This window comes from bacterium (assembly GCA_016716565.1).
Lineage (GTDB): Bacteria > Bacteroidota > Ignavibacteria > Ignavibacteriales > Ignavibacteriaceae > IGN2.
Genome location: JADJWC010000004.1, coordinates 230686 through 346028, shown reverse-complemented (window position 1 = coordinate 346028; position 115343 = coordinate 230686). Strand labels below are relative to the sequence as shown.

General features: G+C 36.3%; 97 protein-coding genes, 7 pseudogenes and 1 riboswitch (2 of these 105 only partly in view). Of the genes and pseudogenes, 13 read left to right on the top strand and 91 right to left on the bottom strand.

Annotated features, from left to right (window positions below; translation table 11 throughout):
- The 14 genes and pseudogenes from IPM14_16950 to IPM14_16885 all read right to left on the bottom strand — a co-directional run.
- On the bottom strand, window positions 1-1869 hold the 5' portion of the coding sequence (locus IPM14_16950; protein MBK9099756.1) for a hypothetical protein. The gene continues 237 nt to the left of window position 1, outside the view; the window shows 1869 of its 2106 coding nt (coding positions 1-1869); its start codon is at window positions 1867-1869; the stop codon falls past the left edge of the window.
- A 127-nt stretch (window positions 1870-1996) separates the two neighbouring features.
- Entirely contained in the window at window positions 1997-3472 is a 1476-nt protein-coding gene (locus IPM14_16945; GenBank protein MBK9099755.1) for a T9SS type A sorting domain-containing protein, read from the bottom strand.
- Window positions 3473-3560: 88 nt separating this feature from the next.
- The gene (locus tag IPM14_16940) at window positions 3561-4511 is read right to left on the bottom strand and encodes an NmrA family NAD(P)-binding protein (protein ID MBK9099754.1); all 951 of its coding nucleotides are present in this window, start codon (window positions 4509-4511) and stop codon (window positions 3561-3563) included.
- A gap of 41 nt (window positions 4512-4552) precedes the next feature.
- Complete coding sequence (locus IPM14_16935; protein ID MBK9099753.1) at window positions 4553-5278, bottom strand: lipoyl synthase; 726 nt, start codon at window positions 5276-5278, stop codon at window positions 4553-4555.
- A 107-nt stretch (window positions 5279-5385) separates the two neighbouring features.
- Window positions 5386-7044, bottom strand: a complete 1659-nt coding sequence (sucB, locus tag IPM14_16930; protein MBK9099752.1) for a 2-oxoglutarate dehydrogenase, E2 component, dihydrolipoamide succinyltransferase — start codon at window positions 7042-7044, stop codon at window positions 5386-5388.
- A 48-nt stretch (window positions 7045-7092) separates the two neighbouring features.
- Window positions 7093-7476, bottom strand: a complete 384-nt coding sequence (locus IPM14_16925; protein ID MBK9099751.1) for a four helix bundle protein — start codon at window positions 7474-7476, stop codon at window positions 7093-7095.
- Between the two features lie 27 nt (window positions 7477-7503).
- Entirely contained in the window at window positions 7504-9549 is a 2046-nt protein-coding gene (locus tag IPM14_16920) for a dehydrogenase E1 component subunit alpha/beta (GenBank protein MBK9099750.1), read from the bottom strand.
- 74 nt (window positions 9550-9623) lie between these two features.
- Window positions 9624-10340 carry a lipoyl(octanoyl) transferase LipB gene (lipB, locus tag IPM14_16915; protein MBK9099749.1) on the bottom strand — a complete coding sequence of 239 codons (717 nt, stop codon included), beginning with the start codon at window positions 10338-10340 and terminating at the stop codon, window positions 9624-9626.
- A 27-nt stretch (window positions 10341-10367) separates the two neighbouring features.
- A pseudogene (gene lpdA / locus IPM14_16910) lies at window positions 10368-11772 on the bottom strand (dihydrolipoyl dehydrogenase).
- 163 nt (window positions 11773-11935) lie between these two features.
- Window positions 11936-12233: pseudogene (locus IPM14_16905) on the bottom strand (T9SS type A sorting domain-containing protein).
- A gap of 309 nt (window positions 12234-12542) precedes the next feature.
- Window positions 12543-13232, bottom strand: a pseudogene (locus IPM14_16900) (DUF4397 domain-containing protein).
- 132 nt (window positions 13233-13364) lie between these two features.
- Window positions 13365-13649 (bottom strand): annotated as a pseudogene (locus IPM14_16895) (DUF4397 domain-containing protein).
- 181 nt (window positions 13650-13830) lie between these two features.
- Window positions 13831-14469, bottom strand: coding sequence for a DUF4397 domain-containing protein (locus IPM14_16890; protein MBK9099748.1), 639 nt, complete (start codon window positions 14467-14469; stop codon window positions 13831-13833).
- 204 nt (window positions 14470-14673) lie between these two features.
- Window positions 14674-15171 carry a nuclear transport factor 2 family protein gene (locus tag IPM14_16885; GenBank protein ID MBK9099747.1) on the bottom strand — a complete coding sequence of 166 codons (498 nt, stop codon included), beginning with the start codon at window positions 15169-15171 and terminating at the stop codon, window positions 14674-14676.
- Window positions 15172-15400: 229 nt separating this feature from the next.
- On the opposite strand from IPM14_16885, the gene IPM14_16880 reads away from it, so the two are divergent.
- Together IPM14_16880 and IPM14_16875 are read left to right on the top strand one after the other, a co-directional pair.
- Complete coding sequence (locus IPM14_16880) at window positions 15401-16456, top strand: hypothetical protein (protein MBK9099746.1); 1056 nt, start codon at window positions 15401-15403, stop codon at window positions 16454-16456.
- Between the two features lie 25 nt (window positions 16457-16481).
- On the top strand, window positions 16482-16745 hold the full coding sequence (locus IPM14_16875) for a carboxymuconolactone decarboxylase family protein (protein ID MBK9099745.1): 264 nt from the start codon (window positions 16482-16484) through the stop codon (window positions 16743-16745).
- Between the two features lie 25 nt (window positions 16746-16770).
- Here IPM14_16875 and IPM14_16870 read toward each other — a convergent pair whose 3' ends face one another.
- The 18 genes from IPM14_16870 to IPM14_16785 form a co-directional block, all read right to left on the bottom strand.
- Entirely contained in the window at window positions 16771-17748 is a 978-nt protein-coding gene (locus IPM14_16870) for an NAD(P)-dependent alcohol dehydrogenase (GenBank protein MBK9099744.1), read from the bottom strand.
- 59 nt (window positions 17749-17807) lie between these two features.
- Entirely contained in the window at window positions 17808-18365 is a 558-nt protein-coding gene (locus IPM14_16865; protein MBK9099743.1) for a protein tyrosine phosphatase family protein, read from the bottom strand.
- A 33-nt stretch (window positions 18366-18398) separates the two neighbouring features.
- A complete protein-coding gene (locus tag IPM14_16860) occupies window positions 18399-18929 on the bottom strand; it encodes a hypothetical protein (protein ID MBK9099742.1) in 531 nt (176 codons plus the stop codon).
- A 3-nt stretch (window positions 18930-18932) separates the two neighbouring features.
- The gene (locus IPM14_16855) at window positions 18933-19427 is read right to left on the bottom strand and encodes a DUF4085 family protein (GenBank protein MBK9099741.1); all 495 of its coding nucleotides are present in this window, start codon (window positions 19425-19427) and stop codon (window positions 18933-18935) included.
- A 69-nt stretch (window positions 19428-19496) separates the two neighbouring features.
- The gene (locus IPM14_16850; GenBank protein MBK9099740.1) at window positions 19497-20102 is read right to left on the bottom strand and encodes a GNAT family N-acetyltransferase; all 606 of its coding nucleotides are present in this window, start codon (window positions 20100-20102) and stop codon (window positions 19497-19499) included.
- A gap of 96 nt (window positions 20103-20198) precedes the next feature.
- Window positions 20199-20924: a hypothetical protein gene (locus IPM14_16845; protein MBK9099739.1), complete on the bottom strand. Its 726-nt coding sequence runs from the start codon at window positions 20922-20924 to the stop codon at window positions 20199-20201.
- Window positions 20925-20937: 13 nt separating this feature from the next.
- Window positions 20938-22728 (bottom strand): hypothetical protein, encoded by a 1791-nt coding sequence (locus tag IPM14_16840; GenBank protein ID MBK9099738.1) that lies wholly within the window; start codon window positions 22726-22728, stop codon window positions 20938-20940.
- Window positions 22729-23086: 358 nt separating this feature from the next.
- Window positions 23087-25285: a catalase/peroxidase HPI gene (gene katG, locus IPM14_16835; protein MBK9099737.1), complete on the bottom strand. Its 2199-nt coding sequence runs from the start codon at window positions 25283-25285 to the stop codon at window positions 23087-23089.
- A 36-nt stretch (window positions 25286-25321) separates the two neighbouring features.
- Window positions 25322-25750: a transcriptional repressor gene (locus IPM14_16830; GenBank protein ID MBK9099736.1), complete on the bottom strand. Its 429-nt coding sequence runs from the start codon at window positions 25748-25750 to the stop codon at window positions 25322-25324.
- A 175-nt stretch (window positions 25751-25925) separates the two neighbouring features.
- Window positions 25926-26915 (bottom strand): hypothetical protein, encoded by a 990-nt coding sequence (locus tag IPM14_16825; protein ID MBK9099735.1) that lies wholly within the window; start codon window positions 26913-26915, stop codon window positions 25926-25928.
- A gap of 223 nt (window positions 26916-27138) precedes the next feature.
- A complete protein-coding gene (locus IPM14_16820; protein ID MBK9099734.1) occupies window positions 27139-27786 on the bottom strand; it encodes a rhodanese-like domain-containing protein in 648 nt (215 codons plus the stop codon).
- The gene (locus IPM14_16815) at window positions 27783-28388 is read right to left on the bottom strand and encodes a YeeE/YedE family protein (GenBank protein MBK9099733.1); all 606 of its coding nucleotides are present in this window, start codon (window positions 28386-28388) and stop codon (window positions 27783-27785) included. Before IPM14_16815 ends, IPM14_16820 begins: the two co-directional genes overlap by 4 nt.
- Complete coding sequence (locus tag IPM14_16810; GenBank protein ID MBK9099732.1) at window positions 28385-28960, bottom strand: YeeE/YedE family protein; 576 nt, start codon at window positions 28958-28960, stop codon at window positions 28385-28387. The genes IPM14_16815 and IPM14_16810 overlap by 4 nt, the downstream gene beginning before the upstream one ends.
- 15 nt (window positions 28961-28975) lie before the next feature.
- On the bottom strand, window positions 28976-29923 hold the full coding sequence (gene nrfD / locus IPM14_16805) for a polysulfide reductase NrfD (GenBank protein MBK9099731.1): 948 nt from the start codon (window positions 29921-29923) through the stop codon (window positions 28976-28978).
- A 9-nt stretch (window positions 29924-29932) separates the two neighbouring features.
- Window positions 29933-30472 (bottom strand): 4Fe-4S dicluster domain-containing protein, encoded by a 540-nt coding sequence (locus IPM14_16800; protein MBK9099730.1) that lies wholly within the window; start codon window positions 30470-30472, stop codon window positions 29933-29935.
- A gap of 1 nt (window position 30473) precedes the next feature.
- Entirely contained in the window at window positions 30474-32678 is a 2205-nt protein-coding gene (locus IPM14_16795; protein MBK9099729.1) for a molybdopterin-dependent oxidoreductase, read from the bottom strand.
- A complete protein-coding gene (locus tag IPM14_16790; GenBank protein ID MBK9099728.1) occupies window positions 32675-33112 on the bottom strand; it encodes a MerR family transcriptional regulator in 438 nt (145 codons plus the stop codon). The genes IPM14_16795 and IPM14_16790 overlap by 4 nt, the downstream gene beginning before the upstream one ends.
- A 214-nt stretch (window positions 33113-33326) precedes the next feature.
- On the bottom strand, window positions 33327-33953 hold the full coding sequence (locus IPM14_16785) for a molybdenum cofactor guanylyltransferase (GenBank protein ID MBK9099727.1): 627 nt from the start codon (window positions 33951-33953) through the stop codon (window positions 33327-33329).
- A 134-nt stretch (window positions 33954-34087) separates the two neighbouring features.
- On the opposite strand from IPM14_16785, the gene trxA reads away from it, so the two are divergent.
- Window positions 34088-34894 (top strand): thioredoxin, encoded by an 807-nt coding sequence (trxA, locus tag IPM14_16780; GenBank protein MBK9099726.1) that lies wholly within the window; start codon window positions 34088-34090, stop codon window positions 34892-34894.
- On the opposite strand, the gene IPM14_16775 is transcribed toward trxA, so the two are convergent.
- The 6 genes from IPM14_16775 to IPM14_16750 all read right to left on the bottom strand — a co-directional run bounded on the left by IPM14_16775 (window position 34891) and on the right by IPM14_16750 (window position 42063).
- Window positions 34891-36867 carry an acetoacetate--CoA ligase gene (locus tag IPM14_16775; GenBank protein ID MBK9099725.1) on the bottom strand — a complete coding sequence of 659 codons (1977 nt, stop codon included), beginning with the start codon at window positions 36865-36867 and terminating at the stop codon, window positions 34891-34893. The genes trxA and IPM14_16775 overlap by 4 nt on opposite strands.
- A gap of 58 nt (window positions 36868-36925) precedes the next feature.
- Window positions 36926-37888: a flavin reductase family protein gene (locus IPM14_16770; GenBank protein ID MBK9099724.1), complete on the bottom strand. Its 963-nt coding sequence runs from the start codon at window positions 37886-37888 to the stop codon at window positions 36926-36928.
- The gene (locus IPM14_16765) at window positions 37888-38910 is read right to left on the bottom strand and encodes a fumarylacetoacetate hydrolase family protein (GenBank protein ID MBK9099723.1); all 1023 of its coding nucleotides are present in this window, start codon (window positions 38908-38910) and stop codon (window positions 37888-37890) included. The genes IPM14_16770 and IPM14_16765 overlap by 1 nt, the downstream gene beginning before the upstream one ends.
- A 16-nt stretch (window positions 38911-38926) precedes the next feature.
- Complete coding sequence (locus IPM14_16760) at window positions 38927-40093, bottom strand: homogentisate 1,2-dioxygenase (GenBank protein ID MBK9099722.1); 1167 nt, start codon at window positions 40091-40093, stop codon at window positions 38927-38929.
- 45 nt (window positions 40094-40138) lie between these two features.
- Window positions 40139-41260, bottom strand: coding sequence for a 4-hydroxyphenylpyruvate dioxygenase (gene hppD, locus IPM14_16755; protein ID MBK9099721.1), 1122 nt, complete (start codon window positions 41258-41260; stop codon window positions 40139-40141).
- Window positions 41261-41388: 128 nt separating this feature from the next.
- Complete coding sequence (locus IPM14_16750; protein ID MBK9099720.1) at window positions 41389-42063, bottom strand: endonuclease III; 675 nt, start codon at window positions 42061-42063, stop codon at window positions 41389-41391.
- A 142-nt stretch (window positions 42064-42205) separates the two neighbouring features.
- Here IPM14_16750 and glmM point away from each other — a divergent pair, with 142 nt between their 5' ends.
- Window positions 42206-43549 carry a phosphoglucosamine mutase gene (gene glmM, locus IPM14_16745; GenBank protein ID MBK9099719.1) on the top strand — a complete coding sequence of 448 codons (1344 nt, stop codon included), beginning with the start codon at window positions 42206-42208 and terminating at the stop codon, window positions 43547-43549.
- 4 nt (window positions 43550-43553) lie between these two features.
- On the opposite strand, the gene IPM14_16740 is transcribed toward glmM, so the two are convergent.
- From IPM14_16740 to pabB, 18 genes and pseudogenes are all read right to left on the bottom strand, one after another.
- Window positions 43554-44462, bottom strand: coding sequence for a DUF58 domain-containing protein (locus IPM14_16740; protein MBK9099718.1), 909 nt, complete (start codon window positions 44460-44462; stop codon window positions 43554-43556).
- A complete protein-coding gene (locus tag IPM14_16735; protein ID MBK9099717.1) occupies window positions 44462-44968 on the bottom strand; it encodes a tetratricopeptide repeat protein in 507 nt (168 codons plus the stop codon). The genes IPM14_16740 and IPM14_16735 overlap by 1 nt, the downstream gene beginning before the upstream one ends.
- A gap of 137 nt (window positions 44969-45105) precedes the next feature.
- A complete protein-coding gene (locus tag IPM14_16730; protein ID MBK9099716.1) occupies window positions 45106-46776 on the bottom strand; it encodes a T9SS type A sorting domain-containing protein in 1671 nt (556 codons plus the stop codon).
- A gap of 238 nt (window positions 46777-47014) precedes the next feature.
- Complete coding sequence (locus tag IPM14_16725; protein MBK9099715.1) at window positions 47015-49006, bottom strand: T9SS type A sorting domain-containing protein; 1992 nt, start codon at window positions 49004-49006, stop codon at window positions 47015-47017.
- A gap of 232 nt (window positions 49007-49238) precedes the next feature.
- Window positions 49239-49733 (bottom strand): 5-(carboxyamino)imidazole ribonucleotide mutase, encoded by a 495-nt coding sequence (gene purE / locus IPM14_16720; GenBank protein ID MBK9099714.1) that lies wholly within the window; start codon window positions 49731-49733, stop codon window positions 49239-49241.
- Between the two features lie 28 nt (window positions 49734-49761).
- A complete protein-coding gene (locus IPM14_16715) occupies window positions 49762-52152 on the bottom strand; it encodes a DNA internalization-related competence protein ComEC/Rec2 (protein ID MBK9099713.1) in 2391 nt (796 codons plus the stop codon).
- Window positions 52149-53039: a metalloenzyme gene (locus IPM14_16710; protein ID MBK9099712.1), complete on the bottom strand. Its 891-nt coding sequence runs from the start codon at window positions 53037-53039 to the stop codon at window positions 52149-52151. The genes IPM14_16715 and IPM14_16710 overlap by 4 nt, the downstream gene beginning before the upstream one ends.
- A gap of 15 nt (window positions 53040-53054) precedes the next feature.
- On the bottom strand, window positions 53055-53516 hold the full coding sequence (locus IPM14_16705; protein ID MBK9099711.1) for a D-tyrosyl-tRNA(Tyr) deacylase: 462 nt from the start codon (window positions 53514-53516) through the stop codon (window positions 53055-53057).
- A complete protein-coding gene (prmC, locus tag IPM14_16700; protein MBK9099710.1) occupies window positions 53513-54367 on the bottom strand; it encodes a peptide chain release factor N(5)-glutamine methyltransferase in 855 nt (284 codons plus the stop codon). The genes IPM14_16705 and prmC overlap by 4 nt, the downstream gene beginning before the upstream one ends.
- Window positions 54368-54412: 45 nt before the next feature.
- Complete coding sequence (locus tag IPM14_16695) at window positions 54413-55141, bottom strand: hypothetical protein (protein MBK9099709.1); 729 nt, start codon at window positions 55139-55141, stop codon at window positions 54413-54415.
- Window positions 55116-56156, bottom strand: a complete 1041-nt coding sequence (locus IPM14_16690) for a PQQ-like beta-propeller repeat protein (protein MBK9099708.1) — start codon at window positions 56154-56156, stop codon at window positions 55116-55118. Before IPM14_16690 ends, IPM14_16695 begins: the two co-directional genes overlap by 26 nt.
- A gap of 98 nt (window positions 56157-56254) precedes the next feature.
- The gene (locus IPM14_16685; GenBank protein ID MBK9099707.1) at window positions 56255-59062 is read right to left on the bottom strand and encodes a PD40 domain-containing protein; all 2808 of its coding nucleotides are present in this window, start codon (window positions 59060-59062) and stop codon (window positions 56255-56257) included.
- An 81-nt stretch (window positions 59063-59143) separates the two neighbouring features.
- Window positions 59144-60172 carry a bifunctional phosphoglucose/phosphomannose isomerase gene (locus IPM14_16680; protein MBK9099706.1) on the bottom strand — a complete coding sequence of 343 codons (1029 nt, stop codon included), beginning with the start codon at window positions 60170-60172 and terminating at the stop codon, window positions 59144-59146.
- Window positions 60173-60177: 5 nt separating this feature from the next.
- Window positions 60178-61943 (bottom strand): annotated as a pseudogene (ptsP, locus tag IPM14_16675) (phosphoenolpyruvate--protein phosphotransferase).
- Window positions 61940-62206: an HPr family phosphocarrier protein gene (locus IPM14_16670; protein MBK9099705.1), complete on the bottom strand. Its 267-nt coding sequence runs from the start codon at window positions 62204-62206 to the stop codon at window positions 61940-61942. The pseudogene ptsP and the gene IPM14_16670 overlap by 4 nt, the downstream one beginning before the upstream one ends.
- On the bottom strand, window positions 62206-63183 hold the full coding sequence (locus tag IPM14_16665; protein ID MBK9099704.1) for a polyprenyl synthetase family protein: 978 nt from the start codon (window positions 63181-63183) through the stop codon (window positions 62206-62208). Before IPM14_16665 ends, IPM14_16670 begins: the two co-directional genes overlap by 1 nt.
- A 4-nt stretch (window positions 63184-63187) precedes the next feature.
- On the bottom strand, window positions 63188-64225 hold the full coding sequence (locus tag IPM14_16660; GenBank protein ID MBK9099703.1) for a type 2 isopentenyl-diphosphate Delta-isomerase: 1038 nt from the start codon (window positions 64223-64225) through the stop codon (window positions 63188-63190).
- Window positions 64226-64303: 78 nt separating this feature from the next.
- The gene (pabB, locus tag IPM14_16655; GenBank protein ID MBK9099702.1) at window positions 64304-66142 is read right to left on the bottom strand and encodes an aminodeoxychorismate synthase component I; all 1839 of its coding nucleotides are present in this window, start codon (window positions 66140-66142) and stop codon (window positions 64304-64306) included.
- 58 nt (window positions 66143-66200) lie between these two features.
- Between pabB and IPM14_16650 the strand changes: the two genes are divergently transcribed.
- Entirely contained in the window at window positions 66201-67709 is a 1509-nt protein-coding gene (locus tag IPM14_16650) for an MFS transporter (protein ID MBK9099701.1), read from the top strand.
- A 7-nt stretch (window positions 67710-67716) separates the two neighbouring features.
- Here the strand turns inward: IPM14_16650 and IPM14_16645 are convergent, their stop codons facing one another.
- The 8 genes from IPM14_16645 to IPM14_16610 form a co-directional block, all read right to left on the bottom strand.
- Window positions 67717-68331, bottom strand: coding sequence for a hypothetical protein (locus tag IPM14_16645; protein MBK9099700.1), 615 nt, complete (start codon window positions 68329-68331; stop codon window positions 67717-67719).
- Entirely contained in the window at window positions 68321-68566 is a 246-nt protein-coding gene (locus IPM14_16640) for a hypothetical protein (protein MBK9099699.1), read from the bottom strand. The genes IPM14_16645 and IPM14_16640 overlap by 11 nt, the downstream gene beginning before the upstream one ends.
- Window positions 68567-68692: 126 nt before the next feature.
- Window positions 68693-69550 (bottom strand): T9SS type A sorting domain-containing protein, encoded by an 858-nt coding sequence (locus tag IPM14_16635; protein MBK9099698.1) that lies wholly within the window; start codon window positions 69548-69550, stop codon window positions 68693-68695.
- Between the two features lie 1192 nt (window positions 69551-70742).
- A complete protein-coding gene (locus IPM14_16630; protein MBK9099697.1) occupies window positions 70743-71393 on the bottom strand; it encodes a PEGA domain-containing protein in 651 nt (216 codons plus the stop codon).
- Window positions 71394-71533: 140 nt separating this feature from the next.
- Complete coding sequence (locus IPM14_16625; GenBank protein ID MBK9099696.1) at window positions 71534-72790, bottom strand: MFS transporter; 1257 nt, start codon at window positions 72788-72790, stop codon at window positions 71534-71536.
- A 1-nt stretch (window position 72791) separates the two neighbouring features.
- Window positions 72792-73310, bottom strand: a complete 519-nt coding sequence (locus IPM14_16620; GenBank protein ID MBK9099695.1) for a cyclomaltodextrinase C-terminal domain-containing protein — start codon at window positions 73308-73310, stop codon at window positions 72792-72794.
- Complete coding sequence (locus IPM14_16615) at window positions 73292-73534, bottom strand: hypothetical protein (protein ID MBK9099694.1); 243 nt, start codon at window positions 73532-73534, stop codon at window positions 73292-73294. The genes IPM14_16620 and IPM14_16615 overlap by 19 nt, the downstream gene beginning before the upstream one ends.
- A 73-nt stretch (window positions 73535-73607) precedes the next feature.
- A complete protein-coding gene (locus IPM14_16610) occupies window positions 73608-74522 on the bottom strand; it encodes a cyclomaltodextrinase N-terminal domain-containing protein (protein MBK9099693.1) in 915 nt (304 codons plus the stop codon).
- A gap of 308 nt (window positions 74523-74830) precedes the next feature.
- On the opposite strand from IPM14_16610, the gene IPM14_16605 reads away from it, so the two are divergent.
- The 6 genes from IPM14_16605 to IPM14_16580 all read left to right on the top strand — a co-directional run bounded on the left by IPM14_16605 (window position 74831) and on the right by IPM14_16580 (window position 79903).
- Window positions 74831-75658: a hypothetical protein gene (locus IPM14_16605; protein ID MBK9099692.1), complete on the top strand. Its 828-nt coding sequence runs from the start codon at window positions 74831-74833 to the stop codon at window positions 75656-75658.
- A gap of 122 nt (window positions 75659-75780) precedes the next feature.
- Window positions 75781-76470, top strand: a complete 690-nt coding sequence (locus IPM14_16600) for an outer membrane beta-barrel protein (protein MBK9099691.1) — start codon at window positions 75781-75783, stop codon at window positions 76468-76470.
- A 149-nt stretch (window positions 76471-76619) separates the two neighbouring features.
- Complete coding sequence (smpB, locus tag IPM14_16595; GenBank protein ID MBK9099690.1) at window positions 76620-77078, top strand: SsrA-binding protein SmpB; 459 nt, start codon at window positions 76620-76622, stop codon at window positions 77076-77078.
- 101 nt (window positions 77079-77179) lie between these two features.
- A complete protein-coding gene (locus tag IPM14_16590) occupies window positions 77180-78406 on the top strand; it encodes a tyrosine--tRNA ligase (GenBank protein MBK9099689.1) in 1227 nt (408 codons plus the stop codon).
- A gap of 18 nt (window positions 78407-78424) precedes the next feature.
- Entirely contained in the window at window positions 78425-78970 is a 546-nt protein-coding gene (locus IPM14_16585; protein ID MBK9099688.1) for an arginine decarboxylase, pyruvoyl-dependent, read from the top strand.
- A gap of 24 nt (window positions 78971-78994) precedes the next feature.
- Complete coding sequence (locus tag IPM14_16580) at window positions 78995-79903, top strand: TerC family protein (protein MBK9099687.1); 909 nt, start codon at window positions 78995-78997, stop codon at window positions 79901-79903.
- Window positions 79904-79978: 75 nt separating this feature from the next.
- Here IPM14_16580 and IPM14_16575 read toward each other — a convergent pair whose 3' ends face one another.
- The 18 genes from IPM14_16575 to IPM14_16490 form a co-directional block, all read right to left on the bottom strand.
- Entirely contained in the window at window positions 79979-80212 is a 234-nt protein-coding gene (locus IPM14_16575; protein ID MBK9099686.1) for a type II toxin-antitoxin system HicA family toxin, read from the bottom strand.
- On the bottom strand, window positions 80209-80433 hold the full coding sequence (locus IPM14_16570; GenBank protein ID MBK9099685.1) for a type II toxin-antitoxin system HicB family antitoxin: 225 nt from the start codon (window positions 80431-80433) through the stop codon (window positions 80209-80211). Before IPM14_16570 ends, IPM14_16575 begins: the two co-directional genes overlap by 4 nt.
- 164 nt (window positions 80434-80597) lie before the next feature.
- Complete coding sequence (locus IPM14_16565; GenBank protein MBK9099684.1) at window positions 80598-81869, bottom strand: T9SS type A sorting domain-containing protein; 1272 nt, start codon at window positions 81867-81869, stop codon at window positions 80598-80600.
- Window positions 81870-81926: 57 nt separating this feature from the next.
- The gene (locus tag IPM14_16560) at window positions 81927-83312 is read right to left on the bottom strand and encodes a sodium:solute symporter family protein (protein ID MBK9099683.1); all 1386 of its coding nucleotides are present in this window, start codon (window positions 83310-83312) and stop codon (window positions 81927-81929) included.
- Window positions 83299-83952: a thiamine diphosphokinase gene (locus IPM14_16555; protein ID MBK9099682.1), complete on the bottom strand. Its 654-nt coding sequence runs from the start codon at window positions 83950-83952 to the stop codon at window positions 83299-83301. The genes IPM14_16560 and IPM14_16555 overlap by 14 nt, the downstream gene beginning before the upstream one ends.
- 44 nt (window positions 83953-83996) lie before the next feature.
- Complete coding sequence (locus IPM14_16550) at window positions 83997-86504, bottom strand: TonB-dependent receptor (protein ID MBK9099681.1); 2508 nt, start codon at window positions 86502-86504, stop codon at window positions 83997-83999.
- A 93-nt stretch (window positions 86505-86597) separates the two neighbouring features.
- A riboswitch (TPP riboswitch) is annotated at window positions 86598-86721 on the bottom strand.
- Window positions 86722-86784: 63 nt separating this feature from the next.
- Window positions 86785-88815, bottom strand: a complete 2031-nt coding sequence (locus tag IPM14_16545) for a LysM peptidoglycan-binding domain-containing protein (GenBank protein MBK9099680.1) — start codon at window positions 88813-88815, stop codon at window positions 86785-86787.
- The gene (locus IPM14_16540; protein ID MBK9099679.1) at window positions 88778-89770 is read right to left on the bottom strand and encodes a transglycosylase SLT domain-containing protein; all 993 of its coding nucleotides are present in this window, start codon (window positions 89768-89770) and stop codon (window positions 88778-88780) included. The genes IPM14_16545 and IPM14_16540 overlap by 38 nt, the downstream gene beginning before the upstream one ends.
- A 112-nt stretch (window positions 89771-89882) precedes the next feature.
- Window positions 89883-91427 carry an acyl-CoA carboxylase subunit beta gene (locus tag IPM14_16535; protein ID MBK9099678.1) on the bottom strand — a complete coding sequence of 515 codons (1545 nt, stop codon included), beginning with the start codon at window positions 91425-91427 and terminating at the stop codon, window positions 89883-89885.
- Between the two features lie 34 nt (window positions 91428-91461).
- Entirely contained in the window at window positions 91462-92103 is a 642-nt protein-coding gene (locus IPM14_16530; GenBank protein ID MBK9099677.1) for an MBL fold metallo-hydrolase, read from the bottom strand.
- A gap of 1 nt (window position 92104) precedes the next feature.
- Window positions 92105-93313, bottom strand: coding sequence for a chorismate synthase (gene aroC, locus IPM14_16525; protein MBK9099676.1), 1209 nt, complete (start codon window positions 93311-93313; stop codon window positions 92105-92107).
- Between the two features lie 92 nt (window positions 93314-93405).
- A complete protein-coding gene (locus IPM14_16520; protein ID MBK9099675.1) occupies window positions 93406-94890 on the bottom strand; it encodes a Do family serine endopeptidase in 1485 nt (494 codons plus the stop codon).
- 70 nt (window positions 94891-94960) lie between these two features.
- Window positions 94961-95704 carry a DNA repair protein RecO gene (gene recO, locus IPM14_16515; protein ID MBK9099674.1) on the bottom strand — a complete coding sequence of 248 codons (744 nt, stop codon included), beginning with the start codon at window positions 95702-95704 and terminating at the stop codon, window positions 94961-94963.
- Complete coding sequence (gene mtnA, locus IPM14_16510; GenBank protein ID MBK9099673.1) at window positions 95701-96735, bottom strand: S-methyl-5-thioribose-1-phosphate isomerase; 1035 nt, start codon at window positions 96733-96735, stop codon at window positions 95701-95703. The genes recO and mtnA overlap by 4 nt, the downstream gene beginning before the upstream one ends.
- Window positions 96722-97639, bottom strand: a complete 918-nt coding sequence (locus tag IPM14_16505) for a bifunctional hydroxymethylpyrimidine kinase/phosphomethylpyrimidine kinase (protein MBK9099672.1) — start codon at window positions 97637-97639, stop codon at window positions 96722-96724. The genes mtnA and IPM14_16505 overlap by 14 nt, the downstream gene beginning before the upstream one ends.
- Window positions 97640-97728: 89 nt before the next feature.
- Window positions 97729-98190, bottom strand: coding sequence for an NUDIX pyrophosphatase (locus tag IPM14_16500; protein MBK9099671.1), 462 nt, complete (start codon window positions 98188-98190; stop codon window positions 97729-97731).
- Window positions 98191-98335: 145 nt separating this feature from the next.
- A complete protein-coding gene (locus IPM14_16495; protein MBK9099670.1) occupies window positions 98336-100138 on the bottom strand; it encodes a hypothetical protein in 1803 nt (600 codons plus the stop codon).
- Entirely contained in the window at window positions 100077-101816 is a 1740-nt protein-coding gene (locus IPM14_16490) for a hypothetical protein (GenBank protein MBK9099669.1), read from the bottom strand. Before IPM14_16490 ends, IPM14_16495 begins: the two co-directional genes overlap by 62 nt.
- Window positions 101817-102224: 408 nt before the next feature.
- Between IPM14_16490 and IPM14_16485 the strand changes: the two genes are divergently transcribed.
- Window positions 102225-102644: a hypothetical protein gene (locus IPM14_16485; GenBank protein MBK9099668.1), complete on the top strand. Its 420-nt coding sequence runs from the start codon at window positions 102225-102227 to the stop codon at window positions 102642-102644.
- 207 nt (window positions 102645-102851) lie between these two features.
- Here IPM14_16485 and IPM14_16480 read toward each other — a convergent pair whose 3' ends face one another.
- The 6 genes and pseudogenes from IPM14_16480 to IPM14_16455 form a co-directional block, all read right to left on the bottom strand.
- Window positions 102852-104084, bottom strand: coding sequence for an ABC transporter permease (locus IPM14_16480; GenBank protein MBK9099667.1), 1233 nt, complete (start codon window positions 104082-104084; stop codon window positions 102852-102854).
- 226 nt (window positions 104085-104310) lie between these two features.
- Window positions 104311-105537, bottom strand: a complete 1227-nt coding sequence (locus IPM14_16475) for an ABC transporter permease (GenBank protein ID MBK9099666.1) — start codon at window positions 105535-105537, stop codon at window positions 104311-104313.
- Window positions 105538-106771, bottom strand: a pseudogene (locus IPM14_16470) (ABC transporter permease).
- A gap of 94 nt (window positions 106772-106865) precedes the next feature.
- Window positions 106866-107582, bottom strand: a complete 717-nt coding sequence (locus tag IPM14_16465; GenBank protein ID MBK9099665.1) for an ABC transporter ATP-binding protein — start codon at window positions 107580-107582, stop codon at window positions 106866-106868.
- A gap of 23 nt (window positions 107583-107605) precedes the next feature.
- Window positions 107606-108912, bottom strand: a pseudogene (locus IPM14_16460) (efflux RND transporter periplasmic adaptor subunit).
- Window positions 108913-108934: 22 nt separating this feature from the next.
- Window positions 108935-110290, bottom strand: coding sequence for a TolC family protein (locus IPM14_16455; protein MBK9099664.1), 1356 nt, complete (start codon window positions 110288-110290; stop codon window positions 108935-108937).
- A 281-nt stretch (window positions 110291-110571) separates the two neighbouring features.
- Between IPM14_16455 and IPM14_16450 the strand changes: the two genes are divergently transcribed.
- Window positions 110572-111000: a hypothetical protein gene (locus IPM14_16450; protein ID MBK9099663.1), complete on the top strand. Its 429-nt coding sequence runs from the start codon at window positions 110572-110574 to the stop codon at window positions 110998-111000.
- 4 nt (window positions 111001-111004) lie between these two features.
- On the opposite strand, the gene IPM14_16445 is transcribed toward IPM14_16450, so the two are convergent.
- The 3 genes in view from IPM14_16445 to murA are tightly spaced (at most 4 nt apart) and all read right to left on the bottom strand, a layout consistent with a single transcriptional unit that may run on beyond the window.
- A complete protein-coding gene (locus IPM14_16445) occupies window positions 111005-112408 on the bottom strand; it encodes an HD domain-containing protein (GenBank protein ID MBK9099662.1) in 1404 nt (467 codons plus the stop codon).
- Between the two features lie 4 nt (window positions 112409-112412).
- Entirely contained in the window at window positions 112413-114641 is a 2229-nt protein-coding gene (locus tag IPM14_16440; protein ID MBK9099661.1) for a hypothetical protein, read from the bottom strand.
- 1 nt (window position 114642) lies between these two features.
- Window positions 114643-115343, bottom strand: partial view of a UDP-N-acetylglucosamine 1-carboxyvinyltransferase gene (murA, locus tag IPM14_16435; GenBank protein ID MBK9099660.1) — the 3' portion only. It continues 565 nt past the right edge of the window; only the last 701 of its 1266 coding nucleotides appear in the window; the start codon falls outside the window, past its right edge; the stop codon is at window positions 114643-114645.

Sequence of the window (115343 nt, the reverse complement as noted above, 5' to 3'; positions counted from 1 at the left end):
GTAGATAGTAATCTGGCAATCAGAAGGTAAATTGAAGAAATATAATTTCCTCAATCGCTCAGAACTTCCATCCCAGATAGCATTTCCATAATAAGGATTTGGATAAACACCGATCTGCACATTAGGATCTTCGGTAGAAGGAGTTCCCGGAAGAATTCTCTGAAAGTTAGCTAATGGTGATGATTCGAGGATATCAAGATTATTTTCCGGATCACCCTCATCAAATGCACTTACAGCAAATAAATACTGCCAACCGTTTAATAGATTTGACAATATGTATTTATAATAATATTGAACTGTATCACCGGGAAAAGTAGCTGGTTCAGGCAGTTCAACAAATTCAAATCCTGTATCAAACGAAACCCCATTAGCTGCACTGTCAAATTGAGCAAGTGTTACTAACGAATTGAAAATATCCTGACCGCCTTCTGTCAGATCAAAACCAGCCTGTGTTCTGTAAATTTTGTAACCTTCAAAATCTTGTTTGCCTGATATCGGATCGATGGATAACTCAGCTCGCTTATCCCAGTAGATTTCTACTTCCCTATCTTTTGGAATTACTTTTACGACAGGAACAACAGGAGGTGCCGGAAGAATATAACGAGTAATTTTTCCGTTAGAGTCAAGATCTTCACCCGGATCAAGTATTCCATTTCTATTTTTGTCTTCACCGTAATATGCCCGCAAAGCCCAATCAGCATTTACATATAAATTTTTCTTTTGTTCTTCAGTATCAAGGTTTGCCGGATCGGGACCAAATTTTTTAGCACACACAATTGCAAACACAACATTAATGGAATCTCCGGGTGCTATCGTAGGAAAGTGTCCATTAGTGATTAGTATTGATCTATTTGAAGGTGTTTTGATTTGCTCTGGTGTGATACCATCTTTCCATCGACTACCAGTTCCAAATTTACCCTGCATTTTATCATAACGTGCTACATCATTCTGAGGCGCGAAGAAATCGGGATCGTCAGTATTTCTAAATTGCCAAGTAACAAAATTCACTGACGGAATTGAATCATTCAATCCAATTGGGAACTTATCAGGTAATTTTGGTTCCGATCCGCAGTGCAAAACCCCAATGTAACTATCACTGAACCCAAGATCTCCTGCAGCATCAAACTCATAAGCAATTTTAATTGAATCGTTATATCCATCACCACCTTTATTAAAGAATGCACTCCCCGATGGTCTTCCAGTTATATTTGTATTACGAACAACAGCATCTGTCCACATTCCGACATAAACACTATCAATATTTCTTGTGCTGACATTTTTTATCCAATAATTAAATATCACGAAGAAATTAGCAAAAGGGAAATTCCAGGCATAAGTTTCCTGGTGAACGGAAATACCAAGAGGATTATGATCTATTATTGGTTCGCCATTAAGAAAAACTTTATTCGTATCTGTATAATCCATTAAGAAATCTTGATGAGAAATAGCTGCAGGACTAAAAAATCTTGAATCGAAAAGTGATGATCTCTCTTTAACACGGGTTCCTGCTGAATTAGTAAATTCAAAACCACCACCTCTGGCCGAAATTGACGCAGCATCTACTGCACCAGTTGTAACGAATGGACCTCCGACACCACGAATAAATCCACCTACATATAATCCTCCATCAAATAAATGTTCAATACCACTTCCAAGTGGATACTGACAGCTTGGTTGCTCAGGCCAGAGAACAAAACCATGTCCGTAAGTACCAAAATTAGTTATCGTAATTCCAATGTTGCCAATATTTGTGTACTTGCTGTTATCATCATCGAGGACTTTGGGGAATTTTCGGTCTTCATCACCGGGATTTGTAGTGAAGGCACAAAGAAGTATTGACAGATAGATTATCCGGTAACGAAGTTTCATTTATAAAAAGTAAAAAAGTCTTTTAATAATCCGAATGGTTAATAAACACACTGTGAAAATACGTAAAAAATATATTGGAGTAAATAAAGGAAATGTTAAGTTTTTGATGTCTAACGTTTGCTTAACATTACTTTAATAGTACCATTTTCTTTGTCTCAACATAGCTGCCGGATTGGAGTTGATAGAAATAGATGCCGGATACCAGCGCCCCGATACCGGATGATGCATTTAATTCAACTTCATATTCGCCAGCAGATTTTTCTTCATTAACTAAAGTTGCAACTTCATTTCCAAGAACATCATAGACTTTTAATGTTTGCCAACTGCCTATTGGTGTCTGCCAGCTGATCCTGGTGGTTGGATTAAATGGATTCGGATAGTTCTGGTAAAGGATAAAATTATCCGGAGATAAATCTTCAGCAATAACATCACTTGAATTTCCAGAAAAGAAATATTCTAACATACGATCAATATTAGCGCGCCAAAGTCCCCAGCTATGTCCTTCCGGTCGTTCGAGCCAGTCAAGTTCATAGCTATTAGACAAAAGAAAATCTCTGAAATCTCTCATATTCGTAAACAAGCTTTCATAAGTTCCCCAAATAGAACTCCATTTGATATCTTTAACCTGACCATTGATTACCAGATTATAAGCCTCGTAATTATTTGGCCAGAATGCCGCGGAATGAAGTCCACACAATCCAAATACTTCAGGATGATTGTAGCTGATGAGCGCAGAAATATTTCCACCAAAAGAATCGCCAAGTACTAATCTTTGCTTTGGATCAACTTTAGTTTTATAATTCGCATCAATGTAAGAAACGAGCTCATTTACAAAAAATAATCTGTATTGATTTCTTAGTGACCCAGCATACTCTTCGTTTCGATTATTTGGTTTTACAAACACAGCAATCACAGGTTCAATTTTTGAACTGTCGAGTAAGTTATCAATCACATTTACAGCCTTACCGAGGCTGATATACTCCGATCCATCCTGGAAATAAACTGTTGGATAAGTTGTAGAAGCCAATGAATCATAACCTGGAGGGAGATATATGTTTAAATGGTAAATTGTATCTACGTTAGTACTGTAAATAACTTTTGTTATTACTGTTCCATGTTGAATATTCGAACTATAATTTATTTCCCACGGTTGAATATACAAGGGCATTGATAATTCAGAATTAGGACCAAATCCTCCCTGACAGGTATTTGGATTTTCGGGATCAAGTATCCAAAAACTACCACTATTGTTTACAATAAAGAATTTGTAATCGAGACGAGCATCAAGTTCAAAATTTTCAGAACGATACCAGAAATTAGTTTCACTTAGTTTTGTCATTGGCCAGGCGGTAGCACTCCAGCCATTAAAATCACCGGGAACAGAAACTGAGTTAGGATTTCCCAAATAAATAAAATTTGCAGTTGAGTCTTCAATGAATGGGATTCCCTGAGTTCTAGCATAAGTCATAAAGCTGTCAACGGCAGATTGCTTTGCTGCAGGATCACCGAGCGAGTTAACGTGATTGATGAATTCCTGAAATTGGGATTGACTGAAAGTCAAAGATGAAAGAACAAAGTAAAAAGTTATAAGGAATATTTTCATAATCAGATTTTATTTTTTTCGAAAGAAAAATAAACAAAAAAGCCAGAATTTTCATTCTGGCTTTAATCATTAATTGATCTGATAAATTTTAACCTAGTGGAATTTTCTTTGCGTTATCTTTCAACCAATCACTGAAGCTTTTCAATTCAGGATTTAATGATTTTACAAAATCAATATTCCTCGCACCGCAGTAGTAATCATTAAAATCGTGCTTAAACTGGAACATATTTCCAACATCTTCAGCTCCGGGAAAATCTAAACCACGGTAAACATCAAAAGGAACTGCGTTGTATTTTACTTCTTCACCAAGTGCTTTTGTAAGTTCTTCGGCCATCTGTTTTCCTGTAAGATGCTCGCCCGCAATTCCAATTTTCTTTCCGATAAATTCATTACCTCGTTTGAAAACTGCATAAGCACATTTACCAATATCTTCAACTGCAATTGCCGGGAGTTTTTTATCACCCATTGGCATGTTTAAAGTTATTTTTCCATCTTGTCCTCGCGTCGGATTCCAGCCAAAGTAAATCATATTTTCCCAGTAAGCACTCGTTAATAATAATGTTACCGGAAGTTTTTCATTGACAAAAATATTATCAGCTTCTCCTTTTCCATCAAAGTGAGGAACTTTATACTTCCCCTGAAGCGTAGGCATTCGGTTATCATTCAATGGAACCCAGTTTCGTGTATCTTCAAGTGTTGACCATATGAGATGCTTAACATTTGTATCTTTAACAGCTTTTGCAATCAACTTTGCTTCTTCAATTTCTTTTTCGGCTGAAAAGTGATCCCAGAAAAATGTTACAGCAAATACTCCATAAGCACCATCGAAAGCTTTTTTCAGACTATCGTAATTATCGATATCCACAGCCATTACCTCTGCACCCAATTGTGCAAGCGCTTTTGCTTTATCTGAATTTATATCTCTTGTTAATGCTCGGACTTGAAACTCTCCTGATTTATCCGCAAGAATCGTCCGAACCAATCCACCTCCTTGTGCACCGGTTGAACCGAGTACGGCAATGATTTTCTTTTGTGACATAGATACTCCTTAGTTTTTATTTAAATGAATTAACTTTTTGCTTAACTGACTTTAGCGTGTTCGTGTGCGTGGTATGAGCTACGTACCAATGGCGAGGATTCAACAATTTTGAATCCCATTTTTAAACCCTCTTCTTTGTACATCCTAAATTCTTCCGGAGTGACAAATCTATCAACCGGTAGATGCACTTTGGTTGGCTGGAGATACTGACCGATAGTCATTATCTCGCATCCGTGATCATAAAGATCTTTCATCAAATCAAGAACTTCTTCTGTTTTCTCACCGATTCCAACCATAATTCCACTTTTAGTTTTTAGTCCTCTAGATTTTCCCGCAAATCGAGATCCCGCTTCGCCTTTAAAAATTGCTGATCCGCCATCCTCAAGTTCATCCCTGTTGACTGATGTAATTACTGCGTGTCTTAAATTCAATTGTTTAATTGCATCAACGACTCTTCGCGGTTCATCAAGATCAAGTTCAGTTGGCAAGCCAAGTTTAACGTTACAGAAACCACAGCTTCGTGTGCAGGTATCTCCAAGAATCATAAAAGTTGCAGTCCGGTGATTCCAGCATTCAGCTATATTCGGACATTTCGCTTCTTCGCAAACTGTGTTGAGTTTTTTCTCTCGCATCAAATTGCGAACATCGGAATAATTATCCCCGGTAGGAAGTTTTACTTTAAGCCAGTCCGGCCTTTTTCCTAATGGAATTTTTTCTTTTTCTATTTGTTCTTTAAATGCTTTTTGATGACGATTGATTACGCTCATAAATTTTCCCAATTGTCATCACGAATCCGGCAATTGTCGGATGAAGTGATCTCAATTAAAATCATAGATTGCTTCTCCCGACTAAAGTCGGAATCGCAATGACATTATTATAAAATATCAGATTCAAAATTTTCTAATGTTTCTTTCAAATGTTTCAGGAACATACCGCCCAACATACCATCAATTAGTCTGTGATCGTGTGATAACGTTAACGCCATTACTGGTCTGATTGCTATTGAATCAGAGCCTTCGATACTCACAACAATTGGTTTCTTGATTACAGCACCAACTCCAAGTATTGCAACTTCTGGTTGATTAATTATTGGTGTACCGAATACTGTTCCGAATACACCATAATTTGTGATCGTAAAAGTTCCGCCGGAAATATCATCAGGAGTTAATTTTTTATTTCGCGATCTGAATGCAAGATCATTAATTGCTTTTGCTAATCCAACAAGATTGAGCTGCTCAGCACCTTTAATGTTCGGGACTATCAGACCAGTTGGTTCAATTGCAACAGCAATCCCAAGATTAACAAAACTTTTCTGAAGTATAGTATTTCCATCAATACTTGAATTTATTAATGGATGAGCTTGAATAGCTTTAACACAAGCTTGTGCAATGAATGCCATATAAGTAAGCTTCACACCATACTTCTGCTGGAACTCATCTTTATTTTGCTGAATAAAATTATGGATTCGATTCATATCAACTTCGATCATTTCAGCTACGTGGACAGAAGTATCACGGCTCGCAACCATATGATCCATTATCTTTTGCCGAATATTGTCCATCGGAATTTTTTCAACTCCCGTTCCCGACAGTACAGTTCTGACTTCAGATGGAACAAATGATGGTGATGGAGCAGCAGTTCTTTCTTTCTTTTCTTCAAATGGTTTCGATGAAGGTTTTTGCTTTCCTCTTTTTTCAAGATAAGATAAAACATCATTCTTAGTTACTCTTCCCTGTAAACCCGTACCGGAAATTTTTCTTAATTCATCGAAACTTACATTTTCTTTCTGCGCAATACTGAGAACGAGAGGAGAATAAAATCCGTTGCCATCTCCTTTCAACTTTTCTCTTTCACTTATTTCTGCATTTCCAAAATTATCATGCATTGAAACCGGTTCACTCATTTCTGCTTTCTTTTCAGTCCTGGTTTCTTTTTTTACTGAAGTAACATTTCCTGCACCGGTTGATATTTTTGCAACTATCGTTCCTACTGAAACCGTTTCCTGCTCGCCTATCAGAACTTCAGCAAGAGTCCCTTCGACAGGTGAAGGAATTTCAGTATCTACTTTATCAGTACTTATTTCAAATATCGTTTCATCCTTTTTAATCTTATCGCCAACTTTCTTATACCATTTGATGATGGTTCCTTCCATCACTGATTCACCCATCTTTGGCATTTCGATTTCAATCAGATCACCTGATGGTTCTGACTTTTCACTTTGCAATGGAGCAGAATCTGTTTTTTCTTTAACCTTCTTTTCTTCAATCGCTGCTTCAGGTGTTTCTGCAATTTCCGAGGTGTTTCCACTGTCAATTACAGCTACTACTGTCCCGACTTCAACTGTGTCACCTTCTTTGTACTTAATTTCTTTCAGAACTCCTTCTGCCGGAGACGGAATTTCTGTATCAACTTTATCAGTGCTGATTTCAAAAATTATTTCATCCTGCTTAACGATGTCACCAACTTTTTTGTGCCATTTGATAATGGTTCCTTCGTTTACACTTTCACCCATTTTGGGCATGATTATGTCCATACGCTTTTTCCTCCGAGGCTAATGCACAGGCAGAGGCATAAAAATATTTTATTCATCTGATGTACCTGCCTTTTTCTCTAAAGAAATTATTAATGCTGTTAGTTCATTTACTATTTCAGTTGTGGATGATATTATTTCATCCAAGGTTGTTATATCGGAAATAAATCCTAATTTAAAAGAAGTAAAACTCTGACTCATCAATTCGTATCCACTTCCACGTGATATTTTGTAAAATCTTGTTTTGTCTCGTGGTTCAAACCTACCAATTCCTTCGGCATAATTATGGGAGACAGAATTTACTGCACGACGCATATCACTGATCAATCCGAATCTTTCATCGGATGGAAATGATTTTGTGATTTCATAGATTTTAAGAAGCAAATCAATTGACTTCCTCCAAACTGACATATTCATAAAACCCGGATATTCCATCGCCTTCGCCTCTGCCTTAGCCTACTTTCAAAATTCTATTAATTCTTTAATGCCAGAATAAATCTGTTGCCTGGACGGTAAAACTTCATTCTCTAAAACCGGTGCATACGGAATATGTGTATCCTTTGCTGCAATTCTTCTAACAGGACCATCAAGATATTGGAAGCAATTATCAGCAACTCGTGCAGCTATTTCCGCTCCGAATCCACCTGTAAATGTATCTTCGTGAATTACAATTACTTTATTTGTCTTCTTCACAGATCTGAAGATTGTTTCTTCATCAAGTGGAATGATCGTCCTGATATCAATAACTTCAACTGAATATCCAAATTCTTCTTCTAATTTCTTTGCAGCGAGTACAGAATCCCACATTGAAACTCCATAAGAAACAACTGTAATATCTTTCCCTTCTTTTACAACTTTTGCTTTTCCGAATGGAAGCAGATAATCATCTCCAGGCTCAAGTGATATTGCAGAACTTTGACGATAAAGCCCTTTGTGCTCACAGAAAAGAACCGGATCATTAATTCTGCATGCTGTTTTCAGTAATCCTTTCGCATCAGCCGCATTGCTTGGATACGCAATAAATATTCCAGGAACGTGAGCGTAAATTGATTCGATGTTTTGACTGTGACAAAGTCCGCCGTGAATGTAACCACCAACAGCAACACGAACTACAACCGGAGCTGACCATGCATTGTTTGAACGATAACGCATTGAAGCAGTTTCATTTTTCATTTGCATAAATGCAGGCCAGATATAATCACCGAATTGAATTTCAACAACTGGTTTTAGACCGGCTAGTGCCATTCCATTCGCAACTCCGAGAATGCTTGCTTCAGCAAGTGGTGAGTTAAATACTCTGTCATCACCAAAATTAGTTGAAAGTCCTTTTGTTGCCGTGAACACTCCGCCTTTCATATCTGCTATATCTTCACCAAAAATGTACATATCTTTGTTTCGTTTCATCTCTTCGTGAAGCCCGTGATTAATTGCGTCTACCATCACAATTTTTTCTCCGGAGGGTTCGCTCTTTTCGTAATCCATTGATTCTTTTAAACCACTTTCATCAAAAACATATCTTGCTGCATCTCTGGGATCAGGGTCAGCTGATTTAGAAGCTCTGTCAGCAGCTTCATCAATTTCACCATTAATTTCTTTCCATATTTTTTGATAATCATCTTCTGTCAGTATTCCTTCTTTCTTCAATTTAGCAACGAATTTTTCGATGGGATCCTTTTCTTTATCTTTTTCTAATTCATTTTTATCCCTGTATTTCTTCTGATCATCAGAAGATGAATGTGATTGAAGTCTAACTACATTTGCTTCAATGAGTGCAGGACCTTTTCCGCTTTTAATATATTCAATTGCCTTTTTTAATTCTTCATACGATTCAAAAAAATCAGTGCCGTCAATTCGTTTTCTGTAAAGAGTGTGGAATCCGCCCATCATCTCAGCCACTGAACCATCTTTACCAGCTGTTTGATGTTCGACCGGAACTGAAATAGCGTATCTGTTATTCTGAATTACAAAAAGTACTGGAAGTTTTTCTCTGCTTGCCCAATTAACTGCTTCGTGAAATTCTCCCTGACTGGTTGTTCCTTCACCACTACTCACATAAGAAACATTTTTTATTCCTTTTTTCCTCGAAGCTAACGCGGTACCGACTGCTTGCAAAAACTGAGTACCTGTTGGACTTGATTGTGATGGAATTTGTCCATTAATCATTCCCCAGTGAACTGGAAGTTGTCTTCCACCGCTAGCTGGATCCGTAGCTTTAGCAAAAGTTCCGAGAAAAACTTCTTCGGGAGTTAATCCAGCCATTAAAACTGTTCCGAGATCACGATAGTACGGGAATAACCAATCTTTTTTAGGATCGAGATGTAAACCAATCGCCATCTGCACTGCTTCGTGACCTTCTGCAGCAATGTGAAAAAATGTTTTACCCTGCTTGAGTAAACGCATCGCTTTGTTGTCAATAATCCGGGATCGGATCATCATTCTGAGTATATCAAGTAATTGCTTCTTTTCGAATCCCATCAATCCGTTGTTGGAAATATTTTTCTCTTTCATTGATATACCCGGCTTTTTGTTTTCAGGCTTGTTTTTCTTGTTTTGTTTAACGGTGTTGTTCACATCTTTTTTACTCATTGAACAACCTTCTCACTATGTGGTTGAATGATTTTTTGAAGTAATTCTTCTTTTTCAATAATCAATATTTTACTGTAATTGAACAAAGACACAAAATTATCCAACAATTTTTCTTTCACTTCATCTATATTAATTTCGTTTCCCAATTCTTGCTTAAGCGATGTAACTGATTTATCCTGAATACCGCAAGGAATGATTCCAGTAAATAAATGCAAATCAGTGTTCACATTAAAAGCAAAACCGTGCATCGTAACCCATCTGCTTACTTTAATTCCAATTGCTGCAATTTTACGGTCATCAATCCAGACGCCGGTATGTTTTTCATTCCTTCCGCATTTCAGTCCATATTCTTCACAAGTATTGATAATTACTTCTTCAAGCGCTCTTAAATATTTGTGCGTGTCTTTGCACCAGTTATTTAAATCAATGATTGGATAGCCGACAATTTGTCCGGGTCCGTGATAAGTAATATCACCACCACGATCAATATCATAAACGGAAATTTGATTTTGCCTTAAATAATCTTTTGAGCCAACTAAATTATCCTTGTGTGCAGTCTTACCCAGGGTATAAGTATTTGGATGCTCAAGAAGAAACAGGATATCATCAAGCTCACCTGAAACTCTTTTTGAATGAATCACATGCTGAAGATCCCAAGCCTCTTTATAATCGATGAATCCTAAATCGCAATATGTTAAAATCTTCTTTTCCATCTTCCATTTACCATCAAACATCTTTCACTAAATATGTATTGCTTCTCCATAAGCTTGAGCAGCAGCTTCCATAATAGATTCAGAAAGAGTTGGATGGGCGTGAATTGTTTTAATAATTGACTCACCTGTAGCTTCAAGAGAACGAGCAAGAGTTACTTCAGCAATCATTTCAGTTGCTTCACTTCCAATAATGTGTACACCAAGAATTTCTCCGTACTTTGCATCAAAAATCATTTTCACAAATCCTTCACGTTCACCAATTGCAAAAGCTTTTCCACTTGCCATAAATGGAAATTTGCCAACTTTAATTTCGTAGCCTTTTTCTTTTGCTTTTGATTCGGTTAATCCAACACTTGCAACTTGAGGCTGGCAATACGTACAACCAGGAATGTTATCATAATTGATTGGCGGATGGTGGATTCCTTTAATGTGCTCAACACAATGAATTCCTTCTGCAGAAGCAACGTGAGCTAACCACGGCGGACCAATCACATCACCAATTGCAAAAACTCCTGGAACATTTGTCTCATATGTTTCTTTGTTTACTTTAATATGATTTTTTTCAACTTGAATTCCTAGATCTTCAAGTCCAATTCCTTCAACATTTCCAACAACACCAATTGCATTAAGTACTTTTTCTGCATTTAATAGTTTCTTTTCACCATTCACATTTACTGTTACATTAACTTTATTTCCTTTTACTTCAGCTTTTTCAACCGTTGCGTTCGTAAGAATCTCAATTCCCCTTTTCTTAAAATTCTTTTCGAGTGCAACTGAAACCTCTTCATCCTCTATCGGCAGAATATGTTTAAGCATTTCAATTATGGTAACCTTTGTTCCAAGTGTAGAATAAAAATATGCAAACTCAATTCCAATAGCACCAGCTCCGATAACAATCAAATCTTTTGGCTGCTTATCGAGTATCATTGCTTCTGTACTTGTAATGATATTTTTTCTATCAACAGGAATCGCAGGAATATTTCTTGGTCGGGCACCAGTTGCAATTATAATTTTATCTGATTTTATTGTTTCAATTACTTTCCCTTTATCATCGAAAATTTCAATCGATTTATTTAGAAAAAGTTTTCCCAAACCTCTTACTCTGATCAACTTTATTTTTCTTTATGAGTATCTCAACGTTTTTGAAATGCGGTCTGATATATCTCGACTTCTTTTGATAATTTTGTTGAAGTCGAAATCAAGTCCTGATATTTTTAATTCCAAATTCATCACCATGGTTTTTAATTTGATCATAAATTTCAGCATTCTTTAGAAGAGACTTGGTAGGAATACAGCCCCAGTTGAGACAGATACCACCCAGGTTATCCTTGTCAATTACGACAGTCTTAAATCCTAGTTGACCCGCTCTGATAGCTGCAACGTAGCCTCCGGGTCCACCACCAAGCACAGCTATATCATATTGTTTTTGCATAAGTTATGGGATTCCTGATAATTTAGAATTGCGCAAATATAGCTAAGGCCGTGATGAAAAGAAAACTTGAAATAAAAATTATGACTTTTTGGTCATAGTATTACATTCGTAAAAAGAAAGCCCTCTTGCTCAGAGGGCTAATTGAACAGATTCACTTGAGATCTTATTTCATCAACATAAGTTTTCTTGTTTGGGTAAAGTTACCAGCTTGTAATTTGTAAATATATACTCCGCTTGATAAGATTACCGGCATCGAATCGAACTTCATAAGCACCGGGAGCTTTCTGCTCGTTTACCAGGGTGCTAACTTCATTTCCAAGAACATCATAAATTTTTAAGGATACAAATTCACTTGTTGGCACTGTAAACTTAATTGATGTAGAAGGATTGAATGGGTTCGGATAGTTTTGTTCCAGATTAAAATCACTAACTACCGATACACTCTCATTATTTTCATCCATAACTTTATTTAGTGCATTCTGTGCTTCATTTCCATAAAGTTGAGGTAATTCTACAACAGTACCATTTGCGAGGGCAGCAAATAATCCGAATGACTCACCATTCTGATTTGAAGATGGATCAAGGAAACCTGATGCAAATACAACCGCTGAATTTCCACCAAGTCCTCTCAAGTCAGCACTCCAAACTCCGACCACTGAAAAGTTAGGCCAGGGTGTTGTAATTACTATCCAGTTTCTCCAGGCGGGAACTGATACATAATTACTTAAATCACCATATGAAACATTCGTCAGGTAAATTCCAAGACCAAATATATTAACAGTTGGTGCATCAGTTGAACCGTGAACTGCAAACAAATCAACTTTATTATTACTGTTTGCTGTTTCTCTTGCATCATTTTTAGCAAATAGTGTGAAAGCGATATCTCTTCCGTTTGGATTCGGTGCAAAGCCAGTAGGATCAACAACTCCATTTGCAATCGCAACGTAAGTACCACCGTTTGCAAAATTGACCACAAAGTTTTTAATTGTATCATTTACTGAACCACTGTTTCCAGGTGCAATACCAATATTGATATCAACACCTGCCGGTACATCTATGTAAGGAGTAGCGGTCCTGAATGCAAAGTTGTCAAGTGCAAGTGTTCCGTTCAAATAAACATCAACACTTGATGCTATCGGATCTGCAGCGTTGTGAATTACTTGTAATCTTGCAAAAGGAGCAACTGCTGGTAGTTCTACAACAGTTCCGTTTGGAAGCGCTGCAAATAATCCAAATGGTGAACCGTTCTGGTTACCTGCCGGATTTAAGAACCCAGATGCGAAAACAACTGCTGCACCGCCACCTAAACCAGAAAGATCAGCTTCAAATGATGCGACGATTGTGTTATTATCATCACCAGGTGTAATATCAAGAATGTAGGAACCAGCAGGTACCTGAATGTAATCTGTAAAATCACTATAAGCTGCATTATCTACAAGTGTAGCAACATTTCTGGCAATAACATCAACGGTTGGTGCATCCGTAGATCCATGCAATACTACGAAATCAACTTTATTCTGCGACATTCCTTCTTCACGGATTCCATCCTTGGCAAATATTGTAAAAGCTATATTTCTTCCATCGGGATTAGCCGTAAATTGAGATGGATCAAGAACACCATTAGCAACACCAACATAAGTTTTTCCGTTTTCAAAAGTTACTGCAAAGTTCTTTATAGTATCGTTAACTGAACCACTGTTACCAGGCGCAATTCCTATATTGATTTCAACTCCTGCAGGCACATCAATGAAAGGTGTTGCAGTTCTGAAACCAAAATTATCTAATGCCAATGATCCATTAAGGTAAACATCAACTGAAGCTGCAATTGGATCAGCAGCATTATGAATTACCTGTAATCTTGCCATTGGTTGAACCATTGGAAATTCTACTACTGTTCCATTTGGTAAAGCGGCAAAAAGACCGAAAGCTGCACCGTTCTGGTTTACAGTTGGATCAAGAAAACCTGAAGCAAACACCACTGCAGCACCACCGCCAAGTCCTGTTAAATTAGCTTCAAATTCTGCGACGACAATTTTATTATTATTTCCAGGGTAATTTTTAAATGTACTCAGTCGGAAATAATCTCTTATAATTTGTGATATCTCCATAGGATGCGTTATTTACTAATCTTAATCCTGATTCTGTCACACCTTCTATACCATTTATACTACCGGTTTCTGCTTCAACGGATATATCTGAGTAACCTTCTGAATAAACGCGTTCAGCTAGTACATCAACTGTCGGTGCATCAGTTGAACCGTGTACTACTACAAAATCAACTTTATTCCAGCTTACACCCTGTTCACGTATATTATCTTTTGCGAACAATGTGAAACTTATATTTTTTCCGTCCGGGTTTGGACTGAATTGAGATGGGTCTAAAACGCCATTAGCTATCAGAACGTACTTTTTATTTTTATTTAAAGTCGCCTGAAAATTTTTAATAGTATCATTTACAGAACCGCTGTTCCCCGGTGCAATACCAATATTCAATAAAGTATTTGCCGGTATGTCAATGAAAGGTGTCGCCTTTCTGAATTCAAAATTATCAATTGCCAAATTCCCATTCACATAAACATCAACAACCGCAGCAACTGGATCTGCAGCATTGTGAATTACCTGAAGGCGAGTTGTTTGCTGAGCTAATAAAGATGAGAAAGTAAATAGAACGATTAAGGAGCCTAATATTTTTTTCATAATTCCTCCGTTGTTATTAATTAATTGATTAAAGAGCACAACCAAATAACATTCACGGGGAATCAATAGTTCCCAAGAACTGTTTTTTTTATAATACTTTTAAAATCATCAAATAAGCTTGTCCTGCATACAAACAATATTTCACAATGTCCAGTGTTTCTACCTTATTAAATAATTACTTGCTAGAAAATCAAATCGACAATTCTAGTACTCCACCACCTGCCCTTTAACCGGCATAGAAGTGTGCAACTGTACGATCTGCCACTTATCATTATCTTTTTCAAGTACGCCGGTGGTTCTTATTCCATCAAATGTAAATTGTTTACCGGCAGATTCTACATACCAGTTAACTCTCATATAGAACCAAGCTTGACCGCCAGTTTTACATAAGTGTAGGACTTTATCTCTTTCGGATAATTTTACATTAGCAAATGTTTCGTAAGCACGTTTTTGAGCCTGTCCAAACGAAACTTTATCTACCCACAGCTCATTTTCATCAGTGCCGAGTATGATAATATCTGGCTTATCAGAAAAGCAAGAAAGCAGCAAATCAAGATTTCTTTCCTCATGTGCTTTGTTAAAATTTTCCAAAATCTGAAGAGCATTGTCTCTCTCTGCTACTAAATCTATCTCTGGTTCGCTTGAGCAGGATAATAATCCGAATAATGTTATTGGCAGGATCAGGATGAACAACTTTTTCATTGCAACCTCCAGAAAAATTAATAAATATAAGCGGAGAAATTCTTTAAAGATTTGCCAGAAAGTGATGAGTGAGAATTTCCCCCAACAATATTTTTATTCTCTGTTGTAATCTATCAAATTCTGGTTAAGAATCAAGTATTTGATTTTAATTGCAGACTTAAATTGAGTTGAGATAATTTTTTTTCAAATCAAACATTTTCCAATATTTCACCCAATAATTTCTATATAAATGAATAATCTAAAAGAAATAGAGCCGGCAAACGCAGATATAATTAGTGATAGAATAAGCTACCTGAAGCTTGTTGCTCTTTGGGCTTTTAGTGAATCTGCTTTCGGTGGAATACTTCACGCACTAACTATCCCATTCAGAGGATTATTTATTGCTTCCGCAGCTGTGCTTTTCATTTCACTGATCGCTCTGTTTTCAAAGAGTAATAAAGATATATTGAAGGCTACGTTGATTGTAATCTTGATCAAGGCGGTTGTCAGTCCCCATTCTCCACTCACTGCTTATTTAGCGGTTTCTCTTCAAGGTGTTTTGGGATTTTTATTATTCTTAACAAAAAGATTTTTCAAGCTATCGGCACTTATGCTTGGACTTTTGGTACTATTCTTTTCAGGTATTCAAAAAATTGTAGTGCTCACTATTCTGTTTGGAAATACTCTGTGGGCATCATTGGATATTTTTATTAAGCAGGTATCTGTTGAAATATTTAATAGAAGTCATCCTGACATAAATTACGGTTACATTTTAATTGCTGGATATGTACTGCTTCATTTAGCTGCGGGAATTTTCATAGGAATTTATGCTGGACGACTGCCAATAAAAATAAATCATAACAAGAATCAGATCCCGTCATTTTTAGAAATTAAGGCAAAAGAAGAACTTCCTGTGAAAGAAAAACGAAGAAAGAAAAGCTGGTTTCTGCGTCCAACCGGAATATTCATAATTATTTTATCTGCAAGTGTAATTATCCTATCTTACGTCTATCCGGAGCTCGAAGATAATATTGCGATGTCGGTTTTATTAATGTTGTTAAGAGCGATGATAATTACAATTATTTGGTACGCTTTGTTAGCACCATTGTCTAGAAAGCTATTCAAGAAATTTGTTTCAAGCAGAAAATCCTTTTATGCAAAAGACGTCGAGGAAATAATATCTATGTTTCCGAAGTTCAAAGAGATTGTGAATTACTGTTGGCATTTATCTGGGGATAGAAAGGGATTTAAACGAATTCGCTATTTTTTGTCAACATCTTTTTATTATTTGTTGTTGAGTAAATGAAATTCAAAAATCAGGGAGGATACCAATGAAGCAATTACCAAAAAGATTTAAGAAATTTAAGAAAGATTTTCCGGAAGTTGCTAAAGCTTATGAGGAGCTTGGAATTGCAGTTCACAAAGCCGGGCCGTTGACAGAAAAAACCAGAGCACTTATAAAACTTGCAATATCAACAGGTGCTGGTTTGGAAGGCGCTGTTCATTCCCACACACAAGCAATTGATGCAGGTGCGCTGAATAAAACAGCTGTTATGCTTGCGTTATTGACAATCCGTTTTCCTTTACCGCGATGAGTTGGGTTGAGGTACAATAATCAGACTAGACCGATACTTTTATCAAAACATTTCCCTTTTTATGTCCTGTATCAACATACCGATGAGCTTCTGCAATTTCTTCCATAGTGAATATTTTATCTATGACGGGTTTAATTTCACCTTTTTCAACTAGTTGTGTGATGAAGTTAAGATCCCTGGATCGTTCAACCGGTGGTCTTAATCCGGTCGCCATTATCAAAAATTTTTTATTTGAGAAGATTGAAGTCCAAAGAACTGAAGGAATTACTTTCAGTGTAATCGCAGCCTGTAGAAATTTTCCATTTTGCTTTAAAGAATTTTTGCACTTGGAAAAACTGGTTTTTCCTACCAGATCAAAGATAATATCATAAGTTTCACCGTTTCTTGTGAAATCATCTTTGGTGTAATCGACTACTTTATCGGCACCAATTGATTTTACTAAATCTATGCTCGAAGTGCTGCAAACACCTGTAACCTCAGCATCAAAATAATGTGCAAGCTGAACTGCAGCCGAGCCAACGCTTCCCGATGCACCGATGATCAAAACTTTATTTCCTTTTTGAATTTTTCCTTTATCCCGAAGGAAAGGCAGTGAAGTTAAAAATCCATCACAGCAGGAAATTGCTTCTTCATAATTTTTATTAGATGGTATTTTGGCAATTGTAGATTTATTTTCCTGCAGACAAATATATTCTGCATACGATCCGTAACCTGGAGTTGTTCCTACAACTTTATCACCTACTTGAAATGAATTAACTGAGTTCCCAACAGCTTCAATCTCGCCGGCAAATTCACTTCCTAAAACTTGATTTTTTGGTTTGGTAAGTCCTGTGAACAATCTTGAAAATTTCGGTTCGCCTCTTCTGAAAACGCAATCAGTGGCTGTAACTGTTGATGTATGAACTTTTATCAGAACCTCATTCTCTTTTGGAACCGGTTTCTCAGTTTCTTGAAGATGAAGAACTTCAGGTGGGCCATATTCAGAATAAAATACTGCTTTCATTAATTCCCTTCTTTATGAGGCTCTATATTTTACTACAAAGATAACAATTTCAAATAGAACTATTCGAATTCAACTCTCAACTTCTTGTCAAGCAATCCTTCCAATGGCCAGTCACCAAAGTTGACAGCTTTTGCATATTCTATTGCTTTTTCAGGAGGAAAATTTTTATACTGAATTAAATATGCTGCGAACATATGACTCGCACGTCGTGCAACTGTACAGTGCAATAGAACTTTACCATCAGCATTTGCTATTGCGTCCGCAAATTTCTTGACTGCTTCAGGAGTGTACGGATACTCTTCGCCTCCAAGCGGAATGTGAACATATTCCATCCCGAGACTATCAACAACTGCGGCTTCATCAAAAGGAACATATTCTCTGTTTTCCATTTCAGAAGGAGTGCGAAGATTTACAATTGTCGTCACACCATCAGACTTTAATTTAGCAAACGATTCTTTATCAGGTTGTCCGCTTATGTAAAGGTCATCAACTTTGGCAATCACTTCACGGAATCCGGTTTCATCCAGTTTAACAGGGAAAGAGACTGAATCCTGACCAAAACTAGTTTCCCAAAGGAAACTGATACCGAAAATGAAAACGAATAATATTTTTTTCATTGCATTTACTCCGATAGTTACTAGTATAATTTTTCAATCATTATCACAAACAACAGTACTATTATTGAGTTCACTCATAATTTTTTTGACTGAATGTCTTACACCCGGTGACAAAGTTTCCAAATAATGGTCCTGTGCAAGGAATAAAATTTCTTTTTTGAGTTCCGGATGTTTACCTGCAATCTTGATTATCATTTTTAATGCATTAATTCTTACTGAAGGTGATTTATTTATCTGTTCCCAGACATTCATACAAATATCAAACAGAACGCCTTCATACTTTTCATCCAATTCCATCATCAAAAGAATTTTAAGAAGTTCCCGCTGATGACCATCACTTTTATCCTTAACAGCTTTTACTATTCTATTAATATGCTTCTTAATTCGCTTATCATTCTCCTCAATAATGCTCCACAAAACAAAAGCTGCTCTCCACGAATAAGGCTGCTTATTTGAAACTGCTAATTCAATTGCTTCCTCGAAATGTTCGGGATGAGAATTCATATATGAAATCATTTCATTTTTGTATGAGCTCAGTAACTTATGTTCTAGAACAGTTTCCATTGATTAAACTATTACTTGAAACTTTCTCTGTTTTATCTCTCTATTTTTAATTTTTTTAACAATTCCACAAGTAATTTGCTTACAGGTAAGTTCAACCTCACCTTTTGGATAAAAAATCATACTGTGCTCAAACTTATTTTTTTCGATCATTCTTATTTCGTCATACAGAAACTCTGTTTTCTCATTCCGAAATATTCTAAAAAGATCATCTATTATTTTATTCGATAAATTTATTCCTATATAGACAATTTCAAACTCAAAATACCCCATTTGTAAATCGCCGGATAGAAATTTAATATGCAGATAATTCTTTCTTTGGTCTATCAGGACTGATTTGAACAGCGAATCATGTAAACCGTTTTGCCTGAGTAGTTTTTTTATCGTCGCTGGAAGTTTTGAATAGATTCTATTTATATAGTTTCTATAAGAATTTTTAACTTTCTGATATTGTTCGTCATTTAGCCTTCCATTACACCATTCTCTAGTAAAATATTTCATTTATTCTTCTATGATTTAAGTATAATTTGATTTCACAGAATATTTCTTGCAAGCCAATCTTTAAGATTTCTATATTTTCTTCTTAAAAAATCCCCACGTGATTATACCCTCATCCACTATTGCTTTTCCAAGCAGTTCAAAACCAAGATGAAGATAAAAATTTACATTTACTTCAACTTCTGTATTCAGACTTAAGCCGGTACTGGTCGGATGTGCCGAGACTAACTCCTCAACTTTATTAATTAGTTGACGAGCCAATCCTTTTCCCTGGTAAGCGTTTCTCACTCCAATCATATTTAAATGATGATGCGGTTCTTTTGGAAGCAGACCGGATGCAACACTGCCATACTTTTCATAGCGTGATTTTTCTTCTGAGCCAATTTCTCTCCATAGTTCATCACGCAGCTTGAACAATTCTGGTGGTGAAGGAATTTCTCCCGCTAAAGTTACTGCCGCTGCTGCAACGAGTTTATTTTCTGAGTTATATATCCCTAACAATGGTTCATTTCTTAATGCTCTAGCAGAAACAAAAAATGTTACCAGTTTGCGAAGACGTTTATCGTAATCTTTTCTTTGTCCAATAACATATTTCATTACTGGGTAATTGTGGAAAGCTTCGCAGAGAACTTCGGTGATTTCGGGGATGTTTTGTTTATTAAGATTTAAAATACTCATAAATGAAATTCGTTCACTCTTAAATAAAAGAAATTCATCTTAAAACCAAAAAGGGCATCGTGGTGATGCCCTTTCTACCAAAATCGTTTTTTAGATTTACAATGAAACTCTCATTTGCAAACCTAATCTGAATCCACTCCAATTTATATTCACTTTATCACCGCTTTGATTAATCAGGTATGCTTCAGAATATTGATCGAACTCTAAATTACTCGGGATATAAATTAAGTAAGACAAAGAAATTCCTAATTGCATTCCCAATAAATCCATTGAAGAACCTACACCGGGTTTGAAACTGAATGAAGCTGAACTAAAACTGAGTTCATCTTCTTGAGATTCATCTCCGACCTTCAGAAGTGATGTGATTGAAAAGCTGGAGAGAGTATAGCTGACAGCAAAGTTCAATCCAAAATTGAATATTTCACTAACACTGGTTTGATAGTCAACCATTGTTCCGATACTGGTTTCTACAGCGGATTGGTCCACTTTTAATTCTCCTGAGTAATCCTGGTAATGTATTCTTCCACCGGTCGATCCGTGCTCAACAAATCCGCCGATAGAGAATGTTCTATCAGAAGTATCGATTACTGGAATCAAAAAACCAAATTCATAGCCAAAATATGGGGGAAAAGATTCAGTCTTATCAGCCGGAATATTATTCTGTCTTATATCAATCAACAACTCATTTTGAATTCCTTCTAAATCGCCCATCGCATAAGTGTTATAGCTAATAGTTCCAAAAAAAGTAACACTGTGCTGACAAAATGCGATGGAATTTAATACGAAAATTATTACTACAATGTTTATAAAAGTTTTTTTCATAACTGTTCCCCGTCTAATTCAATTCCACATACTTGTAGTAACCATCAACGAAATAAAGTCCGTTCAGGTAAAAATGCGTCAATCCACTAACATTGATGTGACCGCGCTGCTGCCCTGTAATGGGATCGAATATATATCCGTTTGCTGCTAACAATCCTGAATTGGAATCTATAAGCGGATAGTAATAAAATTCACCGGGTATCTCCAGCAGAAGCTGTACATCCGATGTTCTGTAAATTTGAATGCTATTGTTTTGGGATACTATGATTATTCTTGAATTATCTTTTGTAAAAACCGCATTGTAAGTCGGTATCGAACCTATTTCTATCAGACTGCTTCCTGTATATCTGTAAATACGATTATTAAATGCAACGTATTGCTGATCGTTTGTTATCCTAAGTTCAGTATAGTAGAGTCCGAAATTGAACGAATAAGTAAAAAAACATTGGTTGGTATTCATATTGAAATATGCAAGTACCTGAAGCCCGTTACTTTTAATAATAATTACAGAGAGCTTGTTATCATTATTGATTTTGATAGATTGAATTGGTGCATAGGTTCTGTAGTTCCCGGTCGGCATCAGAGCTATAATATCTGTTTCCGCTTCAGTATTTAATGTTGAAACATTAATTTTATATACACTTCTATCATAGGTATAATACATATAATCTCCGTTATCGCTTATCGTCAGATTGATACCATCTATAGAAAAATCAAACACTCTGCTATTTATTAAATTCAGAGTAGTGCCATCATACGTTGAAATGCTATGTTGATAGGTCACATGGGAATAATCCAGCATTACAAAAAGATTTTTTTCAGGAATGTATTTCAACCAGGCACCTTCACCAAATGGGAACGGTGTACCAATGGATTGCCCATGAATGGATACACTCGGAGTTTCTTCTCCAGCTTTAGAGAATGCAGATAAACGGTAGAACGGTCTGCCTAGTGCCGGTGATTCATCTACCAGTACCGTATCATATGGTGAAAATATCTCAATTTCATTTCCCGCGCTTACAATTTTATAATTTCTAAATGCAGCGGTAAGAGGAAATTTATTCCAGGTTACGAGCAATTTTTCGTCTGGCATAACGATTGTCGAAACGAAAGACGGAGAGATACTCTGAAATACTTTAGTCTCGCTTTCCTTATAGATGTTCATAACCTGTGTGACGAGTTCATAGTAACCATAACCAGTAAAGTAAGTAGTATCATAGTATTTTGTTTGATTAACATTTGATATCGCTGCTATAGTTGATCCATTTCTTTTTATAATATATAGCTTAAAAAATGGTTGTTCATATTTTTCCCAATTAAGCGTGAGTGAACCATTTTCAATTGTAAATTCCTTTAGTTGGGGTGTTGAGATTGGTCCATTAAAAATTGTAACTGGATATTGTTTAGCAGCAATCAATGCTTCTGCTCCAAGCCGATCGGCAAGGCTGCCGGTATTGGTTGTTGCCGCAAGTAATAATGTGAAAGTATAGTCTCCATCCTGATAGTACTCGCTGTTAAAAACTATTTGAGAAGAACCGGACATATGAAGCGAGACTTCCATTTCGTCAAGAAACCCTGTGACAAACTTTACTGTGTGACCGTTTAATTCAGTCTCGACTGCGAATGTTATAGTTCCTCTTATTTGATTAATAGCATCAGGATTTAAAACTGTAATATCAACAGTTCCCTCAGGAGGATTTACAGTTTTGAAATTTGTTTCAGTCGGTGAGTAATCGCAGCTGTTATGCAGAACTATTGCACTAAAGCAGACAATTAGTTTTAGTCTGATGATGTACTTGCTCATAAATTCCCCATTCAGTTATCTAAATGAATATCGAGCCAATAAGTAGTCAAAAATAATTGATCACTTTAAGGTGTTCAATTTCATTTTCATCAAAATGATATCTAAAAAAATAAACCCCATCTTTACGAAGCAGGATTCATCGATTCGCTGTAAATGAAAAACTGTTATCGAGAAGTCTGCCCATTTTTACTTATGAAACTTATATCAGTCTTTTATCAATTCAAACAAACCAACTAGTTAAAAACCAAAAAGGGCATCGTGTTGATGCCCTTTTAGTTGCTAGTATTCGAAGATCCTGAAACAAGTTCAGGATGACAATTATCCGTCACACTTCGACAAGCTCAGTGTGACATTTGTCTTACTTCACATCGAATCGATCAAGGTTCATAACTTTGTTCCAGGCTGCAACAAAATCCTTTACGAACTTCACTTTTACATCGTCCTGCGCATAGACTTCTGCAAGTGCACGAAGCTGTGAGTTTGAGCCGAAGATTAAATCAACACGGGTTCCTGTCCACTTAACTTTTCCTGTTTTACGATCACGTCCTTCATATGCATCAATGTCATTAGTTATTGGTTTCCAAACAGTATTCATATCAAGCAGGTTTACAAAGAAGTCATTTGTCAGTTTACCAACTTCATCTGTGAACACACCGTGTTTTGTTCCATTATAGTTTGCACCAAGCACGCGCATTCCGCCGACAAGCACGGTCATTTCAGGTGCACTTAATGTAAGAAGCTGCGCTTTGTCAATCAGCATCTCTTCTGGTGTTATGGTGTAAGCTCTTTTCTGATAGTTACGGAAACCATCTGCTTCAGGTTCCATGTATTCGAATGACTCAATATCAGTCTGAGCTTGGGATGCATCCATTCTTCCCGGAGTGAAGGGAACTTCAATTTTGTGTCCTGCAGCTTTAGCAGCAGCTTCAACTGCAGCACATCCACCAAGAACAATCAGATCTGCTAGAGAAATTTTCTTACCGTCTTTACGTTTGTTAAACTCTTTCTGAATGTTCTTAAATACTTTTAGTACTTTTTCAAGTTGTTCAGGCTGGTTAACTTCCCAATCCTTTTGAGGCTCCAGGCGAATGCGGGCACCGCTAGCTCCACCGCGCATATCCGAACCACGAAAAGTTGATGCAGCAGACCACGCAGTATAAACCAGTTCTGAAATTAATAAACCTGAATCTATAATTTTCTTTTTAAGCCCATCGATATCTTTTTTATTGATAAGCTTGTGGTTAACTGCAGGTATTGGATCCTGCCAGATTAAATTTTCTTTAGGAACTTCAGGTCCAAGGTAACGAGCTTTTGGTCCCATATCACGATGCGTAAGTTTAAACCACGCTCTTGCAAATGCATCCGCAAACGCTTTTGGGTCTTTGTGGAATCTTCTGGAAATAGGTTCGTAGATTGGATCGAAGCGTAAAGATAGATCAGCAGTTGTCATTGTCGGTGGATGTTTCTTTGAAGGATCGTGCGCATCAGGAATCATATGTTCGGGTTTAACATCTTTAGCTTGCCATTGCCATGCACCAGCAGGACTTTTAACTTTTTCCCACTCATAACCGAAGAGCATATCGAAATAACCCATATCCCATTTTGTTGGATTTGGTTTCCACGCACCTTCGAGGCCACTTGTGTTTGTGTATTTACCTTTGCCGTCTCCTAATTTATTTATCCATCCGAATCCTTGCTCTTCTATCGGCGCAGCTTCCGGTTCCGGACCAACTAAGCTTGCATCACCAGCTCCGTGCATTTTACCAAATGTGTGCCCACCAGCAGTCAAGGCAACCGTTTCTTCATCATTCATTGCCATTCTTTTAAATGTTTCGCGTACATCACGACCAGAAGCAACCGGATCAGGATTTCCATCAGGGCCTTCAGGATTCACATAAATAAGTCCCATCTGAACTGCAGCCAAAGGGTTTTCCAATTCCCTGTCACCCGAATAACGGCTTTGAGGTTTGTCACTTGTTGCTAACCATTCCTTTTCAGCACCCCAGTAGATGTCTTCTTCGGGCTGCCAGATATCTTCGCGTCCTCCACCAAAGCCAAAAGTTTTGAAACCCATTGATTCAAGTGCAGCATTGCCGGCTAATATCATCAAGTCAGCCCAGGAAATTTTATTTCCATATTTCTGTTTGATTGGCCATAGCAAACGACGTGCTTTGTCCAGGTTGCCATTGTCAGGCCAGCTGTTAACTGGTGCAAAACGTTGGTTGCCAGTTCCTCCTCCTCCACGTCCATCGGCTGTTCGATAAGTACCAGCACTGTGCCACGCCATTCGAATAAAAAGTCCACCATAATGACCCCAATCTGCAGGCCACCAATCCTGTGAGTTGGTCATCAACTCGTACAAATCTTTTTTGAGAGCTTTGTAATCCAGCTTGCTGAATTCTTTTGCATAGTCAAATTTTTTATCCATCGGGTTTGATGCCGGATGGTGCTGGTGAAGTATTCCCAGGTTTAATTGGTTTGGCCACCATTCTTTATTTGATGTTCCCCTGCCGAAAGAAGTTCTTCCGGTTACGGGACATTTGCTTTCATCACTCATATTCATTCTCCTGATGTTTTTATTGTTAATAGTTATTTAATTAAATTTTTTATTATTGAATGTTCCAATTATCTGAAGCTTAATATCTTTTACTTTGAAGTTGGGTATTTTCTTCTTTCTGAAATATTCCTCAAGCATCCCATTCAGCTGATCATCAAAAAAATCTTCAATACGTTCCGTGTCTTCACAATACAAGTGATGATGATTATCAAGTATTGCATCATATCTCATCACATCTTTTTCAGTCTTTACTTTTTTGACCAAACCTTTTTCAACAAATGTCTCGAGAGTTTTGTAGATCGTTCCAACAGCGATGTTGGGATGATTTTTAACAACATATTCTTTTATTTTGTCTGCGGTGGGATGATTTTTTAAATTATTTAATGCTTCAAGAACAGCAACTCTTTGCGGAGTGACTTTTAAATTGCTGTCTTTCAAGTCAATGCCGTGTTTTTCTTTTTTCATAGATAAAAATTATTAGATAGGAATTATTCTTATCTAAGTTAGAAATTTATTTACAGAATATCAAGTTTGTAATCAAACAAATATATAATCAGAGCTCCTGTTGTTAATGAATTGTTTGTGACAGCTGAATAAATTGGGCAACGAATGACTTGAATCCAAAACTATTTGATATGATTCAATTATAATCAGATTTAGTAATTACAATATCGAGCACATCTACAAGTTCTTTATCCTTATATTTATACCTGAATGTAACATCGTTCTCTCGCATAAATCGCATTTCATCTTTTGTTCGGATATAATTAATGATCTGATACGTAAGAAATTGCCTTGCTTCTTCAACATTAATATTTGTCCTATTTTTCTGCGTTAGAGTATAATAGTAAATCATCATTTTGTCTGAACCTGAAACTGTACTGTCAAGTCTTGTTTCACTATCGATCATAATGGGACATTGTTTGTTTACTTGGGCCGATATCATTTTAAGTTGTTCATTAACTGTTTTTTGTGGACCAAAATATTGTGCGAATGGAATAACAAAACCAACGAACTGTAGAAAGAACCAAAATGAAGCGAATGTTGTTGCACCAGTAAAAAAGATTTTGAGAAAAACAGTCCTGGGTTTTCTGATAAGAATCGAATTCGAATAAACTGCAATCGATCCTATAATACCGCCTATCGCACCTCCTACGAGAGCTAAAATTAATGGCAAACAGATCCATATGTATTCCCATTTATTTAGTTGTCGACCTATTTTAAATTTTTGTCCATCAATTTGAAGTTTTGGAATTAGGTCAAGGGGTTTGTGAATAAGACTAATATTTACCGTTGTACCGAAATTACTTGTTGCTAAAAAATTTCTATTCCGGTAGAAAATGTTTTTCTTTAATGGCTTAATTTCTTTATTGTCAATAAATAGCTTCGGCGCTCGCCAATAACTCAATCGAATGTGCATCCCACGATCTTCAAATCCTGGTGGTTCTACCTGATAGTTCAGATTGAAATCTGTCAAGATACTATGAAGATTACTATCATCAATTGAAGTATAGGGATTGGGTTTGCCATTTTCTCGCCATGTGTATCTGCAGATAGAATTACAAAACGAATAACCGTCTTCCGTAATATTTTCTTCGACTATAATCTTTCCACAATTAGCACAATTCATTTCCAGCTCTAGTAATGGTTTACAATAAATGAATTTGTTTCAAATTAGTGCTACAAAACCAACACGGTTTATAAAAATTGATCAATAATTACTCTTGAAACTTAGATTCATCCGGTAAAAGAAACAAGAAAGTTTAACGAAAAATAAAAAAGGGCATCGTGGTGATGCCCTTGAGAAGAAAATCTTTTAAGATTCTTTCGCTTCGCTCAGAATGACAGTTGCTTCAGCAGCCTTCTCGTTTCTTTTTCTTTGGCTTTGTGATAGATGGCTGCGTTGTAATTTGAGGAGTAGGTAAGTCCGTTTTCTTATCAACGGTTTCTTCTGCACCTGTTTGAGGAACACCGCCAAAGAATTTGCTTATTTCTTTTATCTTTTCGAATTCTGCGATCTGCTCTTTGCCTGCATCGGCTGAAAGATTTGGAAAGAGAACTTCGCTTTTCCATTTATCCAAACCGCCGTTAAGAATGTAAACACCTCTGTAGTTATCTGATTTTAAGATGAACCACGCTTGTGCTGCCCTGAGATCATCATAGCAATAAAGAATGATTTTCTGGTTTCTTAACAGACCAGCTTCCGGCAATGTTTCCATAGGAATATTGTATGCAGTCGGAATGAAATATTCATTAAAATCTTTTTCTTCTCTTAAGTCAACCAGAGTGTAGTCTGATTTTCCTTTTATTATCCAATCTGCTAATTCAAGCACTTCAATTTTATCAGAATTATTTACAGTTGATAAAGCAAGGTCTTTTGCATTAACTTTAATTGTGGAACCAGAATAAGGACTTCCAGCAATTGTTGCAAGCAAGCCAAGAACGATTGCAACAAGCGCAAGCTTTTTAGGTATTGTGAGATCTTTTAAAAACTTTTTCATAAACTGTTCTCCGGATTTTTATCAGCAAATTTTTTCTCAGCCCATTCTGCGGCTGCAAAAGCACCCAAAGCCATCAATACAACAAAGAATACAACTAATCCATATGGAAGATTAAAGAATTCGGGAAGAGTTAGCTTTCCCAAATTTGTTGAGTAATAAAAACTCTCAAGCAATGGAAACATCTCACCGAAAACAAAAATTCCTGCAACAACTCCTGCAAGAAAAGTAAAACCATCAAGTCTTCCGGTTGCAAAAGAAACAACCGAAGTTCCGGGACAATATCCTCCGATAATGAAACCGAATCCGAGAATTAATCCGCCCACGACTTGCGGAAGGATATAAGTCTCGCCGACGTAAACAAGAGAAAGATCCATAAAACCAATTACCGAGAGATAATAAATTCCCAGCATTGCAGTAACGATTGCAGTAAACATTACTTTAAGAACTCTCATATTGGAAAAGTAAAATTGTGCCGCAAGAATTCTTGCATTGCCGAAACCGCCTCGTTCGAGTGCAAATCCAAAACCGATGCCGATTATGAATGCAACAACGAGACTCATATCAAAATTGAAAAAACCGAATTTGAAAAATGGTGAGTTCATGTCCACTGCCTCCTTAAAAAGTAAGCTCCGGCATAACCACCGGCAAAAACCATCATCATAAATGCCCAACTTCCAAGATTAAGCATTGCACCGCCAGATAACGCCTGTCCACTTGTACATCCTCTTGCAAGCTTTGCACCAAAGCCCATCAATCCTCCGCCAATAAAAGCAAACATTAATCTTTGCCAGGAAGAAATTCGGGGACCTTTTTCTATTTTCTTTTTAACTCTTCCTGCAAGCGAACCAGAAATAAAACCACCCGCTAATACACCAATCACTTCGAACAAAAGCCAATCTTTTAAAGGATTGGTAGTTCCATCACCTATGTATTCGCTGAAGTAAGCATTATTTTTTGCATGCTCAGGTGCGACTGTTTCTATTCCAACCGAAATTAAAGTTGAGAAAGCACCGGATGCGCCCAGTCCCCTGCCCATAATAACATAAGCAGCGAGAAGAACGAGTCCGAGTCCGAAACCAACTACATAAGGATTTGAATAAGGCTGTGATTTTACCTCAACCTTTTCTTCTTCCTTTTCGAAGATGTGAGTTATTTTTCTAACTAAAGTTGTCATTAAATATTTTCTCCGTTATTTAAAGTGTGCGTTAAACCAATGGCTGTATTGTCCAGCCGAAACAATTATAAATCTTAAAATCAATCCACCGATGATTACCATTATCGGTGCGATTGGTGTATGTTTTACTTTATGGTTGACTGCAAGGAGTTGCAATCCAAGCGGTATGATTATTCCTAATCCGATAACAAAAACCCAGAATGCTGGTGCATAAGTTCCTGTGAGAAGCAATTGAGCAGCCTCAATGTGTGGTCTTGCTGACGACATCAAACCAAGGAAAAGCATTACAATTACAAATAACTCAACTACAAGAAATCCGTTATCAGCTTTAGCAAGTAATTCGCTTTCATTTTTATTTTTTGCAATAAGATGAACATACGCTGCTGCTGTTGACAATCCGGAAACAAGAAATAAAACCCAGAGAAGTGATGAGTTCCAAAGTGGTCTCGAACCCATCGTACTCAAAAGAACACCAGTGTAGGCACCAAGCATCATCCCAAGAACCATATTAAAAATACCAACATTTTTTATAAAGAACGGATGAGCTTGTAATTTTCCTGCGATGTCACTAAGCTTAGGAAATTTTTGTGTAATCCAAGATGGAGGACGAATAAGAATATTTGCAATCAAGGCAGGATAAACTAAAATCAAAATCCATGCACCCCACGACATTGGTGAAGTGACCTGAAATGTTGTGTAAAGTCTCCACACATAAGGCTTGTGCGCAAGATCCAGAAATAAAGCAAACATTCCCAGACTTAACAGTACAAAACTTGTCAGGGGAATTGAGTAACACGAACAATTGCTTTCTTTATGTCTTCCGCTGAATAAAAAATACCCTGCTATGATCATCATTCCGGCAACCATCCCGCCAAGAAAAAGATAAACAGGAATTTCCCAGCCCCACATTGCCATAACCGGATCGATGTTAGGATTGTTTCTTGTTGTAAAAATTTCGTGCATCGTAATTCCTCACACTAAATAAAAAATATTTGGCTTTGTTCCTGCATCAGTCATTAAAGCATGATACTTTCTTGAATTTAAAAGCTTGCTTACTTCGCTGTTTGGATCATCGAGATCACCAAAATGCATACAGTATGTCGGGCAGACTTCAACACAAGCAGGCTTCTCTCCTTTTTCAACTCTGTGAATACAGAAAGTACATTTATCTGCATATCCATCAGGATGAATGAAACGCGCATCGTACGGACAGGCTTCTACACAAGCTTTGCAGCCAATACACTTCTCGTGAGTGACGAGTACCACTCCACCAACATCGTGAATGTGACTTGCACCAGTCGGGCAGCATGAAACACAAGGCGTTTCCGAGCAGTGATTACATCTCTCGGTTCTTATTTCCAAATTGATATCAGGAAATTTTCCAAATGACTCTGTTACGATCCAATCCCTGTTGTGGCCTTCAGGAACATTGTTTTCAGTTTTGCAGGCAACAACACAATCCTGACATCCAACACATTTACGAGTATCTATTACCATTCCGTATCTCGGCATCTTATACCTCCATCTCAAATGTTACAAAGTTCACATTCATTCCTGTTCCACCCATCAACGGATCAGTTTTGTATTGTGTGATAAGTTCTGCATCGCTTGCACCTTTTTTATAAGTGCTTCTAAGTTGTCGTGATTTTTGCCCAAATCCATGAACCATATAAACACAATCAGGTCGTATTCTTTCTGTTGGTTTGACTTTTATTTGATCTGAAATAACTCCATCAGAATTTTTTAATTTGATTTTATCACCTTGTTTCAATCCATATCGTAAGGCAATATCCGCATTGACCCAAAGCTCATTTTCACTCATCATATCCCTTAGAATTGGATTAGATTGTGTTTTGCTGAATGTATGAACGGGAGCCCTGCCATAAAGCAATCTGAAATATCCTGAAGGTGGTTGAGGATGCTTTGTGTATTTTGGAACAGGATCAAATCCAGCTTCAGCCAGTTGAGGGGAATAAAATTCTATCTTGCCAGATGGTGTCCAGAACTCAGGTTCAATTCCATCTTCAAAATAAATTGGCTGCGGTTCACCTTTAATAATTCCTTTTTGCTTTAACTCTTCAAGTGAATGTCCTACTAGTTGTAGCCTTATATCAAGATATTCTTCGATGTCTTTCCATGGAAAATATTCTGCAAGACCAAGTTTCTCACCAAGTTTTTTGGCAATCCACCAATTTGGTTTTTGATCATTTGGTTCTGCCACTACCGGCTGCCTTATTCCAACAAAACTTTCTCTAAACGGAGAAGTATTCAGATCATCATATCTTTCCAAATAAACAGATTCAGGAAGAACAACATCTGCCCATCCAGCTACTTCACTTGGGACTACATCAACTACAACCATCAAGTCAAGATTCTGAATTGCTTTAATTGTTTCATCTCTGTTCGGAAATGCTTGCAAAAGATTTGTACCGTAAATCATCCACCCTTTGATGGGATACGGTTTGCCTGTGATTGTTGCTTCACGAATTCCGGTTGAGATTTGCTCGCCTGCTGCAAAAGGATATTTTCCATCAGGATTATCAACAGTACCTTTTTCAATCTTTGGATAAGGTGGATAAGGATATTTAGGAATATCATAACTGTAAGGAATATAGAATCCACCTTTTCTTCCCCAGCTTCCCATCAACGCATTCAGCAGAGCAATTGCACGACTTCTTTGTGCATCATCGCCATACCACGTTACGTGTCTCCCGGGATGAATAAGTGTTGCAGGTTTATAACGTGCCATTTCTCTGGCTGTTTCTCTTATTACTTCAGGATCAATTCCTGTTTCAATGTAAGCCCATTCAGGTGTGTATTGAGAAACTTCGGCAGCAAATGCTTCAAATCCAAATCCGAATTTCTCAACATAATCAACATCGTAAAGTTTTTCATTTACTACCACACTCATCCATGCGAGTAATAACGCAATATCAGTTCCGGGTTTTATTGGCAAATAATATTTTGCCTTGCTGGCTGCAACAGAAAATCTTGGATCAACAACAATGATTGATGCGCCTTTTTCAACAGCACGGGAAAATTCCTGTACTTGTGTATTGTGCATATTCTCGCCAAGATGGGAGCCGATCAATACAAGACATTTTGAATTTTGAATATCGGTTCTTTCCGGAGAGCCGACAATATCTCCAAATGTTAATTCAAATCCGGCTTCGCGTGGACCACGACATTGAGCATATGAAGGTGCTGTTTCATTCGGACTTCCATAAGCGTGCATCAAATGTTTTAAGAATGATCCGCCTATTCCGTGACTGAAAAGTGCCATTGATTCAGGACCATATTCAACTTTTATTTTATTCATCTTTTCAGCTATATAATCGAATGCTTCGCCCCAGGTTACTTCAACCCACTTTTCTTCACCGCGTAAACTTTTTCTGATCAAAGGAGTTTTTAATCTGTCTTCATCATAATGCGCACCAACTCCTCCCGTTCCTCTTGGACATAATCTTCCATTACTCAATGGATCATCAGGATGTCCTTCCAGTTTCCAGAGTTTCCCGTCCTTTACATAAGCCATCACACCGCACTTCCAGAAACATAAATCGCAATAGGTAGAAATCTTTTTGATTCCTTTTTCACTTTGTTCATTAATTTTTTCTGAGGATTTAATAAACGTTTTAGCAGTACCTGCAAGTGCAGCAGCAGTTACAACTGTTGCACCTGATATTTTCAAAAATCTTCTTCTCGATAGTGAATTCATTTCGTTCCCGTAAGTTGATTTCTTATAAACTTTTTGATGCTGTTACATTCAGCAAAATCTTTATACACTGAACACTCACGACAATCTTTTGATGTGCAGACGGTATTTTCGCCTTTAACCGACCAGCAAGGACCGTTGTGTGTCAGATAAGCACTGCAACTACTTCTATCTTCTTTACTGCAGTTCATCACTTCCCAACAAGGCATCAATGAGTAAAGCGTCTTTATACCATTAATACTTATCTTGGAATCATTTATTGCTGAACGGATACACTTAATTCTTTCAATATCTGAATTTGAGTACAGTCTATGACTTGAGGATTTTTTAAATGGAATGATGAGCTTTTCTTTTTCATACATCCTAAGTGTATGGACAGAAATGTTTAGCAGCTTTGCAGCAGTGCGAATCGGATAAATTGGTTCGTTGTTAGTCATTTGGATAAAACTTTTGCAACTTATTTAAAGTTGATATTTATAAATACCAACTTTGCTGCCACACAGAAACAGTTGATTATTGTTAATAGGTGCGTTTTTTATTCGAAGTTTTTTTCAAATGAAAGAAAAATGAGAATTGCATTTCTAAGTTTTTGGAATGATTAGCAGAGTTAAATATTAAATTGAGTGAAGAGATAATCTGAGTGAAATAGTTTTACTTGTCTTCTTCCCCCAGGATTCTTTTTGCATAATTGAAATCCTCCGGTGTATTAATGTTGAAGAATAAATCAAGATGATAATAATCTAATCCCGACACATCAACAATTTCAGTTTCAACACACCCTTGTAATTCATAGATGCTACCTTTTAGCTTTGAATCTTTTTTCATTGATTCATTTATCAGCTTATCGACTTGTGGAAATATTTTTTTTGAATAAACTCCGCAAAGCTGTTGAATCTTTCCTTCGGCTTTTGGAAGAATTATGTCTTTATCAGATTTAAAGTTGATCAAGTAGTTTATTAGTTCCTTATTAATTAAAGGCATATCGCAGGAAATGAAGAAGTTTTTTTCAGTTTTTGTGGAGTAAAGTGCTGAATGAATGCCTGATATTGGTCCCCTGTCCGGGTAAATATCTTTAATAATCTTTTTTTTAAATAATTCGAAAAGTTCCAGTTCATTTGAACTAATTACAACCTCAGAAAATATGGATTCCAGAATCTCGATTATTCTTTGCAAAAGTGATTTATTCCCGACTTTTAACAGAGATTTATTGGTTCCCATCCTGCTGCTTTTCCCACCGGATAGAATAAAGGCAGTTATGTCATCATGAAGTTTTTTCAAATTCTATTTATTTTTTATATCAAATATATTGATTTGTTATTATGCCTTTTTAAAAGAATGAATCTTGAAGATTATTTTTTCATCATATCAATAAAAAAAATTGAAAGATAATGAACTACTCCCAAAGGGATGATATGTCAGAAGTAAAAGATTTTCAAAAAGATGTAATTGAAAAAAGCTACAATAAACCTGTATTGGTTGATTTCTGGGCTGAATGGTGCGGTCCATGCAAAATGATTGGACCGGTTCTTGAAAAACTTGCTGAAGAAAACAAAGAAGCCTGGGAACTTGTAAAAATCGACACTGACAAAAACCAACAAATAGCGATGCAGTACGGGATTCGTGGAATTCCGAATGTAAAACTTTTCAAAGATGGAAAAGTCATCAACGAGTTTACAGGTGCTTTACCCGAACAAGCGATAAAGGATTGGCTGAAGAAATCAATTCCGAGCAAGTTTACAGATCAGATTGAACACGCAAAAATATATTTGAAAAACGGAGATGTTGATATTGCAAAAGCAATTCTCGAGGATGTTCACAAAGGAGATATAAACAACAGCGAAGTTAAAGTACTGCTTGCCAAAATTCTGCTATTCGAAGATCAGAAAGAAGCTCTGCGCTTAACACAAAATGTTGATGGAAATCTCAACAATATTGAACTCGCAGAATCAATAAATACCCTTGCAGAATTAATTAGTCGTGACAAGAATAATTTTCCGGAAGGTGAAGTTAAAGCTGAATACCTAAATGCAATACAGGATATAAGAAATCAAAACTTTGACGCAGGTTTGACTAAGATGATCGACATCATCAGAACTGATAGAAACTATGAAGATGATGGTGCAAGGAAAATATGTATAGCAATATTCAAATTTCTTGGCGAGGAGAGTGAAATTACATTAAATCACCGTCGTGATTTTGGAAGAGCTTTATATATCTAGGATTGATTCGAAGAATATTTGTAAAATTGGTTAAGCGAATCCGGATTAGCAAGCGCGTCCTTATTTTCGACCTCTTCCCCATTCAAAATTTTACTTACTGCAATCTCAACCTTCTTCCCGCTAATAGTTCTTGGTACTTCTTTCACTTCATAAATTTCACTCGGAACATGTCTTGGTGTTGCTCTCGATTTAAGTTCTGATTTTATTTTATCTTTAAAATTTTTATTCAACTTTACACCTTGTTTAAGCACAACAAATAAGACAATCTTTTCATCACCATTGAACTTTTTTCCAACAACAATGCTGTCACTAATTCCGTCCAGTTCTTCAACTATCCGGTAAATTTCTGCAGTACCTATACGAACTCCACCGGGATTAAGTGTTGCATCTGATCTTCCGTAAACTACTATTCCGCCTGACTCCGTAATTTTAATATAGTCACCATGAGTCCAGATCCCCAAATACTTTTCAAAATATGCTTTACGATATTTCTCGCCATTTTCATCATCCCAAAAATAAACCGGCATAGATGGAAATGGTTCGGTACAAACCAGTTCACCTTTTTCACCAACAACTGATTTGCCTTTTTCATTGAAAGCTTCGACCTTCATTCCTAATCCTTTGCATTGAATTTCTCCTGCATAAACAGGAAGAATCGGATTCCCAAGCATAAAGCAGGAAATTATATCTGTCCCACCTGAAATCGATGAAAGCTGCAAGTCGGATTTTACATTTTCATAAACCCAATGAAATGTTTCTTCGGGAAGAGGTGAGCCTGTTGAAAGAATTGATCTTAACGAACTTAGATCATACTTTTTCTTAGGTACAAAATTAGTCTTATTGAATATTGAAAGATATTTTGGAGATGTACCAAATACGGAAATTTTATGCTTTTCGACTTTCATCCATAAGACATCATTGTCAGGATAAACAGGATTTCCATCATAAAGAAAGATGGTTGCTCCAACCTGTAGCGAGCTTACCAACCAATTCCACATCATCCAGCCACAGGTTGTATAATAGGTAATTACTTCTTCTCTCTTTAAATCCGTATGAAGGCTATGTTCTTTAAAATGCTGAAGTAAAGTTCCTCCAGCACCATGCACCATGCACTTTGGAAGTCCGGTAGTTCCGGAAGAATACATTATATAAACCGGATGATTAAATGGTAACTGCTCAAACCCGATTATTTTTGAGGTGTTATCTAATAAATCATTAAAATGTATGAACTTAGAACTATTTATCTCCTGATTATTATTGGTAGCATGTGGTTGTTTTAAATCCTGGTATTGTGGTATCCAGATTATCTTCTCAATTTCCGGGATTTGCGAGACTATGTTTTCAACCTTTTCTTTACAATCAATTAATTTTCCGTTGTATTGATATTCTTCTATTGCAAACAAAACTTTTGGTTTAACTTGACCAAAACGGTCAAGTACACCTTGTGTTCCAAAATCAGGGGAGCATGATGTCCAGACAGCTCCAATGCTTGTTGTAGCCAGCATTGCAATAATTGATTCAGAAATATTAGTTACAAATCCTGCAACCCTGTCGCCTGTTTTAACACCAAGTTTTCTCAAACCAGCGCTACATGATGTTACAAGTTTATTTAATTCAGCATATGTGATTGATACTTCTGGTTTATCTTCCCTGCTGCTAATGATGGTCAGGTGATCATCATTGTATTTTAATAGATTTTCAGCAAAGTTTAGTCGGCTACCTTCGAACCAATTAGCACCGGGCATAATTCGTTTATCAAGTACTTTTTCATAAGAATTAGAATGAATTATCCCGCTGAACTTCCAAATAGATTCCCAAAATTTCTCACTTTCTGTAACGGACCAGGTATGAAGCTGATTATAATCACTGAATGAAAGATTATATTCTCTCTTAAGAAAATTATAATACTTCGAGAAGTTTGAAGTTCGAATTCTATCTCCCGACGGTATCCAAAGTGGTTTTGAGTTGCTCATTATAGTAAAAAACTCACTTGCGAGGTGAGTCGTAATTACCTTTAATTTCTTAAATGAATTATTTGATCATTCCTGCATACAAAGCAGCTTTCCAGGCAAAGTCAATATCATTATTGGCCAGCGCAGTTTTAGCTGACAACTCAATCATAATCTTTTGATTCTCATTCAACATCAATGATGCTTTTAACATTTTCTTGTAATCATTCAATCGCTGATATCTATAGAAGGCTTCCAATCCTTCTTCAAATCCATCGATTTTCTCATCGGAGACTTTTTGGATATAGAACTTTACATCCTCTAAAGAAGGAATTAATTCTGAATGACCAAACTTACCTAAATCATTTGCTGAATAAATTTCGGATGTTCTGATATGTAATGGCAGTTGATCATAACCGATGCACTTCTTATTTCCCGGTTGTTCCAAAGAAAAAATTCCGTTCGCAGCACGGGAATAAAAGCTTCCAGACATTCTTGCAACTAAATCTATTTTGATCGGATCAATAATACCATTAGTAAACAAATCTTCAGCAACATGAAACTTCAGTACCTCACAAATTGCAATATTTGCAGATGCACCCGCTTTGCCAAAACTTCTTATCTCTAACACTTTACATTCTAACTGGAATGGTGACTCTTTAACTCTTTTTGGTTTTACCAGATCAGAATCAATCGGAGTTAATCCAGATTTAATGAACTCATCATATTCAGAGGGATATTCTGTAGATGCAAGACTCACCTGCTCAACCATCGCATGAGTTACGGACTGTATTACGCATTCTTTTATTGCAATTAAATTGTTGTAGGTATCCTTTAACGTTGCATCTCTTCCTCTTCTTGAAGGTGAAAAAGCAACTATCGGTGGATTTGCACCAAAAGCATTGAAGAAAGAAAATGGTGATAAGTTATTTATTCCATCAGTAGAAATTGTTGAGACAAGTGCAATAGGTCTTGGTGCAACACCCCCGAGAAGTAATCTGTGAACTTCCGGAACTGATAAATCTTTCGGTTCGTAATGAAGCATTAAGAAGTTTTCTTTTTCTTAGCTAATATCGATCTGCTTTTCTTTGCTTTTCGAATTGTGTTTTTGAGAACACCTAGTTCGGTGATTTCAAGTTCGATTTCATCACCATCTTGAAGCCAGATTGGGTCAAAATCTTTTCCATTTTCTTTAGCTTCTATCGCCCAAGTTCCGTTTAACTCAAGATAACAACCTGTCCCGACTGTTCCTGAACCAATTACATCCCCCGGCAACAATCTGACTCCATATGATGCCCGTTCAATAATCTCGGCAAAAGTCCAGTTCATATCTTTCATATTCCCATCAGAGATTTGCTTGCCATTATGCTTTGCAGTCATCTGCAGATCGTACTTATTTCCAAATTCAGTTGATATTTTATACGGCTCAAGTTCATCAGGAGTAACAAGCCAAGGACCAATGCTTGAAGCAAAATCTTTTCCTTTTGCCGGACCGAGATTTAATTTCATTTCTTCCATTTGAAGCACTCGTGCAGAAAGATCATTCATTATCAAATAACCAGCAATATAAATGTCAGCTTCTTTAGCTTCTATATTTCGTCCTTCTTTACCAATGACGATCGCAGCTTCAAGTTCAAAATCAAGTTGACGAAGATGATCATCTTCCACTCGAATCTCACCTTCTCCAAAAATTGCGTTGTGGTTTGTGAAGTAGAAAACGGGATACTGATCGAACTCGGGAATCATTTCAACACCACGATTTCTTCTTGCTGTTGCCACGTGCTGTCTGAAAGCATATCCATCTCTGCAAGAAGGCGGATTTGGAATCGGTGCTAATAATTTTAAATTTTCGTCTGTCACAAAAGAAGTAATCTTCCCTTCCTTTATAGCTGCTTCTACCTTTCTTGCATTTTCCATCATTTCTTCACCACCTCGAAGAAATCTTCTCATCCGATTTGGTAATTCAAGTCCTAATCCTACTGCACATTCCTGAAGATTATAAATTTTTCCATCTACATAAATTCCAAGTCTGTCTTTTTTCTTTGTTGTGTATGATACGAGTTTCATTTCAGGTTTTCTCTTATTATTTTTTTTCAAGCCAGGATTGACTGTACTTCTCAGCCATGGTTTCTTTCACATTCCTTGTCACCTGCAATGGCTGAAATGTATCAATCATAATTGCATATTCATCGGTTTCCTTTTTACCAATTGAAGCCTCAGTTTTGCCAGGTTGAGGTCCGTGAGGTATTCCCATTGGATGCAACGTGATTGATCCTTTCTTTATTCCTTTTCTCGACATGAAATTTCCGTGCACATAATAGAGAACTTCATCACTATCTACATTTGAATGATAGTAAGGTGCAGGAATTGCATCAGGATGAAAATCATATAAACGAGGAACGAAATTACAGATCACAAAATGCTCGGTTGTAAAAACCAAATGTATCGGAGGCGGTAAATGAATTTTACCGACCTTTGGTGCGTATTCTTTAATGTTAAAAGTATAAGGATAGAGAAAGCCATCCCATCCAACAACATCGAATGGATGATGAGGAACCTGGTATTTGAAAAACCTGTTTCTTACCTTTAAAACTATTTCAAATTTTCCTTTTAGATCGATTGGATCCATAAATTCAGGAACATGAAAATCACGTTCATAATAGGGGGCATCTTCTGTCAGCTGACCATATTCATTTCTGAAATGCTTTGGAATATCGAAAGGTGTAGAGGATTCAACAATAAATAATTTTGCTTTTTTATAATTCTTGAATTTTACCTGGTATGTTGTCCCTTTCGGAATAACAATGTAATCCCATTCACCAAACAGTAACCGACCATATTCGGAAAGTAGCTCACCAGTTCCCTGATGCACAAAAAGTATTTCGTGTGCATAACTGTTTCTAAAGAAAGTATCAGTATCCTGAGTTGGATTCGCAGTTGCAATTGTACAATTATCATTTTTCAAAAATTCATTTCTTGAAGTAATAAAATTACCTTCTGTCTTTTTATCATCAGTGAAAAAATGATAATACTGTAAAGGTGCATCCGGCCACTCAGCGGATTTTCTGTTTCTTATCTCTTCTATTTTCTCAACTTGCGGAGGCATGTAAAGGTGATACTTATTCGAGTAGATTCCTGAAAATCCTTTTGTGCTGAAGAGTTCCTCCCTGTAAAGTGATTTTCCGTCTTCTTTATAAAAAGTTGTATGACGTTTAGGTGGAACTTTTCCTACTTTAACATAAAATGGCATTTAATCCTCCTTATTTCTTCCTGTTACATTATTCCTATTTACTTTTTACTTTCTTACTTTATCAAGACTACCACGCTGTGCCTGATCTCTTTCAATCGATTCAAACAATGCCTGGAAATTACCTTGACCAAATCCCTGTGCACCTTTTCTTCTTTGAATTATCTCATAGAAAAATGTTGGTCTGTCTCCAATCGGTTTTGTGAACAACTGCAGCAAATAACCTTTTCCTTCAATATCACAAAGAATTCCATGTTCCTTCAAATCATCGATATTCTCAGTAACCTCAAAACCTTTTTCTTTTAACCGTTCGTAATATGTATCTGGAACAGAGAGAAATTCCATCCCGTTTTTTCTCATTGCGGCAATAGTTTTGATAATATCATTTGTAATTACTGCAACGTGCTGAATTCCAGAGCCAAGATATTCATCTATATATTCTTCAATCTGAGATTTCTTTAATCCTTCGTATGGTTCGTTGATAGGATTTTTTATTGCAGGACCTTCAGTTGATCGAACAACTTTTGAAAGTAATGCTGAATACTGTGTTGATATATCTCCGGGACCAAAATCAATGAATGTTTCAAAGTTTAAACTCTTATTTAAATAATTCGCCCAGAGATCCATCTCGTTAGTTCTTACGTTCCCAACGATGTGATCAATCGCCTGTAGTCCGGTGTCTTCTGTAGTGATTTCAATTTTCTGAATTGGTTTGCCGTATCCCGGTTTGAATATTCCCTTGTAATTATCTCTGTTTACAAAAACTATCTCTGCATCATCGTACAGTTTTAAAGCTGCTTCTTCAACCCAACCATTTTCATTTTCAGTTTTAATTGGTTCCCAGGCAGGAACAGCACCATTCTTTAATGCAGCATCAAATGCTTTTTTTACATCTTTTACTTTTAGCGACCATCTTTTAACGCCATCGCCATGTCTTTCAACAAATTGATGAATTTGATACTGACTTGGATTTATTGCAGAAGTGACGACAATTCTAAGATTATTTTGCTCAAGATAATAAGATACTTTTCCTTTAACACCAGTTTCTGGTCCTGAATATCCAACAATCTTCATCCCCATAGCTTTAGCGTGCCAGTACGCCCACATTTTTGCTGAGCCCACATAAAATTCAACATAATCGTATCCGAGCAATCCTAATTGTTCTGCCATTTAATTTCTCCTGATATTAAATTATTGATATGCCTTAAACTAACTTCAAATTTAAGGGAAATAGCCATTAGATTAAAGTAAAAATAAAAAGATTTATGTTTTTAAGAAATTTTAACTGCTGGTATCAATTAAATTGAATCAAGCAGCAGAAATCCATTTCCTTTCCTAACGGTTACGGGCTGAATATTTTTATGCTCATATTTGCATTGCTTCAGAATCGGACAAACAGAACACAGCGGTTTTGCAGACTTGCAAATAATTCTTCCCAATTTTATCAAGTTAGTATGAAACTGATGTGCAATTCCTTTTGGTAATTTTCCGCTGATTAGTTCAAAAGTTTTTACCGGAGTTTTCGTATCTACTAATCCTATTCTATTCAGAGTTCTATGAACATGTGTATCGACAGGGCACACATTTCTATCCAGAGAAAATAATAGAACGCAACTTGCTGTCTTCACTCCAATTCCATTAATCGAGGTTAGCTCATTCAGAATTTCATCATCTTGCATTTTCTGGAGATATCTCATATCGAAATTATCATTTCTTTTCTTTAATGAAGAAAGAAACTTTTTAATTGCGGATGACTTTTGTTTTCCCAATCCTGCAACTTTTATGGTAGATTCAATTTGTTTCCTGGAAACTTCAGCTACTTCTTTCCAGGATTTGTATCTTGATTTTAGATTTTGATATGCCCGATAAGAGTTTCTGTCATTAGTATTTTGTGAAAGAATTGTGGCTATCAAAGTATCGACTGGATTTGGAAGTTTAGCAGGTCTCTCAGGAACGCCGAAATGCTTCACCAACAGCTCATTTATCTTTTTGATTTTACTTTTCAATGAATACTAATTTTTAATGATGAGTTTCATAAAATTAAATTCAAAAATTCAATTAGCAAATATTTATCTTTGCACATCTGTTTAGGCTTAAATAAATAAAAGGAAATCAATGGGTACTTTGATGTCGAGCATTTCCGGAATCCGTGGGATTGTCGGTGATGGATTGGAACCGGAAATAATTATTAAACACACTAATGCGTTTGCTGACTTTGTAGGTTCAGGAAAAGTAGTAGTCGGACGAGACGCGAGAATAACAGGGGAAATGGTCAATCAGATTACCACAGGGACTTTGCTTGCTAAAGGCATTGATGTTATAGATATCGGAATTTGTCCGACACCAACAGTGCAATTCAATGTAAAAAAATTAAATGCGAATGGTGGAATAGCAATTTCTGCGAGTCACAATCCTAATGAATGGAATGCTTTGAAGTTGTTAAATAGTACGGGACAATTCCTCTCTCCCGAAGAATATCTGCAGATGCAAATGTTTTTGCAGAATGATAAACAAAGTTATAAATCCTGGGACAAAATTGGAAAATGGACAGAGTATTCGAAAGGAATTCAAAATCATATTGATGCTGTACTGGATTTAGGGATTATCTATTTGGATGAAATCCGGAAAAGAAGATTCAAAGTAGTTTTGGATTGTGTAAACGGTGCGGGTGCATTTGTGCTTCCAGATTTCTTGAAAGAATTTGGTTGTGAAGTTATTGAAATGAATTGTGAGACAACCGGGATCTTTCCAAGACTACCCGAACCCTTGCCGGAAAACTTAACAGAGACGATGAAAAAAGTAAAAGGTGCAAATGCTGACTTAGGAATTGTAGTCGATCCTGATGTCGATAGATTGGTTTTGATCACTGATAAAGGTGAACCTTTTATTGAAGAAAATACAATCACACAAATCGTTCATTTTGTTTTATCAAGAAAAAAGGGAAATGTTGTTGTTAATCTGTCGACAACCAGAGCAGTTGATGATGTTGCAGCTAAATTTGGATGTTCAGTTTTTCGTTCACCTGTTGGTGAAGCAAATGTGGTAAAGAAGATGAAAGAAGTTGATGCGGTTATTGGCGGCGAAGGAAGCGGCGGGGTAATCTTTCCAGAATTACATTATGGAAGAGATGCTTTGGTTGGAATAGCATTAACACTTCAACATTTATCGGATTATGGAAAGTCTTTATCAGAATTAAAAAATGAACTTCCTCAGTATTTCATTTCTAAAAAGAAAATCGATGTGACTGAAAATCCTGATGAAATTATAGACAAGTTGACTCATCACTTTTCCAATCAGAAAATTAACAACGAAGATGGATTACGAGTTGATTTTGAAAGTCACTGGGTTCATTTCAGAAAATCGAATACAGAACCGATAATACGTATTATTGTTGAGGCAAAGTCGGAGGCAGAGGCAAAGGATTTTTCGGAGAAGTACTTACAACTGATAAAGAGTTAATTCATCAGTAAAGTTTTTCGCGTTTTTGGATGTAACGAAGAAGTGCTTTGTCGTATGGATCAGATGTTTCAATCAGGTTGTAGTCAATATTTGAGTTCAGACATTCAGTTTTTATCCTTTCAGTAAACTCTTTCATCGCTTCACGATATGCTTTTTGGATTTGATATGGCTGCGTGGTTAACTCATCTCCTGTTTCAAGGTCTTTAAAGATGGCATCCTTACCAAATGAAAAGGTTTTTTCCATGGGATCCAAAATCTGGAAAACAATAACTTCATTTTTTTTATAACTGAAATGTTTCAGTGCCCTGAGAACGGAAATTATATCATCAAAAAAATCTGAAATTATAACAACTAGTCCTCTGCGCTTGAGTTTTTCTGCACCTTCACTTAAACTTTCGGCCGTATTCGTCTTTTCAGATGCTTTGACAAGAGCAAGGTTTTTAAATATTTCCTGAAGATATGCTCGAGAGGATTTTGGAGGCAGAAACTTGTTTATCTTTTCAGAATAAAGTGTTAATCCAACTGCATCCTGCTGATGGATCATCAGATAACTTAGAGCAGCAGCAAGTGTAATTGAATAATCCAATTTGCTTAAGTTACTTCCTGAAGAATAAGCCATAGAATTGCTTGTATCGAGAAATACATAGCTTCTGAGGTTGGTTTCTTCTTCATACTGCTTGATAAAATACTTTTCTGTTTTTCCGAACACTTTCCAATCAACATCTTTTAAGTTGTCTCCCTGCATATATGCACGATGTTCAGAAAACTCCACACTGAAACCATGGTACGGACTCTTATGCAATCCTACCATAAAACCTTCAACTACCAACCTTGCTTTTAGTTCAAGTGAGTTTAGCTTTGATATAAATGATGGATCGAGATAATTCTTAAAGTCCCGAACTGCTTTTTCCATTACTTTTCTTTTGCCATATTCTTCATTAGAATTTCTTCCGGTGTCAAACCCATATTATCAAGTTCAGCTTGTGCCGATGCGGCAAGTTCATCATTTGGATATTCTTTAAGAAACTGTTTATAGATTTTTGTGGCTTCATCATAATTTTGCAGATCGTTTGCATTGATGAATCCTGCCATAAAAAGTCCCGAAGGTGCGAATCTACTTTTGGGGTAATCTGTGTGAAGTTTTTTAAAAAGTTCGATTGCTTTTATGAGATTCTCTTTTTCAGAAATACTTTTTATCAGTTTATTTTGATACAAACCTGCCAATTGAGACAGGGCTTCAGGAGCTAACTCGCTTTTAGAATGATCATTTACGATCTCTTCAAAAGCCATTACTGCTTCGGGTACTTTATCCTGTTTCAAATAATTTTGTGCTTCATCAAAAAGTTCTTTGTCGGTTTTATTTGAAGAGCAACCAATTAAGATTACCAAACTGAAAAAACTGAGAAATAATTTCATCATTTTTGCCCTTATTTAATAGATTTATTGACAAAATTATCATTTAATAGCTCAACAAACAATGAATGATTTTTGCTTATAATTAAAAAAGCCAGCCTTAATTAAAAGCTGGCTCTTCAAATATGAACATTAATTCAGTACTATTTCGTCAATATCATTTTTCTTACCTGACTGAATGACTGACCATCTATTCCGGTAGCTTCAATCTTGTAGAAATATACACCACTGTTCAAATTAACAGCGTCAAACCTCTTTTCGTGGAATCCCTCGCTCATATTTTCATTTATCAGAATTGCAACTTCCTGGCCTAAGGCATTATATATTTTAAGATTTACTTTTGAATCAACAGCCAGGCTGAAAGCAATCCTTGTACTTGGGTTGAATGGGTTCGGATAATTCTGCTCAAGAGAAAATAATTCAGGTGCTGAAACTTCGATATTAATTTCTTCAGAATATGCGAAAGTACCATCATAGTCTATTTGCTTTAGACGATAATAATAGCTACCTGGATTTACTTTTGTATCCACGTATGAGTAATATTGCTTTTCAGTTGTTGTTCCAAAACCAGGAACAAATCCTAGTGATTCATAGCCTGAATCAAATCTTCTTTGTATTTCAAAACCACGGTTATTTTTCTCAGTTGAAGTTTGCCAGTTTAGAGTCACATCCCCATTATTGGCAGACGCTGTGAAGGATGCTAATTCAACAGGTACGACGATTAAATTGCCACAGCCAATAACATCAAAGTTTGGCCATGCCGACCCAGTGCCTGAACCTGTTGCATTACCATATCCACCAGGAACATAAACTTTAATTGTGTCACCATGCAATCTGGGTGCAACTGCATTAAAAATATTGGACATCTTTATTGGTTTATTGTTAACTATATCAACCCATTGTTCAAGCTGAACATCAAAAACGTGTGTGGTATCATAGTAGCCACCTGGGCCGCCTCTTTCACCACAAACTAAAAAGAAATATTTATCGATAGCGTTTCCACCAGGTCGGCTGAGTCCGGTGTAAATAGTTGGAACAACGGGACCTGCTGTCCAGGTAATTTGGGATGCACTTGCACCAATTGTACCTATATACGTGCTTTTCAGGAATGCTGTATTAAATCCGGCACACATGATGATTTTATTTCCTGAAATACCTAAACCGAATGTTCTTCTACCTTGTCCCGTGGGGAGAGAATTTGAAATTGTACCCCAAGTATTCGAAGCCACACGATAGTAATGAACAGCCAAATTGGTTCCTGAACCAGTGTAAGGACCGCCAACTACGAAAATAACACTATCTCCCCAACTTACTGCACTATGTCCAGTTAATGCAACTGGCATTGGAGCTTTTGTTGTCCAGGCCCCTGTTGCCGGATTGTACTCGTAAACAGAATTTACCGGACCGGTTGTAATGCTGGTTGTACCACCTCCGAGGAAATAAAGTCTCCCGTTACAAACTGTCATAGCACCACCTGTTAAGGCTGCTGGTAAATTCGTTGCGGTAGACCATCCTCCGGTGACTGTATATTTTAGGATTGTGTTGGTAGGTCCACCAGTTGTTGATGGTGTATGTACATACAATGTATCACCAATCCAACGAGCTTCCTGAAAGTAAGTAGCTGCAGGAAGATCAGGATAAGTTCCGGTTGAGCACCAATTACCTGCGTCCTCAGATATTGGGTACCAATCGACAACATCCGGATAAAATTTTTGCCCTGCAACAAAATCTTCGTCATAGTTCATCATGTCCTGAGCAAGGATTAAGCTGCATGCAAAAATGGAGATGAAGAAAACAGAAATGAATTTGTTCATAGAACCTCCTGTAAAGTTTATGAAGTGATTTTATTAATTCAGAATAGAAGAAACAAATCTCGTATGATTATACTGTTACTTCTACAACTGATTTCAAATAAACTATATAATAATAATTTTTTTTATTGAAGATGTCAAGTATCGTTGGGGAGAATTATTTTTCAAACAGCATATTTTTAAACAAAAAAAGCCAGCCCCAATTTCAGAGCTGGCTTCTTAAAGAAGTTATTAAACCAAATTATTTGGTTAATATCATTTTCTTTACATCTACGAAATTGCTTCCATCAACTCCGGTAGCTTCGATTCTATACAGGTAAACACCTGAATTTAGAGATGAAGCATCGAAATTAAAATTGTGAGCACCTGCAACAAGATTTGTGTTTACGAGTGTTGCAACTTCTTGTCCAAGAACATCAAATATCTTCAAACTAACTTTAGAATCAACTTTTAGTCTGAATGCAATCTTCGTACTTGGATTGAAAGGATTCGGATAGTTTTGGTCTAATGCAAATTCAGCTGGAGCTGGAACTTCAACTTCAACAATATTTGAATAAGTAGTTGTTCCATCATAGTCAATCTGCTTCAGTCTGTAGCTATAAGAACCTACTGCAACGCTTCTGTCAATATAGCTGTAAGCTTGAACTTCAGTTGTTGTTCCGTGGCCCTCGACAAATGCGACTGCTTCGAATTCACCACCAACACTTCTCTGAACTTCAAATCCCTGGTTGTTTGTTTCGGTTGCTGTTATCCAGCTTAACTCAACAACACCGTAATCAGCTGTTGCTGTGAATGATGTTAACTCTACAGGAACTATTTGCCAAATGCACAGATTATCCCAGTAGATATTATCGGTGTTAAATGAATATCCATTGTAACTTATTTCAAGCTGCATATTTGTTGTGCCAGATGCCGGAGTTGTAAACTGTCCTGACATTACTTGAGGTCCAACATTTCCTGTTGGATCTACAACAGTATACAGCGGCGTACTAGTAGCTCCTCCATCGTATGTAACTGCTACTGTAACTGATCCACTTGGATTTGCATACCAATCTAAATAGAAGTTGAATGAATAATATGTGAGCCAATTGTTCAGAAAAGCTACCGGCAGTACAGATGATCTAACCATTGATACTCCAGTAAATGATGGTGTCCAGCTCATCCTCAATTCAGGTGGTGTGCCACCAGCGTTTGCTGAATTAAATGCTGACCAATTTGTCATACCTAATGGTCCAATAATTGTCCAGTTACTAATATTTGCAAACTCATCGCACCATTCATTAAGATTTGGATCCTGTACCGTTGTGAATGTCCAGGTTGGACCCTGTGTTCCACAAGTATCATTCTTGCATACTACTCTCCATCCGTATTGAGTAAAATATTGTAGAGTTGGCAATGCAAATGAACTTATTGCTGGTCCTGTATAGACTTGAGTTAGATTACCTACTGTGCCAAACCACACTTCTACTTGTGTTGTTCCTGCTGCATTTGTCCAGGTTGCAGTATTTCCAGTAATTGGAATGTTTGTTGCTCCACTCGGAGGATTTGGATTTGTTGGTGGACCAACTGGGCATGGTGGACCTGAAGATCCTAATGTTCTATAGCTCATCGCTCTGTAACCAGTAAACAGAGATTGAATTGTCTCCCAGGTCGTACCGGACCAAGCATATCCAGGATGTAGTGTTGTGGTAGTTGATTCATCAGCACCACTGTAGTGAGGTGAAGAAGAAAGCGAAGGATTATATTTTATTCCAATATAAACCGAACCACTTGTTACTGCTGGCATTGCAGAAATATCAAAATCGTAGAATGCCAAAGTTGGCCACACCGGGATATTTGTAGCTGTAACGCCACTAACGACAGCAATTTCAGCTCCAGGAACACCGCCGCCAGCTCCATCGTACATAACTATGTCAAATGTAAAGTTTACAGGTGACGCTGCAACTCTAGTCAATGACAAACAAAAAGTATTAAACTGCCAAGGATATTGAGGTGGTGTGAATAACGAAACAAATCTTCCATCAGTTACGATTGGATTCCACCCATATCCATTTTCGAATGTACCATCGTCATAGATTAATTCTCCAGCACCTGTACATTCAGCATCTGGATTCTCGAACTGGGTTTCAACCTTTTGATTTGAACCGGTAATTAAAGCCGATTGCTGAGAAAATATCAGAGCACTCCATAGAAGAGTGATCATGATAAATGATAATTTGAAAAGTATCCTCATAGAGAGACCCTCCTGAAATTAGTTAGAGATAAGTTAGTTAGAAGTAGTAACCAAAAATTATTCATTGATTAACTGTTATCAATCCGTAATTGATCGAGAGGAAATTATAAAATTAATTTTTGTAACTAAAAATTACTCTCAATCTTACCAAATTTTAACTTTTAATGCAAATTTTTATTTGATAATAAAACGAACTTTTTAAGCAACAATAATCTTACCAATCAAAATAAAATCAGATTTTTATCTTATCATTTTTTGCCATGGAATCCTTCTCCATCGATTTCTTATAATCCTGAAGTTTTTTTTGAATGCCCTGATTAGCAACACCTAAAATATTGAGTGCAAGTATCGCAGCATTTTTAGCGCCATTTATAGCGACTGTTGCCACAGGAATTCCCGGAGGCATTTGTACTATCGAAAGCAACGCATCCATCCCATCCAGAGATTTTCCTTTAATTGGAACGCCGATAACCGGAAGTATTGTCTGTGCAGCAGTAACACCGGGAAGATGTGCCGCACCACCTGCAGCCGCTATTATAACTTTTAAACCTCTATCAACTGCCGAACTTGCATATTCAGCATGTTGATTTGGTGTACGATGTGCAGAGAGAACTTTAACTTCATATCCCACTTCAAATTCCTTGAGAAGCTTAACTGCGTCCTCCATTATTGGAAGATCTGAATCGCTTCCCATAATTATTCCCACCTCAATTTTATTTGTACTCATTTTTCATTCTTGATTATTAATAAAAAAATTACCAGTTAACTTTTATTATTTGTTTTCCATCAGACCTTAGAACTATAGCTTTTTGGATATCTGTTCTGTAGATGAGAGAACCAGATTCTTCCAGCTTTACTAAAACATCATTAACAGGATGTCCAAATTTATTTTTAAATCCAGCACTTATCAAACTGATTTTAGGCGAGACATATTTAAGAAAATTATCAGATGAACTGGTTTTACTGCCGTGATGACCAACTTTTAAAACATCAGAATCCAGAAAATCCCGATACTTATCAGCATAAAATCTTTCTACTTCTTTTTCAACATCACCTGTAAACAGAAAGCTATTTTCACCATAGACCAACTTGAAAATGCCACTTCGATTATTCGTTGATTCACCAGCAATGTTTTTTATTTCATTCCCGTAAAGAAAATATATTGCTGTATTATCTATCATCATTTTCTCCTCACGATAGTAACGGATTGGAATGTTTCTCTCGTTTACGAATTCTTCAAATCTCAAATCTTTACTTAATGATGAATCAATTTCTGGTTTTATTATTTCCCCTATCAGTCCTTCTAGAATCAGTGCAACATATCCTCCATAATGATCCGAATCAATGTGAGTCACAATTCCGTAATCAATTTTTTTTATTCCAAGATAATTCAGTAATGGAATTATAACTCTTTCGCCGTTATCGAAAGTGATAGTAGTATTTCCCGCATCAACTAAAGTTGTTTTTCCATTTGGAAACTTTATTAGAAAAGCATCCCCCTGTCCCACGTCAATCATAACAACGTTCAGGTATCCATCGGGAAGAAGTTCTTCATTATCCACTGATGAAATTATAAATGTGTTGGTAACAATAAGAATAAACAAAATCAATTTTGCGCGTAAATTTTCAAATCGAACTATATAGAAGAGAAAGACAGCAAGCAGAATGTAGAATATGAACGCGTCAAACAATGAATAATTGCTTACAGTTAAATGTGAAAATGATAAGTCACCAGTAAATTTTATTAGTCTCAGAATCCTTTCAGAGATTATGCTAGTTGCTTCACCTAAATAGACTGCAACGAAAGGCAACATAATCGAAATTACCAACGTGGCAATTGCTGCGGCAATTATCGCTCCGATAGCAGGTATTACAACAAGATTAGCAATTATTCCTACAATAGAATATTTATTAAAGTATAAAAGTGTAAATGGTAGTGTCCCAATCTGTGCACTTATTGACACACCAAAAAAAAGCAAAATATTTTTTATGATTTTATTCTGAATATTCCATCCATCAATCATTTGGTTTATATACGGGAGAATAATTCCAATTGCCAGCACTGCAGCAAAAGATAATTGAAATCCAGGATTATAAATTTCATTTGGATTTATGACGAGTATTATCAAAGCAGCAATTGATATCGAATTGAATAAATTAGTACTTCGGTTTGATAAAAAGGCAATAATTATCACAACTGCCATTACCGTTGCTCTGAACACCGAAGGAGGAATACCTGTAAGGAACATAAAACATATCAATCCGAAAATGGTCAGTATTGAGCGAAGTTTGAAATTCAGTCTTCCAAAAAGAAATAGAAAAATTAAAACGATATAGCCAACGTGTAAACCGGATACCGCAAGAACATGAACAACTCCTGCATTTATAAATTGATTCTTCGTTTGGTATTTGATATCTCCCCTGTCCGCAAGGAGCAGACCTCGCAGTAAAGCTGCAGTTTCAGGTGAGTGATATTTTTTTATCTGCTCATCAATTGATTTGCGTAATTGGTGGATTGCATTGCTAAAAAACAAAGCCCTGTTATCAACTATTACAATTGAGTTAATATCACTAATAAAAATAATTCCAAGTATTTCTTTAGATTTTAAATAAGCATCGTAGTCAAATTCACCTGGATTTCTTTTTTGCCTGCCTTTATAGTAGTAACCATTTATCTTGATTATCTGACCGGGTTTAAGTTCTTTGTAAAGTTCAGTTAAAGCTTCATTATCAACTTTCACTTTACACAGAATCTTAAATTCATCTTTAATTAAAAATTCTTCGGAGTAAAGTGAATCAACATCCACATAAAAAAGCAGTTCATTTTTCCGTATCAGATCAATTTTATCGATCTCGCCAACTGCTGTTGTGTTCTTGACTTTATCTATCTTTTCGATTGATGAATTAAATGTAATAGTATTTTCTCGAGCAATAAAATTCCCAGTTGAAAGGATGAGAAAACTGACAAGTAAAAAAGTCAAATATGAATAACTTTTTAAGTTAGAAAATCTGTTTCGAAAAAGAATAGAAAACAGAAGAAGGAAAAAAATAATTCCAATAATAATTACATCTATATGTAATAATCTTTCCGACAGAATTCCGATTATAAAAAGGATAGTTAGCTTTATTACTGGATAGTCTTTCATTTGCAGAATTTAATTATTGCACTTTTAATCTGTGTGATGTCCTTTACTGACTCAGCAATTTGTCGTGCTGATTTTCCAGCAGTTATTGTCAACGCAGGATTTCTTGTATGTGTCTTGACAGATAAATCTTCAAGGTTCCCGTGATCAGAGCAAACAATCAATGTCATTTCTTTAGAATCGACTTCATTGAGCAGTGTATATAAAAATTCATCCAATTCAGTGAACAGCTTATTAAATTCATTCGGATGCCGTAAATGCCCGAGATGATCGCTCATATAGTATTCATAAAGAGTGAACTTGAACTGACCAGCAATTTTCAATAATCTACGTGCCGCGGTTCCTGGTTTAATTACTTTAAGCTTGTAACCAAGCCGCTGATTCCATCTTTCATTTGTTAATTCTGCTGTCAGTGCTTTTCCGGTCCTCACATCATTTACACGATTTAATTTTATACCTGCTAATGTACAGGTCGTCGTAGTTACACTCAATCTTGTTCTTCCGGATTCAACATAATCAAAAAAGACTTGTGGATATGCGTTGGCAAAGTAGCTGCTCTTAAATTTATCTCTGTAATAAATAAGAAGGCTGTCTTTTACCAAGATCGGAATAGTTGAAGAATATGGATATGGTCCAAAATGTTTTCCGACAAATTTTGGTGCATTAAATCCGCAGAACAATGATGCTTGCCCAGTTCCGCTTTGAGGTAATCCTTCAACTCCTAAATTTGCGTCAGTCGGAAACAGGTAATGAGTACCGTTTGATAGAAACTGATTTTTGATTGATGGAATATCTACAAAAATATTTTCAATCGATTTGAATCCGTATTTAAAGAATGGATTGAACTGAAAATCTTTTTTACCGATACCAACTCCATCAAGAAAAACCATTAAGATATTATTCATCTATTTCGATTCTTTTTTTGATTCAACTAATACTGTAACCGGACCGTAGTTGACTAACTGAATATCCATCATCGCACCGAAGATTCCTGTTTTAACTTTTTCTTCGTCCAGATTCAGTTTTAATCGCTCAATAAATTTTTTATAAAGAGGAACGGCTTCATCAGGTCTTGCAGCATCAATAAAACTCGGACGATTGCCTTTTGCGGTTTCTCCGTAAAGTGTGAATTGTGAGATCACCATCACTTCACCATCAACATCTTTCAATGATTTATTCATTTTATCCTCAGCATCCTCGAAGATTCTGAGGTTCGCACATTTATCAGCAACAAAATTCACATCATCGATTGTATCACCAACTTTAATCCCGAGGAGGATGAGCAAACCCTTTTCGATTTCCTGATGATAGTTTTGTTCCGGGATTGTAACCGAAGCTGATCTGACTCTTTGAACAACTGCTCTCATAATTTTTCACCTGAAATAATTCTTTCTATGTTCTGATAATCTTTCACTACTTCAATATGAGAAAAATTATTTTTAATCATTAAATCTTTAACATCATCGTACTGACCTTGTGCCATTTCAAAAAACAATTTCCCTCCTTCTTTTATTTTTGGAGAAGCTTTTTGTACGATTACTCGGTAAAACGATAAACCGTCCGATCCATCAGTAACAGCAGTTTTTGGTTCATAGTCCTTAATTTCTTTTTGAAGAGAAGAGAAACTTTCTAAAGAAACATAAGGTGGATTTGAAACTACTAAATCAAACTCGGGAAATTTATCCATATCTTCTTTTAAAATATCATGCTGCATAAATCTAATTCTATCTGACAAATTATACTTTGAAGCATTTTCTTTTGCCAAAATTAAAGCTTCAGCATTTATGTCTGTAGCTATTATTTGTGCTTTTGGTAAATGATACGCAAGTGTGATCGGAATATTTCCGCTACCGGTTCCAATATCAAGTATATTCAGATCAGCTTCTTTTGAAAAAATATTTAAAATATTTTCAACTAGTAGTTCAGTTTCCGGTCTTGGTATCAAAACAGATGGATTAATTTTTAGTTCAAGTCCGTAAAATTCAACTGTTCCAGTGATATATTGAAGCGGTTCAAAACCGGCTCTCCTCTTTATTAATTCACGATATTTATTTAACTCTTCTTCGGCGAGAGGTCTGTCGAAAGTAAGGTAGAGATCAAGTCTTTTGCATTTGATAACATCAGCAAGTAGCAGTTCAGCATTTATTCTCGGAGAATCAATTCCCTTTTTGCTTAGGTATTCTGTGGAAAGTTTTATTGCTTCGAGTACGGTGATCATTAAGTGTTTTAATAAATAATAAGCTAATTTATTAAAAGGTATGATTTAATCGGCAAGGAAAAAGTAGAGTATAAATCCAAAATTTATCTGCAACGCTACAAATGTAACACCGCTTATCAGGTCATATTTCTCTGTTTGTTCCTGTAAAGCCGGATCGCCCGTAATCTGGTATTCATCAAAAGTTTTGTCTGCTTCGAGTTTGTAATATGCAGTCGTTGCGCCAAGTGCAATTAGAGTACCGGTTAAAATTTTGAACAAAGCTGATTCATAAAAGCTTTCACTTTTATTCTCACCAATAAATTGTAATTCAGGTTTTATTCCGGAAACTAATTCATTGTGTGTCAAAGTCACTTCTGAATAGTCTGGTTTTTTAAGATTAAGAGACTGAAAATTATCATCCAGCCAGAGAGGAGTAAATCCTATAATTGAATCGGATTGTATCACATAAACATTTTGTGGATTTGAATCAACAAACACTCTTGACTTGAAGTTGTATGTAAAGCTGATGGAACTGCAATTTGTAATTTCAAGAGTATCAATAATCAATTCACTGTTCCATTCTCTGCAATTTGAGCATAAAGTTATTATGTGAGAACCGGGTTCAAGCTCTAAATGAAAATCATTTCCGATTTGCTTTAAACTATCATTCAAAAATAATTCTGCGTTTTCCAAATTGGTACTAATTATCGCATCAGCTTTACAATCCTGTGCAAAGCCACTGAAATCATAAAACAGGTAAATAAGTAAACTACTTATCAACAAAGTCGTACGCACGAATTACTCCATCGTCAAATCCAATAAATAAAATATTTTTATGAATGACTGGTGAAAGCTTTGCTCTGCCATCAAGTGAAACAGATTTTAATAATCTTCCATCAGTTTTATCAATCAAATGAATTGCAAAAAGTACATTTGGCAGAATGATCATATTCTCAGTAACCAGAGGAGTTGAGTTCAGAATTCCTTTGAAATGAATTTTCCATTTTTCAGTTCCGATAAATTTATCGATGCAGAAAAAATCACCGTTAAGATTTCCAATAAAAAGATTTTGTTCATCAATAGCAGGTTCCATTTTTATGCGATTACCAGTATCAAATTGCCAAATGATGTCACCATTAATTAAATTCATTGCATAGACAAGACCGTTATCATTACCTGCAAATATTACAGAATCAGAAATTGTTAATCCTGAGAAGAAATGTCCGCCAACATTTTTAACATAGACTGAATCACCATTATCAGCATTCAGTGCAATAATTTCACCACGATCATTTCCGAATACAAAAAGACTATTAATTAACGCAGGTGAACTTCTTGTCGGAACTCTTGTATGAGTTTCCCAGAGAATCTTTCCGTTTGAGTTCATTCTGTAAGCGATCCCTACTTCTGAGGTAAAAAGCAGATCATCCTCAAGCACAAGCATTTGAGTAAGAATCCTTCCCGGCAGTTCAATTGCATCCAACTCTTTTCCCTGGTTGTAATCATAAATGATAATCTCGGTAAGATTTTCCTTATCCAATGCTAACGGGAAAATTATTTTACTCCGAAATGGTACTGGTGTGGAATACACACATCCATAACTGTATTTAACATTGCCGATCTTTTTGCCTGATTCTATATCGAAGCAAAAAACTCTGCCTGCGAGATCATTGACAAAAACTAAATCGTCGTACACAGAAATGGATGAATTTGGAAAACTGCCGTATGTCTCGGATTCCCATTTGAGCGCAATTGAATCTGATAAAGCCACCGGAAGATAGAATTCACGTGACGGAATTTTCCCGAACATTTTGTAGGGATTTACATCCTCTTTCGTTGAGTACTTGATAACAGATCTTGCGCATCCCGCTAACAAGAGAATGAAAATCAATGGCAATATTTTATGTTTTAGAAATCCCATCCGAAAAAGAATTGATAGAATAAACCATTCTGAAATCTTGTGTAGTTATTTTCTATTTTTTTACCCATATCATAACGAAGCGTGAGGATACCAAATAAATTAAATCTGAATCCGAATCCAACAGAACCGATAGTGTTGGTATACTCATCGTTCCATGCACCACCCATATCATAAAAAATAGCACCTCGAATACCAAAGAAACCCAGACTGAAAAACGGAAACCTGATTCTTAATTGCTCAATCAACGGAAATCTGAATTCAAGAGAAGTGAGCCAGATTTTTTCACCTCGAATTCCAAATCTTGGCCAGCCTCGCAAATCCCAGCTTCCACCGACATAGTAAAGTCGCGCTTCTTTCCCTTCATTGTAAAAAATTGCTGCTCTGAAAGCAAGTAAAGTTGTCAAAGCAAATCGCTGATAATATCTGTAATCACCGATGACTGAAAAGTAGTTCACGTTACTGTATTTGATATCACTTGTGTATCCAAGATAAGTCAGTGCACGAATTCCATCAACCGGACCGGTTGGTCCCCAAATCGAATTATCCATAACCCAGCCGATCGTATTTGTAAATAGCACCGCTTTTCTCTCAATGACTTCCGGTATTACTTCCTTATTGGAATTTCTTATTGTCGCCGTTGCTTCAAGCCTTTGGAATTTTGAGATAGGATAACTCAGCAAAAATGATCCACCGAAACTTCTTTCATAATAATATTCATCTGGGTCAGCATAATCATAGACTGGTCCGCTTAAATGAAAGATTCCGTAACCGTAATTAACTCTGCCTGCGAAATTTACTTTTTGGAGAATTACATTGAAGCTGTTAAGAATTTCACTTGTGACTGATGCATTATTATAAATCATAAAAATATATCTGTCATCACCTAAAAGATCACTCAGTGAAAAAATAGCACCGCCTCTGGTTCCGAAAACAGGATCTGTGGCAACAACGCCTTGTGCAAAATCGAGAGAATACTCTTTTTCATACTCAGCCTGTTTCCTTTCGGATGAAAGTTTGAGTGCAACGGCTTTCCAGATTTCTTTTGGTCTGTCGATTTTCATTTCGATAGTATATAGTGAATCTTCCTTTGTGTCTTTGCGACTAAATACAAAAAGTCCAAATGAAAATTTTTCGAATCCTGAAAATGTTATGTAATTAGAATCGATGTAAACCGGATTAAAAACACTCGAAATAAATTCGGATATTTTATTAACACTGCTGCTGAAATTGTTATCGGTAATTTCAATTTCATAAAGATTTCTAACACCGTTGAGATCCGATGTGAAAAGCAGTTTATCTTTTTTTGGTGAGAATGCCGGCGAGTGACTATTTGCATTCAGGTAAGTCACATACTCAATTTCATAATTGTTAAGATCTATAGAAAACAAATTGTGTTTCCCTGCAAAATCACCACCGGTTCTATCCGATGAAAAAATAATCTGCTGATCATTCAAACCGAAAGATGGGTCCTGGTCATTGTAGTAATCGTTGGTTATTCTAAAAAGCTCATCATCCATAATATCGTAAACGAAAATATCGCTGAAACCTTTCCTGTCAACGGCACTGAAAACAATCCGGTTTCCGTCTTCAGAAAATTTTGGCGAAGTAATGAAAAGTAATTCATCATTCTGAAATGATTTTACTATTCGGTTTTCAAATACAGAAAAAAAATGAATTACATCAGTTCCGCCTTTTTTATTATTGAAGACTAATAATCCGTCATTTGAAATATCTATTGCCGATTGAAAAAGATGAAATGATTCAAGTTCTTCAGTTTGCTCACCACGCAGAACCAACTCAGGTGAATCAACAGGAATATACTCTGGAGATAATTCTATTCTGTAAATAGATGAATAACCGTCAACGTTTGCAAGATAATATAGATAATGTCTGTTATTTAGTTTAAAGTATACCGGAGTAAAGTTAAAGCCGTCTTTTGTTACTCTGAGCGAGCCAAATTCTGTCGGATAGCTTGATTCCATCAACGGAAAATATTTTTTTCTCAACCAGTAATTCCACTCGGCATCTATATTCTCAAATGATTCTTTAAAGGTTGTCTCCAGCACCTGATTAAAGTTTGAGTACATCCAGAAATTATCAATGAGCATCCCGATTCTCTCTTCACCATACTTCTCCGCAGCGAATTCAAGAAAACTTTGGCCTTCTTTATACATTAAAAAAGAACCGTAAATGCTGAAAATATCTTCAAGACTCACAAAATAATTATTCAATACAGCATCTCTCATAAGCATTTCTGCCTGAGCATCCCACTCGGTGGAGTAGAATTCAGCAAGTCCTTCAACAAACCAAAGCGGAGGCATTTTGTTTGTTGGAATACGATGGTCTTTTAAAATTCGATACACTTTATTCGTCATAAAAACATGCACAATTTCATGCCGGATGACGTGACGGAAATCTTTCAATGATCCAGTGCTTGGAAGAACAACTCTTCCTTTCAGAAATTCAAAAAAGCCGCCGACACCTTCGGGAATAAGTCCGGGAGTGATGTTCGTTTGCTGGAAATCAATTGAAGTGTTGTAGAAGATGAGAGGAATTCTACGTGTGACAATATGATTCATCCGGACTTTTAGTTCATCATAAATTTCCTCAGCATAATTTGCACCGATCTCAGCAATTGATTCCATCTCTCCATAATAATAAATATCGAAATGATCAGTACGAAGAATTTTCCAATCGAATTCCTCGTACTGGATTTTATTCCTACCGAAATAAAAAAACTGGGCTAAAGCAAAATCACTAAAAAGGAATGCTGTAAAGCAAAGAAGGAAAAGTATTTTTTTTATGATGGCAGAGAGAGCAAGCATAAAACCGGAATAAAATTATTTTTGATGATTTGAACATCCGGATCGTCAAATTCAAGAAAGTCGCTGCTTCATCCTGTGAATAAAATCTATTTCAGATGGATCGAATCCGCGCAAAACCGATGTGTAAAAAGATATCCAATCAGCTAAGAAAATCAAATCCATAATTCGTACCTTTTTATTTTCTTCTTTGCTTTCAAGAATGATCACATCGATTTTTTGCTCACTGAGTATTTCTTTCAGAATCCCGAACCGTTTAAGGTTTTGAGGATGATATTCTTTATCGATCAGATAAACTACCTTTGCCTGGAATTGCTTTTCTTTAAACGATTCCCAACCAATAATTTCATTATGGTTCATCTCAGGTATATTATGATGAAATGCGTGGAGTTTAGCATTCTCATTGAACTGAGATTTCATTCTGTACCCCGTTGATGAGAGAAATTCACCTGAATAAATAACGGGAATGTATCCTGTTAATTGTTCAGCAATCTTAAAAGCTATACTGTTTTCATATGAATACTCCATTCCCCTTTTTTGCCAGAGATCAATTATCTTTTTTGAATTTTCTTCTTCATTGCATAATCTTAGTTCCTGAATAATCCTGAGCAAAGAAAAAAAGCTCAATCCAAGTGCATACCTCGGTTGAAAACCACCTTTAAGTTTCATAACAGGAATTTTATTCGTGGCAGCGGTTTCGCCAATTTTTCCACCGGATGTTATTACTATTATCTTAGATTTCTTTTTCATTGCCTGATTAAAGCAAGAAATCGTTTCTTCAGTATTACCGGAATATGATGAGATGATGATGAGGGAACTTTCATTAGCAAAAGATGGCAGATTATATCCTCTCACTACTATGAAGGGAATTTTGTGTTCACCTGTTAAATAATCTGAAAACAAATCACCGCTTATTGCTGAACCGCCAAGTCCACAGAAAATTATTGAGGAAAATTTATTTTTTTTCAATGAGGAAAAATCTGCAGTTGATTTCCAAGCTTCAATTAATTGTTGATATGATTTCTGGAGAACATTAAGTTGGTTTTCAGTATCAAATTTCTTGATGAAGTGTTTTAAATCCATAATATCTAGATTATTTGTCTTGTCCTTGTGATTTTATTTTTCTTAAAGAATTCTTCAATCAAATCTTTAACTTCTTCTTCAGTTTGCATTTTTAAGCATTGTGCAGCTAATCTTTTTGCTTTTTTGTAATCACAACTTCTGATAATTCTTTTAGCATAAGGAATAGTTGATGGTGACATGCTCAGACTATCAAGACCAAGCCCTAAAAGCAGAGGCATCGCAAGTGTATCAGCTGCAAGTTCACCGCAAAGACTAACTGGTTTTTTAGATTTTTTCGATTCATCAATTATATGCTTGAGCGTATTAATTACGACAGGACTGAATTCCTGATAGAGATCTGATACCAGATCATTCCCACGATCAACGGCCATGAGATATTGCACGAGATCATTAGTGCCAATGCTTACAAAATCTACTTCTTTCGAAAAATCCTTTGCCATCACGGCAGCAGATGGAACCTCGATCATTATTCCAATTTCAATATCATCATCAAATTTGATTTTTTCAGACTTGAGTTCTTTTTTACAATCTTCAATTAATTTCTTTGCTTCTCTGATTTCCTTCAGAGTGCTTACCATCGGAATCATCATTTTAATATTTTTATTTGTGCTGGCTTTTAGTATTGCCTTGACCTGCGTCTTGAACAAAGCAGGATTTTCCAGAAGAAGCCGGATACCCCTTAATCCAAGGAAAGGATTTGGTTCTTCAAAATCAAGGAAACGGAATTTATCTCCGCCAATATCAAAAACTCGAATTGTAATTGTTTGCGGATATATTCTTGAAGCTAATTTCGTATAAATTGTTGTCTGCTCATCTTCATTAGGAAATTCACCGAGTTCATTAAGAATTTGCTCAGAACGATAAAGTCCAATCCCATTTGCTCCGCTTGTGATAACCATCTCTATCTCACCGGATACATCGACGTTGGCTAACAATTAATTTTCCTGCCGTCGATCGTGACTGCTTTTTCATCCTTCAACTCTTCAAGTTCTTTTTGAAGTTCAAGCAGTCTTTTTCTTTTCCCTATGAAAAATTCCTTTTGCGCTTCGGTTGGTTTTACAATTACATATCCATAGAATCCATCCACAATTATTTCATCATTGTCTTTAATTTGTGCTGTCGCATTATGAGTTCCGACGACTGCGGGAATGTTTAACGAACGGGAGATAATTGCCGCATGAGAAGTCAATCCACCGTGATCTGTGACAAAAGCAAGCACTTTATTTCTTGAAAGCAGAATTGTATCAGCAGGAGTTAATGTTTCGCTTACAACAATTACATTATGCTCAATTTTGGATTCCCATCTTTTTTTCTGGAGGTTTCTGATGATCCGTTGCTTAATATCTTCAATATCCAACGCTCTTTCTTTCATGTAAGATTCGTGAGAAAGGATCATCTTGCTCTGGTATTTTGATATCTCATCATCAACAATGTACTCAGGAGATTTTTTTTCTGTTTCGATCCTTCGGGAGATTTCATCCAACAAAATCGGATCATCGAGAATCATTAGCTGGGCTTCAAAAATTGCCGCACGTATTTCATCCATTTTTTCACGTGCGACAGTAAAAATTTTGGTAAGTTCTTTTTTTGATTTGGCAATAGCTTCTACAAGATCACTCTTAGCTTTGTCGATATCTTCAATATCAGCTTTACTTATTTGTAGTTTTTCTTTGGTATAGAGATAAGCTTCACCAATTATAATTCCCGGGGCTGCAGCAAGACCTGCAATTTTATTTTCAGCCTGACGATATACATCCTTAAAAGTTTTCAAAGCTCGTCAAATCCCCTTTCAAAATAATCAGAAATTTCTTTTGCTGCCTGTTCTTCATCATCACCATTAAATGAAAGAACAAGTTCGGCACCTTCTTCAGCTGCTAGTGTCATCACACCAATTATACTTTTTCCATTAATACTCATGCCATCCCTTGAAATATAAAACTCACATTTATATTTGGCAGCCATTTTTACGACTGTTGCTGCGGGTCTTGTATGTAACCCTGCTTTATTAATTATTTTAACTGTTTTTTCTATCATCAACTCGTTCGGTGAATTAGCGAATCAGCAAGCCATTTGAATATTCTTTTATTTTCGTCATCAAGCAGATTGATAGAACGTAATGCTTTTTGCGTATAGGATTTAATTTCGCTCCGCGCATCATCAAGAACACCAAGATTTTCGTAAATTTCTTTATATGTCTTAACCTGATTTTTTCTGATACCTTTTCTTTCAATTACTTTAAGAAGCTTTTGTCTGTCTTCCCCCTTAGCTTTTTCAAGTGCTTCGAGGAACAGGAAAGTTTTTTTACCTTCTACCAGATCGCCTCCAATGGTTTTACCAAATTCTTTTTCATCGGCAGAGATATCGAGAAGATCATCCTGTATTTGAAAAGCAATGCCAAGATTTAAACCATATTTAGCAAGAGCATTAACTTGCGAATTTGTTCCGCCACCCAGCAATGCTCCGATTTTACAGCACATTTCAGCCATTGCAGCGGTTTTTTTAGTTATCATCACAATATATTCTGAAAGTGAAACGTTCTTTCTCAATTCAAAATCTGTATCAAGACTTTGTCCTTCACAAACTTCTATCAAACCATGTGTGAATGCACTTATCACTTCTTTAGCATTTCCGTTGCAGTCTTTTAAAAGATATTCGTATGCAATTGAAAGAAGACTATCACCGGTAAGTATAGCTGTATTATTATCATATTTTTTGTGAAGTGTTAGTCGTCCTCTTCTTTTATCAGCATTATCCATTATATCATCATGAACCAGAGTAAAGTTGTGTAGCATTTCAACCGAAGCGGCAGCGTTATAAGCATTTTGGAATATTCCTCCAACTGCTCTTGCCGCAAGCAAGACAAGTAAAGGTCTTAATCGTTTGCCGCCACTATTTAGAATGTATGATCCGGGCTCATATAGCGACGCAGGTTTTCTTTTTTTTAGGGCATTTGAAAGAATTTGATTTATTTTTTTTCTTTCATGTTCGTATAGCTGGATATAAATACTCATTTTTTCAGTATAAAATTTCTTTTCTTGTTATTTTATTTTTCTTCAGATCCTTCAATGTTTTTGATCCCGTAAGAAACAATATTTTTCTGATATCATCGAACCATTCATTAACTAGATTAACCACACCATCAACTCCATATTGATCAAGTTGCTTTAAAATGACTCTTGCAGAAGCAACATAATCTGCACCAAATGCAAAAGCTTTAGCAGCATCCAATGAAGTATTGATGCCACCAGAACCGATCAAAATGAATTTGAATTCTTTTTTGAGTTTTGAATTTTCCCTCAAGCAAAAAGAAGTGGGCAATCCCCAGTCCCAAAAATAATCATTAACTATTGATTTATTTCTAAGCATTTCAATTGCAGCCCAGCTTGTTCCGCCGGCGCCAGCAACATCAATTCCTTTTACTCCTGTCTCGAGAAGCATTCTGGAGGTCACTCTGGAAATTCCGGCTCCAACTTCTTTAACAATTACAGGTATATTAATTTCTTTAACAAGTTTCTTTAAACTTTTGTTCAATCCCTTAAAGTTTGGATTCCCTTCCGGCTGCAATAATTCCTGCAATGGGTTTAGATGTATTACAAATGCATCCGCTTCAATTAAATCGATGAGCATTTTTATTTGGGAGAAAGAATTCAATTTTACTAGTTCAGCAGCACCGAGATTGCCAAGTACAGGAACAGACTTAGCATTTTTTCTAATAACTGAGTAAGTATTTCTAAAATTTTTATCTTCAAGTGCCTGTCTCTGACTGCCAACACCAATTGGTATTTTCAATTCCTCCGCAGCGAGAGCAAGCTTTGCATTTATATTTTCAGCTTCTTCAGTGCCGCCGGTCATGCAGGAAATAATGAATGGATAGTTTATTTTCTTCTTAAAAAATTTTGTCTCGAATGATATCTTTTCAACTTCAACTTCAGTGGCAGCATCATGAATAAATTCGTAATACTCAAAACCAGTGCTCTTGGTTTTAAACGAAACATCTGCATTTAAGCTAAGTTCAAGATGTTCTTTTTTTCTTTTGGAAGTATTATCAGTCATTAAACGGAGAATATGTTTCGAAACAAAAAAATCATCTACTACAAATTATTAAAAATTACATTCAATTGCTTTTAAGTATTAATTAAAGGTTATGAATTCATCAGAAGTCAAATAGATTCTACTAACCTTTATTTCTCCCTGAACTGCATTAGTCAAAATCACCTGATCGGCTTTAACTAGATCAGTTAAATTTAACTGCTGTTGCAATGCTTCGGGATGATTTTGTAAAAAATAATTTCTGTAAACTCCCGGTAGTGCACCTGAACTCAATGATGGCGTAAACCAGGTATTGCCAATTCTAATAAAAATATTAGTTCGGCTTCCTTCAACTATCTCATCTTTTTCATTGAGAAATATCACCTCCCGGAATTTTTGTTTAGAATATTTCTCATATTCATCGTCGTATATTTTTCGGTTCGTTGTTTTGAAATGTCTGAATTTATCTGTCGATGATACTTTATGTTCAGAAAGAATTATCGAAACATTTTTCATTGGTTTACTTATATCGGATACTTCTGCACGAAATTTTCCTAACTTATTCAGCAATAACTTGATTTTCTTTTGCTGATCCGTTTCAATTTGTACTACTAATTGCTCGACATATTTTCTAACTTTCTTCTCACTAAACTTAAAAAGAAAATAATCAGCAGCTAACTTCATTCTTTTAATATGATCATCAAGAAACCTGATTGATCCGTTCTCTGACTTCATAGTTTCAAATATTTCAAAATAATCAAGTGGTTCTGTCAAAAATTTACTTTTAAGCTGAACTTCTTCGTACTCACTTTTTGGATTGCTGTCCCAAACTATTCCTGAACCCAGTCCAATAATACCATTGCCGGATTTCTTATTTATTGAAATAGTTCTGATAGCAACATTTAATTCAATTTCTTTCGGAGTAAACAAACCAATCGAGCCGGTATAAATTCCACGATCTTCCTTTTCAATTTCGTTGATGATTTCCATTGTCCGGATTTTTGGTGCGCCGGTAACTGAACCACAGGGAAAAATATTTGTAATTATATCTTTGAAACTCGTTTTCTTGATTAACTCACCCTGAACCTTGCTGACCATTTGAAATAATGATTCATACTTTTCGATTTTAAAAAGCTTGGGAGTTTTGATACTACCATAACGACAAATTCTTCCAAGGTCATTTCTAATAAGATCCACGATCATAACATTTTCAGCAAGATTTTTTTCACTTCGTTTCAATTCATTTTCAGCTGTTTTATCAGAATTGTGATTGAAACCTCTTCTTATCGTACCTTTCATTGGATGAGATAATATTTCTCTTCCTTTTTTATTGAAGAATAATTCTGGTGAAAGTGATATAATAAAATTCTTTTCATTGTTAATGAATGCAGAATATTTTGCTGACTGATTGAATAGAAGTTTTTGGAAGAATGCATGGTGTGAACCTGAAAAATTAAACTTTCCTTTTATTGTATAATTTACCTGATACGTATCACCTTCTTTGATGTAGTGTTTTATTTTTCTGATGTCCTCGATAAATTCATTTTCAGTACGGCTGAGTTCAAAATCGGTGATCGAATATTTTTCAGTTGACGGATTATCAAAAATTATTTTAGAAGATTTTATCCTTTGAGTCTGAGATTTATCAAAGAAGAAAAATTGAATCAACTTTTTATTCTCATCTCTGAGTAAAGGAGTAAGTTTTTGTTCGAATAAAAATCCTGCTTCATATTCAATAAGAGTATAACCATAATACTTCTTACCAATTAACTTTTGCACTGCTTTAAATGCAAAATCGATTTCATCTTTTTGACTTACTGAAATGGTTTCAACAGGTTTTTTAAATACATATGACACTGCTTTCTTATAAATATTTGGCGTATAAAAGAAAGCTGAATAAGGATTATCTTCGACAAGTTTTATTATATCATCGAATTTCATATTATTTTTTCACCACAAATAAAAATTAATTCCACCTGAAATTATTTGAGAAACTTCTATGCACAAACCACGACTTTCCTTCTGGCAAATATGGAATATGAGCTTTGGATTCCTGGGAATTCAATTTGGTTTCGCCCTTCAGAATGCAAATGTAAGCAGAATCTTTGAAACTTTAGGAGCGAGCATTGACAACATTCCAATTCTCTGGATTGCAGCTCCGGTAACCGGCTTAATTGTTCAGCCAATCATCGGACATATGAGTGACAATACTTGGAACAGGCTTGGAAGAAGACGACCTTATTTTTTAGTTGGTGCAATTCTAGCTTCACTTGCAATAATAGCAATGCCAAACTCGCCCGCACTGTGGATTGCTGCCGGAATGTTGTGGATTATGGATGCTTCAATAAATATTTCGATGGAGCCTTTCAGAGCTTTTGTTGGTGATATGCTACCTTCAGAACAAAGAACTGCTGGTTTTGCGATGCAAAGTTTTTTCATCGGAACAGGTGCTGTAATTGCCTCGGCTCTTCCATATATCATGACAAACTGGTTTGGTATTTCAAACGTTGCACCGGAAGGTGAGATTCCTGATGCAGTTAAATTCTCTTTTTATCTGGGAGCAGTTGTTTTCTTTCTCGCAGTTGCATGGACTGTTTTCAGCACCAAAGAATATTCTCCTGAAGAATTGAAGAAATTTTCTGATGCCGAAAGTCAAATGTCACAAGTTAAAAGTCAAAAAAGATTTAATGTATCGGCATCAAGATTTTTAAAGGATGGTTCAATCTGGTTACTTCTTGGAATTTTATTTACTATTCTGATTACAATCACCGTAAGTGAAATTGATTATGGTTTGTATGTTCTATTTGTAGGTGGTGCAATTTTCGGATTATTACAAATTCTTGCAGGTTATCTCGTAAAAAACAATAAAGCTGCAAGTGGTTTTGTCATAGTTCTGAATGATCTTTATAACATGCCTAAAACGATGAAGCAACTTGCAGTTGTTCAATTCTTTTCCTGGTTTGCACTTTTCGCAATGTGGATTTATACAACTCCGGCTGTTACTCATCACATTTTCGGTGCAACGGATCCAACGACAGAATTATATAATAAAGGTGCAGATTGGGTTGGTGTATTGATGGCAACATATAATGGATTCGCTGCGGTCATGGCTTTCATTCTTGTTTGGCTTGCAAAATTAACCAGTAGAAAAACTGTTCACTTTATAAGTCTTGTTATTGGAGGATTGGGATTGGCTTCGTTTTATTTGATAAAGGATCCAAATCTACTCTTACTTTCTGAGTTAGGAATCGGACTTGCCTGGGCATCAATACTTGCAATGCCTTACGCAATACTAACAGGATCACTTCCAGCAGAAAAGATGGGAGTTTACATGGGAATATTTAATTTCTTTATTGTAATTCCCCAAATAACAGCTGCAAGTATACTGGGATTTTTTGTCCGAAATGTCGTTGGAGGAGAAGCTATTTATGCTCTTGTACTCGGTGGTGCTTCAATGGTAATTGCAGGAATAATGGTAATGTTTGTGGATGATGTTGACAGCTTTTAGCAACAGATCATCTACCTAAACTTAAAAACAAAATCGCTATCAAACCGCTGGCAAGAGCCAAAACTCCCCATCGGTTTAATTTTTCTTTCCAGATCCAGAAAGCCATTAGAGTTGTCAGCAGAATAATACCAACATTGATTAGTGGAAAAACAATTATTGCCGGAAGAATAGCTAATGCATTCAGAAGAAAAAAGGTGGTGAGAACATTTGGAACTCCCAGAGCCAATCCCAACATCGCAGTTTGTTTTTCTATTTTGATTTTTTTTATGATGATATAAGTTGATGTATAGATGAATGCAGATGAGAAGATAAACAAAATAAAAAATGGTTCCTCCTGCTGTGTCCTAATCACTTTAAATAATTTGAGTGCAAAATCATTTATTCCGATACCGACAAACACTGCAAGTAAAAATAAATATTTCAAAGTTCCATCTCCATCTTTGTGTCCGCTCTTCACCGAAAAGTAAAAAAGAATAAAAGTAGCTAGTGTAAAAACAAATCCGATCAGGTAGAGTTCATTCGGACTTTCATTAAAGAAAAGAATTGAAATAATGATTGGAATTATGACTGATAATCTTGAACTTGTAATTGCCAATCCGGTTCCTGCGTGCTTAATCGCCAATGCTAGCGCAAAAAAAGGTTATAACAAACAGAAATCCGAGTGCTGCACCAAACAATAATGTTTGAGACGAGAATTTTGCCGAAGGATTGATCAACAGCAATATCAATGCTATTGAAGAAGCAACCAGGTAATTGCCAGCGAGCAGGACAATTAATTCACCTTTCCTCGTATCGTTGAATTTGAGGATTAATGCAATACTTGTCGAGCAGAGAATAACTAAAAGAAGGAAGTGCATTTAATAAATCTTTAATGTGAAATTGTTTTATACGTATGTGAAATATAAATGGAAATCATAAAAATTCCCTGCCATTAGTAAAATGACAGGGATAAATTTGATAGATGGTTTATTTGAAGAAGGATATCATTTCAATAATATCATATTCTTAACTTCAACGTAACTACCAGCTTTTAACTCATATAAATAAACACCTGACGGCAGATTGTTTGCGTTAAATTCCATTTCAAATCTACCCGCAGATTGTTCTTCATTCACTAATGTAACCACTTCTTTTCCAAGCACATCATAGATCTTCAATGTCACAAAACTGCTTACCGGCAACTGGTAACTAATTACTGTAACAGGGTTGAACGGATTAGGATAGTTTTGGAACAGAACGAAATCATCGGCAGCCGTCACTTCAACTTCAATTGAATTTGAGTAGTTGGAACTGCCATCAAAATCAATTTGCTGCAGTCTGTATTGAACTTTACCTGAAGAAACATTTTGATCAGTAAAAGAATAAACTTTTATTTCAGTTGTAGTTCCACTTCCTGAAACAAAACCAATTGACTGCCACTCATTGTCATTCTGAGCGACCTGCCTGCCGGCAAGGCAGGAGCGAAGAATCTCAAATCCGCGATTATTTGTTTCTGTGGAAGTTATCCAGTTAAGTAAAACATCTGCTCGCTGCACCGTGGCCGTAAATGAAACGAATTCGACTGGAATTATCGGTTGTCCAAGCTGACCGAGTGGATTAATATCCTGAGCATAAATCCCTTGTGTATCGAGTCTTCTATCACCCCAGACAAGTTTACAATTTTTATAAACATCCATGGCCGTTTCCATCTGGAGTTTTTCTTGTGTTGGATTTGAAAGTGTAACAAAATCTCCCGGCCACAGAAATGCACCGGAAGTATCACAGGCAAAACCCATTGTTTTAGTATTTAATCCTGATCCTTCGCTGTCTAAGTAAAACATATAAACTTTGTCAATACCCATGTGAGATGACAAGTCACTAATAGATTTAGTATTCGGAGGACTTAAAGGAATAAAAACTTTACCGGTGTTACCCCAAAGTCTGTTTCCTGTTGGTGAAAACTTTTGTCCAGAAATTCCGTTCTGATTTTGATTCGGTTCTGTTTCCATCCAGAATATATAAGTTTCCTGAGTTGCAAGATTGAAAGCAATCTGCGGATAAAATTTATTTCGTTGGGAAGCAAGAGATCCCTCAGATCCGTCGGCTGGGAAATATAATATACCCGTTGAAGAAATTCTTTGCACAAATGAACTCGAAAGATTATTACCAGCTCGTCCATCATACCATGCAATCAATGCTCCATTATTACCATCAGGTTCAACTTCCGGCACTTGAAAAGAAGCCATCTGTCCATTGTTTTGAATCATTATTCCATTCGTTCCCCATAAGAGTTGTCCATTGACATCAAGTTTATGCGCCCTGATTCTTGCTTGATAAATTCCACTTGGTACTGTATGTATAAGTATTACTTCTCCATTATCAGATTTAACAAGTGCCGGCCAGCTATAATCTTCTGTTGCACTTTGAATTAAAATTGGTGTCGTTCCCCAAATTTTCTGACCTGTTGGTGATAATTTTTGCAGAGCTATTTTCTGACTTCCATCAGAACTGATCCATGCGAAAACTATGTTGCCATCACTCGTCTCAGTTAAAGTGGGAGATGGTTGGAAGCTGTCACTAGAAGAAATATCGATACCATTACTTCCCCAAAGGAAGTCACCACTTGAGCTAATTTTATAAGCAACCGGTTTTAATAAACCTCCTGATCTGATATCGCTGAAAACTAAAACTGCATTATTGTTCTGATCGCATATCAAATCATAATCTGTTATCCAACTATCCTGAGGATTGTTACTTATCAACAAACCATCTGGTGCCCACATTTTATAACCAAGCGGATCAAGACGTTGAAGATAAACATTATAAGCACCCGATCTTGTATCAAACCACGATATATAACAACCGCCGTCCGATGTCATTGCAATTTTTGCAAGTGCTTGCTCTCCGGTTACATCGCAAATCATTAAATTGGTGTTTGGATCTGTTGACCATTGTGCAAATGAAGTGGAAACTAAAACAAATAAAAGCGAATAGAATAATTTTTTCATAGCATTCTCCCTTTATAGAAAATTTTATTTTATAATAATCTCAATCTCATATTCCCTGACTGAAAGAAAGATGAAAAGCCGTCATTGAACCATGCGCTTTCTTACCGTAAAAATCTATCCAGTATGGAAATGTTTCGATTCTTGGATAAAAATTATTTCCTGAATCTGTGGGTGGTAGATAATATATTATAGGATTCCCTGTTTGATCTTCAAATGGAAATAATTGGTTATTATATAAATACCTATCTGTCACATAATTTACTGAAAGATCGATTGGTCTCTTCACAATAATACTGTCTATCAACACATCTTGATTTATAACCCAATTAAATTGAACACTATCTCCGTTAGATCTTATTATATAATCCAAAGTAATATCAACAAATGGCAAACCGTCAACAAGTGTAATTTCTTTTGTGGAGGATATGTTTTCAACAACCTTTGCCGAGAAGAATGCAGTATCATAATACTGTAAAAATAAAAATAGATCATAAATCCCTGCTTCAAGATTTAAGGTGTCAGGTGTATTTTTACCTGTATCAGTTCCCATCAGATATATTCTAGCGCCAGATGGAATTGATTTTACCACAAGGTTTCCTTTTGAAGTTGTTGATGGTGGATCTACTGGGCTATCATCAGAACAACGAATGAAAGCAAGTGAAAAAATTATAATAGAAATAAGTGATAATATTTTCATAATATTTTACCCCGGAATAAATGCTACTACAAACTAAAAGAAATTATTTTTTGAAGTCAAAAAGAATCGCTTTGTAATTAACAATTAAAAAGCCCTGCCAATCAATATTGACAGGGCGTTTAATCATCAAAAAAATATTTCTAACGTAAGTTTGCTTTAACAGACTTTTCCTTTACCAGCAGCCATAGTAGAGCTGATATTGCAAGTGTTGTACCGCTGATGATGAAAATTAAGTTTTTATCTTCCGCCTGTTGTATAAAATAACCTAAAACCAAACTGACAATCAATTGAGGTAAAACTACAGATAGATTAAAAATACCCATAAAGAAGCCCATCTTTGTCTGATCAACTTTTTCCGACATGATTGCAAAAGGAAGACTAACAATTGCCGCCCAACCAATTCCACAAACTGCCATCAGCACATAAAGCATGATGGATGTCTTTCCTAACAGAACAATTCCAAAATATCCAAGTGCCATTATTGCAACGCAGGTTAAATGAGTTTTTACTCTTCCGATTTTTTCAGTGATTGGTTCAAGAACGAAAGCCGGAAGGATAAATCCTACTGCATTCAAAACCAGGAATGAAATTGCAATTATTTGTCCTGTCTCTGTTTCGTTACCAGGATTCAACTTTTGTTGAATGTAAGCTATTATATAAACAAACATTGTCTGCACACCGATCCAGGAAAAGCCATGTGCAAAATATAATTTTAATAATTCTCCCCATTCTGTTACTTTGGATTTGAGTTCAGTTAATTCGGTTTTCTGCTTGGGTTCAGTCAGTTCCTTACTTTCTTTTATGAAAAATGGTGGAATGAAAGAAAATCCCAGAACAATAAATGCTCCGAGATAGATCAAAAAATAATTTCCGAAGATTGCTCCGATTGCATAAGCCATTACTCCCCAGAAACCTGAGATGGTCTGCATCCAGGTATAACCTTTTGTTCGCGGAACTCCATCCGGAGTTACATCTGCAATAATCGAACGTGTTGGATTAAAGCTGATATTAATTGCAAGGTCAAGTGTTAACGCAACAACTATTGCAACAGCAAGAATACTTCCAACACCCAGAAAATCATTAATTGCTCCGATATTGGGAAGCGCAATGATCATAATAGCAGCGAGAGTTCCGCCGATTAAAATAAATGGTCTGCGTCTTCCACCCCAGAACCAAACTTTATCACTAATCAATCCGATTATAACCTGACCGAAAATTCCCGCAAGCGGACCTGCTGCCCATACAATTCCTATTTCGTGAATATCTAATCCATACTGTGAGTTTAATATCCAGCTAAGCACAGCAATCTGAATTGAAAGTGCAAATCCCATTGCAGTTGCTGGTAAAGCAAGTAAAGCATAAAAAGTGTTTGTTAGTTTTTTCTGGATTTCGAGCATGTTATTTCCTTATTAAAAATATTTCAGCAGTCATTTTATTTAATTGAATGTTATCGACAGAATCAAGTTTGATTTCTTCTTTCGTTTTTAAATTGAACAATCCATTTGCTTCAGGAAGAAAATTTTTTAATTGTGAAGACTCAATTGATAATTCTTCCTCACGTGAATTTATAAGCACAAGTGTTGTTTCATCTTCATAACTTTTAACCAGCAAATACACATCATCAAATGGATAAATGTGCCTTAATTTTCCTTTTGCAAGTGATGGATATTCATTCCTCAGTGAGATTAGCCCTTTCAAATAATTGAAGAGATCATTTTCTGTTTCTGTCCTTCCTTCAGTTATAAATGCACTTCTTGTATCACCAGAAAATCCTCCCGGAAATGGTTGTCTTAGTTCTCCGTGTTTAGTTCCTCCTGTAATACCGATTTCTGTTCCATAAAATATTTTAGGGATGCCTCTTGTAAATAAGACAATATTTAAAGCGATTTTATATTTATCTATGTTCCCTTTTGCCACAGCATTGCACGATCAACATCATGATTATCAAAGAATACCAGAAGATTGCCAGGATCAGCATATACAATATCCTGAACAATAGTTTCATACACGTTGTAAATACTCTTTGATCCGCTTAGATAATCACGAATCGCATCGGACAGGGCAAAGTCAGTTACTGATGGAAGGTTTGAATCAAAATCTAATTTTCTAATAGGTGATTTTGATTGATACCCTGAGACCACTGCAGGAACACCTTGCCATATTTCTCCGACAAGATTGAAGTTTGGATATTCTGATAAAATAGCTTCAGCCCAATCAGCTAAATACTTGATCGTTATATGGATAAGTATCTTCTCTTATCCCATCAATACCTGCAAACTCAATCCACCATAAAGTATTTTGAATTAAATAATTTTTTAAATAAGGATTTCGCTGATTTAAATCGGGCATATAGTCTGTAAACCAACCTTGCTGGTTCATCATGACTATCATTGAGTCACCGTGAATATCGAGAAACGCCATCTTATCGTGTGAAGCTCTGATAAAATTTTCCGGTGTTCCATTGAACCAATCCTGCATTGGAAGATTTTTTACCCAGTAGTGATTTATCCCGATGTGATTGCTCACGTGGTCAAGAATAATTTTCAATCCGCGCTTGTGAGCCTCATCTACTAATTTTTTATATAATTCGTTGCTACCGAAACGGGAATCAATTTTATAAAGATCGGTAGCAGCATAACCGTGATAACTCATCCACATATTGTTTTCGAGCATTGGAGTAATCCAGATGGCTGTGATTCCGAGCTCTTTCAGATAATCTAGCTTTGACATTATGCCTTCAATATCTCCACCTTTTCTTCCATCAAGATCTGCGGATGTAAATTGATCAAGTGAATCACCAATGGTATTATTTGAAGGATTTCCATCACAGAAACGATCGGCGAATATCAAGTAGACAACATCTTTATTACTGAAACCTATGTATTCTTCAGCTGTGATTTCTCCTTTCAAAATAGGATAAGAGAATATTTTATTAACATTACCATTGGTAAAAACTAGATCGTATTTGCCAGGATCTGAATCAGAAGAAATAACAATATCCACAAACAAATAAGAATTGCTTTGAGCTGGTTGAACTCGAAGAATATTCAATTCTTTATTTGAAGATTCGACATTAACGTTCTGTAGATTTTCACCATAAACCATTAATTGTAATGTATCCCATTTCATTCCAACCCACCAGTTGGGAGGTTCGATTTTTTGAATCGAAAAATCTTGGGATAGAGCGTTAAAGCTAAGAAGGAAAAGAAAAATTACTGCTTTGAGGTTTATGGAATACAAGTGGTTTTATGACAATTGAATAAATTAAATCGAAGGTTAAAATAGCCAAAGGGCTGTAATTTTGAAAGACGATTTTACCTTGTTCCGATTTCCTCAACTGGTACCCATAAAATGAAATCTCAAATTAAAGCCGTTCCTAAGGCATAATTCTTGTCAAGTATTCCTATTCAGTCGAGAAAATTTTTAAGGAAGAACATATGATGCACTTAATAAAAACCTTTCCAATTTTATTTGTTATTGTGATGATTGGACTTATCGTTTCCTGCGAAGATGATAAAACTACTAATCCGCAGGATCAGGCACCAACGATACCTCCCCAATCAAGCATGATAATTAACTTCGATGAATTTCCTGATACAACTTCACTCAGTAAAATTGAGTCTACTCAAGCTACAAAAAGAAACTGGGGATGGGCAGCATACAACGTTTCCGTTTGGAATTCAATTTTGACATTGACACTGGCTGTTCCAGTGGCAGCTTTTAATGAATCGTTTAATCATCAGCCTGTAAAACAATCTGACGGAAGATGGCTTTGGCAGTACAGCGTTTCGGTTAATGAAGTTGTCTTCACAGCTAAGCTGTTCGGGGAGATTGTCACAGATGGAGTTGAATGGCAAATGCTGCTTTCACAACAAGGAGCATTTGAAGATTTTGAATGGTTCACAGGATTTTCAAATACCTCTGTAACTGAAGGAACATGGACTCTGAACAAAGAACCGAATAATCCTTCTCCATTTCTTTACATTGAATGGAAAAGAAATACCCAGGAAGGAACTGCTGATGTTAAATACTCACTCGTATCACCAACCACTCCAGCAGATGGGAGTTATATTTTCTACGGAAAAACAAATGAGGTACCTCTTAACAGATTCTACCATATTTATCAGGCTGAACAAAATAATCTGATTGAGATAAAATGGAATTATGAACTTCGTTTCGGTAGAGTGAAAGATGCAATTTATTTTGAAAATCAGAACTGGTACTGCTGGGATGAACGGCTTGATGATACCGAGTGTACTGAATAATTACATTTCTAGAATCTAGAAAAGAAGGCAGTCAGGGTGGCTGCCTTTTTTATTTTGCTTTTTGCAGATTGTAACTATAGGTTTTATTTGTTGAAAATAAAATTTATAGAAAGGGTCAGAAAATGAAACATAAAAAGTATCACTTGATTTATTTCTTCTCGCTTCTATTATTCATTCTCTCGTTCATATCTACTACCACTGCACAAACATCTTACCTTGATTCACTCGATGGAAAATTTGCATTGCAGTTTCAGATTAATGAGAATTTTACATTAACAAATTTCCAGGGTACTACATTCTCAGGGAAATATCATTTAGGGAAAAAATCTGCAATTCGTGCAGGGTTATCATTATTTTTTGATGACTCCAGCTTTGATAGAGAATCAACTTATAATGATAATGATACATTGAGCTATGTTGAAAAAAGTGACAATAATTCAATCGGATTAACTATTATCACGCAGTATGTATATTATTTAGTTAGAACAGATGATATTGGATTTTATTTAGCTTCTGGTCCAACTTTTGGCTTTGGTCATTCCGAAGGAGAAACCAAACTGTCAATTTCCGATAGCACAGTTGAGAAGGGTACTGGATCAACTGATAATTTCAATGCTGGCCTCGATGCAATAATCGGAGTCGAGTGGTCGTTCCATAAAGATATGAGTCTCTCAGCTGAATATGGGATAAAATTTTATTATACTCATCAAACTTCAGAATTTGAAACTACTTCAAGAAAAGACAAACGAACAAATGAAGCAATCAGACTAACACCAAACTACATAAACTTTGGTATATCAGTTTATTTCTGATTTTAATTCGTTTAATATTCATTGACAGCTGATAATTTACGTACACAATAGAAAGGATAACGATAGAGCTTTCTTTCTCTTGCATTTAACTTCATTTAAGGGGATTTTTACGTTTGATTTTTTAATTGGAACATCCGGCTACTGACGGAATGAAAATAAACGACGAAGAAAAAAATATAACGGTCAATCGTAAAGCCAGCCACGAGTACCACATACTTCAAACTATTGAAGCTGGCATAGCTTTGGTCGGAACTGAAGTTAAATCGCTCAGACAAGGTAAAGCAAATCTCGTTGACGGCTATGCTAAGATTGAAAAAGGAGAGGTGTGGCTTGTAAACGTAAACATCAGTGAGTACACACAAGGCAACATTAATAATCACGATCCACGAAGAGACAGAAAGCTTCTTCTCAACCGAAGTGAAATAAGGAAACTTATTGGCAAAACGAAAGAAAAAGGATTAACTTTGGTGCCATTAAGATTGTATTTTAAGAATGGAAAAGTCAAAGTCGAGCTGGCATTAGCTAAAGGTAAAAAAGTTTACGATAAACGTGAATCTATTGCCAAAAGAGATTTTCAGAGACAACAGGAAAGAAGAATAAAGTATTAACTACAGGATGTCATTGCGAGTCCAACTCTAGTTGGGCGAAGCAATCTTTAGTTTTAGATGAGATTGCTTCACTTCGTTCTCAATGACAATTACAAAATAAAATGAATAAATTAAATTTTCCCCCAATTCCCGAGCAGATGGACCTCATTAAAAGAGGTACTAGTGAAATTATTCCCGAAGAGGAATTAGTAAAAAAGCTTGAACGATCTCTAAATGAAGGTCTACCTTTGAACATAAAGCTTGGATGCGATCCTTCAAGGCCTGATCTGCATATAGGTCACTCTGTTGTTTTGAGAAAGCTTGCACAGTTTCAAGCACTCGGACACCAGGCAATATTAATAGTCGGGGACTTCACCGGAATGATTGGCGATCCATCTGGTAGAAATGCGACACGTCCATCACTCACTTTAAAAGAAACGAGAGAACACGGACAATCTTATTTTCAGCAAGCTTCAAAAATTCTTGATGCAAAGAAAACAAAGATTGTTTATAACTCTGAATGGCTTGGCAAAATGAGCTTTGAGGATGTTATAAAACTTGCAGCCAAGTACACAGTTGCTAGAATGCTTGAACGCGATGATTTCACAAAGCGCTACAAAGCCGGCGAGCCGATCAGTATTCACGAACTACTCTACCCTCTTGCACAGGCAATGGATTCAGTTGCAATTAAAAGTGATGTTGAACTTGGAGGAACTGATCAGAAGTTTAATCTGCTAGTTGGAAGAGATATTCAGAGAGAACATGGACAGGAACCGCAAATTATTTTAACAATGCCGCTGCTTGTTGGAACAGATGGCGTTGAGAAGATGAGTAAATCTTACGATAATTATATCGGAATATCTGAATCTCCAAAAGAAATTTTCGGAAAAACATTATCGATCCCGGACAGCCTGATTTATATCTATTACGAACTCGCAACTGATATATCATCATCAGAATTAAAAGAAATAAAGCATCAGCTTGAAGATTCAAAAGTAAATCCAAGAGATATCAAAAGAAAACTTGCAAGAACTTTGGTGAGAATGTATCATAGTGAAGAAGCTGCGGTTCAGGCACAGGAAGAGTTTGACAGAATCTTCATAAAGAAAGAAGTGCCGGATGAAGTCGAAGAATTTAAGATCGATGAATCTAACAAAGAGTTTAATATATTAGACCTGATCCTGAAAGTAAATTTTGCTCCATCAAAAGGTGAAGCCCGCAGATTGGTTACACAAGGTGGAGTATCAATTGATGGTAATAAAATAACTGATTTGAATTATAATGCGAAGCTTAATAATGGTATGGTCCTGAAAGTCGGTAAAAGAAAATTCATTAAATTCATTAATTAAATAACGGAGGGAACTCAATTGTACAGACCAACAAAAATCTTTTTCACCAAGGGTGTCGGCAGAAGTAAAGAATATTTGACTTCATTTGAATTATCATTAAGATCCGCTGGAATCGAAATGTGCAACCTTGTTTCAGTGAGCAGTATTTTTCCTGTTAATTGCCGACGTGTTACTAAAGAAGAAGGTTTAAAAGAAATCCAACCCGGGCAAATAGTCCATGCTGTTATTGCCAGAAATTCTACAAACGAACCAAACAGATTAGTGGCTGCTTCTTTGGGTGTTGCATTACCTGCAGATAAAGATGCTTATGGTTACTTATCGGAACATCATCCTTACGGTCAGACAGAAAAAGTTGCAGGTGAATATGCTGAAGATTTAGCAGCAACAATGCTTGCAACTACTCTTGGTATTGAATTCAATCCAGATACAGATTGGAATGAGCGCGAAGACATTTATAAAATGTCGGGAAAGATTGTTAAAACTTTTAATATCACTCAATCTGCCGAAGGCGATAAAAACGGTCTGTGGACAACTGTCATTGCTGCCGCAATACTTCTTCCATAAAGATTTTAAGTGGAACGCGGACTAATTGATTGGATCGTATTCTGGGCAATTGTTGCTATTTTGTTCTATATCGATCTTTATGTAAGTGAACATAGAACGGGCAGAATTTCCCTAAAAACAAGTCTTATCTGGAGTGCTGTATGGATTGGTGCAGCACTTCTTTTCAATGGATTCATTTATTTTGACCTCGGAAAAGACAAAGCAATTGAATTCCTCACAGGTTATCTCGTTGAAAAATCTCTTTCGGTAGATAACCTTTTCGTTTTCTTGCTCATCTTCCAGGTAATGAATGTCAAGCCCGAACAGCAGCCACACGTATTAAAATGGGGAATTCTCGGAGCAATTGTTTTCAGAATAATTTTTATCATTGCCGGTGTTGGTCTCATTAATCTTTTTGAACCAATAATTTTTGTCTTCGCAGCAATTCTGTTATATGCTGCTTATAAAATGGCTTTCGGTGGTGAGCATAAAATTGACGTTGAAAATAACTGGCTTGTAAAGCTTACTTCACGCTATCTCAATTTCGCACCTGATTACAAAGGGAGCAAATTTTTTATTACTAAAGAACATAAACGATATGCAACACCAATGTTCATCACTTTGCTTTTGATAGAATCCTCAGATATAGTTTTTGCTGTTGATTCGATCCCAGCTATCATTGCAATTACAAAAGATACTTTCATAATCATATCGTCAAACATCTTTGCTATACTTGGTTTACGTGCGCTTTACTTTGCTCTCGCAGGAATAGTTGATCTGTTTATTTACCTGAAATATGGTGTTGCAATTATTTTGTTTTACGTTGGCGTAAAGATGATAATTTCTGAATGGTATCACGTTCCCACAGAGTATTCACTTGCATTCATTCTGGTGATGTTGACTGGTTCGGTTGTACTCTCACTTATTATTAAAAAGAAAAAAGAAAGAGAGTAAGAAAAAGAGTATGAGTAAGAGAAGATTATTTTTTCAAATCCTGAGTAATAAAATTAATTCTCTTATTGAGGTATATTAAAGTAATTCCTTCAGTTGTTCAATTGTTATTCCAACGTCTTTACAAATTGATTTTATAGTTCTTCTTTTTAATGATTTACTTCCGTGAACAGGGATTGTAGTTCTACGACCATCATTTGCCCTTCGGTAAACAGCGTGACTTGTCCCGCTCTGTCTGATAAGCGCAAAGCCAAGCTTTTCTATAACCTTAATTATTTGTTTTGAATTTATATCAGGAAAGAAGCTGGTCATATTCCGATTTGAACTGAAGTAACAGCGAAGTGATCAGTTGGCAGGTCCTCGTTTCGGGAGATGTAGTCATTTATAAATACTTTAATAGCTTCCTTCATCTCTTTCATAGTTTCTTCATAAGTTTCACCTTCTACATGGCAGCCAGGGAAAGCAGGACATTCGGCGTAAAATCCACCTTCCTCACATTCTTCGACAACAACTTTATAATTATATAATTTCATAAATATTTACCTGAGTGTTTTTTAATCGATTCGAAATTATCCATAATTCACATAATATACAATTCTTATTAAATAGTAAAAGTAAGAAATGGAGATTTCCATCGCCTACTCTTACTCATAATTTTGATCCCGCTTTTGGCAAGGCTAGTCTCCGACGGCTTTCTCTATCTTATAAGAACCATCTTCTTCGTCTCAACAAAGTCACCTGCCTTAAGCTGATAAAAATATATACCGTTTGTTAAACCAGTTCCGTCAAACTCAATTTCATATTCACCGGCAGGTTTTTCTTCGTTAACAAGAGTAGCGACTTCTCTTCCGAGAATATCATAAACTTTTAGCGTAACAAAACCGAATTCAGGTAATTGATATTTTATATTTGTTGAAGGATTGAATGGATTGGGATAGTTTTGGCTTAACTGGAACTCAATCGAATTATTAACTTCATTTTCAATATATGAAACACCACCATTTGTCGTACGGTACAGCCACCCATAATTATCAATCATCCAACCTTTATTTTCATCAGTAAAATATACGCCAGTAAAATCATCAAGAGTCCCAGTTAGTATAGTAATCCAATTCGCACCCCCATTAGTTGTTCGAAGAGTCCTCCCTTGACCAATAGCTGTACCATAATTCACGTCACTAAAATAAACATCATTAAGTGGCCCTGGATTTCCAGGTGTCCCGAATATTTGAGTTTGCCAAGTGATACCCATATTAGTTGTTTTTCGTAGAAGACCATTGCTTGCCGTATAATGGCCAACTGCCCATCCATTATTTTCATCTAGAAAATAAAGTCCTTTATAGTTGTAGTAGAGTCCATGAAAATGATAAATCCAATTTTGCCCTCCGTCGGTTGTTGTTAATACCATACCATAACTTCCCACAGCAATACCCTCATTTGTATTCTTAAAGTACACCCCAAAGAGGGCAGGATCAGATCCTGTTCCACTCAATTGATTCTGGATATTCCAGTTTTCACCTCCATCTGTTGTTCTCAAGATTAAGGCTTTACTTTGAAAATTTTCAAGCACCCATCCTACAGCAGTACCAATATTTTCATCTGAGAAATAAACCGTTTGTAAACTCATAGTATCTACGATCGATTGGTTCACCCAATTCGCTCCCCCATCGGTAGTTCTGAGAATAGTTCCCATTGACCCCACTATTGTTCCAATATTAGTATCTACATAACAAACACTGCTAAGTGCGTATGTAGTTCCGCTATATTGAGCATTCCAGGTTTCACCCCCGTCATTTGTTTTTACGATTGTACCATTCAAGCCAACGACGGTTCCATGATTTTCATCAATAAATTGAATGTCTTCCAACCTAGAAGATGAAACTCTTAAATATTTCTGCCAACCTTCTTGTGCATTTATTGGGAGACAAAACAGAAGAAGAGAAAAAATTATGATGAAAAATGATTTCATAGCAAACCCCATTAAAATTTAATACTAACTTAGATAATTACGAATCGAAAGTAAATATTATTTTGGGGAAAATAATCCGGCAAGATGTGTTAAAAAAGCGAAAACCAGCCCAACCAACATTGGCTCAATCTCTTTCAAAATTATTACTTCAGAAAATTTATCTCGCACAAAATACCAAATTGTTGCAGAAATAAACGCTGCAGTCATTTCAATCAAAATAATTTTTTTCGATACTTTTAACTTGTGATAATATGCACTGACGACCGGTAATATAATACCTGGGATAAACAATGAACCTATTGTATACCAAATTTCAATTACGGAAGGAATGAAATAAGCAAGGAGTGTTGCTGCAATTCCAGAAATTAACAAACCTATAATTGTATAAGTTTTTATCCTGTTTTCATTTTCAAACCTACTGACTCTGAAAATAAAGTCACGACCGATAGTTGTTCCGCTTAAAAATAGAAAACTGATTTGGGTAGATAGAATAGTTGCAAAAAGAGCTGCATAAAATATTCCTTTAATTCCGGATGGAAGAACCTGCTCAGCAAAAAGCGGGAATGCAAGAACGGGATTATCGAGTTCAGGCAAGACTCCTTTTGCAAAAAGACCAGTTGCAGTTGTTAAAAAATCAAATAAAGCCCAGAAAAAAATTGAGATGATGATTCCCCATTTAGCGATATTACCTGATTTTGCTGCGTAACATCTTTGGTGAAAACCGGGATCTGCAAATGTCCACAGAGCAATTAAAAACCAGACAATTAAAAATGTTGGTGACATTCCTCCTGTAATATTCAAATGATTTTCAGGAACAGATGACGAAAGAAAATCAAATGAGCCAAACTCCATACCTGAAAAAATTACAATCAGAATAAATCCAGTAAACATTACAAAGAATTGAAACACATCCACATAAACGTTTGAACGAAATCCTCCTCTGATCAAATAAACGATCGAAAGCAAAAGTGAAATTAGAAGAGCTGGGATCACATCAATATCAAAAATTAACGAAAGTAGATTTCCTGTCATTAGCAGATACGGTGCAGGTGAAACGAGAACAAAAACAATTATCGCAGAAAGTAATCCAACATTCCTTCCATAGACTTCAGTCATCTTATCAGGAATTGTAAATAGAGAAGCTTCACGTATTTTTTTTGCGAAGAATATTGCAAAGAGAAAAGCGAATATGTAGTACGGAAATCCTTGTGTAAACCAACTGACTATTCCGTATCGATAAGTAAACTCACCTACTCCGAGTATTCCGCCATACCAGGTTGAAACATTGACTGCTACGAAAAGAAATAAACTCAGCTTTCTACCAGAAAGTAAATAATCACTTGCATCATTCCCCGTCCTTCGACCCGTGTAAAAACCAATAAATAAAATGGCAGCAAAGAATGCAAGAATTATCAGGATGTCTGCAAAACTAAAAGAGATCATTTTCAATCATAGTTTTAACATCACGAATCACAAACACAACTCCGTTGCTGATATTCAGCTTCATAGGATTTTTAATTGCGATGTTGCTTGTGCTTTCTCTGATACCAAACGGCAGTGCTGTATTTGTAAGTTCGTACTTCAATCCTTTAGAAGTTATTTTGGTCTCTGGTGAAATACCGTAAAGTGAAATAGTTTCATTCGGAATAGTTTTGAGTTCGATTTTACCAGTGTAAGCTTTAAGAAATGAGTTTTCAGCAATGAGTGATATTTTTATTTTGAGGAAGAATTTCAACACAATTCCGAGATTACAAAACGTATGATCTAGTCGATTCCCGGTTGCACCAACAAGCAAAGCTTCATCAAATTTATTTTTGATTGCATACTTCAGACATTTTTCAACATCAGTATCGTTCTGCCGTTTCAGCTGAATAATTTTTGAAATAGGCTTAAATTCTCTTAATGTATTTTTTGATATTGAATCAAGATCACCAATGATTATATCTGGAACTAATTTCATTTTTAATGCTGAGTTTGCTCCGCCATCTGCACAGATCAATGTATTGTATCCACTTTTTTGAAAATAAGTGATGATACTTTTTTTAGGTGATTTACCGTTAGCGAGTATGATGCATTTTTTCATTTTTGATCTCCGTTGCACAGATTAAAAATCTGTGCTACAAATAATTATAACCCAACCTGTACTCCAGCAAGCCAGTTTCTTTCAGCAGCTGGAAAAAATTCCTTACCGATTGCATAAGCCGAATACAAATTATCGAAAATATTATTAACCTGCAGATAAACTTTCCATGGAGTTAAAAAATTCAGTAAAGAAAATTCATAACTCAAAAATACGTCTGAAACAAAATAAGCTTCGTTGAGGTTATCAGCGTAATCAACAAAACCAGGATATTGAGTTAAATAAGATGTAAGTCTATTATCATAATTATCAGAGAAAAATTCACCAACATATTTGCCAGTCAATCTTAGATAAAAACCGGAGTGATTAATTGCAACACCAACATTGGCTAACATATCAGGAAACCCGCTTATCCTGTTTCCGCTGAGGTCAATTGAGTTTTGTTCATCGATAAAAAATCCGCCTTCTTCGATTGTGTTTTTGCTGAATGTTGCATTCCCGAATAATTCAATACGATCATTCCAGAGTTTCATTATTGCAGAAAGCTCGGCGCCAATATGAACAGTACGATCAACATTTCCAGTGGTCGGCTGACCGAATCTATCCACCTGACCGTCTTTCACGATTTCATCTTTAAATAACATATAAAAAAAGTTAAGAGTAATCGATAGATTATCCTCATTCCATGCCGCACCGAGTTCAAAATCATTCATTGTTTCTGGCTTAACAAGCGGTTCATCAAAATTATAGGAACCATCTGCATTAACCTGGAATTGAGGAACTTCTCCCCCGCTTGATTCAGCTGCATCGTAATATTCTTTCAGTCGCGGTTCACGAGAAACTCTGGCAAAGGAGAAATAAATATTCAGAGGCTGAATTGGCTTAAAGTTAATTCCAACTCTCGGATTCAGAAAAGTGTTAGTGATCGAAAAATCAGTTCCGACATACGCCTCATTAAATAATCTGTATTTATGATAAGAAAGTTGTAATTCACCAAGTATGTTCCAAGTTTCATTTATTTTGTATGATTCATTTACGAACACACTAAAAATATCTTTAGCTCCTTCATAAGAATAATATTTATAATTTTTTGTGACTCCGGAAGGAAGATTTTCAGCATAATTTATTGCTCCCCAATGGATCGAATTGTGTTTCCGAAATTCAGCTCCGAAAAATAAAGTGCCGTTTGAATGTTCAAGACTGAATCTTGGAATCCAACCATATTGTTTGTTTTCAACTTTCGCTCGTATCAAAGCATTTGTAGGTACGAATGAAGTATCAAATCCATTTTCCTTCAGCCTGAAATAATCATCATAAAAAACTGACCACGAACCATCATAATCAAAAAAGCCTTCACCTAAAACTAAAAACAGAGCTGAGTTCATTTTTAACCTTTCATTTATCTGCCAATCATTTAACAGTTCAAAATGCGGCTGGGAAAAGTTTTCTATTTCTTCAGGTCTGCGTTGAAGAGTATAAGTATAACCATTGTCATCAGCTTCCCAGTATGAATAATTTTCTCTCCGCAGATTTTTATCCTTCACTGCGAATTTAGCAACACCTGTATAACCCAAACCATCTGCAACCGGTCCACCGAAAAAGTTAAGTTGAGTCGTTAGATTTTTATCATACCTAACTGCCGATAGAAAATAACTTTTAAAATCTACCCAGGTTTGCTGCTTATATCCTGAACTTAAGATTTGTCCAAGCTTTGCATATACAGAATATTTTTCATCAATTAATCCACTTGAAAAAGCTGCTGAGTATTTTCTTGTTACGTATGAACCGTACGAAGCTGATAGTTCAAGTTTAGTTTTGTCCGAAAAATTTGATGTGATAATATTTATTGAACCACCGATTGCCGGATAACCAAAAACTCCTGAACCGGCTCCTCGCTGAACTTGAATCAATTCTGTGCTCGCTAACAAGTCAGGGAAATCCAGCCAATAAACATTATGATCTTCCGGGTCGTTTTGTGGAATGCCATTTATCGATACTGTTATTCTTCTTTGATCAAAACCTCTAATGCTTAAATAATTGTAACCAATTCCGTTTCCGCTTTCGGAATAGAATGTTGTGGAAGGAAGTTCACTCAAATATTTAGGCACATCATAAAGAGTATATTTTTTTTCGATCTCTTTGGCTTTGATCTGATCGAAAGCAATCGGAGTAATTCCCTTCACTCCGACTGATGCTTCAACAAGAATTGTTTGCGATGGTATTGCTTTTTTATTCAGATGAAAGGTGTAAATGACATTCACTGTTGCTTCTTGCACAGAAGGAATACTAAGTAATTGATTCAGAGTTACTTTTCCGGTTTCGTATCCAAGATGACTTATTAAAAGAGTATCTGTATCCTTTAATTCTGCTGACAGGAAGAATTCCCCATTAATATCGGAGAATGTTCCGGTTCCTGCAATTCTTGAAATAAAAATATTTACATTCGAAAGCGGTGAATTTGTTTCTGCATCAACGACTTTACCCTGGATGGTTAATTGCTGCTGTGCAAACGAAGAAAAATAGAATAAGAAAAATAGAATGAATAAGATTTTCATTTTACCCTCCGGTTTAAAATAAAAAAGCCGTTTATTGTCCGAAGGACTCCTTCGGAGAAACGGCTAAAATCTTAATCATATCTAAATCTAGAGAAGGCTTTTAGCCCGTTTCCCTACGCTGGCATTACCCAGATCAGGTGTTAGAGTATTATCTCAGTCATCCCAGATTATCCCGACTAGTCGGGACTGGCTTGGGATAACACCCCTAACGGCTATAATTTATAATTATTTAAAGAACGATACTTACTGGCTTAAAACTTAATAAACTAATAATACGAATTCAACCTATTTTTAATTTCTGCCCGACCATTATTTTACTATTAGACAGATTGTTTAAAGTCTTAATTTTTTGAACTGATGTTTTGTATTTATTCGCTATAGAATAAAGGGTTTCACCACTTTCAACAATATGGTATCCATCTTTTGAACTGATAGAACTATAATTGCTGCCAGGAATTTTTAATTCCTGTCCAACAATAATTTTATTCCCGCTTATGTTGTTTAATTTCTGAAGACTGGAAAGACTCACATTGTATTTAATTGCGATACCACCAAGTGTTTCGCCTCTCTTTACTTTATGAACTTTTGATTGTCCAGTATTATTCAGGGTTACATTAGTATTTGATACTTTATTATGCCCGTTTCCGTTTGTGTAGATGATTAAAGACTTACCTGCAACAATTTTACTGCTGCTCAGGTTATTCCATCTTTTAATTTCCTCAACCGAAACACCATATAAATCAGAAATACCAATAATTGTTTCGCCAGATTGAATCTGATGTGTAATTGATTCACTATTCAATTCTGTCTTCTGTGACCCAGTATTTGTTGGTGTAGTTGGTATTTCTTCAGAATATATCTTCAGAGTATTGCCAGCAATAATTTTACTGCCATCAATGTCATTCCATTCTCTTAAATCAGCAGCAGTCACTTTATATAATTCAGCAATGCTGCCCAAGGATTCACCAGATTTAATTTTATGATATGTAACATTTCCGGATGATGTTGTTGTACTCTCGACCAAGTTGGAGCTTGTCTCACTGCTGTAAAGTTTTAGCGTCTGTCCGGATTTTATATTATTGCTCTTAAGTCCGTTCCATTTTTTCAATTCAGCTGAAGAAACGTGATATCTTTCTGCAATCTGACTAATTGTGTCGCCTTTCTTCACTTTATAATAATATAAATTACCTTTTGTATTTTTTGAAGCATAGTCTTTGCTAACCGGAGCATAATTTTCGTCAGTATAAATTTTTAATTTTTTACCGGCAACAATTTTATTGGAATTCAGATTATTCCATTCTTTTATGGCTGCAATACTAACGCCGTATTGTGTTGCTATTAAACCAAGATTTTCGCCTCGGCTGATTTTGTGATAAACATAAGAAGGTTTACTGGTTTCATCATATACTTTCGGCGCCTTTTCTTCAATCTCTGTACTCTTGTCCAGACTTGCATAATAATTCTGCTGTTCCTCAGGTACATAAACAGTTATTTGCTGCCCAACTTTTATTGTTGAAGTATATGGTATATTGTTCCAGTTTCTAATATCACTCACTCTAGAATTAAAAAGATCTGCAATTCCGAGTAAGCTGTCATCCTTTTTAACACGGTAAGTAACAGAAACAAATCCTTCAGGGACAATTGCATCAATAGTGCCTACGGTTTCTTTTTCGTCCGTAAAAGATTCTGCGATTAAAGATTTATTCTGTTCTTCATTAATCGTAGATTCTGAAACATCCACAACATTTTCTTCAGATACTGATATTTCATCATTACTGGTTAGTGATAGATATGGAGAGACGTATTCCTGATCAGTATTATTTCCATTATCCTGGGCAACGGTAATATCTGTATTGTATGAGTAATCATTCTCATTAGGATTAACAAGAACCGGAATTCTTAATGGCACACCTACATACAATTTCGATTTGGTGGAAATATTATTAGCATCTGCAAGCTCATAAATTGAAACTCCGTACTTTTTGGAAATTTTGCTGAGTGTCTCACCCTTTCTGACTTCGTGAACCAGAAATGTCCTGCGAGCAGTTTCCGGAATGTTCTGCATTTGTGCTGCGAACTGTTCGTATGAACCTTTTGGAATTTTGAGAGGATAACCGCCGGGAAAATCCGGAGGTGTACTTAGCTGTGTAAGCTCAGGATTCATATCCTGTAAAGTCACAAGATCTGTTCCCGCTACTGTTGCAAGATATCCAAGATCAACCGCACCGGGAACATTGTATGTCTGAAATTCATATGGCTTGTGATAATCAATATTACTGAAACCGTATGCGACCGGATCCATAGCTATCATACAAACAGCAATATATTGAGGTATAATTTCTTGTTTCTCTTGGAAGGTGTTTTCTTAAAGACCAGAAGTCATTTGCACCTGATTTCATCATAGCTCTTCGTACCCGTCCTTCACCGCAATTATAAGCCGCAAGTGCCAGGTACCAATCACCTAATGAAGTGTATAAATCTTTTAAATGTTTTGCTGCTGCAGTAGTTGATTTAACAGGATCTCTTCTTTCATCATAATAGAAATTTCCATCCAATCCATACAGATTTCCGGTTGATTTTATGAATTGCCAAAGCCCAACCGCTCGAGCCCAGGATCTGGCTGTTGGATTCAATCCTGACTCCATCATACTTAAATACATTAGCTGTTTCGGAACTCCTTCCGAAGCAAAAATACTCGACATCATCGGAAAGTACTTGCCTGATCTCTCAAGCCACAGACGCATTGACCTCTCACCCTTACCGGTAAAATAGGTAAGATATTGCTCCACATAACCATTAACTTCCAGAGGAATATCGGCAGGGATAATTTCTCTCTCTTGTTTTTCATCATCAGTAAGCTCGATCTCAGACACATATCCTTTCATCCACTCCTCCAAAGCAGCTAATGACATTCCTGGAGGAAGTTCTGACAAACCATCAACATAAGATTTATAGTCTTCGATAATTGCTGTCTCGAGCTCAATGTATGATTCATTATCATCTACTCCAGGATAATAACTAAGATTATTAATTATCCTCAATGCGGATTCATAATTCTGCACAGCTTCTTCAACCTGGTTTGAATTCTGTTTTTCGAGGGCGGTAAGATAGAACTGTCTTGCCTGTTCAAGCATCTCAGTAACAACATTACCTTTGTTGTTAATTGCATCTTCTTTTTTCTTGGTAATTTCGTCACTGCCACTGCAAGAATAAATAATTGCAATTATCGAAAGTATGATTGGTAACTTAAGTAAGATTCGCCTCATGTGTTCTCTCTGGTTTTAAAATTACTTTGTCAAATTTAGCGGTTAATATATCCTTTATCAAGTGGAAAATCAAATGTTTGCTATAACTCTTCTAATAACAAAAAGTTAAGTTCTATAAAGGTATATTGCCATGTTTCTTCTTCGGATTAGTATCAACTTTTGTGCGAAGTAAATTAAATGCATTTACTAGCTTTGTCTTTGTTTCACTGGGCACAATTACATCATCTACATATCCTCTTTCGGCAGTTATGTAAGGATTTGCAAATTTATCGATGTACTCGGATAATTTTTTCTCAATCTCCTTTTCGGGATCGGATGCTTTTGCAATTTCTTTTTTAAAGATGATCTCAACTGCACCTTTCGGACCCATTACTGCAATCTCTGCTGAAGGCCACGCAAAGTTAAAATCACCTCTGATGTGCTTGGAGTTCATAACATCATACGCTCCTCCATACGCCTTTCTGACTATGACTGTAACTTTCGGAACAGTAGCTTCACTGAAAGCATACAATAATTTAGCTCCATGACGGATTATTCCATTCCATTCTTGCTCGGTACCCGGTAAAAATCCAGGTACATCTTCGAGAACCAGCATTGGTATATTAAAAGCATCACAAAATCTTACAAAACGTGCAGCTTTAGTTGAAGCATTTATATCTAATACTCCTGCCAGAACTGCAGGTTGATTAGCAATTACTCCAACTGCCATTCCACCCAGTCTGCAAAAACCACAGATGATATTCTCAGCGTAATACTGTTGAACCTCTAAAAATTCCTGATCATCAGCAAGCATAAAAATTATCTCTTTCATATCGTATGGCTTATTTGGATTATCAGGAATTATTTTATCAAGCCTCGGTTCCGGATTAAGTTTATTCTGGTCAAAAACTATTTCCGGGCTTTTGTCTCTATAGTTTAATGGAAGGTAACCAATTAGTTTTCGTACGTTCAACAGAGTTTCAATTTCATTTTCGAAGATGAAATGAGCAACTCCGCTTTTGCTTGCATGAGTTTCTGCACCTCCGAGATCTTCAAATGTTACATCTTCGTGCGTTACTGTTTTGACAACATTTGGTCCTGTGACAAACATATAGCTGGTTCGCTTCACCATAAATACAAAATCAGTTATTGCGGGTGAGTAAACCGCTCCGCCAGCACAAGGCCCAAGTATCACGGAAATCTGCGGAACAACTCCTGAAGCAAGTGTATTCAGAAGGAAAATATCAGCGTAACCTCCAAGACTTACGACACCTTCCTGGATTCTCGCACCACCTGAATCATTTAATCCAATAACCGGAATACCAGCTTTCATTGCCATCTTCATCACTTTTACAATCTTCTCAGCGTGTGCTTCGGAAAGTGAACCGCCGAACACTGTAAAATCCTGACTGAATAATGCTATCGGTCTTCCATCAATTTTTGCAAAGCCGGTAACAACTCCATCACCGGGATAATGCTGTTTATCAAGACCAAAATCTCTTGCCCGATGTTTTACAAACATATCGACTTCTTCAAAACTTCCTTCATCAACCAGCAATTCAATTCGTTCACGCGCTGTGAGCTTACCTTTTTCGTGCTGGCTTTTTATTCTTTCCTCACCTCCACCAAGTTTAGCTTCTTCTTTTAATTTTAACAGCTTGTCAATTTTTTCTTTCATCACAAAGTCCACGAATTAATTCTGAAATGTTTTGCTATACCAGAAAAGGATTATTCTGTTTTTCATATCCAATTGTACTTGGGTCACCATGTCCCGGATAAATTACAACATCATCATCAAGTAGAAATAATTTTTCCTGAATTGAATTAAGTAAAGTTTCATAGTTTCCGCCCCAAAGATCAGTTCTGCCGATACTTTCATTAAATAATACATCACCGGTAATACAGATTTTTTCTTTTTGGAGATAAATACAGTATTCACCTGGTGTGTGTCCGGGTGTAAAGATAAATTTAAGTATCGATTCACCTATTGCAATTTCCGTTTGTTCTGTAATCAGCTTATCCGGCTTTGGTGGTTGTTCAAGATTTATATCAAACATTTGTGCCTGCTGCTGAGCATGTTCAAGCAATGGAATATCGAGTTCAGGTGCGTAGTAAACAGGATTATATTTTTCTTTTATAAATCTGCATCCAAGAATATGGTCGATATGGCAATGAGTGTTAATCAAAAATTTTATCTGCAAATTATTTGATGAAATAAAATTGATAAGTTCATCATCCTCTGTTGGTGATGAATTTCCCGGATCAACAATAGCAGCCTCACAAGTTTCTTCATCCCAAATTATAATTGTGTTCTCTGAGAATAAATTGAACGTAAATACTTTCACCTTCAACATATTATTTACTGAATCCCTTTTTTATTCTTGCAGGAGATTTTTTTATGAATGAATTGAAGTTATCACTTGTTTCTTCAATTGAATCACCACCAAACTTTTCAAGAAAATGCTTTGCAATTACCCAGGATAATGCACTTTCAGAAATGACAGAACATGCAGGTACTGCAGTGAAATCACTTCGTTCGTAGCGTGACTTGATTTTTTTCTTTGTGCTCAGATCAATGCTTGATAGAGGTTTTGCCAGAGTTGAAATTGGTTTCATAGCAGCTCTTACTACAATAGGCAACCCGTCAGAAATTCCACCTTCAATTCCTCCGGCGAAGTTTGTTTTTCTTGAGAAGGTTTTGTCTTTAAAAATAATTTCATCGTGAACTTTTGAACCTGTCATTTCAGCACTTTCAAATCCAATTCCGATTTCAACACCCTTAACTGCATTTATTGACATCATATTGAAAGCAATATCCGCATCAAGCTTTCTGTCAAAATGCATAAAACTTCCTAACCCAACAGGGACACCTGTCGCGATAGTTATAAAAGTGCCTCCGAGAGTATCTCCGTTTTTCTTAATTGATTTTATTTTTTTTATGATTTTATTTTCTTGAATATTGTCAAGAACCCTGACTGAACTTTTATCCGCCTTTTCTGATATTTCTGCTGCAGATTTTTTTAATGGATATTTATTCTGAAGTAATTTGTTATAATAATCCTGCGTTGAGTAGATCCCTCCAATACTCTCAACAAAACTTCCGATGTGAATACCAAAATGCTCAAGAAATAGTCTCGCAACCGAACCAGCAGCTACTCTTGCTGCAGTTTCCCGGGCACTTGAACGTTCGATAGAATTTCTGATATCATCAAAATTATGTTTAGTAATCCCAACCAAATCAGCGTGACCGGGACGTGGAATTGTAATTTTGTCAACTGATCCAGAAATTTTATTAATATTCATAATTTCCTGCCAGTTCACCCAATCTTTATTTTCAATTAAGAATGAAATTGGAGAACCGATAGTTTTTCCGAATCGAATACCACTTAATATTTGAACAGAGTCCGATTCAATTTTCATTCTCGCACCACGGCCATATCCGCTTTGTCTTCGCTTTAACTGCTGATTAATGTAATCTGCATTGATTGGAAGATTTGAGGGAAATCCTTCAACAATTGTTACAAGTGCTTTACCGTGTGATTCGCCGGCAGTAAGAAATCTGATCATTGATTTTTTAATATTAGTTTACTGACAAATATAAAAAAAACGTCCCGATAAAAATCGGGACGCACATAAATCATCTATTCTTTAATTGGTTATTCAGGTATTTCAATACCAACAAACCTGTTGTTGCCTTCTCTGTCAACGACTTTTAAAAGTAAAGCTGAGCCTTTCTTTCTGTCAACGATATCTTTGAAATCTTCCACATTGCTTACTTTTTCTTTATCTGCCTCGGTAATTACCAAACCTGAAAATAATCTCTGGTCTTCAGCTTTGCTGAATGGCTTTACTTCCGTAATTAGTACACCTGAGCTGAGTTTAAAATCTGTCCTATCTTTTTCAGTAAGATTTTTAACAGTCAAGCCTAGGTTATCAAATTTAGCTGTTGATGATCCAGACTCTTTTTTCTCTTTTGAATCATTGTTATCGGATACCGGTTCTGTCTTAATATCTTCATCGCGAGCTTTGAGTGTTACTTTTCTATCTAGAGTTTTACCATCTCTGAATATTTTCAGATTAACAGTAGTTCCTGCTGTTAATGAAGCCACATAACTCTGAAGTTCATTTGGTTTGTTAACTTCCCTTCCATCAATTTCAAGAATAATATCTCCAGCCTTTAAGTCAGCTTTCGAAGCAGCACCATCTTCAACGATACCTTGAATTATTATTCCCTTTGGTTTATCCATTCCAAGAGATTTTGCAATTGCGTTATCAACTTCACCAATGTTAATTCCAATATAACCTCTGCTAACTTTTCCATGTGCGATCAAATCCTGCGCAACGGCTTTTGCCAGATTTATTGGTATCGCAAATCCATAACCTATGTAAGTTCCACCACCGCCAGCTGCAATTGCTGAATTAATTCCAATTACTGAGCCTGACAGATCAACGAGTGCTCCACCACTGTTGCCGGGATTTATGGCGGCATCAGTCTGAATAAAGTTTTCAACACCATAACTATCACGGATTAATCCGAGCTGTCCGCGACCTATTGCACTTACAATACCAGCAGTAACTGTTGAACTAAGAGAAAGTGGATTCCCAATAGCCATAACCCATTGACCAACTTTTAAGTTATCTGAATTACCCAAAAATGCTACTGGCAAATTGTCCTCTTCAATTTTAACCACTGCAAGATCTGTAAGTGGATCTGTTCCAACCACAACTGCATCGAACTGTCTTTTATCTGAAAGTCCAACAGTAACTTTACTTGCATTTTCAACGACATGGTTATTAGTAACGATGTAACCATCCTCTGAAATAATTATTCCGCTTCCGGAACCCTTCTGCTCTTTAGGCATATCTTTAAACGGAAAGAAGAACCAATCACTGTGTGGATTTTCTCTTTCGGAAACCACAGCGATTTGAACTATCGCCGGAGTAACTTTTTCTGCTACTTCAATGAAGGCCTGACTAAATGATGAAGCATCTGCATCCAATTTTACTGGTGGTTCAGAAGCACCAAGATTTATATCTGCAAGTCCAGGCCGTACTAAACCAAATCCTGATACGAGAATGGCACCGAACAATATCCCAATGAATAATAGCGTCAGTGCACCAACGATTCCTTTTATTTTCATTTTTTCTCCCAATGAATTTACATTAAATAATTTTTCCTGATTATTTCAGGATAGTAGAAATAATCCTATACTACCTCTCATTAAACAGTTTTATTGAACTAAGACCTTTGAAACCTGACAAATGATATTTTAAATGACTTTCCATAAAATTTATTGCTTTACGTCTTATTAGATTACCAAAATTATCAGCCGATTCATTGTTTTTTAGACATTTTAAATACTCCAAAAGTTCCAAATTTACATCATAAATATCAACCACTGATTTTCTACATTCACCACAAATCAATCCTTTTTCAAAATTATAGAACAATTTTTCGTTGAATTTAGTTTTACCGCAGATTGCACAGGCATCGATCTGAATTTCAAATCCGGTCTCTTTAAGAATAAAAAGAAAAAACCTGCCAAAGCTGATTTCTGGTGCTTCATCACCCGTATTTAACCGCGAAAGTATTCTGGTTGTAGCCTTGAAAATTTTTTTATTCACCTCTGAATCTGCCAGGATATACTTGACAAGCTCAATTACTGCCAGTGCGTATTCTATTCTGTCAATATCACTTTTAATCCGCTGGTAATGTTCAATCAGATCAGCTTGCGAGAGTAATTGAATTTCTCTTGATTCCTTTTTGTAGAAAACAATCGAAAGGTAATTCAGGGGGTCAACAATTTTTCCATACTTTGATTTTGGTGATCTTGCCCCTTTAACAATGAGACTTACTTTACCATAATCTTCGGTAAATAATGACACGATACTACTTGTATCGCCATAGTTCATCTTGCTCAGAACTACGGCTTCCGTTTTAAGGATTTCACTCATCGGATGAAGTTGTATGGAAAAGTAAATAAACCTTCTTCTGTTATAATTCCTGAAATAAGATGGGCGGGAGTTACATCAAAAGCAGGAGTGAATGCATCAAAATTTTCGGATGCGATAAGCACATCATTTATATAAAAGAGTTCTTTCTTATTTCTGTACTCGATTACTATTTCTTTTCCTGATGGAATTTTTCTATCAATAGTTGTAGAAGGTGCTGCGATGTAAAATGGAATATTATGAAAGTTAGCAAGTATAGCCAGATTGTATGTACCAATTTTATTAGCAGAATCACCGTTGAGCGCAATCCGGTCAGCACCTGTTATTACAAGATCAACTTTTCCTTGTTTCATCAGTTCAGCAGCAGATGAATCTGTCTGCATTGTAAATGGAATCCCGCTCCTGTCGAGTTCGAAAGTTGTTAGTCGTAAACCCTGCATCAAAGGTCTGGTTTCATCTGCAAAAACATGGTTTACTAATCCGTTTTCAAAAGCAGTTTTTATAATTCCGAAAGCAGTACCAAGTCCGCCGGTTGCAAGCTTTCCTGTGTTGCAGTGAGTCAGCACATTTGATATCTGTTTGAACAGACTCAAGCCGTTCCTTCCAATACGCAAACAAAATTCTTCGTCTTTCTTATGAATTTCAATTGCCTTTGATTTTAAAATCTCGTATGCAGAAGTTTTATCCGTAATGTTCTCAAACGCTGCTTTCATTTCATCTAATGCTTGAAACAAATTAACTGCAGTTGGTCTTGTTTCAGCTAATCGTTTATAAGCAGAATTAAATTTATGTTCAATGTCAGATTTGATATTCTTTAGTGAGAGAGCAAGCGCGTAGGCAGCAGCGATTCCAATTAATGGTGCGCCTCGAACTTCCAGTTTCTCAATTGCTTCGGCAATTCGAATGTAATCATCAGTCTCAATATAATTTTCTTCGAGTGGAAGTTTTGTCTGATCGAGAAACGTCAGCTTATCCTGCTCTCCATAGGAGTCCTTATGGACAAATCTTACGGAAAAGTACTCAGTTGGTTTCATCAAAGGTGGATAATTTCTTGAATTCTCTGAACCGATCCTGTATTTGAAGATAGGATAAATCTTCTAAAGCTTTCGTGCTGAATTTTTCGACACAGAATGAAGCCATTGCGCTGCCGTATATCACTGCTCTTTTTATATTATCAGAATCGAGTTCTCTTGTTTTATGTAAATAGCCGATGAATCCACCAGCAAAAGTATCACCGGCACCGGTTGGATCTAAAATTATTTCCATTGGATATGCAGGCGCAGAAAATATTGTGTCTTCTGTAAACAGCATTGCACCGTGCTCGCCTTTTTTGATGATCAGAATTTCGGGACCCATCTGACGAATTTGTCTTGCAGCTTTTATCAGGTTCGGTTCTTCAGTAAGCATTCTTGCTTCTGAATCATTCAGGATAAAAACATTTACACGCTTTAATAATTTTATCAAATCCTGTTTCATTAAGTTTATCCATAAGTTCATTGTATCGCAGACAACAAATTGCGGATCCGAAACCTGGTCGAGCACTTTCATTTGAAGAATTGGATCAATATTGCCAAGGCAGATATATTTTGCTTTTCTGAATTTTTCGGGAATTATTGGATTGAAATTTTGAAATGCATTCAACTCAGTGAATAATGTATCACGGACATTCAAATCGTAGTGATACTTCCCTCCCCATCGAAATGTTTTTTCGCCTTCGATTATTTGCAAGCCTTCAAGTCCGATGTTATGCTGTTCAAGCATATCGATATATTTTTTAGGAAAATCATTCCCAACGACACCAATTAACTCGACCGGAGCGGAGAAGTAACTTGCAGCAAGTGAAATGTAGGTGGCTGAACCTCCAAGAGCGTCATCTATTTTGTCAAACGGAGTTTCAACGGAATCTAAAGCAACAGAACCAACAACGAGCAAACTCAAAGCAATCCTTAAATTTTATTATGAAATGATGCGAAAATTAATCAATTGATGTTTTAATACATAATTGGAGGAGTACAAATGCAAGTTAGTCACTCAATTTTAATTTCAACAAAGTGGAAGAAACTTTTTTCGTTCAGAAAATAATCTTCAATTATCTGCACCGCTTTACGCTGACCTTCCCACGCAAGAAATCTCTGTGCTGTCGATTTATCAACCCATTGATATTCTGTGTGTTCTTTACTCAATTTAATTTCATCCGCTTCAACTCTCGCTGCGAACACGGGAAGCAGACAGATGTATTCATCTTTCGGTTCGTAGAAAGAATTTACTGTTGGTGCAACCCAAAGCTGAACAGGAACCAATCCTGTTTCTTCCTTAATTTCTCTCAACGCAGTCTGATAAGCTTTTTCATTTTGTTTTATTTTGCCAGTTACCATTTGCCACAAACCGGGATAAGGCTGCCCTTCAGATCTTTTCAGGAGGAGAAATTCAATTTTACTTCCTGTAGTTTTGAAAATATGTGCTTCAATCAATGTCGATACTATATTCATAATTATTCCTTTGAAAACAATTTTCTAAATTATTTATTAACGTCTTCAAATTAAGATTGAATGATTGATTGAATAGATTGAACAAATCAATTTTTACTCACTCATTCAGCCAATCAACCAATCAAACAATCGGTATTACTTGGGCTCAGAAATACGCTCTCGCTTCAGCTCTTGCTGTGTGAACAACTCTGCTTTCACCCTGCAATCTTCCGTCATAACCGACTGTAGTTTGCAAGAACGATGCAATCCTGTAATCAAAATTCAAACGCCAATAATAATTCTTCCCTATCTGATTTCCATTAAGCATCTCATAGGGAATTATATTTTCCAATGTATTTACTATCAACTCGGTTCTTTCAATTTCAATTCTTAATCTTCCTGTTTGTGCAAAAGAAAGATTAAATCTGCCAAGCTGTGAATTCAAATCAATTACCGTCGGCGATTCAGGAAAATTATCTTCGCTTTTTCCGACTTTAATTTTAAAGCCCACTTCAACATTTCCAACCGGTCGATATGAAAAATCTGTTGTGATATTATTGTCCAATATCTGCCTGTTTCTTGTTGACGGCTCAGGTGCCGAAACGTCGTCAGTCAAATTAACAAAATCAGTTTGATTGCTGACTTCTTTGATCATTTTAAACCTGATCCTTAAACTCCTTTCCCTGTTGTAACCGTTCTCAACACCGGTATTAAACTCACTCATTGCTAATCTCTGCGAATACCTGAATCTGAAAGAAAGATCCTGCCTGTTTTCATTTATAAAAATATCCTGCTGAAAAAAGTTTGCTCCACGAATCGTAACGCCTTCCTGCTGAAAAAAATTAAGCTGAAGCAAATAGATTTTTGAAAGGTCTTCCTCACGGGTAATCTCTTCAATTCTCCATGATGTTTCAGTAGATAGCGGTTCGAGAACTGTACCGATAAAAGTATTCTTATCAAATATATCAGCGTATTGAATTTTCCATCGTGTATTTGTCTTCAGATTTATGACAGGAAAAAGTTCATCAGTTGGAAACGTAATGAGTACATAATCACCATCAAAAAGTGTTGGTTCAAATTCAGTATCATCGGCTATTCCATTATTATTCAAATCACCGAGGAATTTATAATTACCTGTTCCCTGCTCCACACGCACAAATATTTTTTCGAGCCTGGCTTGCTTTTCCGTTGACACTTCATAGTAAAGATCTCCGTTGAGGATATTTTCCCAAAAAGCAAACTTCGATTGTGATCTGACAAGCAGTTGTTCCGTATCCAGATAACCAAATTGCTTGTAAGTCTCTGAATAATTTTTATTCCTGATCGTCAGATTTAAAGTTGTTGATACTTCCTCAATTCCTCTGTAAGCGAGATCGTAAATCTGTGCTCGCGCAATTGATTCTTTTGCCATATTTCCAGCCAGAGGTAAATAATCATCACGACGCGAATATTTTGCTGTGAAGCTGAATCCCTCAATCTCAAGAAGCTGCAGATATGGATTCAGTTCATAATACTCAAGACTTCCAGCAATCAGTGAATCTTTGTTTGCTCCATAACCTTTTTTGTTTTCAGCGAGATAATTGAATCCCGGTTTTATCAGATTCCAGAAAATATAATGAGCATCACCTGCGTGACGCCACCAATCAGTTGTGTTATTTTGATTTTTTGTGTCAACATAGTCGAGATTATAGAAAATGTTGTATGTGGTTTGGTCAAAAAACCTGATTGCATTGTTATATCTGTTTGACTGAAACAAATCTCCTCTTTTCAGAAATCCTGCCAATGAAGTGATGCTCAACTGCTCAATCGGAATGAGATTTAAACGAGCTTCTCTAAATTGCTCATCTTCCTGTGTCGATGAACCTGAAGTGTTGTATATCCGGTCAAACTCAACTTCGTTGAACCTGTCAGTTGAAGTAAATTTTTTGTTGATGAATCTTTCTTTGTAGGAAAAATCCTGCCTTGCCAAGATTAAGCGAACCGAGACTTATATTCGATGGAAGAACTTTTAGAGAAACATTTGCCGCGTAACCATAATTATCTCCGTCATCAAGATTTGAAAACCTGTTTTTGTCCCAGAGACTTCCCGCATATTCCATATCAAGCTGAACATTTTCCAAAGGTGCAATTGATGTGGTTAAATTTCCCAACTGCTTTAACTGTGGAAGCGGAAGAAAGATTACAGGTAAATAACCTCCCTGCTTAATTCCAACGAAGCGAAACTGTCCAAGTGCTTCACGAATATAATCACCGTTTCCTTCACCGACATAACTGAATGAAACATTGTATACAGAAAGAGTATCTCCCGGGTTATACAAGTAGTAAGTAAACAATTCATTATTTATCAGAGTGTCAACTGCCTGGTAAATGCCTCTTCTAATTCCTAGTGAATCCAATGCTGCTATTGATACTCCGGACTTCACTGCATTAAGAGGATCATCACCTGCCTGCTCAAGTATTTGTTTGTCTTCTTCGGACAAAGCAAAATCGATTGGGGCATCCTGGTCATCGCCTTCCTGCAAATACTGGAATGCAATTTTCATTTCATCATTTATGAATAACGATTGTCCGCCTGTACCGAAAAAATTCCTGGAATATTTCCGGTCAGTGTATTCAAAATCGACTGCAATCCTGCTGGCATTTGTAATTAATCTTTTGGGAGTGAAAGTTATTGTTGCGTTCGAGTATTCGATTATGTAATCGTTATTTTCACCGCGAACCATTTCAATTCCATCCAGGTAAACTCTCTCAGTTCCGGCGAGTACGACAATATCTTTCTCTCCACTCAAACCAGTCAGGTTATAAGGACCCTGGACTTCATCTGTTCCGTTGAAATTAATTGAATTGAATTTTCCACGCTGTCCCGCAACTGCAACATAACCCTGGTGCGGATTGAAGTTCACAGTTCCCATCAACCCCTGAAGCTTACGGTTGATAACACCAAACTCACCATTCCGGTTTGTTAAAGTATAATCACCAAAAGTTCCTGTAGCATTCTGATGTTTTATCTGGATGAATACATTGTCAACTTCCTCAAGCCGTTCAGTGTTTCCTTCCGGCTGGATGGGAGTGTTCTGGTCAGTCAACGCTGCAACAATTTCAATGTCTTCAGTCAAGTTTCCGGATAGCTGAAGACGCAATCCGCTGTTGAGTGAAAAATCCTTTGTTGTTCCGACTGTGAATCCTCTTATCAACGTTCCACTTTTCTGCATGCCCGGACCAAAAATATCTTCCGGGGTAAATCCTCCTCCTTCAGTCTGAACAACCTGCAGAGTATCACCGCGTCTTTCATCGTACTTGAGCACTAACGAACGTTTTTTATACTCCTTCTTCAAACCGATTTTAATTGTTTCGTATGTAATTATCAAAGTATCGAAGATTGAATACGGCAAAGTATCGGACAAAGTAAACGTTGCTGCTGAATATGAAAAATTATAATCCGTAAATCTTTCGAGAATACGGTTACGCAGCTCAATCTTTTCAGAGAAAGGAATAATTGAAACGCTGGATATATTATAAAGGTTATTAAAATTGATCGGGATTGTGTCGCTGATAGAGATAGTATTATACTGATTCTGAGCTAATACTTCAGGTAAAGCAGGGATTAACAGGAATAATATGACGATGCGAAGATTGCTTAATTTCAAAAGCGAAACAAGGATTTTGATTTTGAAATGTAAATTTAAGCAGCGCTATTATCAAGTCCATATTGAAAGTATGGAGATTATGTAATTACAAATGAGTTGATAAAATGGTTGATTTTAGAACAGGCAAGACCTAAGTTTGAGGTGCAACTATTAATACAACTTGCCAATTATGGTTTTTCGTTTACGGGAGAACGATGAAATCCTGCAGAGAGAATATGGAGTAGATTATTATCCAGCAAACACAAGGATGATATATATGCACAACATATTTTCAAATATTTACTTTTTAGCTAAAAATAAAAGAAACTGGAACTTAGATATGCAACTGCACGCATATCTACGTTCTCTAACTAATAATTCCGTGCAGTATAAGTAATAGTTAGGTTGCTAAAAAAATGTAGGTGGTATATGAAAAAATATCTTATTCTTTCAGCATTTATTCTAATAATTTTCTTTTATGGTTGCGATGGATTATTAGCAGTGCGTGGATATGTGATTAATGATAGATCTATTAAGTCGCACATTGTTGCAGATAGTCTGTTTAATTCGCTCCATTTATCAGACGGTATTGAAGGAGCGTTTATTCTGATTGATCCAAACGTTCAAGATTCATTATTCAATAGGGAAAACATTAAACGATATGGATTTGTAACATTTAGTGATAGTATTGGATATTTTGAATATCAATCAACAGTACCACCTGGAAAATGGGATGCAGGTATTGTAGTTTCAAAAAATGGTTACGTAAACGATACGATTTATTTTAATTCTAATACACGTGAATCTTATTGGTCAAACTTTGTTATCAGTCTTAAAAAAAATAATTAGAGTAACAACCTAACCCGTGCCTCAAGCCGAAAGCATTTTCGCATTTGGCATTTGTGCGGTTTAAAAAGTAGTTGCTCCGTGTAATCTTTCTGGGTAAAGGTTATACTGTTAAAAAAGTTTGTTCTAATTGTTAATTATATATTGTTAATTAAACATTGTTGTGTGGGGCTTCGGCTTAGGCACAACGCCGTTATATAAATCTATAATTTACTCATACCTCAACGCTTCAATAGGATCAAGGTTAGCGGCTTTGTAAGCGGGATAAGTTCCGAAGATAAGTCCTACAACTACACACATTGAAATACCGATTACTACCCAGTCATAAGGAATTGCCATTTCTGCATTTAGGAAGCCACCAAAAAAATTACCGACTCCGATACCTATTGCAATTCCGATTATTCCTCCAATAAGACAAAGTATTATCGCTTCAATTAAAAATTGTATCAGTATGCTTGAATTCCTCGCACCGATTGCTTTTCTTATACCTATTTCACGCGTTCGTTCTGTAACAGAGACAAGCATAATATTCATTATACCAACACCAGCGGCAATTAATGCAACAAGAGAAACTGCAAGTGCACCAATTTTAATCGGTCCGGTTATGTCATTCACCTGACCGATGAGCGACTCATTACTGAAAACTTCAAAATCATTCTCTTCGTTTGGTCCAATCTTTCGTACCATCCTCATATAGCCGATTGCAGATTCAATTGTGCGTTGATAATCTTCCTGGCTGTTTGCCATTACAGTAATATCAACAGTCTCGGCTCTCTTTCCATAAATTGTCTGGAATGTTGTAATTGGAAGGACAACATAATTATCTACTGTCTGCCCGAAGAAATCTGGTTTTTTCTTCAGCGTACCGATAACTCTCAATGGATATCCGTCGAGTTTGATTATCTGTCCAACCGGCTCCATATCATAAAGAAGTTTTTCAACGACAAAATTTCCAAGCACACAAACATTTGTTGAATATTCAATCTCGTTGCTTCTGAATTCCCGTCCGTCTTCGATTTCAAGATTGAGTGAAGCATAAACTCCTTCAGTTACTCCAACAACGTAGGTATTTGGGTTAGTCTCCCTGTTTCCGTACTTAATAATCTTCCCTCCGACACCCTGGTAAGCACCAACAGTCTTTGCGTCTTTCATCATTTCTTCAAAACGATAAAATTCTTCCAATGTTATGTCTTTTCTATTCCTGTACTTTTGATGTTCTTCGTGACCACCTGTCTGGATTGGAGGCCATTTCTGTATTTGAAAAGTATTTTTACTGAGGAATTGAAAACCCTCACTGATAGTATTCTGAAGCATCGTAACGATTGTCATCACAACAATTATTGAAAATATTCCAACAACAACTCCAAGAACAGTAAGGAGAGTTCGCAGACGATTAGTTTTAAGTGATTGGAGTGCAAGAAAGAAAAGCTGACTGAAGCGCATTATTTCCCCGAAATAGAAATCTGATTAATTTAAATTTATTTCTAATGCAAAATAATATTTAAGGACAAATTAACCTCTGCCTTTTATGAAGTTGTAGCACAACTAATGTTTTCTCGATACTTTTTCTGATATCATCAGAAAAAACTCGAAAACCAATCACGAAAAAGGTTCTCGAGTAATGAAATGTATCGAGAGAACCTTTTGAGAAAACTCCGAGGGAATGAGGTCACTCGTATCTCAGCGCTTCAATCGGATCAAGATTAGCGGCTTTATATGCCGGGTATGTTCCGAAGATAAGTCCGACTATTACACACATGGTTATCCCGATGACGACCCAATCGTATGGAATTGCCATTTGTGCAGTAAGAAAACTTCCCGCAAAATTTCCGACACCGATACCAAATGCAATACCCGCAATTCCTCCCACAACGCAAAGTATTACTGCTTCAATCAGGAATTGTATAAGTATGCTTGACTTCCTTGCACCGATTGCTTTCCGTATTCCAATTTCTTTTGTACGTTCAGTTACTGATACTAGCATAATATTCATAATTCCAACTCCGGCGGCAATCAATGCAACAAGTGAAACAGCCAGTGCACCAATCTTAATCGGGCCGGTAATAGTATTAACCTGTGTTATCATTGATTCATTGCTGAAAATGTAAAAATCATCAGGTTCACCTACAGGTACTTTTCTAATCTTTCTAAAATGACCGATAGCTGCCTCGATAACATCGTTGTAAGTTTCCTTACTTGGTGCGGTAACGGTGATGTTTACACTTCCCCTATATTTACCATAAATTGACTGCCAGGTAGTTATAGGCATAACAATGTAGTTGTCTCTGCTTTCTCCGAACATTGCTGGTTGTGCCTGTAATACACCGATGACTTTTAGAGGCTGGTTGTCAACTCTGACTGTTTGCCCTATAGGATTTAGATTAGGAAATATTTTATCAACTACTTCCGGACCGAGCAGACAAACGTTTGCGGAGTATTCAACATCATTCTCTCTTAAATCTCTGCCGTAATCAACATTCCAATCGTTTGTACGCATTGCATCAACAGTGGCACCGGCAACACTAATGTTCGGATTTGTTTCAAGATTACCGAACTTCACAATTTTTCCAAACCGCCATTGCTCTGCACCAACGTATTGTGCAGATGTGAGTAATTCTCTTAATCGTAAAGCTTCATCAATCGTAATATCTTTTCTGTTCCTGTCACTGCGATTATGACCCGGACCCTGCATTGGTTCATGCTTTTGTATCTGGAAAGTATTTTTGCTCAGCATTGATAAGCCATCTTCAATGCTGTTTTGAAGCATTGTAATGATGGTCATAATAACAATAATGGAAAATATTCCAACTACAACACCAAGAATAGTAAGCGAAGTTCTAAGCTTGTTATTGATGATTGATTGAACGGCGATTTGGGTGAGCTGGTTAATTTTCATTTACTCATACCTCAATGATTCAACTGGATCTAATTTAGATGCCTGATAAGCCGGTGCGAATCCCGAAAGAATTCCAGTAATAGCTGACACACCGATTGCGATTATCACAGCATCAACTTGAACTGATGTGGGAAAATATTGATTCAAAGCCATGCTTCCCAGGATTGCGGCGATCAGTCCTGCTATGCCACCAAGTAAACAGATAGCTGACGACTCCAATAAAAATTGAGTGAGTATGGTTCTTTTCTTTGCACCGATTGCTTTCCGTATCCCAATTTCTTTTGTTCTTTCACGGACCGAGACAAACATAATATTCATAATTCCGATTGCACCAACAAAGAGAGATAAACCGGTTATGATTAGTCCTGCAATCTGTATTACACCAACAACCGAATTGTATTCAGCCATTAATCCTTCCTGCTGATTTATAGAGAAATCATTTTCTTCATCATACTTAAGTCCTCTCACTTTCCTCATAACACCTTCAGCTTCAGCTTTTGTTTCTTCGAGCAATGCAGGATTAGGCGCACGAACGTTGAATGTTACAGTTCCTCTATGTTCTGCAATAAAGTTTTAAATATCGTTCCAATGGGAATAAATACCTGGTTATCGGGATTGAATGGTCCAAGAATAAAGCTTCCCTGCTCAGCTAAAATTCCCACGACTTTAAAGTTTGCATTTCCGATTTTAATTGTTTTATCAAGACCATCACCTCTCGGGAAAAGTTTTTTGAAATTTCACTTCCAATTACAGCAACCTGTCTTGATGCATTGCTTTCAACTTCATTATAAAATCTTCCCTGATCAAATGTGAAGTTAGTTGTTTTAACATAATCCGCATTTGAACCGTTGAGAAAGACGCCGTCAACTCTTTTATCCCCTATTTTAACAGTCTGTTGAGAGTTAATGACAGGTGCAACGGCTAATGGAAGCTTTGCGAGAGATTTAAAATGTTCATAGTCTGCCATCGTAATACTTTTACGGTTACGCAGCTTCCACCATTCTTCATTTGAGAACCACGCCCATTTATCAATATACAATACATCCGAACCTAAAGCACTGATACCATCCTGGAAGGAATTATCAATTCCTTTAATTGCAGTTGACATAAGTACAACCACAGTAATTCCAATAAAGATACCGAGCATTGTAAGTGAAGTCCGAACCTTATTGGCTTTAAGTGCACGAAAGGCAATCAGCAATCCTTCTTTCAGTTCAAAAAGTATGAATCTCATATAATAACCTGTTCGCTTTTATTGTTCAATAAAATTAAAACATCACCCGCCGAAATCAACGTATAATTCTTTCCCAAAAAATAAATTTCAATCATCAGCTTAAAGTAGCTTGTCTGGGTTTAGGGATATATCTGTTTTGTACAGTTTCATCTTTTTCAATAAGACCATCTTTCAGTCTGATAATTCGTGCAGCATGTTCAGCAATGTATTCTTCGTGAGTTACAAGAATTATTGTATTGCCTTTTTGGTGAATCTCGTTGAATAAATGCATTATTTCTTCGCCTGTTTTAGAATCGAGGTTTCCTGTCGGCTCGTCTGCTAGTATAATTGAAGGATTTGTTACCAGGGCTCTGGCAACTGCGACACGCTGTCTTTGTCCGCCTGAAAGTTCATTTGGTTTGTGGTGAACTCTGTCTCCAAGTCCAACATCAACTAAAGCTTTGAGTGCTTTCTCCCTTCTTTCATGGTATGAAACACCTGCATAAATTAATGGAAGCTCGACATTGTGGAGCGCATCAGATCTTGGAAGAAGATTAAATGTCTGGAAGACAAATCCGATTTCCTTATTTCTTATCCTTGCAAGTTCATTATCATTCATCTCGCTAACATTTACTCCGTTAAATTCATACTTGCCGGAAGTTGGTGTATCGAGACATCCAAGCATATTCATAAGTGTAGATTTACCAGAACCTGATGGACCCATGATAGCAACGTACTCATTTTTATCAATCCTGAGTGAAACATCGCGAAGAGCATGAACTTCCTCCAATCCAACCTGGTAAATTTTAGCAATATGTTCTATGTTAATAATGTTCATTTTACTTCCTGGATTGGTTAGTTTTCTTCGTCGGCAACCATTTCCTGGTTCCCTTCTCCACCTTTTTTATCTTCAACTCTTACTATAGAATCATCTTCCAATTCGCGTGAAATAGCACGGTAACTTCCTGAGATTACTTCGTCTCCTTCTTTTAATCCACTTTTAATTTCGAGATAATTGTCATCACTGATACCCGTTTCAACCACAACCATTTTTGCTTTTCCATTGTTAGCAAGAAATACCACTTCCTTTGGCTTATTCATCTTAGGCATTTGTCCATTTCCACTCTCAGATTTTTCAACCTTTGTTGTATCTTTTTCTTCAGGAATATTTGTTCTCGCAGTAACACTCTGGATCGGTACACTGATTACATCTTTAACCGTTTCTGTTTCAATGTCAGCATTACAGGACATACCGGGACGAAGATTAGGATCAAGGTCTATCAAATTGATCTTAACGGAAAAATTCACAACCTGTTCCTGAGTTCCAAATCCAGTAGCTTTTGCACTATTGCCTATTTCTACTACGGTTCCATGAAAAATTTTATCACCAAAGGCGTCGATTTTTACATTTGCCGTATCACCTACTGAAACAAGAACAACATCATTTTCATCAACGTCAACTACTGCCTGCATTTTGCTAAGATCTGCGACGGTCATAATATTTGTTCCTTGGCTGAAACCGCTTCCGAGAACTCTCTCAGCAAGTTCAACATTGAGCTGAGTTACAATACCATCCATTGGAGCATAAATTGTTGTTTTATACAAAGTCTCAAGAACTTCCCGCAACTGGGCTTTGCTTTGAAGAACATTTGCTGCTGCTGCATCATAAGAAGCTTTTGAAGTAAGATAATTTGTTTCTGCGGCTTCCAATTCAGACTGGCTTGCGAGACCTTTGCTGTGAAGTTCTTTAACACGATCATACTCGAGCTCAACTCTTTTCAATTCAGCATCACGCATTTGCTGTGTTGCTTCTGCCGATTTGAGATTAGCTTCAAGTCTATCCTTCTGAGCCATGTATTGATCGCCTTTAATCTTAATTAAAAGCTGACCTTTTTTTACGATGTCTCCTTCTTTTACAGGAAGGCTGATAATCTCTCCGGTTACTTCCGGAGTGATCACAACTTTAAATTCTGGATCGATCGTTCCGGTAGCTGTTACAGTTTGAGTAATGCTCCGCTTAGCAACTTTTCAGTCTGCACCAGAATAATATTTTCCTTGCTGCCACCCGCTAAGGCAACGATTACCAGGATGAGAACAAGAAGACCCAATCCACCAAATATGAATAGTTTCTTCTTTGATTTTTTTCTTTTTCCGTTTGCCATTCTATTTATCTCCTAAGAAAGTCTATTGTTGTTCATAAATTTTATAATCCAAAATGCCGAGGTAATACCTCATCTGCTGGCTTTGTACGATGTACGCGAACTGAGCATTTAACAGGTTTGTGAGCGCATCAGTGTAGCGCGAATTAACTATCAATACATCAAGCAACTTGCCTGAACCGAGAGCATATTTTTCTTCTTCTATCTTCAAATTTTCTCTTGCAGCAGCAATGTTCTTTTCGCTTACAACCAATCCTTTTTGAACAGCTTGTAAATTCAGGAAGGTCGTTTTGATTTGTCGTTTTATATCTCTTTCAAGATCACTCATTTCAACTTCGCTGATTTTTGACTGAACTTCAGCGAGCTGTACTCTGTTTGTAACCGACCATCCTAAGAACAAAGGAAAGTTTAGGCTCAAACCGAAACCGAGAGTCTTTGACTGATCGAGAGTCGAAAGATTATCTGTGTAAAGTGAATAGCTGCCGTTTGCTGTTAAACTTGGCCAGTGTCCGGATTCTGCGATAGTCACCCCTTCTTTTGAACTCTCATAATTTAAAACAGCGCTCTGGTAATCGTATCTTTTATTCATTGCTTGAGTAACAAGATCTGAAATATTCTCGTAATCACTCAACAGATCAGAATTCAGGATTTCAGAATCTGTAGTTGTAAGTGAATCAGAAAAAACATATTCCTGCAGAACATCCTCACCAAGGTAGAATAATAAATCCTTCTTCGAAGTTTCTAGCTGATTTTCCGTTCTTATCAGTTCAAGTTCCGCATTACCCTTTGCAACTTCCTGCTGATAAACATCTGCAAGCGTTGCTGCGCCGAGCCTGTTTCTTTCTTTAATTGTTTCAAGATTTTTTTCATTCCATTTTAAATCAGCTTGCTTAACACGTAGAAGCTGTTCGGCATAAACTACATCGTAATACAATGACATCGTCTGGAACACAATATCCTGCTTCACTCTTTCAAGAGAGTATTGTGCAGACTGTAATTCATTTTCAGTTTTTGAAAGCTGAGCGAAATTTGCCAACCCGTCGAAAAGTGTCCAATCTGAATAAACTGAACCTCTGTAATTTCTGGAAGTTGATGTTGTGCTGACTCTTGGAACGGGAATTCCATTTATCACAACCGTACCGACTCCTTTTACATCCGATCGTGACCAATCCCAGCCGGCACTTAAACCGAGCGAAGGTAGAAAATTACCATATGCTGCCTGAACACTGGATTCATAGCCTTCAATCTGGCTTGAACTAATTATTAATGATGAATTTTTATGAAGAGCAATGCTGATTGCTTTTTCGAGTGTCAGTTTTTCCTGACTGAATGAAGAACCAGCTATAATGAATGTAAAAAAGATTATTAGAATAGATCGCATTCTTATCTCCGATTTAAATTTTTCCCTGATTGATATATTAGACAGTTAGATAACATGCAATGTTACATTATTTTATTGAATGAATAAATCCCATTGCAAAAATATTAAAGTGAATACTGCACTTATGTGATTAACATTATAAGCGGTAGTATTATTATTTATTCGGTTAATATTACTGGAACTATTTAGCTTAACCTGACTTAGTATCGGCACTAAATCGCCGCTTGAATAGCTGAGTTAAATTGCAGTATATTAGTCACAACAAATTAAAGGGATAAAAAGTGCAAACAATTTCAGGATTTTTAATTAAATCTGTAGCAATAATACTTGTGCTCACGGTTACCATACTTTCATCTGAAACATTCTCTCAGAGTAATCTCAGAATATTTGATGTGCCCGGAGGCGGTAGCGGCGGAACAACTCAAACTGATGATAGCAATGACAATTCTACACTATTGATTGTGGGCGGACTTGTTATTGCAGGCATCCTCGCTTATGCATTATTCTTTAAAGAAAAGAAAACAGAAACTGACACAACCGCTGCATTAACTTCACCCAGTTATTTAAATGTATCCAGATTGGAATCCACAGAAGAAGAATTACAGAAAGTACAGGAGCAAATTCCGGTTGATATTTATATGGATATCAGAAATGATGAAGCAGTTATAAATAACAGGATGTATCAGCTTGGTGTGCGGGTAAAATTTTAATCGATCAGTTCTGAAGCAATTCGTCTTTTGTTTTTAACAAATACTCATAGGCTTCTTCATAGTTATTTCCGATTATTCCATCGAGAATTGCTTCTTCAATTGCTGTTTTAATCTCGCCTACTTTCTTTGACGGTCCAATGTTGCAAACCTGCATTATAACATCACCACTAACCGGAGATTGGAAAGCCCGCAGTTTATCTTTTTCTTTTACCTCAAGTACTTTTTTAACGACGATTTCATAATTCTGAAGATAGCGTTCAACTTTTTCAGGATTTTTACTGGTAATATCAGCGCGGCAAAGTGTAATTAGATCATCCAGGTCATCATCAGCAGCAACAATTAACCTGCGTATTGCTGAATCGGTTACTTCATCGCTAACTAGTGCAATCGGACGAAGATGTAATCTAACGAGCTTCTCAACATATTCGAGTTTTGTCAAAGGTAATTTCATTCTTTTAAAGATTGATTTCATCATTCGTGCACCGATCTCTTCATGTCCATGGAAAGTCCAGCCAGTTCCTTCAACAAACTTTTTGGTTCTTGGTTTTGCGATATCATGGACTAGCGCAGTAAAACGAAGCCATACATCATCTGATTTAAGTGAGATGTTGTCAAGAACTTCGAGCGTATGATAGAAAACATCTTTATGATGATATTCTTCTCTTTGTTCAACTCCAACCATCTGGTAAATTTCAGGAAAGACAACCTGCATTACATGAGTATGCTGAAGCAATTTTAATCCTACCGATGGTTTCGGTGATTTCAATATTTTCAGAAACTCATCTGTCTTTCTTTCCTGTGACACTATCTCGAGACGATCCCTGTATTCTTCCGCAGCCTTTAGCACTGAATCATCCACAGTAAAATTCAATTGAGACGCAAATCGGAACGCACGCAAAATCCTGAGCGGATCATCATCAAAAGTAATTTTGGGATCAAGCGGTGTTCTTATAAGTTTATTTTCAATATCCAGCAATCCATTGTATTGATCTATTACCTCACCGAAATTATTTTTCATAATCGATACGGCGAGAGTATTGATTGTAAAATCACGTCGTGAAATGTCATCAAGAAAAGTTCCTTCAGTCACTTCCGGCTTTCTACTCGATCTTTGATATGATTCTTTTCTCGAGGCAACGAACTCGAAGTTCAGTGATTCATAAACGAAGTGTGCTGTTCCGAAAGTTTTGTAAACGACTATATCTTTTATTCCGAGCTGGTTTGCAAAGGTCTGAGCAAAATTCATTACATCGCCGATAACCAGAAAATCAATATCCTTTCCTTCCCTTCCCAGGATTAAATCTCTAACATATCCACCAACGATGTAAACCTCCACTTTCATTCTTTCAGCAAGCTCAGACGCCTGTTGAAAGAAAATATATTTTGTTATTTCAGCACTTACATTCATAAAATTAATTTAATCCAAATGTTGTCTGTTCGAGAGTCGATTCAGAATTTCTAAAAAACCATTCCGTTTTTTTATAGTTCTCTTCTGTCAGTTTAAGCAGATTATCATTCAATTTATATCGTCGTGCGAAGCCGGCCATCTTCCTTGCATTCTTAATATCAGAATTCTTCAACATATATTCAGATAGTTTTAATACTGAATAGCTGCTGATATCGTCCTTTACTACCAAATCATTTTTAAAGAATGAAAGAAAACTCTCATAACTCTCCTCTAAAGAAATACTCAAATCGATCATCAAAGGTATGGAGGAATAGTTGTACGATTTTGAATTTAGTTCCTTAAGAATCGCGTACTTGTCAAAATCACTTCCGAAAACATAAGCTTCAATTTTACCATTTTCTATTAAAGCCAGACGTGTATCAGCAAGCAATTTTAATCTTTTATTCGGATTGTTCAACGATAACGATGAGTAAAGTTCAAAGGCTTTTGCAAGTTCGGAATTTTTAACATACAGTTCAGCCAGACGGAATTTCAAATCAAATTCACTGCTGGTATTTTCAAAAGTACTCACATAAGAATTCAGATTTTGAATCGCTCTAAAGAGAGAGTCGCTATCTTCATAAATTTTAGAAAGTCCGATTACAGCACTATAGTTCTCTGCTTTGGAAAGAATATCTGCAAATATTTTTTCTGATGAATGAAATTCCTTTTGTTGATAAAGTTTCCATCCTTCGTTCAACGCTGAAGCAACGTATCTGGGACACACTTTACTAATGAGAGCTTTTCTGCCATAGTAGTAATTTGCCTGTTCCTTGTTGTATTCTACAGTGAGTGTGTCCAAAAATATTTCGTAATTGTCTGTAACCTCAGCTAAACTAGTTTTAAATGCTTCGCTGAAATTATTTGTCTTATAAAATTGTTTGACTTTTTCAATTCCAAATTGTTCAACTAAATATTGTATGAACGATCCCGAATAGATGTATGATAGACTTGAAACGCTTCCAAAAAAATTAAGATGACTGAATAAATTATTTATATCAATCTTATAGTCATTCTTATATGCAAGAGCTGCCATAAAATGAATAGTATTTTCATCATAAAAACCATCCGCAGCCTCTGCTACACCTTCAATTAAAGCTGGGTTAAATCCTGCAGCAATTTTAAATACTCCGCTACCAAAACCAGCTGTGAAGCAGTGGGCAATTTCGTGCTTTAACGTACTCTCCCATGTATCAGCAGAAACATAAATACTATTAAGCCAAGGTTTGGCAACATCAGCAGCACCCGAACCGAAGAGATTTTTTTTCTGATCGCTGTTGAAGAAAATATACGAAGTAATTTTAGTTTCAGGTTGTTCGGTAAAATATTTAGTCAAATCTGAGTAATAATATTCCTGATTAAGAACAATTAATTCTAATTCTTCCTTCCCGATATTTTTATCTGCGTATATTATGAAGTGCTTTGACTCAACTCGATTTGAAAGAGAGCTTTTTAGGCAAGAATTAGTTGTCGTGTATCCAAAAAGCGGAGAGATAAAAATGTAAAACACACCGCTGAAAAGAATTACAAGAATTAAAAATGAAGTTCTTTTATTGAATGATGCTTCTTTTCCCCACCATCTGATAAAATATTTAAGAATAAGGATGAAGAAGATCAGATTAAATACTCTGTATAAAATGAGATTGAAATCAACAGTTATGCCTTCATCGTAGATGGTACCAGGAAAATATGCGAACAGTGGATTGTATAAATAAATCTGTGGATTAAAGTAAATTTCCAGAATAGGGATAGTCAATAATATCAGCAGATAGATGAGAATAAAAAATATTAATCTAAACTTTTTAACGAAGTGAAAGCTAATCGCACCAATCGCACTTCCGATTACAACAGACGGACTAGTAATGATCAAATAAAAAAGGAGACCATCCCAGAAGGAACAAAATCCAAATACCAATGATTTGATTATTGAAATGATGAATGGAATTGAAAGCATCCACAACCATGCTTCAAAGAGTTGGCTTGTGTTAAAAAAGTTTTTTGTTTTTTCAGAGGATTTAAAAACTGAAATGATATAAATGCCAGAAAGAAAAGATAGAATCAAAGAATTGATTGCTGAAAATTCATAACCGAAAACATTCGTCAATGGAAGTGTTTGAAGAAAAAGATTTACACCTCCGATTACAACTAAGTATAAAATCAGGAAATTATGTTTTCTAAGAAATTCCAACGACATTTTAATATTCTTTACTTTCGATTCTCTGAATATCAGCACCAAGAGATTTTAACTTTTCTTCAATTCTTTGGTATCCCCTGTCAAGGTGATAAACACGTAATACTTCAGTTGTTCCTTCTGCGATTAAACCAGCCAGCACGAGGCATGCACTCGCACGAAGATCCGTCGACATAACTTTTGCACCTTTTAACTTATTCACGCCGGTAACTATCGCAGTATTCTGATCCAGAACAATATTTGCTCCGAGTCTATTCAATTCAGGTACATGCTTGAACCTATCAAAATAGATTGTATCGGTTACTGTTGAAACACCGTTTACGATTGACATGAGTGTTGTCCATTGTGCCTGCATATCAGTTGGAAATCCCGGGAATATGGAGGTAGTAATTGATACGGGTTTTAACTTATCTTTTGTCGCATCAACTGTAATTTGATTTTTCTCTCTTTGTATTACGCATCCGCAATCTTCAAGCTTTAGAAGAACAGCTTCAAGATATTCCGATGAAGTGTCCGTAAGAGTTATTTCACTATTAGTAATCGCAGCCGCAACGAGCAATGTTCCGGTTTCTATTCTGTCCGGAATGGTTTTTATTTCCGTAGAATGTAACTCATCAACTCCCTGAATTTCAAGAGTGTTCGTTCCGATTCCATTAATCTTCGCACCCATTTTCACGAGGAACTCGGCAAGTTGTGTAATTTCCG

Excerpts from the sequence above, each read along its gene's own strand:
- IPM14_16945 (MBK9099755.1), bottom strand. The coding sequence starts at position 3,472 with ATGAAAATATTCCTTATAACTTTTTACTTTGTTCTTTCATCTTTGACT.
- IPM14_16940 (MBK9099754.1), bottom strand. The coding sequence starts at position 4,511 with ATGTCACAAAAGAAAATCATTGCCGTACTCGGTTCAACCGGTGCACAA.
- IPM14_16935 (MBK9099753.1), bottom strand. The coding sequence starts at position 5,278 with ATGAGCGTAATCAATCGTCATCAAAAAGCATTTAAAGAACAAATAGAA.
- sucB (MBK9099752.1), bottom strand. The coding sequence starts at position 7,044 with ATGGACATAATCATGCCCAAAATGGGTGAAAGTGTAAACGAAGGAACC.
- IPM14_16925 (MBK9099751.1), bottom strand. The coding sequence starts at position 7,476 with ATGGAATATCCGGGTTTTATGAATATGTCAGTTTGGAGGAAGTCAATT.
- IPM14_16920 (MBK9099750.1), bottom strand. The coding sequence starts at position 9,549 with ATGAAAGAGAAAAATATTTCCAACAACGGATTGATGGGATTCGAAAAG.
- lipB (MBK9099749.1), bottom strand. The coding sequence starts at position 10,340 with ATGGAAAAGAAGATTTTAACATATTGCGATTTAGGATTCATCGATTAT.
- IPM14_16890 (MBK9099748.1), bottom strand. The coding sequence starts at position 14,469 with ATGAAAAAAATATTAGGCTCCTTAATCGTTCTATTTACTTTCTCATCT.
- IPM14_16885 (MBK9099747.1), bottom strand. The coding sequence starts at position 15,171 with ATGAAAAAGTTGTTCATCCTGATCCTGCCAATAACATTATTCGGATTA.
- IPM14_16880 (MBK9099746.1), top strand. The coding sequence starts at position 15,401 with ATGAATAATCTAAAAGAAATAGAGCCGGCAAACGCAGATATAATTAGT.
- IPM14_16875 (MBK9099745.1), top strand. The coding sequence starts at position 16,482 with ATGAAGCAATTACCAAAAAGATTTAAGAAATTTAAGAAAGATTTTCCG.
- IPM14_16870 (MBK9099744.1), bottom strand. The coding sequence starts at position 17,748 with ATGAAAGCAGTATTTTATTCTGAATATGGCCCACCTGAAGTTCTTCAT.
- IPM14_16865 (MBK9099743.1), bottom strand. The coding sequence starts at position 18,365 with ATGAAAAAAATATTATTCGTTTTCATTTTCGGTATCAGTTTCCTTTGG.
- IPM14_16860 (MBK9099742.1), bottom strand. The coding sequence starts at position 18,929 with ATGGAAACTGTTCTAGAACATAAGTTACTGAGCTCATACAAAAATGAA.
- IPM14_16855 (MBK9099741.1), bottom strand. The coding sequence starts at position 19,427 with ATGAAATATTTTACTAGAGAATGGTGTAATGGAAGGCTAAATGACGAA.
- IPM14_16850 (MBK9099740.1), bottom strand. The coding sequence starts at position 20,102 with ATGAGTATTTTAAATCTTAATAAACAAAACATCCCCGAAATCACCGAA.
- IPM14_16845 (MBK9099739.1), bottom strand. The coding sequence starts at position 20,924 with ATGAAAAAAACTTTTATAAACATTGTAGTAATAATTTTCGTATTAAAT.
- IPM14_16840 (MBK9099738.1), bottom strand. The coding sequence starts at position 22,728 with ATGAGCAAGTACATCATCAGACTAAAACTAATTGTCTGCTTTAGTGCA.
- katG (MBK9099737.1), bottom strand. The coding sequence starts at position 25,285 with ATGAGTGATGAAAGCAAATGTCCCGTAACCGGAAGAACTTCTTTCGGC.
- IPM14_16830 (MBK9099736.1), bottom strand. The coding sequence starts at position 25,750 with ATGAAAAAAGAAAAACACGGCATTGACTTGAAAGACAGCAATTTAAAA.
- IPM14_16825 (MBK9099735.1), bottom strand. The coding sequence starts at position 26,915 with ATGAATTGTGCTAATTGTGGAAAGATTATAGTCGAAGAAAATATTACG.
- IPM14_16820 (MBK9099734.1), bottom strand. The coding sequence starts at position 27,786 with ATGAAAAAGTTTTTAAAAGATCTCACAATACCTAAAAAGCTTGCGCTT.
- IPM14_16815 (MBK9099733.1), bottom strand. The coding sequence starts at position 28,388 with ATGAACTCACCATTTTTCAAATTCGGTTTTTTCAATTTTGATATGAGT.
- IPM14_16810 (MBK9099732.1), bottom strand. The coding sequence starts at position 28,960 with ATGACAACTTTAGTTAGAAAAATAACTCACATCTTCGAAAAGGAAGAA.
- nrfD (MBK9099731.1), bottom strand. The coding sequence starts at position 29,923 with ATGCACGAAATTTTTACAACAAGAAACAATCCTAACATCGATCCGGTT.
- IPM14_16800 (MBK9099730.1), bottom strand. The coding sequence starts at position 30,472 with ATGCCGAGATACGGAATGGTAATAGATACTCGTAAATGTGTTGGATGT.
- IPM14_16795 (MBK9099729.1), bottom strand. The coding sequence starts at position 32,678 with ATGAATTCACTATCGAGAAGAAGATTTTTGAAAATATCAGGTGCAACA.
- IPM14_16790 (MBK9099728.1), bottom strand. The coding sequence starts at position 33,112 with ATGACTAACAACGAACCAATTTATCCGATTCGCACTGCTGCAAAGCTG.
- trxA (MBK9099726.1), top strand. The coding sequence starts at position 34,088 with ATGTCAGAAGTAAAAGATTTTCAAAAAGATGTAATTGAAAAAAGCTAC.
- IPM14_16775 (MBK9099725.1), bottom strand. The coding sequence starts at position 36,867 with ATGAGCAACTCAAAACCACTTTGGATACCGTCGGGAGATAGAATTCGA.
- IPM14_16770 (MBK9099724.1), bottom strand. The coding sequence starts at position 37,888 with ATGCTTCATTACGAACCGAAAGATTTATCAGTTCCGGAAGTTCACAGA.
- IPM14_16765 (MBK9099723.1), bottom strand. The coding sequence starts at position 38,910 with ATGAAACTCGTATCATACACAACAAAGAAAAAAGACAGACTTGGAATT.
- IPM14_16760 (MBK9099722.1), bottom strand. The coding sequence starts at position 40,093 with ATGCCATTTTATGTTAAAGTAGGAAAAGTTCCACCTAAACGTCATACA.
- hppD (MBK9099721.1), bottom strand. The coding sequence starts at position 41,260 with ATGGCAGAACAATTAGGATTGCTCGGATACGATTATGTTGAATTTTAT.
- glmM (MBK9099719.1), top strand. The coding sequence starts at position 42,206 with ATGGGTACTTTGATGTCGAGCATTTCCGGAATCCGTGGGATTGTCGGT.
- IPM14_16740 (MBK9099718.1), bottom strand. The coding sequence starts at position 44,462 with ATGGAAAAAGCAGTTCGGGACTTTAAGAATTATCTCGATCCATCATTT.
- IPM14_16735 (MBK9099717.1), bottom strand. The coding sequence starts at position 44,968 with ATGATGAAATTATTTCTCAGTTTTTTCAGTTTGGTAATCTTAATTGGT.
- IPM14_16730 (MBK9099716.1), bottom strand. The coding sequence starts at position 46,776 with ATGAACAAATTCATTTCTGTTTTCTTCATCTCCATTTTTGCATGCAGC.
- IPM14_16725 (MBK9099715.1), bottom strand. The coding sequence starts at position 49,006 with ATGAGGATACTTTTCAAATTATCATTTATCATGATCACTCTTCTATGG.
- purE (MBK9099714.1), bottom strand. The coding sequence starts at position 49,733 with ATGAGTACAAATAAAATTGAGGTGGGAATAATTATGGGAAGCGATTCA.
- IPM14_16715 (MBK9099713.1), bottom strand. The coding sequence starts at position 52,152 with ATGAAAGACTATCCAGTAATAAAGCTAACTATCCTTTTTATAATCGGA.
- IPM14_16710 (MBK9099712.1), bottom strand. The coding sequence starts at position 53,039 with ATGGTTTTTCTTGATGGAGTTGGTATCGGTAAAAAAGATTTTCAGTTC.
- IPM14_16705 (MBK9099711.1), bottom strand. The coding sequence starts at position 53,516 with ATGAGAGCAGTTGTTCAAAGAGTCAGATCAGCTTCGGTTACAATCCCG.
- prmC (MBK9099710.1), bottom strand. The coding sequence starts at position 54,367 with ATGATCACCGTACTCGAAGCAATAAAACTTTCCACAGAATACCTAAGC.
- IPM14_16690 (MBK9099708.1), bottom strand. The coding sequence starts at position 56,156 with ATGTTCGGGAAAATTCCGTCACGTGAATTCTATCTTCCGGTGGCTTTA.
- IPM14_16680 (MBK9099706.1), bottom strand. The coding sequence starts at position 60,172 with ATGGATTTAAAACACTTCATCAAGAAATTTGATACTGAAAACCAACTT.
- IPM14_16670 (MBK9099705.1), bottom strand. The coding sequence starts at position 62,206 with ATGATAGAAAAAACAGTTAAAATAATTAATAAAGCAGGGTTACATACA.
- IPM14_16665 (MBK9099704.1), bottom strand. The coding sequence starts at position 63,183 with ATGAGTATTTATATCCAGCTATACGAACATGAAAGAAAAAAAATAAAT.
- IPM14_16660 (MBK9099703.1), bottom strand. The coding sequence starts at position 64,225 with ATGACTGATAATACTTCCAAAAGAAAAAAAGAACATCTTGAACTTAGC.
- pabB (MBK9099702.1), bottom strand. The coding sequence starts at position 66,142 with ATGAAATTCGATGATATAATAAAACTTGTCGAAGATAATCCTTATTCA.
- IPM14_16650 (MBK9099701.1), top strand. The coding sequence starts at position 66,201 with ATGCACAAACCACGACTTTCCTTCTGGCAAATATGGAATATGAGCTTT.
- IPM14_16640 (MBK9099699.1), bottom strand. The coding sequence starts at position 68,566 with ATGCACTTCCTTCTTTTAGTTATTCTCTGCTCGACAAGTATTGCATTA.
- IPM14_16635 (MBK9099698.1), bottom strand. The coding sequence starts at position 69,550 with ATGGGTATTGACAAAGTTTATATGTTTTACTTAGACAGCGAAGGATCA.
- IPM14_16630 (MBK9099697.1), bottom strand. The coding sequence starts at position 71,393 with ATGAAAATATTATCACTTATTTCTATTATAATTTTTTCACTTGCTTTC.
- IPM14_16625 (MBK9099696.1), bottom strand. The coding sequence starts at position 72,790 with ATGCTCGAAATCCAGAAAAAACTAACAAACACTTTTTATGCTTTACTT.
- IPM14_16610 (MBK9099693.1), bottom strand. The coding sequence starts at position 74,522 with ATGAAATGGGATACATTACAATTAATGGTTTATGGTGAAAATCTACAG.
- IPM14_16605 (MBK9099692.1), top strand. The coding sequence starts at position 74,831 with ATGATGCACTTAATAAAAACCTTTCCAATTTTATTTGTTATTGTGATG.
- IPM14_16600 (MBK9099691.1), top strand. The coding sequence starts at position 75,781 with ATGAAACATAAAAAGTATCACTTGATTTATTTCTTCTCGCTTCTATTA.
- smpB (MBK9099690.1), top strand. The coding sequence starts at position 76,620 with ATGAAAATAAACGACGAAGAAAAAAATATAACGGTCAATCGTAAAGCC.
- IPM14_16590 (MBK9099689.1), top strand. The coding sequence starts at position 77,180 with ATGAATAAATTAAATTTTCCCCCAATTCCCGAGCAGATGGACCTCATT.
- IPM14_16575 (MBK9099686.1), bottom strand. The coding sequence starts at position 80,212 with ATGACCAGCTTCTTTCCTGATATAAATTCAAAACAAATAATTAAGGTT.
- IPM14_16570 (MBK9099685.1), bottom strand. The coding sequence starts at position 80,433 with ATGAAATTATATAATTATAAAGTTGTTGTCGAAGAATGTGAGGAAGGT.
- IPM14_16565 (MBK9099684.1), bottom strand. The coding sequence starts at position 81,869 with ATGAAATCATTTTTCATCATAATTTTTTCTCTTCTTCTGTTTTGTCTC.
- IPM14_16560 (MBK9099683.1), bottom strand. The coding sequence starts at position 83,312 with ATGATCTCTTTTAGTTTTGCAGACATCCTGATAATTCTTGCATTCTTT.
- IPM14_16555 (MBK9099682.1), bottom strand. The coding sequence starts at position 83,952 with ATGAAAAAATGCATCATACTCGCTAACGGTAAATCACCTAAAAAAAGT.
- IPM14_16550 (MBK9099681.1), bottom strand. The coding sequence starts at position 86,504 with ATGAAAATCTTATTCATTCTATTTTTCTTATTCTATTTTTCTTCGTTT.
- IPM14_16545 (MBK9099680.1), bottom strand. The coding sequence starts at position 88,815 with ATGATAGCTATGGATCCGGTCGCATACGGTTTCAGTAATATTGATTAT.
- IPM14_16540 (MBK9099679.1), bottom strand. The coding sequence starts at position 89,770 with ATGAGGCGAATCTTACTTAAGTTACCAATCATACTTTCGATAATTGCA.
- IPM14_16535 (MBK9099678.1), bottom strand. The coding sequence starts at position 91,427 with ATGAAAGAAAAAATTGACAAGCTGTTAAAATTAAAAGAAGAAGCTAAA.
- IPM14_16530 (MBK9099677.1), bottom strand. The coding sequence starts at position 92,103 with ATGTTGAAGGTGAAAGTATTTACGTTCAATTTATTCTCAGAGAACACA.
- IPM14_16520 (MBK9099675.1), bottom strand. The coding sequence starts at position 94,890 with ATGAAAATAAAAGGAATCGTTGGTGCACTGACGCTATTATTCATTGGG.
- recO (MBK9099674.1), bottom strand. The coding sequence starts at position 95,704 with ATGAGTGAAATCCTTAAAACGGAAGCCGTAGTTCTGAGCAAGATGAAC.
- mtnA (MBK9099673.1), bottom strand. The coding sequence starts at position 96,735 with ATGAAACCAACTGAGTACTTTTCCGTAAGATTTGTCCATAAGGACTCC.
- IPM14_16500 (MBK9099671.1), bottom strand. The coding sequence starts at position 98,190 with ATGAATATAGTATCGACATTGATTGAAGCACATATTTTCAAAACTACA.
- IPM14_16485 (MBK9099668.1), top strand. The coding sequence starts at position 102,225 with ATGAAAAAATATCTTATTCTTTCAGCATTTATTCTAATAATTTTCTTT.
- IPM14_16480 (MBK9099667.1), bottom strand. The coding sequence starts at position 104,084 with ATGCGCTTCAGTCAGCTTTTCTTTCTTGCACTCCAATCACTTAAAACT.
- IPM14_16475 (MBK9099666.1), bottom strand. The coding sequence starts at position 105,537 with ATGAAAATTAACCAGCTCACCCAAATCGCCGTTCAATCAATCATCAAT.
- IPM14_16455 (MBK9099664.1), bottom strand. The coding sequence starts at position 110,290 with ATGCGATCTATTCTAATAATCTTTTTTACATTCATTATAGCTGGTTCT.
- IPM14_16445 (MBK9099662.1), bottom strand. The coding sequence starts at position 112,408 with ATGAATGTAAGTGCTGAAATAACAAAATATATTTTCTTTCAACAGGCG.
- IPM14_16440 (MBK9099661.1), bottom strand. The coding sequence starts at position 114,641 with ATGTCGTTGGAATTTCTTAGAAAACATAATTTCCTGATTTTATACTTA.